Below are 115,343 nucleotides of genomic sequence, written 5' to 3' on the forward strand. Positions count from 1 at the left end.
TATCAGTAGGAAAGTACAAATTAGTAGAGACGAAAAGTTTACCTGGCTACAAAAAGCTAACAGAACCAGTATCATTCGAAATTACAAAAGGTATGACAACAGTCCTATCATTGAAAGTAGAAAATGAACAGTTAGATAAAGGTTCAGTAGAAATTACAAAAGTAGATAAAGACAACAAAAAAGCATTAAAAGGCGTAGTCTTTGAAGTGCAAGATGAAGCTGGAACAGTAGTAAAGGAAGTAAAAACAGATAAAGATGGTAAAGCAAAAATCTCAGATCTATCAGTAGGAAAGTACAAATTAGTAGAGAAAGAAAGTTTACCAGGCTATAAGAAACTAACAGATCCAGTATTATTTGAAATCAAAAAAGGCATGACTGAAGTTCTATCATTAAAAATAGAAAATGAAATGGTAGATACGGGAAATGTAGAGATAACAAAGATAGATAAAGATAATAAAGCACCGTTAGCGGGAGTAACATTCATCGTCCAAGATGAAAAGGGTAATGAAGTTACAAAAGTAACGACAGATAAAGATGGAAAAGCAAATGTTTCAGATTTACCTGTAGGAAAGTATGAATTAGTAGAGGTAGAAAGTTTACCTGGTTATAAAAAGTTAGAAAAACCAGTATCATTTGAAATCAAAAAAGGCATGACCGAGGTTCTATCATTAAAAGTAGAAAATGAAATGGTGGATACAGGGAATGTAGAGATAACAAAAATAGATAAAGATAGTAAAGCTCCATTAGAAAATGTTGTATTTGAAGTACGTGATTTAAAAGGAAAAGTAGTTGCAAAAGTAACGACGGATAAAGAAGGAAAAGCAAACGTTTCAGATTTATCTATCGGGAAGTATGAGTTGGTGGAAGTAGAAACACCGGCAGGATACAAACCACTAGAAAAGCCAATTTCATTCGAAATTGAAAAGGGTAGAGTAACAGCGCTAAAGCTAACAGTAGAAAATGAATTAGTGGATACAGGAAATGTAGAAATTACAAAAGTAGATAAAGAAAATAAAGATGCTTTAGCTGATGCAGTCTTTGAAATTCAAGATGAAGCAGGACAAGTAGTCGCTAAAATAACGACAGATAAAAAAGGACAAGCACAAGTTACTAATTTATCAGTCGGCACATACAAGTTAGTAGAAGTAAAAGCACCAAAAGGATATAAACAATTAGTAGATCCGATTACTTTCCAAGTTGAAAAAGGCATGACAAAATCTCTTGCTTTAACAGTAGAAAACGAAATGTTAGACAAGGGAAATGTAGAAATCACAAAAGTAGATAAAGATAATCAAAAAGCATTAGCAGGTGTAGTCTTCGCAGTACAAGACGAACAAGGAAAAGTAGTAACGGAAGTAAAAACAGATAAAAATGGTAAAGCAAAAATCTCAGACTTATCTGTAGGAAAGTACAAATTAGTAGAGAAAGAAAGCTTACCAGGCTACAAACAATTAACAGAACCAGTATCGTTTGAAATCAAAAAGGGTATGACAAAAGTTTTATCATTGAAAGTAGAGAACGAATTGTTAGATAAAGGTTCAGTAGAGATTACAAAAGTAGACAAAGAAAGTGGCGCAGTATTAGCGGGCGTAACATTCGAAGTGCAAGATGAAAAAGATAAAGTAGTAACAAAAGTAACGACAGATAAAGAAGGAAAAGCAAAGATTGCTGATTTATCAGTAGGAAAATATAAGCTAGTAGAAGTAGAGAGCTTACCGGGATATAAAAAACTAGCGAAACCAGTATCATTTGAAATCAAAAAAGGTATGACAGAAGTCTTATCACTAAAAGTAGAGAATGAACTAGTAGATAAAGGTTCAGTAGAAATTACAAAAGTAGATAAAGATAGTCAAAAAGTATTAGAAGACGTAGTCTTCGAAGTGCAAGACGAACAAGGAAAAGTAGTAACGGAAGTAAAAACAGATAAAAATGGTAAAGCAAAAATCTCAGACTTATCTGTAGGAAAGTACAAATTAGTAGAGAAAGAAAGCTTACCAGGCTACAAAAAACTAACAGAGCCAGTATCATTCGAAATTAAAAAGGGTATGACAGAAGTCTTATCATTAAAAGTAGAGAATGAACAGTTAGACAAAGGTTCAGTAGAAATCACAAAAGTAGATAAAGATAGTCAAAAAGTATTAGAAGACGTAGTCTTCGCAGTACAAGACGAACAAGGAAAAGTAGTAACGGAAGTAAAAACAGATAAAAATGGTAAAGCAAAAATCTCAGACTTATCTGTAGGAAAGTACAAATTAGTAGAGAAAGAAAGCTTACCAGGCTACAAAAAACTAACAGAGCCAGTATCATTCGAAATTAAAAAGGGTATGACAGAAATTCTATCATTAAACATAGAAAATGAAATGGTAGATACGGGAAATGTAGAAATTACAAAAATAGATAAAGATAATAAGGCACCGTTAGCAGGTGTAGTCTTTGAAGTTCAAGACGACAAAGGCAAGGTAGTAACGAAAGTAACGACAGATAAAGCTGGAAAAGCAACAGTTTCAGATTTATCAGTAGGAAAGTACAAGTTAGTAGAAGTAGAGAGTTTACCAGGCTACAAAAAATTAGAAAAGCCTGTACCATTTGAAATTAAAAAAGGTATGACAAAATCTTTAACGTTCACTGTAGAAAATGAAATGGTAGATACGGGGAATGTAGAAATCACAAAAATAGATAAAGACAGTAAAGCACCATTAGAAAATGTTGTATTTGAAGTACGTGACTCAAAAGGAAAAGTAGTTGCAAAAGTAACAACGGATAAAGAAGGAAAAGCAAACGTTTCAGATTTATCTATTGGAAAGTATGAGTTAGTAGAAGTAGAAACACCAGCAGGCTACAAACCACTAGAAAAGCCAGTTTCATTCGAAATTACAAAAGGTATGACGAAAGTCTTATCATTGCAAGTAGAGAATGAACAGTTAGACAAAGGTTCAGTGGAGATTACAAAAATGGCTGCTGAAAGCAAGGAAGTCTTATCAGGAGCTGTGTTTGAAGTTCATGATGAAAAGGGAAAAATAGTAGTGAAAGTAACAACAGATAAAGATGGAAAGGCAAAAATCACAGATCTATCTGTAGGTAACTACACACTAGTAGAAGTAGAAGCACCAAAAGGATATGAAAAATTAACTAATCCAATTCCATTTGAAATTACAAATGGAATGATAAATGCAGTTCAATTAGAAGTATTAAACAAATTGAATCATTTAGCGCCACCAGGCCCAGAAACACCAGATCCAGAAAAGCCTGGAACACCAGATCCAGAAAAACCTGGAACACCAGATCCAGAAAAACCTGGAACACCGAATCCGGAGAAACCTGGAACACCGAATCCGGAGAAACCTGGAACACCGAATCCAGAAAAGCCTGGAACACCGAATCCGGAGAAACCTGGAACACCGAATCCAGAAAAGCCTGGAACACCAAATCCAGAAAAGCCTGGAACACCGAATCCAGAAAAGCCTGGGACACCGAATCCAGAGAAACTTGAAAAAGAATTACCGAAGACAGGGCAGAAAATGCCTGTGGAACCATATATGGGAGCACTTCTTGTAATGATGAGTTTTGGATTACTCATATTAGGTAGAAAACAGCAGAGATAATAAAGGTGAAAAGGTATCCTCAAAGTATTTGAGGATACCTTTTTTAGCATAAAAAAAAGCATCTAGCAAAAGTACTAGATGCAAATAAAAACACAAGGGAAGACAAAGTTCTTCCCTTTTCCCGTATGTAATTATATCAAAAAATTTATAAAAAACTAGCTATATTTAAAATATAATTTTTAAAAAAGTTATATACATAAATAATTGCAATACGCGCAGTTTTATCTTTCTGAAAAATCTATTTCTTTATTTTTGAATATTAAGACTAATGTTGATAAATCTTCAGATAATTAGAAAAAATACCCGAAAGGATATATAATATTGCTTAATAAATAATTTTAATGAGTTGCGTATATTTCATTTGATGTATTAATTGAATATCATAATTTAAAATTTTATTAAGCAAGAATCTCGGTTACGTATTGCATTTCTAACATAGGGTGAGAAAGAAAAATACAATAGTGTGGAGGTTTTTATAATGACGTTTGTTCTTAGTAAAATGAGTGGCTTTAGCATAGAAGAAAAGGTACATGAATTTGAATCTAAAGGATTCCTTGAAATCTCAAATGAAATCTTTTTACAAGAGGAAGAGAATCATAGTTTATTAACACAAGCACAGTTAGATTATTATAATTTGGCAGATGATGCGTACGGTGAATGTCGTGCTAGATCTTATTCAAGGTATATAAAGTATGTTGATTCACCAGATTATATTTTAGATAATAGTAATGATTACTTCCAATCTAAAGAATATAACTATGATGATGGCGGGAAAGTTAGACAGTTCAATAGCATAAATGATAGCTTTTTATATAATCCTTTAATTCAAAATATCGTGCGTTTCGATACTGAATTTGCATTTAAAACAAATATAATAGATACAAGTAAAGATTTAATTATAGGGTTACATCAAGTAAGGTATAAAGCTACTAAAGAAAGACCATCTTTTAGTTCGCCTATTTGGTTACATAAAGATGATGAACCAGTAGTGTTTTTACACCTTATGAATTTAAGTAATACAGCTATTGGCGGAGATAATTTAATAGCTAATTCTCCACGGGAAATTAATCAGTTTATAAGTTTGAAGGAGCCTTTAGAAACTTTAGTATTTGGACAAAAGGTCTTCCATGCCGTAACGCCACTTGGAACAGAATGTAGTACTGAAGCTTTTCGTGATATTTTATTAGTAACATTTTCTTATAAGGAGACAAAATGAGAGAGAATAAAATAATTATGATTTCTGGAGCCAATAGCGGTATAGGTCATGCTTGTATAAAATACTTTTTAGAAAAATCATTTCATGTAATAGCGCTTGATATTAATAATAATAACTTAATAGATTATATGAAAACAGATATGCCTTTGAAAGTAGTGCAAATTGATTTAAGTAATAGCGAAGCGATTCATAATCTTTTTACTCAATTAGATTTAGAAAAGCTTTCTCCTGATATATTAATAAATGCAGCTGGTATTCGAGAGATAACACCTGTTTTACATTTATCCGATGATATGTTTAAAAAAGTAATTGATGTAAATTTAGTAGCCCCATTTATCCTTTCTAGGGAAGTAGCTAAGCGATGGTGTGAATCGAAAATAAAAGGTTGTATTGTGAATATAGCATCGGTTTCTGGATTAATGGCTGAACCAGAGCGAGCTGCTTATGTTGCATCAAAGCATGCTTTAATCGGATTGACTAAACAGATGGCTATGGAATTTGGGAAGCAAAATATAAGGGTGAATAGCATTTCTCCCGGTGTTATTAGAACTGAACTTACAGAAGAATACTTTAGTAATACAGCCTTGATGTCTATGATAAAAAGTAATCAATCTTTAGATACTTGGGGGTTGCCGCAGGATATTGTTTCATGTATTGAGTACTTGATTTCTGATCAGGCCCGCTTTATTACTGGTTCTAATTTTGTAATTGATGGTGGTTGGACTGCTGGGAAAAATTTATAATTGAGTGTTTTTGAGGAAAAGCACCTGTCCTTTTTTAGGCTGGTGTTTTTCTCACTATAAACCGAGTTTTTATTGGAGGGGGATTAATTTGCTTCAAAAAAGTTTTAAGCAAGAGAAAACGGTACCGGCTTTAAAGATGATAGCATCAATGGTTATCTTTGGATCAGTTGGATTTTTTTCAGTTCAAACAAACTTACCTTCGTTTGAATTAGTGTTTGTAAGGTGTATTTTTGCGACAATATTTTTAAGTGTATGCTGGTTGCTTACAGGGCAATATAAACAAGATAAATGGGAACGAAAAGAAGTTATTCAAGTTTTAATATGTGGCTTTTTCTTAGTATTTAATTGGGTTTTCTTATTTAAAGCCTTTGAAAATATGTCAGTTACAATTGCTATCTCGGTTTATCATCTTGCACCAGTAATTGTACTGTTAATTGGAAGTATCGTCTTTAAAGAAAAATTAACATTAATATCTATCATTTCAATAATTGTGTGTTTTGCAGGAGCTTTATTAATTGCTGGTATCGATGGAAGTTTCTCTGTCGGTTCATTAATGTCTTCAGGTATGATATGGGGATTTCTTGCAGCTCTCTTTTATGCATTTACAACTTTATTTGGTAAAGGGATTAACAAAATGAGTGCGTATGCAATGACATTTTTACAAACATTCTTGGGGATATTTCTTTTAATACCATTTATAGATTTAGATGCTTTTAGTGGCCTCACTCAAAGTAATTGGACATATATTATAGCTACTGGTTTTATTCACACAGGGATAGTATATTATCTGTTTTTTGATAGTTTACGCTATTTATCTACAAAAACAATCTCAATATTAGTTTTTTTGGATCCGGCAGTGGCAATATTATTAGATACTGTACTTACTGGATTCCGTCCAACTTTAATGCAAATAACAGGAATTCTTTTTATTTTTATTGGTATGACTTTAACATTAAAAAAATCTAAAGATAAAAAACTGAGCCAAAAAGAAAAGCGAATTGAAAGCGATGCTAGTATATCTCAACAATAATGAAATATATTGTGTATAAAACGATAAACCTTACATGAATCATGTAAGGTTTATTTTAGTTCAATATAATTCATATTTATAATATATAATTTTCAAAACTGAGGTATGTTTTTCTTTAATATGCTTTTGATTCAAATGTTATTATTTGACTATAAATTTACAAAAATGTATATAAAATCTTATTTTTGATAATATATAAGTAATAAATTCATAGAATTGGAGTGATGAGATGCAGCCGTTAGAAAGAGAGATTCATTTTAATATGCTGAAAGTGTGGCGAATTCACGCTTTAATTGGGGCGGCAGTTATACTAACAGTCGTAATTGCGTATTTCTTTTTTATGATTAACTTTAACTGGTGGGGCTGGTTGTTTGGACTATTAGTAACAGGAGCTATTACATTTATTCCACTTGATTATTTTGTGTTTCCAAATTTGCGTCAGCGCTATTATAGTTACAGATTAAATGAAGAAGAGATTGAGATTCAAAAGGGAATGTTCGTTGTAAAACGCGTACTTATTCCGATGATCCGTGTGCAGCACGTAACGATTGAGCAAGGGCCGATCATGAGAAAGTATAATTTAGCAGAATTACACATTTCAACAGCCGCAACTTCTCATAGTATTCCAGGTTTAACGAAAGAAGAAGCAGAACAGCTAAAAAGACAAATTGGAGAACTTGCGAAAGTGAGTGATAAGGATGTATAAGAGGCAACATCCGATTACGATATTGTTAGGTATTAGAGTTGCGAGTTTGTTGCCACTTATTATTCTTGTGTTATTTAAACCTGATGAACAAGTGGAACCTTGGTATTTATTTTATCTTTTCCTTCTGGTTGTTTTATTCATCATGGCTATTTTTTCAGCAATTAAATGGTATTTTAAAGTGTACTGGATTGAGAATAATATTTTACATATAAAGCACGGTGTTTTTGTAAAGAAGGAAAGTTATTTAAATAAAGAACGTGTGCAAAATGTTAGTACGTCTTCTAATGTCATTTATCAGATGCTTGGGCTTATGAAGTTAAATATAGAAGTAGCGGGTGGTGGTAGTGAACCAGAAGTGATGTTGGCTGGTATTAAAGAAGACGAGGCAAAACATTTAATCTCTTTATTACATAAGAAAGAAACTACTGTAAAAGAAGAAATAGAAGAGGAAGAAAGCAAGACGGTTTATCAGTTAACAGCGAAAGAGGTTTTAGCAGCAGCGATTACATCTGGTCGGTTCGGACTAGTGTTTTCTGGACTGGTACTTCTTTACACAAAGTTTGATTTTGTTCTTCCTGAAGGATTCACAAGTAAAGTAGAAGCGTATGTGATGGGAAACGGTGTTTATAAACTAATTGTAATAGCATTAATTTTAATGGCAATTTCATGGATTATTTCCACGGCTGGATATGTGTTGAAATATGCAAACTTTAAAATTGAGCGAAAAGGGGAAGAAATTCGTATCGTTCAAGGGTTATTTGAAAAGAAAGAGTTTGTCTTAAAATTGCACCGAATTCAAGCGATTACTGTAAAAGAATGTATGCTTCGCCAGCCATTTGGTTATTGCGCTGTTGAAGTGGAAGCAATTCACAGTATTGGAGCAGCAAGTAATGAAGTGATGCTGCATCCTTTTATGAAGAAAAAAGATGTACAGCACCTGCTCACATATTTAGAGTTACCTTATGAAATTGAAGCGGAGATCGCTCACTTACCAAAAACAGCGTTGCGTCGTTATTTCATTATGGGCTGGTTAATAAGTATCATACTCACAGTTCTAATTGCTAGCGTGAGTATATATTTAAAACAATATATTGCGTTATTTTTTATTTTACCGTTATTTATCGTGTTTTCGTTACTTGCGTATGCTAGATATAAAAGTGGCGGTTATGAATTAAGAGAAAATCAACTAACGGTTGTATATCGTAATTTTTCGAAATATACAGGAATAATGCGAAGAAGACATGTTCAAGCAGTAGGTTATAATCAATCGTATTTTCAAAGAAAGGATGAATTATGTACAACTCTTGTAGCGGTAGCGGGGCGGGGTTATGAAGTAAAGCATATGAGAAAAAAAGATTCACTTCGTATATATAATTGGTACAAAGAAAAAGGAAACACCGGTGTGTAATGGTGTTTCCTTTTTGTGTCATGATTTGTCGATAAGTCGATATATTCGAAGAATCGCTGATATAATTCGAGTTGCGCTGATATATTCAGAAAAACGCTGATATAATTCGAGTTGCGCTGATATATTCGAAAAATCGCCGATATAATTTCGCATACCGCGGTTTCCGAACTCCAAACTCAAAAAAATTAAACTAATACATCAAAAGTAGTCACAAAAGAAGGGCGAGAGAAAATACTTTTCTGATGTTCCGCATGTGGATGCGCCTGAGCCTGAGCTTGTCCTTCTGCTTGTGCAGGGCGTTTTTTATGAGCGTTTTCGAATGAACGTGATTCTGTCCAATCTTTAAAGTTTTGCTCTGTTTCCCACATCGTTAAGATGACATATGTATCGTTACTTAATGGGCGTAGAACACGGATCGCTTGGAATCCTGGTTCGTTTTCAATAAGGCCTGCGCGGTTTTTAAAGCGGTTTTCAAATACAGGGCGACCTTCGTCTGTTACAGAAATATTGTTACAAACGATATAGCCAGGTTGTCCTTTAAATTCACCGACAGCATCTAGTACGTCATACTGAAGTGAGCCTTCTACAGATTCTTCTGTATTTTCTTTATAAAACATATTTTTCTCATCATTTTTTGCAGTGAAATGTGCTTGTTCTAGAGGTGTTTCGTATGAAATAATAGCCTTCATTTTAATGCCCCCTTACTAGTTTGTTTCTATTATATCAACTCTCTTAAAAAACTTCGAAGATTATATACATAAAGATACTTCTTTTTCAAATAATAAATGTACCATCATTTGGAAAGAAGGACGATGTATGAAGAAAGTAAAGTGGACTTTATTAGGCGGCGTCGCAACGTTCGTAGTAGCGATTGTACTCTATAAACTTATCGTGTTAGCTGGTGGCTATATGATGGATGAAAAGCAGCTCGTTTTCCACTCTTCATCACGTATCGTTGACCAGAAAGGGAAAGAAATTACGAAATTATACGTAGAAAATAGAGACCTCGTACCGATCGAGCAAATTCCGAAGTATGTGCAGCAGGCGTTTGTTGCGGTGGAAGATTCTCGTTTTTATGAGCATCAAGGGATTGATTATCCCTCTATATTCCGTGCTCTTTATAAAGATACGTTAGCTAGAGAGAAGGTAGAGGGCGGTAGTACCATTACGCAGCAACTCGCTAAAAACGTCTTTTTAACTCGTGAAAAAACATTTACGCGCAAATTGAAGGAAGTCGCAATTTCTCTTCAATTAGAGCAAAAATATACGAAGCAACAAATTCTTGAAATGTATATGAATCATATTTATTTTGGTCATGGGGCTTACGGTATTCAAGCGGCAGCAAAGTTGTATTTTAATAAAAATGTTGAGGATTTAACAGTAGAGGAAGGGGCAATGCTTGCAGGCCTTCCGAAGTCACCAAACGGATATTCACCGTACTATTCTGCAGAGAAGAGTAAGGAACGCCGCGATCTAGTATTGTCACTTATGCATAAACAAGGCTATTTGACTGCCGAAGATAGCGTTCGTTATCAAGGAAAGACGATTGCTTTATATAAAAACTTAGACGAAAATGAGCTTGCATATATGCCGTATATTGATATGGTCATAGATGAAGCCGCTCGTTTATACGGGTTGTCTCATCAAGAAGTACTTCGCGGAGGATATACGTTTGTCGTACCTATGGATGAAAAGATTCAAAAGGTAGCATATAACCAGTTTCAAGATGCAAGGAATTTTCCTGGGAAAGAAGAAGGGGCGCAAGGTGCATTTTTATTAATGGATAATCGTACGGGCGGAATTAAAGCGGCGATTGGCGGAAGAAAGTACGTCCCGAGAGGTTTTAATCGTATTTTCGCAAAAAGACAGCCAGGTTCTGTGCTTAAACCACTTATTGTCTATGCACCAGCACTAGAAACGAAAAAGTATAATCCGTATTCTTTATTAACAAATGAAAGAAATTCTTTTGAAGGGTATGAACCTCGAAATTATAATCATGAGTATTCAAAAGAAATGACGATGTATGATGCGATTTTAGAGTCGGCAAACGTACCGGCAGTTTCTTTATTAAATGAGTTAGGGGTAGAAGAAGGAAAGCAATATTTAGAAAAAGGAAATGTCCATATTGCAGATGCTGGTTTAAGTACAGCGCTTGGGGGACTAAAAAATGGCGTTTCAACATTTGATCTTGTAAAAATGTATCGTTCATTTTTAGCAAATGGAAATATTATTGAGCCGCACGTTATTGATAAAGTATTAAACAGACACGGTGCAGTCATTGGGGAATCTCCAAAAGTAGAGACGAAAATCTTCTCGAAGCAGACAGCATGGTATATGACGAAAATGTTAGAAGGAGTTGTGAAGGAAGGAACAGCGAGAGTTGGTGTATATAACGGTGCGTTAGCTGGAAAAACGGGTACAACTTCATTGCCAAATGACGATAAGGGAGCAAGAGATATGTGGTTCGTCGGCTATACACCTAACTTAGTAGGCGCTGTTTGGATTGGTTATGATCGCACGGATAAGGAGCATCAGTTGCAAGGAGAAAGTGCATCTGCGACAAAATTGTTTAAGAAAATTTTAACGAAGGCTAATGTAGAACATAAAGAGAAGTTTATGAAGCCTGAAGGTGTGGAAACAATCGGCGCTCCGATTCGGCTGCGCAAAATTGAAGATGTAAAAATGAAACTAGCATTTAGCCCTTTCGGTTTATTTAAAGCAAAATTAAGTTGGACGCCACTTCCAGATAACAGAATTATGTACCGAATCTATAGAGTGGAGAACGGAATTCATACACATGTTAGCACTGTAAATGGTGCTGGGGAATATGAGGAAAAGTTCGTTAACATATTTTCAAAACCGAGCTTTTACGTTGTACCATATAATACACAAACGAATCGTGAAGGAGAAAAGTCAAAAGTAGCTAAACCATAGTTTTTCTCTGTGTTATAATAAGAATGTTGTGAAAATAGTAAGCGTTTTTAAGAATGTTTGTGTCAATTTAATGAACAACGTACATAATATTATGCATTTTGTTTTTACAAGCTGTATAGTAAAAAAAGATAAATATCGAACGTATTCGAAGCATTGGTAAGGAAGGGAGCAAGGGTCTTGGTAAGAACTATAAATGAGACATTTTTAAAAGCATGTAGGGGGGAACGTACCGATTATGTACCAGCATGGTATATGCGTCAAGCAGGTCGTTCACAGCCGGAATATAGAAAGATTAAAGAAAAGTATTCTTTATTTGAAATTACACATAATCCAGAGTTATGTGCTTACGTTACAAAATTGCCGGTTGATCAGTATAACGTAGACGCAGCAATTCTTTATAAAGATATTATGTCACCACTACCTGCAATTGGTGTGGATGTAGAAATTAAATCAGGTATTGGCCCAGTTATTGATAATCCAATCCGTTCTTTACAAGACGTAGAAAAACTAGGGGAAATCAATCCAGAAGATGACGTACCGTACATACTAGATACAATTCGTTTATTAACGACAGAAATGTTAGACGTACCGTTAATCGGTTTTTCAGGAGCTCCATTTACATTAGCGAGCTATATGATTGAAGGCGGTCCATCTCGTAACTACCATAATACGAAAGCGTTCATGTATGCAGAGCCAAAAGCTTGGTTCGCTTTAATGGATAAACTAGCAGATATGGTTATTACATATTTAAAAGCGCAAATAAACGCAGGAGCAAAAGCAGTTCAAATTTTCGATTCTTGGGTTGGAACAGTAAATGTAGCAGATTATCGCGTATTCATTAAACCAGCAATGGAGCGTATTTTTGCAGAAGTTCGTAAGATGGGTGTACCGATGATTATGCACGGCGTAGGAGCTGCACACTTAGTGAATGAGTGGCACGACTTACCGCTTGATGTAGTCGGCTTAGACTGGCGCTTACCGATTGAAGAAGCACGTGCACGTGGCGTTCATAAGGCGGTACAAGGTAATATGGACCCTTCATTCTTACTTGCGCCATGGTCTGTTATTGAAGAACATGTAAAAGGTATTTTAGATCAAGGGATGAAACAGCCGGGTTATATCTTTAACTTAGGTCACGGTGTATTCCCAGAAGTAAATCCGGATACATTAAAACGTTTAACTACATTTATTCATGAATACTCTAAAGGGCAGTTAGCGAAGTAAAGGAGAATTGCTGTATGAAAAAGAAAATTGGTTTGCTTGTAATGGCATACGGAACGCCATATAAAGAAGAAGATATTGAACGTTACTATACACATATTCGCAGAGGAAGAAAGCCAAGTCCTGAAATGCTAGAAGATTTAACAGAGCGTTACCGTGCAATTGGTGGTATTTCTCCTTTAGCTACTATTACATTAGAGCAAGCTAAGAAGTTAGAGAAGCGTTTAAATGAAGTACAAGATGAAGTAGAGTACCATATGTATCTTGGCTTAAAACATATTGAACCGTTTATTGAAGATGCGGTCAAAGATATGCATAACGACGGAATACAAGATGCAATCGCACTTGTTCTTGCACCTCACTATTCTACGTTTAGCGTGAAATCATACGTTGGACGAGCACAAGAAGAAGCTGAGAAACTTGGAAACTTAACAATTCACGGCATTGATAGCTGGTATAAAGAGCCGAAATTCATCCAGTACTGGGTTGATGCAGTGAAAGGTATATATAACGGTATGTCAGATGCAGAGCGTGAAAAAGCAGTATTAATCGTATCTGCACATAGTTTACCAGAGAAAATTATTGCAATGGGCGATCCATATCCAGATCAATTAAATGAAACAGCGGATTATATCGCGCGCGGAGCGGAAGTAGCAAACTATGCAGTAGGCTGGCAAAGTGCAGGGAACACACCAGATCCTTGGATTGGTCCAGATGTACAAGATTTAACGAGAGAACTAAATGAAAAGCACGGTTATACTTCATTCATATATGCACCAGTTGGATTTGTTGCGGAACATTTAGAAGTTTTATATGATAACGACTTTGAGTGTAAAGTTGTAACGGATGAAATTGGTGCGAAATATTATCGTCCAGAAATGCCAAATGCATCGGACGCATTTATTGATTGTTTAACAGATGTTGTATTAAAGAAAAAAGAATCTGTACTGTAAGAAGAAAGGGGGAGCCTGCTTGAGGAAAAAAGTTGTGATCGTCGGCGGAGGCATCACTGGATTAACAGCAATGTATAATTTACAAAAAAATATTCATGAAAAAAACTTGCCGATTGATACATTACTTATAGAAGCATCGGGTAAACTTGGCGGAAAAATTCAAACCGTTCGAAAAGATGGTTTTACAATTGAGCGCGGACCGGATTCTTTCTTAGCAAGAAAAGAAAGTGCAGCTAGATTAGCGAGAGAATTAGGTCTTGGCGATGAAATTGTAGAAAATACGACTGGTCAATCATTTATCCTCGTAAAAAATCGGTTACATAAAATGCCGAGCGGATCAATGATGGGAATTCCAACGCAAATTACTCCGTTTCTATTTTCCGGGTTATTCTCCCCAATTGGTAAATTAAGAGCTGGTTTTGATCTATTAATGCCGAGATCAAAGCCAGTATCTGACCAATCACTCGGACAATTTTTCAGACATCGTCTTGGAAACGAAGTGGTTGAAAACTTAATAGAACCGTTACTATCGGGTATTTATGCAGGGGATATTGATGAAATGAGCTTAATGTCAACATTCCCGCAAATGTATCAGATTGAGCAGAAACATCGTAGTATTTCGCTCGGTATGCGTACGCTCGCTCCGAAAAAAGAGAAAGCTGAACCGAAAAAGGGAATGTTCCAAACAGTGAAAACAGGTTTAGAATCTATCGTAGAATCTCTCGAAGTAAAGATGCATGAAGGTACGATAATAAAGGGAACTCGCATTGAAAAAGTTGCAAAACAGGGTGATGGTTATACGATTACTCTTAGTAACGGAAAAGAAATAGAAGCGGACGCCATCGTAGTGGCAACTTCGCATAAAGTATTGCCGTCCATGTTTGCTCAGTACAAGCAGTTTCGTTTCTTCCGTAATATTCCATCCACATCCGTTGCCAATGTCGCACTTGCTTTCCAAAAATCCGCAATCCAGCGTGATATTAATGGTACAGGATTTGTCGTATCACGAAATAGCGATTACACGATTACAGCATGTACGTGGACGCATAAAAAATGGCCGCATACAACGCCAGAAGGAAAAACACTCCTTCGCTGTTACGTTGGGCGTGCTGGTGATGAAGCGGTTGTAGAACAAACTGAAGAAGAACTCGTTCAGCTCGTACTAGAAGATTTACGAAAGACGATGGACATTACAGAGGATCCAGAGTTTACAATCGTAAGTCGCTGGAAAGAAGCGATGCCTCAATATACAGTAGGCCATAACGAGCGAATGAAACAGCTCACAACATTTATGGAGAAAGAGTTGCCAGGTATATACTTGGCAGGTAGCTCCTATGCTGGCGCTGGACTTCCAGACTGTATTAATCAAGGTGAGGAAGCTGCAAAGCGTGTATTATCTCATTTGGAGAAAGTAATAGATGCTGAATTAATCGCACAGTAAATTATAAGAAACGCCTTCAATCATATTGAAGGCGTTTCGTTTATTATATAAAATACTTATTCGCCAATAAACATATATAAGTTATTTGGCTTTATAACAGCATCTCCTGCATAAATAACCCACTCTGTTAAGTTATCAAAATCTAAATGATAACTATTTCCTTCACTCATATCTTCTATGAAATATGGTTCATTAATGAGTATTCCTTGAATGAAATCTTCCGTAATGTTTTGCATTTCAAACCACATATGTTCACTTTTTCCTTCTTCGTAGGAGACACCAAACTTAGCAAGGAAACGAAAATCTTCATTTGATTGTTCAATGTGAAAAATGTTGCTGAAATACCCAAAAGTATTTTTCGCATTGTAAGCCATACGATCGGTTTCACTATTTGTTTTATAGAACATGAGCCCTGTAGCTTCCTCGTGTTCTTGGAAAAAGCTTTCAATATATTCTTCTGAAGTATTAAATTTGAATAAGAGAACGGATGGAGATTGATGGTATTCATCTCGGGCATCCATACCGCCTAAGAATGTATTTTGTGCATCTATTGGTTGTAGTTTCACTTCTTCATCCTCGAGTGAAGATAATTGGTCCATACTCGTTTTATGCCCTATATAAGATAATCCTTTTTCCCACGGAACAGCGACTGTATGTATAGAACCTTGCTGACTATGTGCGATAACGATAGGCTCATTTATAGGGACTTGTCCATTCTCAACGGCATTATTAGCAAATGTTTGAAAGAGATCGCTAATGCCATAGTAGGAAGAAATGCGATTTGGAATAATTAACTCTATTTCAGTTACGCCTGCTCTTAAAAGACCATGTGTATGAAACCAATATTGCGTAGGCTCACCGTCTTTATCGTCTTCATAAACGGAATGAATAACGTATAAGTCAGGAATGTCAGGTAATAATTCATTTTCAACGTGATATTCAATATAGCTTCTAGATATCACTTTCATTGCTGCACTTGAATCGATTACAAATAACAAATCTGGGGCGAGATTCCATAAGAACTGTAACTGCTGGAAAAAGCAGTCCAGTACATCGCCTACAAATAGCGTACGAGTGAAAATTTCAGTGCCGAAAGCTGCATCTTCAAAATTACGATCTACGATTGTAGAATCTTGTCTATTGTACATTTTATATCCTTCTGGATCGTTCGGTTCATCAATATGCAGTTCATACGGTATGACTGTTTCACCCATATGTAATTCAACAATAAGGCTTGTCTCATCACTATAAACAATTTTTAAATCATCAACTTTAGTAGCGATCGTTTCTAGTCGCTGTTTTAACTGCTCAATTGTAATTCTAGTTGGTATAACGGCAATCATATCTGAAAAATGACGTTCTAATGTTCCATTCATAGCTGCGCGGTATGTTTCTGTTTGCACTTCCATCCAATCACTCCTATTCAAATGAATCCATTTTACATGCCAATCAAATGTCGATATTTTCTGTTTTCTCTCTCTAACATTATAGAGTGTATTTGTAGAAAGTGTAAAATTATTATTTTGTATTGTAGTTTGAAAGCTTGTAAATTAAATAAATTTTTTGTAAAACTTGTCGAAATATCATTCTATATAACGAATCATTTGTTATGATAGAAATGCTGAGAAAATATGAAATAGAGAGAGGAAAATGGCTGTGAAGAAATTGTTAAGTGTCTTTTTATCATTCTTGCTATTGCTTTCATTTACTGGAACTTTAGCGCAAGCAGAAGAAACTGCTTCTATGTCAGTAGAAAAAGCAATTCAAGTATTTAAGCAGCAAGGGAAAACGAAGGGGATAGTAGAAGGATATATTGTTGGATATACGCAAAGTTCTTCTAAATATACGAAGGATCCAGCTAAGTTTGATGATACAAACGTAGCAATTGCAGATTCGCCAAACGAAACGAATCCAGACAAAATCATGCCCGTTCAGTTACCGAAAGGTGATGTGAGAACGGCAGTGAATGTAAAAGATCACCCTGAAAATATCGGGAAGAAAGTTAGTTTGACTGGGACCCTTGAATTATATTTTAGTAACCCAGGTCTAAAATCAGTAACAGCTTATAAGTTTCAAGGTGAAGGACAAAACCGTGTTAGCGATGTAGTAGCTTCACCGAACGGTGGAGAAGTTGCTAAAGGAACAGCGGTAACATTAACGACGAATACAGAAGGCGCAACAATCTACTATACGTTAGATGGCTCTAATCCTACTAATAAAAGCGTTCGTTATAATGGACAAATTATAGTGAATGAAAATAGTGTAGTGAAAGCAATCGCAGAAAAAGAAGGACTTACTCCTTCAGCAATTTCGACATTTTCATTTATTATCGTAAATAATGAACAGGTTCGTATTCATGACATTCAAGGGAAATCACATATGTCTCCTTACAACGGGAAGAAAGTAAACAATGTGGAAGGCGTTGTCACAGCGCTTGATAAAAACGGCTTTTATATAGAAGATAATCAGCCAGATAATGATCCAGCTACTTCAGAAGGTATGTACGTATATAAAAAAGATGCGAATGTAGCAGTAGGAGATCTTATTCAAGTTGATGGAGTAGTAGAAGAATATGTTGGACCAGGATATGCAGAACGATTTGAAACAGACTTAACGACGACTGAAATTAAAGCGAGCCGCGTTGCTGTAATCGCAAAAGATCAATCTTTGCCAGCACCGATTGTACTTGGGGAAAACGGTGTGAAAATCCCGGACCAGATTATTGATAATGATGCATTTGGTTTATTTGATCCAAATGAAGATGCAATCGACTTCTATGAAAGTATAGAAGGTATGCGTGTTACGATGCCAACACCAAAAATTATTACACCTCAGAAAAACGGAAATTTATATGTAACAGTAAAAAATGGTGGAGATAAAATAGTAACACAATATGGCACACCTCTATTAGATGAAAATCAATTAAACCCAGAGCGCCTTTCTGTAAAAGTACCTCGCGATTATGTAGCAAAAGTAGGAGATACTTTTACTGGAGATATAACAGGGGTGGTAGGATATGATTACGGTTCTTTCCGTATTTCGCCAATAACAGAACTGCCAGCTGTAGTGGATGGTGGATTTAAGCAAGTAGGGGCAAATATTCAGCCACGTCTTGATAAGTTAACGGTTGCTACATATAACATTGAAAACTTCTCGGCGAATAAAAAAGAAACAACAGATGAAAAAGTAAAAGCGTTAGCGTATTCTATTAAATACAATTTAAAAATGCCAGATATTATCGGTGTAGAGGAAATGCAAGATAATAACGGATCAATTAATGACGGTACAACAGATGCGTCATTAAGCGCAAAACGTATCATTGATGCAGTTCTAGAAATTCGTGGACCGAAGTATGAGTATGTAGAAATCGCTCCAAACAATAATCAAGATGGAGGAGCACCAGGAGCGAATATTCGCGTCGGCTTCTTCTATAATCCATCACGCGTGAAATTAGCGACGGTACCGAAGTTACTTGATAAGAATGTTGTTCGTATTGGAGACGAAAATCCATTGTTTGAAAGTACACGTAAACCGCTAGCGGCAGAATTTACGTTCCAAGGACAAAACATTGTTGTCGTTGCAAATCACTTAAACTCAAAACTAGGAGATGCAACGCCATTTGGAAAAGTGCAGCCGCTCGTATTAAAGAGTGAAGACAAACGAATTCAGTTAGCACAAGAAGTAAATTATTTCGTGCAAGGAATTCAGAAAAAGAATACAAATGCACCAGTTGTTGTGTTAGGTGATATGAACGATTTCGAATTCTCTAAACCACTAAAAACACTAGAGGGAACAATCTTAAAAGATATGTTAAACACAGTGCCGAAAGAGAATCGTTACACGTACATTCACGAAGGAAATGCACAAGTGTTAGATCATATTTTAGTAACAAACAATATCGCACCACACACAATTGTAGACCCAGTACACTTAAACTCAAACATTATGAAAGAACACGGACGTGTAAGTGACCACGACCCAGTACTTGCTCAAATTGATTTGAAGAAGGCTTCTTAAAGTGGGGAACGCTTAGGTGACTAAGCGTTCTTTTTTTGCATCGTTATAGAATAGTATAAAGAGATGATTCCTTTTTTTGTAATCTAATGATAAAATTGATTGAATATTTAGTTTTTAATAAGGGGGACAACAATGCAGTTACAAATAAATGGAAAGGTAATGAATCAGTTTGCAATTTTTTTTAGTACGATCATCATGCTTCAGTTTGTAGCTGATATAACAGGACTTACAAGCAATCTAGATATTACGTATAACTTAATACATACAGCAGCTTCTTATATAACATTTAGTTTGGCGGTTATTTTCACTTTAATAGGTGCAAGAAGAGAATTAAGTAAATATGCAATTGTTTCATTATGTTTAGTTGTAGGTATTAAAGCGATTTATTTTGTAGCGGTCGTTATTTTATGGGGGTTGGCAGGTACGCCATAAGTGAATAGTAAATAAACCCTAATTTCCAATATAGTAAGGAAATTAGGGTTTTATTATACTTGAAAAGCTTTTCTACACCGCTCTCTTTTTTGCAGTCTTCTTTTATATTTTTTTCTATCCCGCTTTACTCCTTGTATATACATAAGTAAGCTAACGAAAAGAAAGAAAGCACATTGCGTCATTAAAATATATGGTGACATGCCTTGCAATGGTTGTTTCGGATCATATAAATGAAAAGGTGCTCCGCCTATTGAAGGAAGTATTGTATTTAGCAGGACGTAAGGAATGGAGGCGGCTGCAAATGGAAAGAGAATTGCCATATAGTCTTTTTGTGACCATACAGATGCAGCAAGTCCTAAAAGGGCCATTAAACCTGCAAATAAAAAATTAATTCCGATATATACAGCGATGTAAGTGAGAGGCGCATCAAAATATAGGTTTGCGAACATTCCATCAGCATTTATGATGCCTGAACCAACCGTAGGTGTTCCGTCTGGAATGGTTAATTTGCAAAATAATAACGATAAGATGAATGGAAGTGTATAAAGAAATCCTCCGCAAAAAAAAGTAACGATATATTTCGCTACTGAATAAGGAAATATAGAAATCCCCTTACTCACAAACGGTTTAAAACCATCGGACTTATCCGAATTGTAACTTGTACTAAAGGGGAAACTCGCAATAACTGGCATTAATAATAAATAAACATCCATTTCATTGTCGCGAAATCCAATCCATTTTAAATCTGTTGATATAGGACCATTTGCTGCGTTTCCTAAATAACGAATTACATAATAATAGTGATAAATGCAAATAAGAACGAATCCACTAAGCATCATAATTAAAGAAATACGACTACAAAAAGCTTGCTTTATATTTAAACGAAGTGCACGCATCATGACTGAAAAAGCCTCCACTGTTTTGATAAACTTGTCTATTTTCTATATTACTATTAATTGTAAAGATTTTCTTGTTTTTTTATTTGATTATTTGAAAAAGAGGAATTTTGTTGTTGTGAAGTAAGGTTTAGCTGTATATCTCTAGAACATCTTTTCCTTTTCTCTTTTCTTCTGATAAACTATGGAAAGTATGATATACACTGACTGAAATTTTTTTATACTGGAAATAATAAAAAGAGAACTTGTATAGAATGTAAGCGTGTGGTAATATCAAAGATGTACTGATTGACTATATTATCCAATTGGTCATTTTTGGAGGTGATGATGTGGCAATAGATCGAAAACGTTCTATTATTGAGGCTGCAACAAAGTCTTTTTCAGCGTTCGGTTATAAAGCAACAACGATGGATCAAGTAGCGAAGTTAGCGAATGTAGGGAAAGGAACGATTTATACTTTTTTCAAAAATAAAGAAGAGTTATTTGGTGAAATTATTTCTAATTTAATTACAGAAATGAAGCAAGTTGCAGAAAGTGCAATTCGTTCAGATGTTTCATTTTTTGAAAATGTACATAGAGCATTATATAGCATCTTGGAATTTAGAAAAGAACATCAGCTCATGATTAAATTAATTCAAGAAGAGCGCGATATGGGAACGAAAGAAGTACAAGAAGTGATGCAACAAGTTGATGTGGAAATCGTTTCTGTTATTCAATCGTATTTAAAAATTGCGATTGAAAAAGGTGAAATTAGCAAATGTGATCCAGAAATTACAGCATTTATTATGCTTCGTCTATATGTATCGCTTATTTTTGATTGGGAAAAAAATCACGAACCGCTAGAAAAAGAAAAAATTGCAGAGTTATTTGAACTTTATTTACTAAAAGGATTGTCAAACTAAGATAATCCTTTTAATTTTATAAAAAATGACCAAATGAACAATACGGTCATATATTTAAGTTAAGGGGGGATATAGAAAAATTATAATCATAATAAGAAAAAGTTGCATAGTAATAAATTCAGGGATAAGGCATATGTATGAACAAGTATAGCCTTTTTGTTTGGGTAAAAATGACTATATGAACATTTTGGTCATTTTATAAAAGGGGGAGAAATTATGAAAGGGAATCAGTTACTTCGGAAAGAGTTCACGGAAATTATAAAAAGTAAAAAAATATTAATTCCAATTATTGCGGTCTTATTCGTACCAATTTTATATGCAGGGATGTTTTTGTGGGCTTTTTGGGATCCGTATAAACAGTTAGATGACTTACCAGTTGCAGTAGTCAATTTAGATAAAGGCGCAGTATTTGATGGGAAACCAATTGAGGTCGGAAAAGGGCTCGTTGATAATTTAAAAGATAATAAAAGTTTTAAATGGGAGTTCGTAAGTGAAAAAGAAGCGAAGAAAGGAATGGAAGGTAGAAAGTATTACATGTTAGTGCGCATTCCAGATGACTTCTCAAGTAACGCTACAACGTTACTAAAAGACGATCCGAAGCCATTAAACTTAGAATATATTCCAAACGAAAGTTTGAACTTCTTATCTTCACAAATTGGCGGAACAGCCATTGAAAAAATTAAAGGTGAAGTAGCAAGCACGTTAACGAAAACATATGCAGAGAAAATGTTTGATTCCATTCAAGACGTCTCAAAAGGATTAGCAGATGGGGCGGAAGGAGCAAATAAACTACACGACGGATCAAGTGAGCTGCATGATGGTTCAAGTAAAGTGACGGATGGCCTTCATACACTGCAAGGGAAATCTGGGGAGATGAAGGATGGAGTTCAGAAATTAGCAGATGGATCTAATAAATTAGTAGATGGATCAGGCAAAGTAACAAACGGTTTAAATGTGCTAAATAGTAAAACAGGTGAAATGCAGGTAGGTATCGGAAAATTAGTAGATGGGTCAGGCAAAGTAACAAATGGTTTAAATACGCTAAATAGCAAAACAGGTGAAATGCAGATAGGTATAGGGAAATTAGTAGATGGGTCAGGCAAAGTAACAAATGGTTTAAATACACTAAATAGCAAAACAGGTGAAATGCAGATAGGTATAGGGAAATTAGTAGATGGGTCAGGCAAAGTAACAGATGGTTTACACGTATTAAATAGCAATGCAGGTATCGGAAAATTAGTAGATGGATCAGGCAAAGTAACAGATGGTTTACATGCATTAAATAGCAATGCAGGTATTGGGAAACTAGTAGATGGATCAGGCAAAGTAACAGATGGTTTACATGCATTAAATAGCAATGCAGGTATTGGGAAGTTAGTAGACGGATCGGGCAAAGTAACAGACGGTTTAAATACGTTAAATAGTAAAACGGGTGAGTTGCGTGATGGATCTGAGAAAGTGACCGGTGGCTTGAACAAATTAGTAAGTAAATCCGGTGAATTAAAAACAAGAACAACGGATCTATCAAATGGTATGGGAAAACTTGTTGAAGGGCAAAGCCAATTAGAGGAAGGTTCTCAAGCGATCCAAAAGGGATTGCAAGAGTTAAATAGTAACGTACAAAAGTCTGCTGCAGGCTTAGAGGAAATGCAGTCGAAAGTTCCTTCTATATTGAATACAGTAAATGAAAAAATAGATGGAGCTGGGGCGAATGTAAATCAGTTAAATGAACTTACACAATCAACAGCAGGAGATGCAAAAAATGCAGCACAAGAGGTAGCGAATTTACAAAAGCAAATTGAAAGTTTACCAAAAGAATATCAAGAGCAGTTACAGCCATTCGTAACAAGTGCTGTAAAAAGTACAGCGACAGTTCAGCAAAAAGCTGCCGGAGTAGCAGGTGGAACAAATAAATTAAATGAAGAAGTGAAACAATTAAAAGGTGAAATACATCAAACAACAAATGGGTTGCAAAAAAACTTACCAAATCCAGCAGGGATAAAAACTCTAGCAGGTGCTATTGAGAAACTAACGAGCGCACAAAATGAATTTGTTAGTAAGTTTCATGGATTTGGTGAGGGATTAGATAATGCAAAAATAGGTGCCGATAAATTAAAAGATGGATCAGTTCAATTAATTGATGGAGTAACGCAATTGCAAAGTGGCTCTGGAAAAGTGACAGCAGGATTAGGTCAATTATCTGCAGGAGTAAATCAATTAGCAGATGGGTCTGGTCAAGTAACAGGCGGTTTAGGAACATTATCTGTAGGAGTATCCAAATTAGCAGATGGGTCTGGTCAAGTAACAGGCGGTTTAGGGACATTATCTGTAGGTGTAACGAAATTAGCAGATGGCTCAAGCCAAGTAACAGGTGGTTTAGGAACATTATCTGCAGGAGTAAATCAATTAGCAGATGGCTCGGGTAAAGTAACAGGCGGTTTAGGTGCATTATCTGCAGGAGCAAATCAAATGGCAGGTGGTGTACATCAATTAGCAGATGGCTCAAGTCAAGTAACAGGCGGCCTAGGTCAATTATCTGCAGGAGCAAACCAAATGGCAGGTGGAGTAAATCAATTAGCAGATGGCTCGAGTAAAGTAACAGGCGGTTTAGGTACATTATCTGTAGGAGCAAACCAAATGGCAGGTGGCGTAAATCAATTAGCAGATGGATCTGGTCAAGTAACAACGGGCTTAGGTACTCTAAATGGTGGCCTAAATCAAATGTCAAATGGCTCAATCCAGCTAATCGACGGCGTAAATAAACTAGCAGATGGCTCAGGAAAAGTAACAGATGGTCTCGTAAAAGTAAACGACGGTTCAGGTGAACTTGCAGAGAAACTTGGCGAAGGGGCAGAGAAAACTGGGGAAGTAAAAGGAACGGATAAAACGTATGATATGTTTGCAAGTCCTGTAAAAGTGAAGACAGAGAAAATGGCGGAAGTTCCTAACTACGGAACTGGATTTACGCCGTATTTCTTATCACTCGGTTTATTTGTTGGGGCATTATTATTATCTATCGTATACCCATTACGTGATACAGTAGGCGTTCCAAAATCAGGATTTAGTTGGTTTATTAGTAAGTTCGGTGTTTTACTATCAGTTGGTATTATTCAAGCGATAGTAGCAGATGTTATATTACTGTTCGGATTAGGTGTAGAAGTACAAAGCATTCCATACTTCATACTCTTTAGCATCATTACAAGTTTAGCCTTTATCGCATTAATTCAATGTTTAGTAACAGCATTTGGTGATGCAGGCCGTTTTATCGCCATCATCACATTAATTATGCAGCTTACAACAAGTGCCGGAACATTCCCACTAGAATTGATTCCGAAGTTTTTACAACCATTCAATGCTTGGTTACCGATGACATACTCTGTATCAGGATTGAAAGCAGTCGTATCGAGTGGAGACTTTGACTTCATGTGGCAAAACATAGGAATGCTCATGATCTTTATCGTTGTATTATCACTTGGAACAATCGCTTCCTTAACTTTGATGCACAAACGAAAATTTAAAAATGTGGTTGGAAATCAATCGGTTGAAGCGTAGATAAAAGCACCTTTTTGGTGCTTTTTTATTTTAATAGAGGGCATCTTTTCCTTAGTTCATCTATAAGTCTTTCTAAAAGCTATAGAAACGAAAGAAAAGGAATTACAACAATTTACAGAGAAACATAGGGTAGAGGAGTTGATATGATGAAAGGCAATCTTACTTATTATTTTATCGTAAATCCGCTAATAATCTTTCTTGTTTATGCCCTTTCACCTATATTGTTTGATAAAGAAGTATATACAAGTATGAAAGATGCATTTGGAATACTTACGTTCTATTATGTGTTAATGGGTGGATATTACTTTATTGATATTTTAAGTGAAAAGATAAAGAAAAAAAGTGATGGAGGATAAAAAATGACTGAAAGTGAAATGAAATTCCGTGATACGACCATTCATAACTTTTTCGATAAAGAGGATCGTTTAAAATCGATTCCAGGTCAAAAGAAGAAGAAACTAGTATTGTTAGAGCATTTAATTAGCAAGTTAGATGCTGGAAATCAATATACAGAAAAAGAAATTAATACATTTATAAAACAATATCATGATGATTTTTGTACAATTAGACGTGAATTTATTGTACATAGGTTTATGGATAGAGAGGATAATATGTACCGTATAAACGGGAGAGAAGTTTGGACGAAGTGGGAGGAGTTAAAATAATGAATCAGCGAGGAGATCCCCGCTGATTATAAGCCTGTGCTAGTCTTGCTGTTTCTTTGTAGTAAGTCTATGAACGCTTCAACATTCGAACTTGTAATGTATCCAAGCGTTATATATTCATCTTCATAGTAAAATATTATTTTTTTGTCAAAGATTCTTCTCTTCGTTTCTATGGATAGAATTTTTTCATAATCAAATTCGGCAATGAATGTGTTTTTATATTGGCTAAAAAAGAGAAGTCTTTGATTAGTAGCAAGTAACATGCCAGGATACGGGACTTTATGCGTAATCATATAGCCAGTAAGTGAACATTTTAAAGTAGATAAAATCTTTTCTTCTTTATGTAATAGTTGTTTTGCAGCTGTTAAGATTGGATTCATTGCATACATTCCTTTTATTTTGATGTATGAATATTGTATCAAGAGTAAAAATATTCTCAATATGCAATATTGCATATTGGACGTTTTATAGTTTTAATATTATTTTTTAAAAGAAAAAGTACGAGGTGATTCAATGATACGATTAGCAAAAGAGGCTGATGCAGAAGCAATAATGAACATTAGAAAAGAAATTATATTATCGGAAAATACTACAAAGTTTTTCATAGTATCTCCAAAGAAATTACCGAATGATATTGATGCAGAAAGAGAAAAGATACGGAAAAGTAATGAGAAAGGTAATCTTTATATTGTGTATGAAGTAGATTATAAGGTGGTAGGCTTTTTACTTTTCAACCGATATGAACTAGAACGGTTACAACACGCAGGCACAATGGGAATGGGGATTAAAGAGGCGTATTGTAATCAAGGCATCGGTACGAAATTAATTGAATTTCTTATTAGTTGGGCGAAAGGGCAGAAAGGTTTAGAGAAAATTTGCTTAGGTGTAGTTTCTGTTAATGATCGGGCAATTAAAGTGTACAAACGTATGGGTTTTGTAGAAGAAGGAAGACAACGAAAGCAAATAAAGTATGAAGATGGATCATATGGAGATGACGTATTGATGGGGTTTTATATTGAATAAAGGATATATGGTATTAAGAAAAGGAATGTACATAACGTAAATTTCTAAAAGCAGTATATTGCCCATGCATTAACAGACTTTTACCTATGTATAATATTAATATAGTAAAATCATAACAACCGATATTGCAGTTTCCAATAATATACTATATAATCAATTTAAGAAAACGTTTTCATGCAAAGGGGGAGAATTTCGTGTCGACTATAGAGGACGTGGCGAAATTAGCAGGGTTATCAAGGACAACGGTTTCTAGGGTGATTAATAATCATCCATATGTTTCAGATGAGAAGAAAAAAAGGGTTCAATTAGCAATGAAGCATTTAGGCTTCGTTCCTAATTCTGCGGCGAGAAGGCTTCGTAAACAAAAAACGGAAACAATTGCGGTGCTAGTTCCAAGGATTACAAATCCTTTCTTCAGTAGATTTATTGAAGCAATCGAGATTGCTGCTTCTGAACATAAATATAAACTGATTATTTGTCAAACAAGATATTTACCGGAAAAAGAGATGGAGTATTTACAATTATTATCTACGAAACAAGTAGATGGGATTATTCTATGTTCACTAGAAAATCCGTGGGAAGATGTAGAGCCATATTTACAGCACGGTCCAATCGTGTTGTGTAATGAATATATTGAGGAAGCAAATATTCCAACAGTGAAGTTTGATCATGCGCAAGGAGCATACATAGCTGCGAAGCATGTGTTAGATCAAGGATATCGTAATCTTATTTTTTGCCGTGGTAACGAAACCAAAGTCGTTAGCCAGCAGCGAAAAATGGGCTTTTTACGTGCAATAACTGAGAAGAGCCGCCAAGTAGAAGCGATTGACTTTCTTGAAAACGCTTTCTCTTGGGAAGATGGAAAACGAATATTCCATGAAGTATTAAAGGACAAAAAAAATCCTACCGCGATTTTGGCAGGAGGCGATGAGGTAGCAGCTGGAATTATCTCAGAGGCGAAACGCCATAACTGGAGCATTCCAGATGATCTTGCTGTTATCGGTTTTGATAATCAAATATTATCGCAGATTACAGAACCAGGTATTACGACAATTGAACAGCCAATTGATGAAATGGCCCGAAAAGTTGTCGACCTAATGATGGATAAAATCCATACGAAAAATTATCGAAAAAAAGAATTGTATGAGTTTGAACTGGAGCTCTTGGTGAAAGGTTCAACGATGAAGGATAAGATGTTATTAGCCTAGTAGACTATGTCTGCTAGGTTTTTTTATGTTCAAAAACTACTATTCTTCGTGAACGCAATCATCACATTTGTTATGGTATGCTTCGTGTTGCTCATCAATTTCTTTCCCGCAGTGCGCACAAGTTTTCGTCGGTAAATTTCTGAAAAACTCCATTGGTTGATCGATCATGTCAATCCCTCCATTTCCATTTCTTACTATCATTGTATTAGTACAAAAAATAAAAGTCAACAACTGTTTTATAACAAAATTGAAAATTAATGAAAAAGTTTAGGAAATGGATTATAGTTAACAATGTAGGATGTAAGTAAAAAACTTTCTCAAGTACGGAGAAAAACTGCATTCCTACTCGGTTTTAGAAAGGATGGATACATATGAAAATGACTGTTGTCGGCTTTTGGGGCGGCTTTCCAGAAGCGGGAGAAGCAACGTCGGGGTATTTGTTTGAACACGATGGTTTTCGTTTACTTGTAGACTGTGGTAGTGGTGTACTAGCACAGCTTCAAAAATATATAACACCATCTCATATAGATGCAGTTGTACTGTCACACTATCATCACGATCATGTTGCGGACATTGGGGTATTGCAATATGCGAGATTAATTACGAGTGCGACAACAAGGCAACTACCGGAATTACCAATATACGGTCATACGTTTGACGAGAATGGATTCCATTCTTTAACACATGAACCACATACGAAAGGAATCGCGTACAATCCAGAAGAAACACTTCAAGTTGGACCGTTCTCGATTTCGTTCTTAAAAACTGTTCATCCTGTTACATGCTTTGCGATGCGTATTACAGCTGGAGATGATGCTGTAGTATACAGCGCTGATTCAAGTTATATTCCTGAATTCATTCCATTCACGAAAGATGCTGATCTTTTCATTTGTGAGTGTAATATGTATGCACATCAAGAGGCTGCAAAAGCAGGGCATATGAATAGTACAGAAGTAGCAAGTATTGCAAAAGATGCAAATGTAAAAGAACTTTTATTAACGCACTTACCGCATACAGGCAACCCATCTGATTTAGTAACAGAAGCAAAACAAATTTTCAGTGGCCACATTACGCTAGCGCATAGTGGCTACGTATGGAACTCATGAGGTGATACGATGTTATTTATTGATAATAAAGGAATTACAGATCCTAGAATAAACTTAGCGATTGAAGAATATTGTGTGAAAAATTTAGATATTAACGAAACATATTTACTGTTCTACATTAACGAACCTTCGATTATCATTGGTAAAAACCAAAACACAGTAGAAGAAATTAATGCAGATTACGTAAAAGAAAAAGGTATTCATGTTGTTCGTCGTCTATCAGGCGGAGGCGCAGTATATCATGATTTAGGAAACTTAAACTTCAGTTTTATTACGAAAGATGATGGAGACAGTTTCAGCAACTTCAAAAAATTTACAGAACCTGTAACGAAAGCGCTTAGTAAATTAGGCGTAAATGCAGAACTAAGTGGTCGTAACGACATTTTAGCTGAAGGTAGAAAAATTTCAGGTAACGCACAGTTCGCAACGAAAGGTCGTATGTTCAGCCACGGTACGTTACTATTTGACTCTGAAATCGATCACGTCGTATCAGCGTTAAAAGTAAAAATGGATAAGATTCAATCAAAAGGAATTAAGTCAATCCGTAGCCGCGTTGCGAACATTACAGAGTTCCTAAACGAAGAAATGACGACAGAAGAGTTTAGACAACTTCTTCTAGAAACAATTTTCGAAGGAGAAACAGAAATCCCAACGTATGAATTAACAGAAGAGGATTGGAAAGCAATCCATAAACTTTCTGAAGAACGTTACCAAAATTGGGATTGGAACTACGGAAAATCACCGAAGTTCAACTTACAACATTCACACCGCTTCCCAGTTGGACAAGTTGACGTTCGTCTTGAAGTGAAAAAAGGAACAGTAACAGAATGTAAAATTTACGGCGACTTCTTCGGTTCACTAGATGTTCATGATATCGAAGAGCGTCTAACAGGCGTTCAGTTCGATAAAGATGCATTCACTGCAGCTTTAGAAGGCGTAGATATCGCACGCTACTTCGGTAACATTACAACAGAAGATTTCTTACATTTATTCTTCTAAAAATGAGGGAGGCTTCCATAACGGGCAGCCTCTTTCTTTTTTGCGTAGATTGTCAGGTTTTGTCGGTAAGTCGATATAACTGAAAAATCGCTGATATAAATTGAGTTGCGCTGATATATTTGGAAAATCGCCGATATAAACCGAGTTGCGCTGATATATTTGGAAAATCGCCGATATAAATCGAGCTGCGCTGATATAACTGAAAAATCGCTCATATAATTTCATTTACCACAAAACATAAAATCACAGGACATTTGCCCCTCGTAAAGGAATATATATATTCAAAAGGAGGCGGATCGAAATGAAAAGGGTAATGTACGTTGTATTATTACTCAGCTTAGTTATCGGAATGACAGCGTGTAGCAGTGGATCGCCCTCAAGTCGTACAATTTTGTCTATCGGAAAACCAGCGGAGGATAATGTCATATATTTTACGCATACAGATAACAAACGAAAGATACATGATATACAAGACATGTTTCAAAATAAGAAGTGGAAAAGAAATGAAACATTCAGCACTGTTAATAAAACACCAGATGTCGTCTTATCAATAGATGAAGACAATATAGGGTTACCGGCATTATATGTTACAGTTTATTTTCATGAAGATGGAGCGGATGCTCTTAACTTGCACGGAGAGCATACGACGTTAAATAAAGAGGAACTTAATAAACTTAGAGAAAAGATGAATGCATATTATCCTAAAATGATTTCTGGTCTAGTTTCATAAATTACTTGCGAACAAAATTCCCTTATCTTTCCAAAGTAAACTAAGAGAAGGTGATCTGTCTATATGCAGTTAATAGAATATCACTTGCTACTTTAATTTTCTTTTAATATAATTAATTTAGAATTTTTAAATATTCTAAATTTTATAAAGGTGGGGTTTTTGTGAATCTCGTTCAATCTTTGGCTGAAACGGCAAAAAAGAAGGGGGAAAAACCGGCTTATATATTTATGGATCAGTCGGTCTCATATGACCAATTAAACAAAATGGTCACAAGGTTTTCTAGCAATTTAGCAGAAATGGGCATTGGAAAAGGGGACAATGTCGCATTAGTTGTTGGGAACTCACCACATTTTTTGGTCGGTTTATACGGAACAATGAAAGCCGGAGCAACTGTTATTCCAGTTAATCCAATTTATACAGCAGACGAAATGCATTATATTTTACAAAATGGAGATGTAAAAACAATCATCGTACTCGACGTCCTTCTACCTGTTATACAATCTCTTACAACAAGACTTCCTTCATTAGAAAACATCATCATATGCGAAACCTCATCAGATTTTAACCATACAGAAACCGAAAAAATGAAAACGTTTACTAGTTTTGTGGGGACTGGAGATACAACTTACGAAGGTCCTGAACTAGATGAAGAAGATGTAGCGGTTATTCTATACACATCGGGCACAACTGGAAAACCGAAAGGCGCTATGTTAACACATAAAAATTTATATAGTAATGCGAACGATGTGGCGTCGTATTTACAATATACGGCTGATGACCGCGTTGTTGCGGCACTGCCTATGTTCCATGTATTCTGTTTAACAGTTGCGGTAAATGCACCGATTGTGAACGGGGCAACGATTTTAATGTTACCGAAATTTAGTCCGAAAGAAGTATTCCGTATTTGTCGCACGTACGAACCAACGATCTTTGCTGGCGTACCGACGATGTACAATTATTTATATTTATTTGAAGAAGCAAGCGCAGAAGATGTGAAGACGCTTCGCCTTTGTATTTCCGGTGGTGCATCGATGCCTGTTGCTCTTCTGCAAAACTTTGAAAAACGTTTTAACGTTATTGTTTCAGAAGGATACGGTTTATCAGAAGCATCACCAGTTACTTGTTTCAATCCGCTAGATCGTCCTCGGAAACCAGGATCAATTGGCACAAATATTTGGCATGTAGAAAATAAAATTGTAAATGAACTTGGGGAAGAAGTACCTGTCGGCGCAGTCGGTGAATTAATTGTTCGCGGACCTAACGTTATGAAAGGATACTATAATGCACCAGAAGATACAGCTGCGACATTGAAAGACGGCTGGCTATATACAGGTGACTTGGCGAAAATGGATGAAGAAGGTTACTTCTATATCGTGGATCGTAAAAAAGATATCGTCTTAGTTGGCGGTTATAACGTATACCCTCGTGAAGTAGAAGAAGTATTATATACGCACGAATCAGTAGCGGAAGTTGTCGTAATCGGTGTTCCTGATGAAAACTTAGGAGAAGCTGTGCGAGCGTACGTCGTTTTGAAGCAAGCAAACGTAACAGAAGAAGAACTAATGCATTACTGTACGTTACATTTAGCGAAATATAAAGTGCCGAAAAGCATTGAGTTTTTAATAGAATTACCGAAGAATACGACTGGTAAGTTGTTAAGAAGAGCATTGAGAGAGAAAGCGATGCAAGTGTAATGAAGAAAAGGTCTCCTAAAAGATATTTTAGGAGACCTTTTCTTTGTTTATCGTAATAACTTTTTCTCATATGAAATGTAGTCGGAAGTTTGTATATATAATAGCGGAGCGTGTTCAACTATTTGATACGAGTAGTAATGAAGATATTTCTCTTACTTTCTTAAACGCAGTTATTACAATCAGAAGGCCCATATTTACGCTATTCTAATGAGGCTCAATGTATTAGCTTCATTAGAATACTAGAACAAAAGTGAATGTAAAAGTTTAGTTGGATCATGTTTATATTCTGTCGGTAGTAAATAATAATAGATGTAATTATTGTAATCTTAAATTATATAACAGAAATAATTATCTGTAATGATGTTTTAAAAATTGTTATTAAATTGTCGTATTTTGTGCACAAATTCTTCAAAACTTTAAAACTGTATTTACTTTACTCTTTAGTTTATATAAATTGTGATATGTAACATTATATATGTTAAAAATATTTCAGTGAGGTGAGTTTATGGAAGGTAAGAAACAAAGGAAGTGGTATCAGTATTTAATACAACTTATCGTAGTTGCATTAATTGTTACTTCTATACCACTGAATGGGTTGGCAGAAACGGCACCACCGTTTACACCATCTCCAAATTCAGAACAAAGTCCAGAAGTGGAAAAGAAAGAGGAGCAGGAATTACCAGCTCCACATCCAGATCAATTAAAGAAGGATAAGGCTAAAGCACAGGCGAGTCCGACTGAGATTGTAGAAGAAAGAACGGAAACCGAAAAGGTTTTTGATAACAATGATGGTACTTTTACAAAGAGGGTATATACGGAACCGATTCATGCAGAGAAAGATAGAAAGCTAGAAGAGGTTTCACCAAAATTAGTAGAAGCACCAAATGAAAAAATTGTAACGGAAAATACAACATTAGAACCAGAGTTCGAGAAAGCGACACAAGATGGAAAGTACGTTCAATTTAAAGTAAAAGATCATACTATTCAGTATAAACTAATAAGTGCAAATGGTGAAAAAGGTGAAATGAAGCCATCACCAGTCACTGCAACACATGAAAATAATACAGTATGGTATAAAGGGGTCTTCCCAAATATTGATTTAAAGAGTACGACATTCAATGAAAATGTAAAAGAAGATTTTGTATTACGTGAGTATACAGGACACCACATTTTTACATTTGCATTAGAAACAGATTTAACACCTAGCTTACAGGAAGATGGTTCAATCGACTTCCAAGATGAGAAAAAAGAAAAAGTATTCACATTGCCGAAACCATATATGAATGATTCCAATGTGGACCAGCAATCAGGCGAGGCTGTAACGTCAGATGCAGTTCGCTACAATATTGAGAAGAAAGATGAAAAAACATATACATTAACTGTTACTGCAGATCCACAGTGGTTACAAGCACCAGAGCGAAAATATCCGGTATATGTAGACCCTTCGGTTCAGTTGAAGGATTTTGATAATGCATATGCTTCAAGTGCATATCCAACTGTCAATTATTCAGGAGGAAAGCTTTGGGATGCTGGTCAAAATGCTTATACGTTAAAAGTAGGATATTATGATGGGTCATCTGGGACAAACTTTGCATTTATTAGACCAGACGTTTCGAGTTTTAAAGGTGCAAATATTGAAAGTGCAACATTCAATGTACATACCATTTGGCATTATTATGCGAATCAACCAAATGGTGTTTGGTTAGATGAAGTAACGAGTGCCTGGAATGAAGGTAGTTTAAATTGGAATAATAAACCTGGTTCAAATAATATTGCACATGCTGATGTAACAAGAGGACAATTGGCGAAGTTTAATGTAACTAACACAGTAAAAGCATGGGTAGAAGGCGCGAGACAAAACAATGGCTTTAAGCTACATGCAAATGGTAATGGTCAAAACCATTGGAAGAAATTCATTGCAGCTGAAAATGGAACGAATGCACCATTCTTGGAAGTGAAATATTCCTACTCAAAACCGAATAAGCCAAGAGTACAAGCTTACTCAAATGGGAGTGGGAGTGGTTCAGGTCACTTCAATGTACAATGGGACGCAGTTCCAGGAGCAACAGGTTATAAAGTTGCCATTTTTAATGGATATGATTATGAATATATTCCTGTTGGGAATGTGACAAGCTGGACGACGAAAGATAAAAAAATATTTCCGACGCCAGAAGAAATTGCACAAGGGCGTTACTGGATACATGATGACGGAAAAGGTGCAGAAGCGCCTACTAACCCAGGACAAATATATAAAAATGCTTACGAGTCAGGAGGTCCGTACGGGGATTATAGCGGAAGAAGTAGCTACTGGATTCGTATTGTAGCAGAGTATCCGTTTGGGGATAGTCCACTTTCAGATGAAATAGTTCCATTTATTCCATTAGAACAAGTGAAAAAGCCAGATGGATCGGCCTACATTAATGCGACAGATAAAGAAACAGGATATGTCACATTAAAGTGGGATGCAGTTCCAGCGGCTGCAGGCTATAAAGTTTGGATTTATAACGGAAAAGATTACGAAGCGTTCGATGTAGGAAATAAAACAAATTGGACAACGCAAAATGAGAAAATTTGGCCAACGAAAGATGAAATTGCAAAAGGCCAATATTTACTTCATCATGATAAAAAAGGTGCAGAATTAGCAGTTGATCCATCACCTGTGTATAAAAATTCTGGCGGAATTTATGCTGGCTTTAAAAATTATTGGTTCCGTGTAACAGCGTATAGTAAAGCCGGACATGCTGAAAGTGAAATTTCGCATGAGTTTGTACCTAAATTTGCTCAAGACTTTGGGTTTATAGGGATGTTTGATTACTGGGCATCAGTTCCGGTACTAAATGGCACAGTGAATGCTACAAATGGTAACTTTATCATGAGTGAAAAAGATATTACGTTATCAGGGCGCGGACCGGATGTATCAGTAGAAAGAACGTATAATAGTCAAAGTAAAAAAGTAGGTTTATTTGGTACAGGGTGGTCTAGTGGATTAGAAGAAAGAATTTTGGCTGAAGGAAATGGAAACCTACTATTAATTTCTGCCGATGGCGCAAATATTACTTTTACTAGAACGGGAGATAATACGTATCAAGCTCCTACAGGTATATATTTAGAAATTAAACAAGTATCAGGCGGATATGAAATAAAAGATAAAGACCAAACGGTTACTTTCTATAAATCTGGAGATGCACAAGGGCGTATCGAGTATACAAAAGATAAATATGGAAATACGACGACATATGAGTATGATGGGGAATCACGTTTATCAAAAGTAAAGAATGCTTCTGGTAAAGAGTTAGTCGTACAATATGATGGAAATAATAAAAAAGCAGCAAGAGTAATCGGCCCAGATAGCAAAACGATTACATTTAAATATGATGGAGATTTACTCGTTTCTTCTACAACACCAGAAGGAAAAGTATATAAATACGGATATGATAATGGATTACTAACATCTATTTATGATCCGCAACATACAGATGCAAAACCATATAAAACATCGTATGCATACGAGAATAATAGATTAGTAAAAGTAACGGACCCATTAGGGAAAGCTACGACATTAGCATATAATACAGATGCGAAAGAAGTTACGTTAACGAATCCTAAAGGGCGTAAAACTGTTTATACGTATAACGATGCTGGAAACCCAGTCAAAACAGTTGAAGATTCTGGACGTCTAAATTTAACAACAACGTATGAATATAATGCAAATAACCTAGTAAAAACAACAACTCCTAAAAATCAAACAGAAACAGCGACCTATGATGGTAATGGGAATGTAACTTCTGTTACTGATGAAATGGGAACAGAAAAGTTTGAGTACAATAAAGACAACGGGCTTATAAAAGCGACAGATAATGAAAATCGTGAAACAACAGTTGCTTATAAAGCAGCAAATACAGAAGTATCTGAAACAGACCAAGCAGCAAATACATCATCTTTCATGCAGTATGATCAGTTTGGAAATCCAATTGCAACAACTAGAGAGCTGGGAACAGGAGAAAACCTGATTCAAAATCCAAGCTTTGAAATGAATAACACTGAGAGATGGAATGAAGAGAAGACTAATAGTCATGGATCATTGAAAAAAGATGCAACATTCGCGCCGGGTGGATTGGGTGGATCTTCATCTTTACAAATGATAGTAAAGGCGCAAAACGCTGGTTGGGGATACCATAGTGCAATTCAAGATGTGGTAGTAGAACCAAATACAACATACACATTAAGTGGGATGATGAAAACATCATTAACTCACGCCGGTGCATTTTTTAATGTTCAGTTATTAAAAGAAGATGGAACCCCTCTTGGAAGTGGGAATAACTGGTTTGATACACGTCATAATAGGATAGAGGGCGAGAAAGATTGGACGAATCGCCAAGTAACCTTTAAGACAACAGATCAAACAAAAAAAGTTAGAATATATCTACAAGTTGATTATAATCGAGCAGATTCAAGTGGTTCCGCATGGTTTGATAAGATTCAACTAGAAAAAGGTGAAGTTTCTTCTAGCTTTAACCCAATTGAAAATAGTAGTTTAGAAAATATGGCGGGAAATGGCTGTATGCCAGGTTGGATTAGAGGAGATGGAACAAGCTGTGATCCGAAAGATGTTTCTCAGCAAGAGAGCTTTACGGGACATTCATCTATTGTATTAGAGCGTAGCCAATATGGTGGTTCAGATGTAGGGTATGGCAAGCATATCACTATAAATCAGAAAAAAGCAGAACCAATTACGCTAACAGGAATGTCTAAATCAGTAAATGTAGAAAATACTGCACCAGATAAACTCTCTCGAGATTACTCTATTTGGGCAGATGTACATTATCAAGATGGTAGTGGGGAAAATTTCCAAGCGAAATTCCCAAGTGGGACAAATGATTGGAATCGTAGTGCGGTTGTAATCCCTGCCACTAAACCAATTAAACGTATGGAAGTTTATATGCTCTTTAGAAGAGAGAATAAAGGGAAAGTTTGGTTTGATGATATACGTCTATTAGAAGGAAACGCTCTTATTAAAAATGAGTACGACAACGATGGAAATGTTGTTGCCACGTATGATGAAGAAGGACAGAAAAACACCTTCACATATGATGCGTCAGGAAATAAAAAGAGCGAAACAGATGAAAAAGGAAATACAAAAATATATGATTACAATAAAGATAATCTATTAACGAAGGTTACTTTAAAAAATGGTACTTCTGTAAATTATCGTTATGATCATAATGGAAACACAACAGAGAAATCTGTCATGTTTGGTGGGAAAACACAAACACACAAATATGAATATGATGTAGATAATAAAAATACAGTGTATATCGATGCGTTAAACCGTCGTATTGAATATACGTACGATGAAAATGCAAACAAGATTAAAACAAAAATGCCAAATGGATCCATTTTAGAATCTGTTTATGATACAGCAGACCGTGTCATTGGTGAAAAGCGCAACGGAAAAGATTCATTTACATTTGAACGTGATCAAAATGGACAAGTTACGAAAGTGAAAGATCTTGTCAACGGCGTAGAACGCACGAAAACATACGATAAGGCTGACCGCGTCACAAGCGCAACAGATAGCCGAGGCGGAAAAATTGATTGGGCATACCACGATAAAGCAAACAGTAAGACAGAAAAACTAAAAGAACAAACAATTACGCAAGGTGGATACACAAATAAAGTATCGTATGACTACAACACGTTAGATCAAAACATTCGTGTGACAGACGGTTCTCAAACGTATCGATTTGACTATGATGATCAAGGAAATGTTCGTACGTATACAGCCGGAAATGGTTCAGGTTCTACCTTTAACTATGACCATGCGAACAAAATTAAAGATTTAGTAGTAGGTACATCAAACAGTATTCTTCTTTCTGAACGATATGAATATGACCAAGCGGGTAACCGTACGAAGATTAAGCATGAAGGTGCAGGCGGAAAAGTAACAGAAACAAACTTTGTATACGACCCGATTAACCAACTATTAAATGAAGCATTACCAAACGGAACAAGTAAATCATACACATATGACGGATTTGGAAACCGTACAAGTGTGAAAGTTGTAGAGAATGGAAAAGAAACAAAGTCTATAGCGGCAACATTCAATGAAGGAAATCAGCTTGTAAAATTCGGAAACGAATCGTTAACGTATGATGCGAATGGAAATCGTACATCGGATGGGAAGTATAAGTATACATGGAATGAAGACGATCAACTTGTATCGATTACAAAACAAGGGGCAACTACTCCATTCGCGACCTATAAGTATGATGAGGATAATCGTCGTATTGAAAAGAATGTAGAAGGAAAAGTGACACGTTATTTCTATGATGGAGATAGTATCAATCCATTATATGAGACAGACGGAAGTGGAAAAGTCCTTCGTCAATATGTATATTCAGTAGATGGTGTACGTTTGGCTATGAAATTGAATGGTCAAACGGTATACTATCATTACAACCCTCGTGGTGACGTAGTTGCGATGACGGACCAAAATAGAGAAGTTGTAGCCACGTATGAATACGATGCATGGGGGAATGTATTAAAGAGTGATACCAAAGGTATCGCGACTGACAATCCATTTGGATATGCGGGATATATGTATGATAAAGAGATTGGTATGTATTACTTGATCGCCCGTTACTATAATCCAGACCACGGTGCGTTCTTATCGGTAGACCCTGATCCAGGTGATGCAGATGATCCTGTGACACAGAATGGATATACGTATGTGAATAATAATCCAATGATGTTGATAGATCCAGAGGGAAATCGAGGGGTTAAGGCTCTTTTACAATTAATAAAGCAAGAACAAGAGCGTAGAAAAAAAGCAAAAGCAAAACCAAAACCAAAACCACAGTCAAAAGGCGGAGTCCATAAAAATTCGCATGCTACAAAAGCGCCTGCGGTAGGATATTCTTTAAGGGATAAAAAAACTCAGGCAGTATTAAAATATGGCGAGACAACACAAGGAACTAAAAGGTATACGCAAAAATTTTATAAGCAGCATAATGCTTATATGAAAATCGAAGCCAAGGGGACAAAAAAACAAATGCATCAATGGCAACATCAAAAGATTTTAGCGTATAAAAAGAAAAATAATGGGAAACGTCCCCCGCTAAATAAAAGCGATTATTGAAAAGGATGAGTGATTATGAGATTTTTTTTAAGTGGTGAATTAGAAGGAGACATTGCTGAGGAATTTATAAATATAATTTCAGAAATCAGTAGTGACCTTGAAAAATTAAATAGTAATAATTATGGTAGCGAAGTAGAAGAAATAGCTATAATCCCTATAGTAGTTAACATAACTCCGGAATATGAAGATGCGGGTTTCTTTAAAGAAAGAAAGCTTTTTAAAAAGAAGAGTAAAGTAGCAGACTTTCGATTAAGGATTGACTATGAAACATTTTCAACGGCAAATTATTCCGCGAGGAAAATATTGATACTAAAAAACATTATTCAATCTATTAGAATACTAGGGGAAAAGGCGAAGTCTGATTTTAATGCACTAAAGTTAGAAGAGGATATTTTACAAGTTTTTGATATCAAAGAAAGTTTTCTCGAATTATCAGAAGGATGACATTCATTAAAAGTAATTTTGACTTCCTTTTTAAAATGGATGTTTTTGTCTACTCCTCTGAGAAATCAAGTTTAAAATAAGTCGTGAATAGAAAAAATAAGGCTCTTACTTTGTGGATTTATGGACAAAGTAAGAGCCTTATTTCATTTAGATTTATCCACATAGTTCTCGTTATAACTGGTGGGAAAAAACTAGTAGTTGGAGTAAGAATGGCTGCCCCTCATATAGCTCGTTATGCAGCTAAAAAATTGGGTGAAAAAGGCGGACACTATGTATATAGGTAAAAGCTTTGAAAAGAAAGTATTAAAAGAACTTGGATTACAGAAAAATACTAAAAAGGTAAATAGCCGTATTCCTGATAGTTTGTCTAAAGGTAGAATTATCGAAATTAAAGATGTCCGAAGAATATTGAAGACTCAGCAGTTTAAAGACTATGCGAAGGCAGGAAAGCGTATTAATTTAATAATTTCTAAACACTCTAAAGTATCCAAACCATAAAAAAATTAATGGGAAATTCTAAGGGAACACTAAAAGTTAAACATGGGAAAAATAAGTATTATACGTACAATAAATAATAAATATACAAAAGAGGGTTATTATGGTAGAAATGAATATTTATACAACTGAAAATATTAGTTCAGAAATATATGCAAAGATATTTTTTCAGCTGATTCAAGAGATTGGGATAGAGTTTCAAAAGATTGCGCTATATGAACCAATTAATAAAGAATTCTCTATGGAGAAAGCCGTTGAAATGTGGACACATGCTGAACCAGGGTGCTATGATTTTGATTTAGATGAGATGATAGGTACTGCAGGTGGAATGCTGGGAAAAGGAAAAGGTATTTCCCTGATGGTAAATTGGTGGGAGAGTCCTAAAGAAAAACCCGTCAACTATTTAGTAATTGGTTTTTCAAACAAGGTCTTTTTGAAATATAAGGATAAAATTGTAGCGGTATTTAAAAAGTTGGTATCAGAATTTAAGGCTATATACGGATATATTAGTGATGAGGGAAGCATATATAGACAACATATAACAGGCTCAATAGAAAATAGAATACCTGGAATCTTTGAATATAATTATTTCGGGAAATTATTTGTTGATTTTATAGAGGAAGATAAGCTTCAATCCCTTTCGTGGTCTAATTCTTTTCTGCTAAAAAAGGGACTATTAATAGTTTTAGATAATAAGAAGGAAGAAGAGTTTTTATTATTAGAAAAACAAATGAAAGAGCAAATCGGATTGAACTTCTTTAATGGTAAATCAAGTGATTATCCAGATGTGCTGAAGGGATAGAAAAAGATTTAGAAAGAAGGGCTTATATAAGTTCTTCTTTCTTTGTATATATTAAGATATCTTAGTGATAGAAACGTATATGATATGTGGGCGGGGGCTACTGGTAAAAGCCCAATTGGTAAGGGCTAATTAAAGTTTCACTTTATATAGGTTTTGAGAGAGTAAGATATATTGTTTGTAGCGGAGATCTTGAAGGAAGGGAGCGTGTGATAATTGGCAATGACGGATGAACAATTCGAAAATTATCTTGTTATGTGTTATGACAAATTAGAAAGTAAACAGCAAAAATTCATTTCAGATTATAATATCTATAACTTTGATGAGTATTGGTATGATCAAGATCAATGTATATTACAGTTTTAAAAAAATGGTCAAGTATTACTTGAATTTAGTGTTGTTTTTATAGGTTCTTGGTCTGAAAAGAGTAACAGTTGGATGTGGTCTTGGGCTAATGAGAATGTGGCTGATTATGCAAGAAGTAAGTCTAACTGTTTGAAAGATTTACAAAAGATTACAGGAAGTGAGGTTTTTATAAATCCACTTTTTGAATGCGATCAAGAAATGGCGTATGAGCTAGCAGCCTTTTCCATTGAATATTTAGATGCAGAAGGAGTGTATATAGCACCAGGTGAGAGAAGTGATGTATTTATGGCTGTTATGTCACCGTGTGCGTTGTGAGTAGAGCATATTAAAAATATAGATAAGGTAGAATGAAAAAGGAGTACAGTTTAATAAATTAATAAAAGGTATCATAGGTCCTCGATGCATGGTGATAAATTTAAAGGAGTGAATTATATTGCTTGAAGTAAAGTTTTACGATTGGAAAAAAACGTCCTAAAAAACATTATTTGCTTGTACATGAAATTAGAATTTTTGAGCTAATTTTCTCAAAGAAAGTTAGCGAGTTTGAGATGGGATTAAGAGAGATTGAAAAAGTAACTGTCTTTTGTTTAGCTAACGAAAACACTGATATTTCATATGAAGTGAATAGAGCTTTGGGTGAAATTCGTATATATGTTCCATATGATTTTATGGACTTTTTAGCATTAAATTCAGTTGAAGAGAAATACAAAGAGTTTTGCAAATTAGTACGCCAATATGTTGTCCCTGGACTTGAAGAAAACTCTACTCTTTCATCATCTGTTGTGAAAGGGTATATAGAGGAATCTTTAGATGAAATTGTGAAGCAAAACTATGAAGGAATATTTTTAGTTGGGAAGACACCTAAGAAAAGCCCAAGCCGTAAGAGGATAGCGATATTAAAAGGAATTCATCGTGTTAAAGGTTTCCAACTACGATGTGAAGTGTATGATGAAAAGGGATTAAAGATTCGAGATCAACTATTGGTGGAAGAGGTAGGGAATGAAATGGTATATTCTAGATTCTTAGGGACATTAAAATGGGAAAGTGAAAATCTAATAGTAGTTCAATCTAAATCCAGTAGTTGGAAAGAAGAAATCTATCTTTAATAACAAGGTTGTATAGTAGAAAGAGGGTTGTAGAGCATAAATGAATTTTTTTCGAAAAAATAAATTAAGTGACATTCAGAAAAAGTACTATGAACATTTTGGAGAGCCTAGTCAGATTCTTGAATATACCTGGGGTGAAAGAGGAGCTAAAAGAGTAGCTAAAAGAGTAGAATTAGATAATACCGCTCTAAAAAAAGGAATGCTATACGTTTTAGAATTCCCGAAAAATGAAGATAGGCCAGTATGGACATATGTGACATTAGGGATGTCAGCTGAATATATGATCAATGGTGCTAAAGGAGAATTAATTTGGTTAAATGCAAATTAAAATGATGAAATAATTGATTTGCTTGCTGGATTAGCACATTATCCATTTATAGATGAAACCTCATTTGATTACGGGGATACAATTTCTAATGCGGATGCTGAATCTGATTTTTCAATGAATGTGCTTTTAGTAAGCCCGGCAGTTATTGAGGCAGGAGAGTCTCCAGAGCTAATGGAGTTTTTTGAAGAAAAGGAGCTTGATTTATTTTGGTTATTACCTATTCATCAAGCAGAAAAAGAGTATATGATGGAACAAGGAGATGGAGATATTAGTGCGCTCTTTGACCTTTGGCTGGAAAAAGAGATTGATACAGAAACTTTCTGTGATCCACATCGTTTATCTACGGTTTGATAAAAATGTTTTAAATAATAATTGTGAGTAAGCATCAAACTTATTAATATTAAGGAAGTTTGATGCTTATTTTTTATGTTTAGAATAAACGAGAGGTTTTTGATGTATATGAAAGATATTGTATGTAAAGAATTAATAAGTTTTAAGTCTATTGTTGAAGCCTATCAATTTAAAAAAATGAGTATAATGTTGAAATAGTACTATGGAAAGAAGGCTGAATGTATTAGAGTGTTTTGAAACAAATTGGATGAGTGGTTGGGTTTATTATTAGAAGAAGTGGTACGTGTTTTAGTGTGATAGAAAGAAAAAGAGAGTCTTCAAGGGATATGTATAAGAGAGTAAAGGAGAGGAAATATGTCTTTTTATAAAAAGGAAATAAAAGGGGATAAATTGATTATAAGTGACGAAAGCATTGATATTTTAATGGATGCTTTTCAAAATAAAGGTGAAGAGATGCCTAAAAATATATCATGGAATTTCATAGCGACGGTATTACTCGCGGGATCTTATTATGAATAAGTAAAAAAACGAAGAGTCTAAATAGTCCCTTCGTTTTTTTACTTATTTTTTCTCTACTAACTTTTTATTCTTCCAATCTAGTGTAAATGATTTATTAAATGTTTTTTGATCAACGTCTTTTACGTTGTTTCCAACCCAGTTTGCAGTTCCGAATGTGAAGCCTGGACGAAGTTGGTAGTCATCGGCGTGTTTTGTATAAGCGACTTGTAAGTTAGATTGATCTGTATTTTTTTCAGAGATAACAACAGCAATCATACCAGGAGAGAAACCGCTATTTGTTAATGCTGGAAGTTGATCCATCGGTATTAAATTACCTTTTGCATCAGATTCATATAGGTATGTGCGAGAGTACATGAACAGTTGGTTTCCATATAAAGAATGATAGGAGTCACGTGTGTAAATACCCCAGTTTTGATTGTTATATCCGTTAAAGAATACGTTCCACTTTACGTTTTTGTTCGTTTGGTCAATTAAATTTGTTTTATAACTAGTTTGTTTATAGCTTACAGAGTCAGACCAAGTGACTTGACCAGTTGCACCAGCTTCACCGCTAGGGCCATTAGGCGTTACAGAAGCTTTAACAGAGCCACCAAGTTGATAAGATACGCTAGATGTTACAGTCGTTTCTTCTACAGCATTTGTAGGTGCTACGTTAAAGAAACGAGCGCTGTTATCTTGAAGGTTAAATGCAACATCATATTGTGAAGGATAACGTAATGTTGCACTAGCGCCAGGGATTGGGTAGTTATCAATAGGTGCATCACTTATAGTAGGATTTGCTTTTAGAAAACTACCAGTTGTATTAATAACGGCAATCTGTTTATCAGCGCTTGGGTCATCGATAAAAGTTACCTTTAAAGACATTGTCATATTATCAGCTTGATCATTATTAAATGTATTATAGCTCGTATGTGTTTTTGCGTTTTGTCCGATATCTGTTACAACTTGCGATGTTGTTTGAGCATAAGCAGCAGGTGTTGAAAGAGTTACAGCGCTACTAGCAAAAACAGCGGATAATGCTAAACATTTTAAGTATGTTTTAGAACGTTTCATACAATCACTTCCTTTTATCTTTGTCGATATATGTCGTATTACATTTATATCGTAACATGAAAATAAAACGGAATGGATGGTTATGCATAATTGCATAGATGAGTTTTGAAGGATAAAGATAATAGAATTTCATCCAACACTTAAGACTCAAAAATGTCCATTACAGCCGTTCTTAAAAATTTTAAGACAATATGTTTATCAATGTTCTTATTCTGAAGATTGAAGCGCTTAATATTTACGTTATAAGTGCATAACAAGTTATAATAGAAGAAATCAATAAGGAGGCTGGCTGTGAAGAATCTTCGTTATCTCAATATATTTACCATATTAATTATATACACACTACTTATGTTTTACATCGGCTGGAACGGATGGGTTTGGCTTCATGCGGTATTTGGCTGGGAATCTTGGGGATATTATGCTTTTATAGTTGCATTTATTTCATATGCGTACATTCTCGTGCAAGTGTTTAAGTTTTTGCCATTTCTGCGAACGATAGGTTCGATTTGGTTTGCGGTTATACAATATGCGCTTATGCTGTTGCCATTAGCTAATATTATGGTCTTTCTTTTACAGTTTTCAGTAGAGAAAGAAGCGGCAATTATTTGGACAGGGGCGGCTGTGATAGCTGCATTTATCTTTATCTTTGCGTATGGAGTATTTAATGCGTATAGCCCGGTAGTAAGAAAGTACGAGGTGCACATACCGAAAAAGGTAGAGGGGCGTAAAAGTTTACGCATTGCGATGGCTTCTGATATGCATTTCGGTAAACTGTCTGGCGTTTCGCATTTAAAAAGACTTGTTCGTCATGTAAATGAGATGGAGCCCGATATTATTTTGCTACCAGGTGATATTATCGATGATCATCCAGGTGTGTTCATTCAAAAGAATATGGGACCAATCATGAAACAAATGAAAGCACCATTAGGCGTATATGGTGTTTTAGGGAACCATGAATACTACGGTAGAGCGGTTCCAGAGTTTTTACAAGAGATGGATAAGATTGATATTCGTATTCTTTTAGATGAAGTAATTACAATTGAAGATGACTTTTATCTCGTTGGAAGAAGAGATAAAACAGAGCGAGATCGTCAAAGCTTTGAACAATTAATGAGTACGGTAGATAAATCGATGCCTGTTATCGCAATGGATCACCAGCCATTTGAGTTGAAACAAGCAGCAGCGGCAGGTGTAGATTTATTATTATCCGGTCATACACACCGCGGACAAATGGCGCCCAATCATATTGTAACGAGAAGAATGTACGAGCTAGACTGGGGATACGCACAAAAAGGCGCGTTCCACGCAATTGTTTCTTCTGGATTTGGATTTTGGGGACCACCGCTTAGACTTGGAAGTAGGTCGGAGATTGTGCAGGTAGAAGTTACATTTGAATAGGGGTTATGAAATAGAGAGCTGATGGCTCTCTATTTTTTTAAATAAAAACAAATAACAATAAATATTTATGTTGGTGCTAATTTCATAAAAGAGATAAGATTATAAGACTCGATTAAAATAAAGGGGGATTTTAAGTGATCATATCAGATGTACTATACGGAGAATTTGAAGTGGATCAAGTAGTAGAAGAATTAATTTCAAGTAAGTCTATGCAAAGACTAAAGGGAATTCATCAAGCAGGCGCAAGTTACTTAATGAACGAGAAATGGAATGTAACGCGCTTTGATCATTCAGTTGGTGTTATGTTATTAGTGAAAAAACTAGGTGGTTCAGTAGAAGAACAGATTGCTGGTTTACTACATGACGTATCACATACTGCTTTTTCCCATGTGATTGATTACGTTTTTGATAATGAAGATGAAAGTTATCATGAAGAGATATTTAGTTCTGTTGTGAAAAACTCAGAAATTCCAGCGATCCTTGCGAAGTATGGTTATAACTATGAAGATATTTTATTAGATGATTCGAAGTGGACGTTACTGGAAAGGTCAGCGCCCGAATTATGTGCAGATCGAGTGGATTATACGTTACGAGATATGTATACATATGGGTATGTTTCTTTAGAAGAAGTTCACAGTTTTTTAGAGGATGTCATCGAAGTAAAGGGGGAAATGGTTCTGCAAAATATCGAAATAGCGGAATGGTTTACAGAAACGTATTACAAGGAAGTAATCGATTTCTTTATGGAACCAATGAATATTTACGGAAATGATATGTTAGCGAAAACGTTAAAGGTAGCTCTTCATAAAAGGATTATTCATGCAGATGATTTTCTTCTTGAAGATGAGGAGCTTATTTCGAAATTGCAGCAATGTACTGATTCAGAAGTACATGCTTTATTAAGAAAAGTTCATCCGAATGTAAAAGTAAAAGAAGATAGAAACGATTATGATTTGTATCAGAAAAATAAAGTCCGTCTCATTGATTCTCCATTATTTCGTGAAGGTGAAGTTGTTCCATCGTCTGTTGTGTCGGAAAAAATAAGACAGATGAGCGAGGTCGCTTATGAAAAAGCGGTGAGAGGGATGTATGTGAAAGTGATTTCGGATTAAAAAGGAGAGCATATCTTTGCTCTCCTTTTCCTCATCACTGATCAAACCAATTCCAAACCTCAATATCCCCAAGAGTCGCATAACGCACATTCGGTGAGTTTTGTAATTTCAATAATTCTTTCGACGGGCCAGTAATGACCATGCCGTATACTTTAACGCCGTTATCTTTTATATACTGATAGCGCTTATCTAAGTTCAGATCCTTTTCACGAGTCCAAGTCGTTTTACTTACAGTTTCTTTATTTATAGAAAGAATGCGCATCATTTCGATTACTTCATCTTCTTTTGTGTGTAGTTTTTTTGTTTCATTTTCAGGAAGATTTATATGTTCTCGAAATCCGATAACTTCTCCGCTATGCAAGAGAAAATCGTCTTCATTTATTCTTTCTTGTCCTGTGTCTAAGGCGTACCATAAAGGAGTTGGTGGCATTTCTTGTGCTTCAAATGCGCTATATAGAATGGATTCGACTTCTTGTAAAGTGTAAACTTTATCGAAAGATATCGCTAATTCTGCAACGGTACCCTCATGTATCTTTCCAAGTGTATCCCAAACTTTTTTAGATGATTCTTTCAAAGAAGCTTCTTCCTTAATTTTTGGATGAACAAAGGAAAGTTTTTTTGAATAGGCTCTGTTTTCCCAAGATTGATTTGTGACAGTTACAGATGATAAGAAACTACGCATTGTTACTGTACCAATTGGAAATTCTTTTTTACCGATCGTTTTATATAAATCCATTTCAGTTTCTGTACGAAAGAAAGGTTTAACCTTCGTATTTCCTCCAGCGGAACGACTATTTGGCATTGTTGCTTCTATTGCGAGTGCTGGTATATCATCCACTTTCCGGAAGTTTTTCATTTCGTTCGAATAGAAGTAAAAGGAAGATGCAAAATGACCAACAAAATAGATTGCTATACAAACAGCAAGGACAAAACTAACGGTTTGCCAACGCTGTTTCCATTTTATTTTCCAAAACGGGACTTTTAGATTTTGTGGTGGTAGTCTTTTCTTTATCGGTTCACTTTTTGAAAGCAAATCATCTAAGTAATCGTCACACTCTTCACATGTTTCAATATGACTTTCTAACCGCTCTTGTTCATCCTGCGTGAGCGTTCCGTTTTCGTATTTCTCCCATAGTTTTTTAAACTTTGTACAACCCATCCTAATCACTCCTTTATGCCTTGTGTTTCTTTTCGTCCCCTGTGTAATTCAATTTTCACTTTCGCTAGTGAGAGACCAGTCATCTCTGCTATTTCCTTATACGAGAATCCGTAGTAATCTCGTAATAGTAGAACATTTCGTCTTTCAAGGGGAAGCGAAGATAAACTGTCTAACCAACTAGCAATCTCATGTTTTACAAAATAAGAGTGTTCTGTACTTGGTACGTTTGGTAAATGGAATTCTTCCACTGTCGTTGTTTTATATCTTTTTTCTTTTCGATACCAATCGATAAAGGCGTTGTAGGCAATTGTAAATAACCACGGCCTAATTTCTTCTCCTTTATAATAGTCAATATGGATGAGCATGCGGTAAAACGTTTCTTGCATGAGATCTTCCGCGTAGTGAGAATCTCCGGTTAGGGAGAGAAGATAGCGAAATAAATCTTGCATGTGCTTGGAGTAAATGTCTTCTAATGATTGTTTGCGTTTCACTACATTTCCCTCCCTTCATACATAACAACGAAATACATATCAAAAAGTTACATTTGTTTTTAAAAATATAGTAAAAAACGTCAAGAATTGGATAGGATTCTCTTTTATCATAATACATATAAGGCGGGTGAACAGAGATGGAAAGCTATGAAACACAAATTCAAAGGTCAATTGATTATATTGAGGAAGATGTCATGGAAAAACAGACGCTGCGTAATTTAGCACGTATTGCAGGTTTTTCTGAGTCGCATTTTCATCGTGTATTTCAGGCGTTAGTAGGTGATACAGTAATGGAGTATGTTCGAAAGAGGAGGTTAGCCCGGGCAGCTTATCAACTTTCTCATACGGATGAAAAAGTTATTGATATCGCATTTGAGCATGGCTTTCAATCTCACGAAACGTTCACGAGAGCCTTTAAGAAATTATTTCAAATGACACCGAGTGAATATCGAAAACAAGAAATTGAAACACCGATGTATTACAGCGTGAATGTAAAGCAAAGAAAATTAAATCCGTATTTAGGAGGCATACAAATGGAATATCGTATTGTAAATAAACCAGAATTTTTAATGGTAGGTTATGAACTGAAGACGACAAGTAAAGAAGGGAAAAACCATCAAGACATCCCAGCATTTTGGCAAGAATATTTACAAAAAGATCTTGGAACAACGATTCCGAATCGTAAAGATACGAGCCAATGGGTAGAGCTTGGATTATGTACTGATTTTAATTTAGAAACAGGGGACTTCACTTATATTATCGGAATGGAAGTTACAGACTTTGAAAATGTACCAAATGAAATTGCAAAGCGTACTTTCCCTGCAGCAACATATGCAGTATTTACAACGCCGAAAGTTCCTCATAAAGAAATGGTATCGTCTATTCACCAAACTTGGAATGCAGTATTCTCAGAATGGTTCCCACATTCAGGGTATGAACATTGCGGAGTTACAGAGTTTGAACTGTACGATGAGCGTTGCCACGAAGATAAAAGTGAGTTCGCTCAAGTAGAACTTTGGATACCGGTGAAGAAAAAATAATAGGGTAAGAGCGAATCATTGGGAGATGGTTCGCTTTTTTTATAAGTGGATTGTTAAATTTGTATTGTTTTATCTGTAATACATATGAAAATGGTAAAATAAAATAGCAATTAAATATTGCGGGTGGAAGGTTATGCCCTTTCTTCATTTGGTGAAGAAAGGAGGTGTAATCGTATGGAATTTTTTTTGCAAATTTTGTTGGAAATCACAAAAACTATAGCTAGAGAAGGTATAGTTTTGGGATTTAAGAAATTAACGGCAAAAAAGCGCAAAAAGAAGACCACCCGTCTGCCTGCGAAGCGTGGGAAGTCTTCTAAGCTCAAATAAGCTTTAGTTGCAACCTTCCACATTACGGTAATTGGTTGCAGTGACGGGGTGTTGGAAGCACCTCGTCTACTTCATTTTATGCAAAACTTAGTTAGTTTATACTTCTATTTATAGTATAACAGTTTAGAAATGTATTTGTTAATAGTTTTATTTTTACTTTGTATAGTAGAGAGGTAGGTTAGTATTGTCGGTTTTTGTCGGTAAGTCGATATATCTAGAAAATCGCTGATATATTTTGAATTGCGCCGATATAATTCGAGTTGCGCTGATATATTCAAAAAATCGCTGATATAATTTCATATACCGCTAAAACACCTCAAAAAAAAACGATCTGCATAATTTCAATTACCGAAAAACTCTCCCAGAAAAGAAAAAAAGACGCCACATAGCGTCTTTCTTACGAACGAAACGGAAATACAAGAATAATCGTCGTTCCTTTTCCGAGTGCACTATCAACGGAAATTGTTCCGTTATGAGCATGAACGAGCTGTTTTGTAATGGCTAGGCCAAGTCCAGTTCCAATGTTGCTTTCTTCTGTGTTTGTTCCGCGGTAATATCGTTCAAATAGAAGTTCTTTCGTTTTTTCATCCATTCCTTTTCCATCATCTGAAATGGAGAGTGTAAAGGAATTAGCGTTTTGTGATAGTTTTACGATGACAGTAGTTGTTTCGTTATTATGTTTTACCGCGTTTACGAGTAAGTTTTCGATAATACGCTGAAACCATTTTTCTTCAATGAAATATTGAATTTTATTTGAGCTCGGTACGAATTCAATATTTTGATTTTGAAGTGTTGGATTATTAATAAATTGCAATAATACTTTTTGGACGAACTGATTGATTTCAACGTTTACGTGTTGGGCAGGAAGGCTGTTATTTTTTAATTGATACGTTAAGCTTAAATCATCAATTAATGTCGTCATATATTGAGATTTCTCTTTCATAACACTACCAAATTGCTGAATATCACGATCAGTCCAGTTATATTGATTCGATTCGAGTAATAATGCGTAGCCATATATAGAGCTAAGTGGTGTTTTTAAGTCGTGTGTTAGACCGGTAATCCATTCTTCTCGTGTTTGCTGGAGGACTTGCCTCATCGCATCATTTTTTTTGAGTGTAATAGAAAGGTGTTCTAGTGAACTTGTTACATCTCTAAACAAACGGAATGACCATTTTTCTTTACCAGATCGCCGGAACCTGACGGGTTTTCCTTTTTTACTAATAGGTTCTTCATACTTTCCACCAGCGATATTTTTAAGCCAGCGCATCGCATGTAATAACGGTTTCCCGAATTTATTACCGTACCAAATAGAAAGAATGACTAAATAAACAAATACGATAAGAAGGATTAATCCGCATCCGATGAGAAACTTCTTAGTAAATACATCTTCAATTTCGTCATCTGGATAGTAGTGCTCATTTTTTGCAGTTACAACGAGAAGGTTGCCACTATTTGCATCGTAAAAGCTAGACGTGTTTTCTTTATGATTCCATGGTTCTTTTGCGTTAAGAGCAGCTTGTATGGCAGAAAACGTTTTTTTCTTTCCATTTGGATAGGAGAATACTTCTTCGCCGCCACTATTAAAGATTTGAAGAGTAGCCTTTTCTTTAGAAAGTAACTGTTTTTCTTCTTCTGTTAATGTGAACGTATCTGTAGATACAGAAGGGTGCTCTTTCTGGATCGTTTTCAGTAATACATTGCTTTTTAACATACCGCCATAAATAACAAGTACGTTCTTTTCTTCTAATTCTATTTCCCAATATTTAAATGTATAAGGGCTTTCTATATGATTCTGTATATACGAGAATAATGATGCTTTCGTATAAGATGTTGGCACGTCACTAGGCGTATTAAAGTGATAGAGAACTTTTCCGTTTTCCTCCACAACTTGAATCCAATCATTTTTCTCTTTAATTAAGTCTTTTACTTCAGCTTTTAACGAAATATCACCATCTTCTGAAGAGATATATCTTGCAATCATAAAATTATCAGAATCTGGAATGTTCGGTTCGTATGAAGTACTCGTAACAAGAAAAATTAAATAAGTAAAAGCAGCAACTACAGCGATAAGTAATGTAACTAAAACAAAAACGTGTTGCATGATAAATTGAATAATAAGTCGTTTATTAAAATTCATATCGTCACCCTACTTTGTAACGAACTTATAACCAAGCCCGCGAACGGTTTTTATATATTCTGGTTTACTTGGATCGTGTTCAATTTTTTCACGTAGTTTTCGAATGTGGACCATAACAGTGTTGTCATCGCCATTATAGGCAGGTGCTCCCCAAACTTTTTCATATATTTCCTCTTTCGAAAATACGTAGTTCGGATTCTCGCAAAAGAAGAGTAGTAGTTGAAAGAGTTGAGCAGAACATTCGACAATGTGCCCATCTACTGTTAGTTCTGCAGAGTGCTGATCAATTTCAAATCTTCCAAATGAAATTGAGTGTGATTTTTGTTCGTGGGGTACGGTTTGTTTCATATGTCTCCGAAGCTGTGCTTTCATACGTGCTACTACTTCTAATGGATTAAATGGTTTCGTAATATAATCATCTGCACCGTATGAAAATCCGGATATTTTATCTAAATCAGATGCTTTTGCTGATAGGAAGAAAATTGGACAATCTGTTTGTTGGCGAATGATTGGACAAATATCAAAACCAGATTGTCCAGGAAGCATTACATCTAAAATAATTAAATCGTAATTGTTTTGCTTAGTTAGAGATAAAGCTATTTCAGCTGATGTTGCAGTTGTAATATGAGAAAAGCCTTCTTTTTCAAGAATGGTAGTTAGTAATTGTAAAATTGCTGTTTCATCATCAACGAGTAAAATATTTGCTTGGTACATAAATATCCCTCCTAATTTTCTCGAATATCATATCATCATTTTGTAACTTATGGAATTTTTAAGGAAATTTTAAGGTTTTCTTTCGCAAAAAATTAAGAATCAAATGATATGATAAAAGTAACATAGGGGAGGAGATGAGTGTGAACCCGTTTCAAGTGATGCGAGCTAGATATTTTTTAATTGTATTTGCACTATTAATTTTAATAGCGAGAAGTAGTGGCGATTTGCTAACAAGTATATTTCATATACAAAATTCTTCTTTTATAAATATCCTTATATTCTATATCCTTCCGATGGTATGGATTTCTTATGAGTATAGAAAGCACCACATTTCATTTTCATTATTTGTTAATAAAAATGAAACATTTAACTTGGTACAAGTTTTATACATTACGGTTATGTTATGCATGTTTAGTTACGGGTATCTTATTTTGTATATGTATAGTTTTGCATGGATTACACCGGACTTTATTATGAACGCCCTGCATGAACCAATTGTAGATAGTACTGGGGGATATGTATCTCAAGTCATTAGGGTCGTATTCATCGCACCAATTATCGGGGAGTTTGTTTTTCGCGGATTTTTACTTCAACGTTTTGCAACAAAATGGGGAACGAGCATAGCGACCATCGTTGTAGCAATATTGTTTGCGTTGTTACATGTTGATTTCCTCGGTGCAGCCATATTCAGCATCGTATTGTCAATCGTATATATTCGTACGAAAAGTTTACTCATGCCAATTGCAATACATATGTTAAACAATGCATTTGTAATAGGTGCGTCTTTTCTAATAAGTAGAGAAAAAATTATGAGTTTTGCCGATTTCTCAAATTATACGACATTCTTTCCTGGACTTATTATTTTTATAACAGGATTAAACTTAGTACTTATCTTTTTATTTGTTAATCGCAAATATTGGAGTAAAGAAGTGCCAGTTATATATGCAGAGCAGAAAAAGAGCTTTTCAGATGTAGTCGGGAGTAAATAAGATGAAGAAGACGGTTGAAAAAATATTAAAAGACATTATAGATTCTACGTCTATTACAGATATGTGTGATAGAAGTGTTTGTCATTGGCTTCAACCTGTAGTAGATACGATTGTGTTTCCAGAGTATTACGTATTTTCTAGTACTCATTTAAAAGAAAATATTATTTCTCTTCTTATTGTGTTCGGGGTTTTACTAATATTTGGTCTAATTGTAGAAGAAATGATGAAGCGCATCTTCAAAAAGAATGAAGAGAAGTATATGTGGATTCATAAAGTATTCGAGAAAGTAATGGTGGCTTTCCTTTTGTTTTATGGTATAAAAACAATCATTTACTTTATAGCTTTGAAACATCATTAATTCGAAATTTGAAAGGGATGTATAAAATTATATGAATGAAACGATATCATCAAATAAGTTTTTTTATTTGATTTTACTTAGTCTAGTGTTAATAACGACAGTGAATGTTATTTTGCGCTGGGAGGAAGCTTATTTTTTCATGTATTTAGCGCTCCATTTGCTAGGGATTTTATGTATAAGTGGTGGAGTCGTTACTGAAAAAAAGAATGAAGAAAGCGTTAACTATATGTGTGTGATCGGTCTTGTTTTACTTTTAGCCGTACAGGGTATTATGAAATATAGTTCTTTCTCTTTACAAGATTTTAGTTTATTAATAGATGTACTTCCTTAAAGAGGCTTTTTATTTTATCTAAAAAGGAAGTAGGGTACGTGTTGGTTTGTAAGTGTACGGATTGTGAACCGAAGAAAGTGTTTAAAGATAGGTAAAACTCTTCTTATGTAGAAGAGTTTTTTTATGTAAATAAAAAGATCCAAAGCAATTCACATAATAAGCTTGTTCTAATTTAGCGTGTACGAACTTACAATAATAATAGACAGGCAGCATAGAGGAGGGAATAGCGTGAGGAAGGTTATCGGTTGGTCGCTTTTTTTGTACGTTGGATTTGCGTTACTTATATATTGGTATTTATTTGGATGGAATCATGAACTTATTCCGGACATGTATAAGGGAACGAGTGCAGATCCAGAAACGTTTATGAGTGCTAGAGAGCTTACGCTAAGCCAAGATTATTCGCGCGTGAAAAATTTACTATACTTTTTAGCGACGCCTCTTGAATGGATTATTTTATTATTTGTACTTGTGCTAGGTATTTCAAGAAAGTTTGAGAAATGGTCGAAGGAAACGACTAAAATAAGTGTTTTGCAAGTTGCGATTTATTTCTTTTATTTATCATTATTGACAACAGTGCTTGCCTTACCGATGCAATGGATTGGCCGGAAAGTGTCCGTTGATTACGGCATTTCAACACAAAGTACACAAAGCTGGATAAAAGATCATGTTATCGGTTTTTGGGAAAGTTATGCGACTATGTTAATCGTAGTTACCGTTCTATTATGGCTTATCCGTAAATTTCCGAAGAGATGGTGGCTCGCAGGATGGGCGCTCTCTGTTCCATTTACAATCTTTTTAACATTCATACAGCCTGTCGTTATTGATCCGCTTTATAACGACTTCTCGACGCTGAAAAATAAAGAATTAGAAACGAAAATTTTAGCGATAGCAGACAAAGCGGACATTCCTGCTAAACACGTATATGAAGTAAACATGTCAGAAAAAACGAATGCATTAAATGCTTACGTAACAGGAATTGGTCCTAACGCCCGTATTGTAATGTGGGATACAACGCTTAAGCAGTTAAAAGATAAAGAGATTTTATTTATAATGGCTCATGAAATGGGGCATTATGTTATGAAACATATATATTTTGGCGTTGCAAGTTATGTATTGCTATCGTTTATAGGTATGTTTTTAATTAGTCGTATTATAAATATGTGTATTCGCAAATGGGGAGATACATTGCAAATTTCAAAAGTAGCATGTTTCTCCATTTTACCTTTATTTTTCTTAATTTCTTCTGTACTCTCTTTTGCAGCACAACCAGCAACAAACTACGTTTCACGTATAGAAGAAAGAGCCGCAGATCAATATGCTTTAAATATGACGAAGGACGGGAAATCTGGTGTGAAAACTTTTCAATATTTATCAAAAACAAGTTTAAGCCAAGTAAATCCGCCTGCGTTAGTAAAATTTTTCTTATACACGCACCCACCAATTTTTGAAAGAATTCATACGTTTGAACAATATGAGAAACAAAGCAAAAAGGAGTAGCATGATAGCTACTTCTTTTTTTATAGGGATATAAGTTTGATATTGGGAATATTTATCATTGCTTTTTATTGCGATTTTGTAAATAATAAGCTATAAAATTCTAAAAATCTATATATAAAGGAATAAAGGTGGAAAAATGTATTTTTTACAAAATTTAAAAGTGAAATATAAATTATTGTCGCTTATTTCATTAGCAGTTTTAGGTATGGTAATTATGAGCAGTGTAGCAATTAGTTCTATTAATAAGATTAAGCATGATACAGAGGTTGTAGTAGATGATTATCAATATTCTGCAATTTTATTAGAAGGAATGCTTCGCACACAAAATTCACTAGAATATAATTTATTAGAATTAATTACGGTATCACAAAATGAAGTGGCAAATAAAGAGGGAATAATTGATAATATTGAAAAGGATCTTAAAAAATATGATTCTTTATTAAAAGAATATGATGATGGTTTTAATTTAAGTAAGCAAGAGGATGAACTGTTTCAGAAGATGAAGAAATCTTTGCCAAGTTATAAAGATACATATAAAAAATTATTTGAAAAGGCGAAGGCAACAAACGAGCCACAAATGGTAAATGAATTTGAGAAGGAATTAAAACCGAAGGGAATAGAGTTAGCTGGTTATGCAGTGGATCTAGAATCGTATGTTTCAAATTTAGCTGACCAAGTATTTAAAGATTCTCAAAAAATGATTGATCGTTCCGTTATTACCTTTATCATTCTTGTAGTAGTTACTACAATCGTTATATGTATAGTAAGTTATATTATTAGCAAGCTTATAGTTGCTCCTTTACAAACGGTTAGTCGTATGATGGAAAGAGCGAAAGAAGGAGATTTAACCGTACATGGTGATTATACTGCTAAGGATGAATTAGGTATATTAGTAAGTAATTTTAACGAGATGATTGCAGGGCTAAGAACAAATATGCAAGAAGTAGAGAATAATATTCAGCTTTTATTCCAACATGCAGACGGAGTAGTATCTGCATCAGAAGTATCTAGTAGTGCAGCGAAGAAAATCACTATGGATATTGAAGAAGTTGCAAATGGTGCAGAGAGTCAAATGCAAGCAATGGAACAAACTGCGGGTGCGATGGAAGAGTTGACGCAAGGAATGCAGAGTATAGTCAATACATCATCCTCTGTAAATGAATTATCTGCTCAATCAGCATTAGATGCAGAGAATGGTAACAAATTAATGAAACAAATGATTCAACAGATGGATACAATCCAAAATTCGGTACATAGCGGTGTGAAACAAGTAGAGACTATGAAAGAACAATCAGAAGAAATTGTTAAAATCATTGATGTTATGCAAGGTATTACCTCCCAGATTAACTTATTAGCATTAAACGCCGCAATAGAGGCTGCACGTGCTGGTGAAAGTGGTAGAGGATTTGCAATTGTGGCAGATGAAGTGCGGAAATTAGCAGAACAATCTAGTGATTCTGCAAAACAAATTGAGAATCTTATTACTCAAGTTATGGGAACAACGAACCATACGGTACATATGATGGGGAAAGTAGATAATGAGGTACAGGCAGGTACACAAGTAGTAATGCATACAGAAAAAGTATTTGGAACAATTACAGAAAAAGTACAGCAAGTATCTGAGCAAATTCAAACGGTATCTATGTCTACAGATGAAATTGCAGCGAGTAGTGAGGAAATCTCGGCTTCTGCAGAAGACATGGCTCAAATTTCCCAAAGATCATCTGACCGAACTGATAGGGTAAAAGAGTCTATTCAACAGCAAGAAAAATCTGTTCAAGAGATTTCGGTTTCAATTGAACATATGCATAACGCAGCAGGAAAATTAAAACAAATAGTTGCCCAATTTACTCTTCAAAAGTAGTAGCATATTTGAGTGTTAATAAATATAAAAAAATCATCCTCTTTTAAGAAAAAAGGATGATTTTTTTATCCCGTTATTTGCTGGGCAGTAAGACCCCCACCTCAAAATTCAGCGGAAAATGCTACCTCTGAAATATAAACCATGAATATAGTAATCTCCATTAGGCATCTCCTTTAGGTGCCAATAAAGGGAAGTTATAAAGTGAAAAGGAGTTTATAAAGAGATTGTAGAATGTTTTAGTATATAACACCTTAGATGTGACAACTTCCTTTTTGAAAAAGAAAGAAGGGGGTATAAAGCAGAAAGGTAGTGGAAATATTTCTTCTAGAAGATTTGCATTTTATCTTACATTCACAAAAAAATAGTACTCCTGAAACAATGAAGTTCATTTTATTTGAATGAAATAGGGAGAGAGGATAATGAAGAAAAAAATATTGGGTGTAATGATGATTGCGACAATGGCAGGAGGTATATTTGCAGGGGCGAATGTGACACCTGTAAAAGCGGAAGAGTATCCAAAAATGATTGTGTTTGAAGATGTTCCATACGGATTTTGGGCATATGATGCTATTATGGATTTAGCGTATCATAAAATTATATTAGGGTATGGAAACGGGAAGTATGGTGTTGGCGATCTTATAACACGTGAACAAGTAGCTGGGAGTATTTACAGAACACTTGAGATAAAAGAAGAAGGGCCAGTAGCGAATCCATATAAAGATGTTTCTGATAGTACAACCACTTTTAAAAAGGAAATTTTAGCGTTAACAAAACGTGGTGTTTTTACAGGGAATGGCCAAGGGGATTTTAGGCCGAAAGCACCAATCTCTAGAGCGGAAATGGCTGTCATTTTAAAACGAGCATTTAATTTTGAAACGAAACAAAAACATACATTTAAAGATATTCCAAAAGGTCACTGGGCAGAAGATGCAATTAGTGCGTTACAATCTAATAATGTTGTGAGAGGAACTGGGAATGGCATGTATGAATTAAATCGCCCTGTACCTAGAGAGCAATATGCTCAGTTTATTAATAATGCGATTATTAATTATCATTTGAAAGAGGATTGGAAGTAGAGTGAAATATGAAAGCACAAATAGAAAAATTTGTGCTTTTTTGTTTGTTTAAAAAAGAATTATTATTCGTATTTATGTATTTTTATGGTTATAAACAAGCTTTATAATCAACCCGATGAAAAAGACATGATGTGTAATATGATTCACAAAACCGTCACGAAATGTGTCGGAAAATATATTGTCACTATACCATTTATTCTGTATATTTTTAAAAAAACATATACATATTGGGGAGATAATTTGATGAGCAAAAAATTATTAAAAACAGCTACAGCATTAACAATTATGGGTGGGGTGTTATTCTCAGCAGAGAGTAATAGTGTAAAAGCGGAAAGTGCACCGTTGCAAAAAGCAAATACAATTGTATTTAAAGATGTACCAAAAGGACATTGGGCATATGAGGCAATTCATGAATTAGCGGAACAAGAAATAATTTTGGGATATGGCGATGGAATATTCGGTTTTGGGGATAATGTAACACGTGAGCAAGTTGCAGCTTTAATTTACCGTGTGTTTGATATGGAAGAACAAGATGAATATGAAAACCCATATGGAGATATCGATGAAAATTCAACAAGCTTTATCGAGGAGATATTGGCTCTAACGGAAATCGGAATTTTCCAGGGAGACGAGAATGGAAACTTTAGACCGAAGGCGACGTTAACGCGTGCGGAAATGGCACAAGTTCTTACGAATGCTTTTGACCTACAGGCAAAGGGATCTCATAACTTTAATGATGTTTCAGCAAATTCATGGGCAACGAATGCAATTAGTGCAGTACAAACAAATGGTATTACAATGGGAATCGGAGAAGGTAAATTCGGTCCGTCTATGAAGGTAACGAGAGAACAATACGCATAGTTTTTACATAGAGCAATATTGCATGATATGGAACAAGGGCAGTAATAAAGTTTAACTAGTCAAAGTGAAATTCAAAAATAATACAAAAAGGTCGTTGTTGTATAACAGCGGCCTTTTTTGTATGAAATAAAGCGCGAAAGAATGGCGTTTTGAAAAAAAACGAAATGAATTTTCAAAAAAAACTTCCTTTTCTGAAGATTTGTTATATAATATAAAACATGAAATCAAATCTGTTATAAAACAGTTTAAGAAGGGGATGCTAATATGTCGACGCAAACTTCACGGGTTACACTCGTTGGAGAAATGTTACCAGCGTACAGCGAAATATTGACACCTGAGGTGCTTAGTTTTTTGAAGGAACTACATGAGAATTTTAATGAGCGCCGCATAGAACTTTTACAAAAACGTGTAGAAAAACAAAAGAGAATTGATGCAGGGGAGTTTCCGAAGTTTCTAGAAGAAACAAAACACATACGTGAAGCGGATTGGACAATTGCCAAGCTGCCAAAAGACTTAGAGGATCGCCGTGTAGAGATTACTGGACCGGTAGATAGAAAGATGGTCATTAACGCTTTAAATTCAGGAGCGCATCTTTTTATGGCGGATTTTGAAGATTCGAATTCACCAACTTGGGAAAATGCAGTGGAAGGCCAAATCAATTTACGAGATGCAGTAAAGGGAACGATTTCACATGAAAATGATAAAGGGAAAGAATATAGATTAAATGAGAAAACAGCTGTACTCATTGTACGTCCAAGAGGATGGCATTTAGAGGAAAAGCATATGCAAGTTGATGGGAAAAATATGTCGGGTAGCTTAGTAGACTTCGGCTTGTACTTTTTCCATAATGCGAAAGCTCTTTTAGCAAAAGGGAGCGGCCCATACTTTTACTTACCGAAAATGGAAAGTTATTTAGAAGCGAGATTATGGAATGATGTATTCGTATTTGCTCAAAAATATATCGGCATTCCAAATGGAACGATTAAAGCAACTGTGTTACTGGAAACGATTCACGCTTCGTTTGAAATGGATGAAATTTTGTATGAGCTAAAAGATCATTCTGCTGGCTTAAACTGCGGAAGATGGGATTATATTTTTAGCTTTTTAAAGAGTTTCCGTAATCATAATAAATTCTTACTACCAGATAGAGCACAAGTCACGATGACGGCGCCATTTATGCGTTCGTATTCTTTGAAAGTAATTCAAACATGTCACCGCCGTAATGCACCAGCAATTGGAGGAATGGCGGCACAAATTCCGATTAAAAATAATCCAGAAGCAAATGAAGCAGCTTTTGAAAAAGTGCGTGCTGATAAGGAACGCGAAGCTTTAGACGGTCATGACGGGACTTGGGTTGCCCACCCTGGACTTGTACCGGTTGCAATGGAAGTGTTTAATCACATTATGAAAACACCAAATCAAATTTTTAGAAAACGTGAAGAAATATGTGTAACAGAAAACGATTTACTAGAGGTACCGGTGGGAACGATTACAGAAGAGGGCCTTCGCATGAATATTAGCGTAGGTATTCAATATATTGCATCTTGGTTAAGCGGACGGGGAGCAGCACCCATTTATAACTTAATGGAAGATGCGGCAACAGCTGAAATTTCAAGAGCACAAGTATGGCAATGGATTCGTCATGAAGGTGGAAAACTAAATGATGGTCGTAATATTACGCTTGAATTAATGGAAGAATTAAAAGAAGAAGAATTAGCAAAAATAGAAAGAGAGATTGGTAAGGAAGCCTTTAAGAAAGGGAGATTCCAAGAGGCGACAACGTTGTTTACAAATCTCGTTCGAAATGATGAATTCGTACCATTTTTAACATTACCGGGTTATGAAATTTTATAAAAAATGAAAAGGGGATGGAACAAATGAAAAACGAAAGAATCGAGAAGTTACAAGAAAGCTGGGAATTAGATGAGCGTTGGAAAGGGATCACACGTCCATATTCGGCAGAAGATGTAATTCGCCTGCGCGGGTCAATTGATATTGAACATACGTTAGCGCGTCGTGGTGCTGAGAAGCTTTGGACATCGCTTCATACAGAAGACTATATTAACGCACTTGGCGCATTAACAGGAAACCAAGCGATGCAACAAGTAAAAGCTGGGTTAAAAGCGATTTACTTAAGTGGTTGGCAAGTAGCAGCTGATGCAAACCTTTCTGGGCATATGTATCCAGACCAAAGTTTATATCCAGCGAACAGCGTACCTGCTGTAGTAAAACGAATTAATCAAACGCTTCAACGTGCGGATCAAATTCAGCATATGGAAGGAAGCGATGATACAGACTATTTCGTACCGATTGTAGCAGATGCAGAAGCTGGATTTGGTGGGCAATTAAATGTATTCGAACTGATGAAAGGTATGATTGAAGCAGGTGCATCAGGTGTGCATTTTGAAGATCAATTATCTTCAGAGAAAAAATGTGGCCATTTAGGCGGAAAAGTACTACTACCAACGCAAACAGCAGTACGCAATTTAATTTCTGCACGCCTTGCAGCAGATGTAATGGGAGTGCCGACAATTATCGTTGCAAGAACAGATGCGGATGCAGCTGATTTAATTACGAGCGATATTGATCCTGTTGATAAAGCATTTATTACAGGAGAAAGAACACCAGAAGGGTTTTACCGTACGAATGCAGGTCTTGATCAAGCAATTGCGCGCGGTTTAGCGTATGCACCGTACGCAGACCTCGTTTGGTGTGAAACGTCAGAACCAAATTTAGAAGATGCAAAACGATTTGCGGACGCAATTCATAAGGAGCATCCAGGGAAGCTACTTGCATATAACTGCTCACCTTCATTCAACTGGAAACAAAAACTAGATGAAAAAACAATTGCAAGCTTCCAAAAGGAAATCGCATCTTACGGTTACAAGTTCCAATTCGTAACACTTGCTGGATTCCATTCATTAAATTACGGTATGTTTGAACTAGCACGTGGCTATAAAGAGCGCGGCATGGCAGCATACTCTGAACTACAACAAGCAGAATTCGCAGCTGAAAAACATGGCTACTCTGCAACACGTCATCAACGCGAAGTAGGAACAGGTTACTTTGATGAAGTGGCACAAGTGATTACAGGCGGAACTTCATCAACGACAGCGTTAAAAGGATCTACGGAAGAAGCACAGTTTACGAAATAAAAGGAAGGGGCACCTTTTTGAAAGGTGCCCCTTGTTATTTTCTAAACGATTCGAAAAGAGAGATTGAGTTGTCGGCAAAAAACGATACTAACTTTTCTTTATTACTAAATCAACTCCACTCAGCCCTATGATCACGAATAAACTTCATATCTTTCTCATAATGCTCTAGATGTCCTTCATCGATCATTCTTTGGAAATTCAAGTCGCCTTCTTGAGCTTTTCGTTTCATATATGTACATAACCCTTCTAATCGAAGCAACACCATTCCTAAGTAATCTTCATCCATATTTTTATCATAGGACTGAACGAACAAATTCACTCTCTCTTTAATACGATCTGCATGTTGCGATGAGTCATAATGAACGGCTTCACCGGATTCAGTATAATACACTCTACTTAAAGGCACACAAGTATAGAGTGTATAATCGATATCCCATAGTCTTGGACCAGGAGCAGCAACATCGAAATCAATAATCCCTACTGGCTTCTCATTATTAAAAATAATGTTATATATGGCAAAATCATTGTGACATAAAACCTCAATGTTATTTGGAGTATGATCCATCGGTTTCCAATCAGCTAATAACGGAAAATCACTTACAGCATCATGGTAAAGGCGGAGCATCTTTGCTATTTTTTTTAATACATCATTAGATCGCATATATTCTTTTAAAGGATAATTGCCTGCTTCTCCTTCAATAAAGGATAAAATCTCTCTATCCTTTTCATCTACACCTAAAAACTTTGGAGCATAATGAAATCCTTTGTTTTCTAAATGTTGCAATAGCTTATGAATCTTTTCACTGCCTGGCTTTAACTCTCGCCGAACAGTATTTTCAGAACGATATACGCTTGAGACGTTTCCCCCTGTTAGCCTTTCTTCTTTAGCGTAGTTTGACATGTGAAAATTCCCCCTGTGATTAAAAAATCCAATTCCAAATAGTGAATAGACCAACAACGGCAGAAAAGAGAAGGGAAGCAAGCAATGCTAGACAGCCAAAAGGAACTAGCTTATCTTTCCATGTTTCTTTATACTCATAAATTAACTCCTCTGCTACTTTCTTCTGCACTGAAGATAAAGGTTGATCTTTATACAAACCTTTTATATGGTTAGAATCACCTTTAAACTTTAAAGCACGTGCAATATGATGAGGACTATTTCCCATTGATTTTTCAAATAATAAACATGATTCATGCATAATATCTGTTTTATGCTCTTCTAGATACCAGTAACGTCCAGCCATTTCTGGATATTGTAATTTATAATAAATATCTCCGAGTTGTTTTCGAAGATGTAATTCATTTGGGTATGTAAAGATGAGGCCATGCAACCTATCTCTTGCTTTTCCAAGATTATTATTTTCAATATCCTCTTCAATTCTTTTTAATGTTTTTTTAGGAATTTTATTGGTCATAAACTCCTCCTTATTTAGAATAGAGATAATTATATTTTATAAGAAATACTAAAAATTAGAAATTCTATTTTCGAAAAAGATTGTACATTTTATTTTAATGTGCTATGATGATGTCAGTTGAATAGTTAAATTAAGCAATCCATATGTTATCAAGTGCTGAAAACGAACGAGAAAAAGTATGTGAGAACTAGTTTATGTTTCGTATTTGATAATGTGTGGATTCTTTTTTTAGACAGGAAGACTAAAAAATTTAAAATTTGTATTTTCTTAGGAGGAAATAATTATGGCAGTAACAGGACAAGTAAAATGGTTTAACAACGAAAAAGGTTTCGGTTTCATCGAAGTTCCAGGCGAAAACGACGTATTCGTACACTTCTCAGCAATCGAAACTGACGGTTTCAAATCTTTAGAAGAAGGTCAAAAAGTTAGCTTCGAAATCGAAGATGGTAACCGTGGACCTCAAGCTAAAAACGTAATCAAACTATAATTTTATAGTTGATGATGGAAAAAAGGATGGCTAATGCCATCCTTTTTTTGTTGTGGAGAAAGTTTTTTTAGAGCCTGTTTTTATATCTAAATCTCTTTTTCGATGTTACAACTGGTAAAAAATTATCTGGAATGCGTATTAGTTTCTGTAGAAGAATTAGTTCAGCAAGAGCATTTGCTGCGTATGATAGTAAATAACTATAAATTTGTATTCTCTGTTGAAATAGGGAAATCTTTTCCAGATAGACCTTGAGTAACATCTTTTTTGTTAGCGTTGTTGTTGGAATTTTGTACGTTTTGAGATGATGTTTCTAACAGTTGTTCTTGTTCCTTACTAGGGGTATTCAGAGCATCTGAGGGAATGCTATTAACCTGCTGATTTAATGGATTTTCTTTATCCATAGTATACAACTCCTTTGTAGAATTCGATAAAAAGCAATGTAATTATAAATAGCTACTTATATATATTGTGTTTTTGAATGACATTATATACAAAACTTATATTGCAAAGTTAACTAATTAACGAATTGTTAGTGATGGATAAAGATGTACAAATTTTAATTTTTTAATAAAAATTAAAAGCGGGTAACAAGTACAAATACTCTTTCTCATGTTTTATATAAGGATCATATTACAAATCAAAAAAGATGTAGAGAACCTTGGAAGAAAATATAGTCGTTTTTTAGGGGGAAGAAGAATAAATAAAATGATACTACAAATGTAAAAAGGCATTCCATAAAGGAAGGCCTTTTATTGTTCTTGCCCTGATTTTTTCTTCTCACGTTTTTTACATTCTGGACATTTTGATTTACGAAACGGTTTGGCAAAGAATAGCAGAATTAAAAATAAACCGAATATAATACTAGCTGAGTTTTTCACGATAATGACGCTACTATTTTTCATTTGAATCGATGGTTGGATCTCTTTTTCTGCCATAGTGGCCCTCCATATATTGGATTTACATTTTAATTATAGCAAAGTTAGTTGTTGTAATGATGTGAAATGAGGAATGGATAATAAATATTTATAGGTAGTATAAATGCTGTTTTTATAACTTTAAAATTAATTAATTTCTATATTGTGATTTTATTGTTTAACAAATGTTTGATAAATGATAAAAAATTGTAAAAAAGCGAAACTTGTAAGCTATTTCCTTTTCATAGATGCTAAAATTATATATGCAGCTGCTAATATAAATGGAAAAAAGGAGATAATGGAGTATGGAAAGTAAAGTGGAACGCTATGTCGAAAATTATGTTGTAACGAAAAATACGATGGCCTTACTTCCTGTTATTCTAAGTGAAAAGAAAATTGTTACGCGAGTCGTTGAAATGAATGATTCTTTTTTCGTATTTCAAAAACCTCTAGATATTATAGAAAGAAGTTGCCGCAAGCATGGCTCTAGTTTCTTAGGCAGAAAAGAAGGAACGAAAGAGTTAACTCATATTACACATAAAGCACCGATTGCGATTAGTCCAGCAGATCAACTTTATTTTTTCCCTACCTATTCTTACTCTAGAAAAGAGTGCGCTTGGTTGTCTCATTTTTATATTGAAAGTAATAAAGAATTAGAAGATGGAAATCTTATTATTAGATTTATAAATGGCTTTGCTGTGAAATTAGAAATATCAAAAACTAGTTTTGAAAATCAACAAAATCGTACAGCGAAATTACGTACTGAATATGAAGATCGTAGGAAAAAACAAGGGAATCCTTGTTTTAAAGAGGTCGATAAAAAAGAGGAATCAACATTAAGACCCGCTTATGAGAAGGTGTATTTTGTGAAGGAAGGCGAAGTGTGAAAGGATGGGGGAATCCCCATTCTTTTTTTGTTTGTCAGTCAGTCTTTGTAGATAAGGCGATATATTAGAAAAAACGAGTTGTAATTGATATATTTAGAAAATCACCAGTATAATTTCATTTACCCATAAAAACCGAAAAACAATCTAAATAACAAAATGAACGACACGTCCTGTCGAATATTGATAGATTATCATAGCTAAATAATGAAGGAATTCTTATGAAAGATATGGAAACTTTAATAAATACATCTCCGTATGTCGTATCTACCATTTCCTCTTTCATATAAGCAATGATACAGTAGGGATAGTATTTAGAGTAAAGGGGTAAAGTGTAGAATGGATTTTCAGACAATCAAAGAGTATTTTTCACCAGAAAATATGGATCATATTGTTGAGAGTTATAAAGCGTTCGGACCACTTCTTGGTATTGGTTTACCGATGATAGAGGCGTTGATTCCAGCATTACCGCTTATTGTATTTGTACTGGCGAATGCTGTTGCATTTGGCTTTTGGCTCGGTTTTCTTTATTCATGGCTTGGATCAGTAATGGGTGCATTACTTGTCTTTTTCATCATCCGCCATTTTGGTCGCAGTCGTTTCTTTTCGTTTGTAAATAAGCATGAGAGAGTACGAAAAGCAATGGGGTGGGTTGAAAGGAAAGGATTCGCACCGATTTTTGTTATATTTTGTTTTCCGTTTACACCGTCAGCGCTAATAAATGTTGTCGCTGGTTTATCCCGAATTAGTGTAAAACAGTTTGGTCTAGCGTTAGCATTCGGAAAACTTGTGATGATTTTTATTTTAACGTATATCGGTCATGATTTAATGTCATTTATTCATAATCCAGTGAAATCAGTTATTGTAGCGATTGGTATTTTTATTTTATGGTATGTCGGTAAGAAAATCGAAGTAAAGTTAGAACTACATTAAGAATAGTCTTCTTTGTAAAGGAAAGCTTCAGTATTAAAGGATAAGGGGAGAAGCAGATGAAGAAAACTTTGAAAAAAGAAGGCATAGAGTGGATACGAACAATTTTAATTGGTGTATTATTAGCTGTATTTTTTCGAACGTTTTTCTTTTCAACGTATGTTGTAGAGGGGAAGTCAATGATGCCGACATTGCAAGATGGCAATATGCTAGTTGTAAATAAGGTGAGTTATCAAGTTGGGGACTTGAACAGATTTGACGTTGTGGTATTTCATGCGAATAAAAAAGAGGACTATGTAAAGCGGGTTATCGGTTTACCTGGAGATCATATTGAATATAAGCAGGATAAGTTATATATAAACGGTCAATTTATTGATGAGCCGTATTTAGAGAAGTATAAGAAAGAGATAAATGGAAGGCAACTAACAGGCGACTTTACATTAGAAGAGTTAACGAAAGAAAAGCTGGTGCCACCCGGGTTTATTTTTGTAGTAGGTGATAACCGGCTCGGGAGCTGGGATAGTAGACACTTTGGCTTTGTAAAAGCTGATACAGTTGTCGGTAAAGTTGATTTGCGATATTGGCCAATTCAAGAGGTGCAAACGAATTTTTCAAAAGGTTGATATAATGAAGTAGAAGTATAGAAAAGACAAACAACTCAGTTTGTCTTTTTTCGTGTACTATAATACAATTATAGTAGCAAACTAACGTTCGTTATGTAAGTGAAAGGTGGGGTTACATGTCACTTCGATTTGTGATTGGTAGAGCGGGAAGTGGAAAAAGTACACTTTGTTTACGCGAAGTGCAAGAAGAGTTAAAACAACGCCCGAGAGGGAAAACAATATTATATCTTGTGCCAGAACAGATGACATTCCAGACGCAGCAGGCGTTAATTGGAAGTGAGGATGTAAGAGGTTCTATTCGGGCACAAGTTTTTAGTTTTTCACGATTAGCGTGGAAGGTACTACAAGAAGTTGGCGGAGCGAGTCGTCTTCATATTGATGAAGCGGGTGTACATATGTTACTCCGTAAAATTGTAGAGTCTCGTAAAGATGGATTATCGGTGTTCCAAAAAGCAGCGGAGCAAAACGGTTTCTTTGAACATCTTGGCAGTATGATTGCAGAGTTTAAACGTTACAATGTAACGCCATCTAACGTATATGAAATGTGGCAACAATTGGATGCGCATAGTAGCAGTGCCGAACAAAAGTTACTAGCGAATAAAGTGTATGATTTACAGTTACTATACGATGATTTTGAACGTGCTTTAATTGGAAAATATTTAGATTCAGAAGACTACCTACAATTGCTAGTGGAAAAGCTTCCGCAGTCTGAATATGTAAATGGTGCGGAAATTTATATAGATGGATTTCATTCACTCTCCCCGCAAGAGTTAGAGATTGTAAGACAGCTTATGATTTGCGGAGCGAGAGTTACGATCACGTTAACGATAGATGAAAAAACGTTAGCACAGCCAGTAAATGAACTCGATTTATTTTATGAAACGACGTTAACGTATGAAAAAATCAAACAAGTAGCGCGTGAAGAGAAAATAGAAATTGAAAAAACAATTCCACTTATGGAACAGCCGCGTTTTCATTCTCCCGCATTAGCGCATTTAGAAGCTCATTATGAAGCGCGTCCGAATGAAAAATTTAACGGTGAAGCGAGTGTAACGATTAGCACAGCTGCGAATTTACGAGCGGAGGTAGAAGGTGTTGCTCGTGAAATTCGTAAACTTGTGGCGGAGGAAAAATATCGTTACCGAGATATTGCAGTGCTTCTTCGTAATGGGGAAAGTTATTACGATGTGATGCGCACGTTATTTACAGATTACAATATCCCGCACTTCATCGATGAAAAGCGCCCGATGTCACACCATCCATTAGTAGAATGTATTCGTTCTGCACTCGAGATTATTAGTGGGAATTGGCGTTATGATGCGGTGTTCCGCTGCGTGAAAACAGAGCTTTTATATCCATTAGACGTAAGAAAAGAAACGATGCGTGAAGAAATGGATGAATTTGAAAATTACTGTTTAGCGTACGGTGTACAAGGAAAGAGGTGGACTTCAGAGGATCCATGGATGTATCGCCGTTATCGTTCTCTTGATGATACGAACGGGATGATTACAGACAGTGAACGTGAAATGGAAGAGAAAATAAATAGGTTACGTGACGTTGTAAGAACACCTGTTATTCGCATGCAAAAAAGGTTAAAGCGTGCAGGAACAGTTATGCAAATGTGTGAAGCAGTTTACTTATTTCTAGAAGAGCTGGATGTTCCGAAAAAACTAGAAGAATTACGTATACGTGCAGAAGAAAGTGGAGATTTCTTATTTGCGACAGATCATGAACAAGTATGGGAAGAAGTAATGAGCCTTCTTGATACGTTTGTAGAGATGCTTGGTGAAGAGAAAATGTCTCTTTCTATGTTTACGGACGTTATGTCGACAGGTCTTGAGGCACTTCAATTTGCTAACATTCCGCCGTCATTAGACCAAGTGTTAATTGCTAATATTGATCACTCCAGGTTATCTGACGTGAAAGCAACGTTTATTATAGGTGTAAATGAGGGTGTTATTCCAGCAGCACCTATGGACGAAGGTATGCTTTCTGATGAAGAAAGAGAAGTTCTTGGTGCAGCAGGGATTGAATTAGCGCCAACGACGAGACAAACTTTGTTAGAAGAACAGTTCGTTATGTATCAAATGGTAACGAGAGCATCTGAGAAGTTATATATTTCATGCCCGCTTGCAGATGAAGAAGGAAAGACGTTACTTGCGTCTAGCTTTATTAAGAAAATAAAAAGAATGTTCCCTAATGTGAAAGATTCATTTATTACCAATGACGTAAACGATTTATCACGTTCAGAACAAATTTCATACGTAGCAACGCCAGAAGTAACGTTATCTTACGTTATGCAGCAACTACAAACGTGGAAGCGATACGGATTTGAAGGGAATTTAGACTTTTGGTGGGACGTATATAATTTCTACGTAACTTCAGATGAATGGAAACAAAAAAGTAGCCGCGTCTTATCAAGTTTATTCTATCGAAATCGTGCGAAGAAACTAAGTACAGCAGTAAGTAGAGATTTATACGGAGATATAATTAAAGGAAGCGTCTCTCGTATGGAACTATTTAACCGTTGTGCATACGCTCATTTTGCGCAGCACGGTTTATCGCTTAGAGAGCGTGATATTTTCAAGCTTGATGCGCCGGACATCGGCGAATTATTCCATGCGGCATTAAAGAAAATTGCGGACAAGTTATTGCGTGAAAACCGTACTTGGGCGGATTTATCCATAAAAGAGTGTGAGCATCTTTCTGTTTTAGTAATAGAAGAAATCGCACCGTTATTACAACGACAAATTTTATTAAGTTCAAACCGTCATTTCTATTTAAAACAAAAACTACAACAAATCATTTTCCGTACGTCAATCATTCTTCGTGAACATGCGAAGTCAAGCGGATTCGTACCAGTTGATTTAGAAGTGCCGTTCGGTATGGGTGGTACAGGCTCACTTCCGCCGATGGAATTCTCATTACCAAATGGTGTGAAGATGGAAGTTGTCGGCCGTATTGACCGTGTTGATAAGGCAGAAGATGAAAACGGGACGTTCCTACGTATTATTGATTATAAATCAAGTTCAAAAGCGTTAGATTTAACGGAAGTGTATTACGGATTAGCACTTCAAATGTTAACGTATTTAGATGTTGTTACTTCGAATGCGCAGACGTGGATGAAAAAAGGTCACGCAGCATCACCAGCTGGTGTATTGTATTTCCATATTCATAACCCAATCGTTGAGATGAAAGGTGACGCATCTGAAGCTGAAATTGAAAAAGAAATTTTAAAGAAATTTAAAATGAAAGGACTCGTATTAGGAGATGCTGACGTTGTTCGTTTAATGGATAACAAACTTTCAACAGGAAGTTCAGATATTATTTCTGCTGGCCTGAAAAAAGACGGTAGCTTTAGTGCGCGTTCAAGTATTGCAAGTGAGCAAGAGTTTAACGTACTGCAAAAATATGTACACCATACGTTTGAAAATATCGGAAAAGATATTACAGAAGGTGTTATCGATATTGCTCCTTATAAAATGGGAAATAAAGCAGCATGTACGTTCTGTAACTTCAAATCTGTTTGTCAATTTGATGAGTCACTTGAAGATAATCAGTTCCGATCGTTAAAAGATATGAAAGATAGCGAAGCGATGGAGAAAATAAGAGAGGAGGTTGGCGGAGAATGATAGAAAATTGGCCTAAAAAACCAGAAGATAGTCAATGGACAGATGACCAGTGGAAAGCTGTTGTAGCGAACGGGCGTGATATTTTAGTTGCGGCTGCAGCTGGATCAGGTAAAACAGCAGTATTAGTTGAACGTATTATTAAAAAGATTATTAATGAAGAGAATCCAGTCGATGTCGACCGCCTGCTCGTTGTAACATTTACGAATGCAGCGGCGCAAGAGATGAAAAACCGAATCGGGGAAGCGTTAGAAAAGGTATTAATTGATGAACCAGGCTCTCAACACGTAAGAAAGCAGCTGAGCCTATTAAATAAAGCTTCCATTTCAACAATTCACTCATTCTGTTTACAAGTAATTAGAGGATATTACTACATGCTTGATGTTGATCCTCGTTTCCGTATTGCGAATCAAACAGAAAATGAATTGTTAAAAGAAGAAGTGCTAGATGACATATTAGAAGAAGAGTACGGAATCGAAGATAATACAATCTTCTTTGAACTTGTTGATCGTTATACGAGTGACCGTAGTGATGATGACTTACAACGTATGATTTTAGCGCTTCATACAGAGTCAAGAGCGCATCCAAATCCGGAAAAATGGCTTGATAAATTAGTAGAAGCATATGACGTAGAAGGAAAGACAATTGAAGATTTAGTATATGCTTCTTATTTATTAGAAGATGTGAAATTCCAGCTTGAAACAGCGGAACAGCATATTCGTAAGGCAACTGAACTCGCAATGCTTCCTGACGGTCCAGCGCCTCGCATTGAAACCCTGCAAGCAGATCTAGCTTTACTTGGAACGCTATCATCAGCTGCTCATGAGTCGTGGACAAGTTTGTATGAAGCGATGCAAAACGTATCGTGGCAAACGTTAAAGCGTATTAAGAAAAGTGATTACAATGAAGATGTTGTAAAACAAGTAGACTCTCTTCGTAATAAAGCGAAAGATGAAGTGAAGAAATTACAAGAAGAGTTATTTAGCCGAAAACCTGAAAGTTTCTTACGAGATTTTCAAGATATGCACCCAGTATTAGAAAAGCTTGTTCAACTTGTAAAAGTATTTACAGAGCGTTTCCAAGCGATGAAGCGAGATAAAGGAATGGTCGATTTCACAGATTTAGAGCATTTCTGTTTACAAATTTTAAGTGAACAAAGTGAAAATGGTGAAATGAAGCCATCTGCAGTAGCGCTTCAATATCGTAATAAATTTGCTGAAGTATTAGTCGATGAATATCAAGATACGAATTTCGTACAAGAATCGATTATTAAATTCGTAACGAAAGATTCTGAGAGTGAAGGAAACTTGTTCATGGTTGGTGACGTAAAGCAGTCGATTTATCGTTTCCGACTAGCCGAACCAGGACTATTCCTAGGAAAATATAAACGCTTCACACAAGAAGGATTGGGCGGTGGAATGAAGATCGACTTAGCGAAAAACTTCCGTAGTCGTCATGAAGTACTAGCAGGTACGAACTTTATCTTCAAACAAATTATGGGTGAAGAAGTCGGAGAAATCGACTACGATGCAGACGCTGAATTAAAGTTAGGTGCTACCTATCCAGAAGGTGAAGATGTAGCGGCAGAACTACTGTGCATTCAGCAAACGGAAGAAGAAGTAATAGACGGAGAAGAAGGTGCAGAAGTCGAAAAAGCACAGCTTGAAGCTCGTCTTATGGCGCAGCGCATTAAAGCGATGGTTGATTCAGGTTATGAAGTGTATGACCGTAAAAATGATAGTATGCGCCCAGTACAATACCGCGACTTCGTTATTTTACTTCGCTCCATGCCGTGGGCACCGCAAATTATGGAAGAGTTAAAACTACAAGGAATTCCAGTATATGCAGACCTTGCGACTGGTTACTTTGAAGCGACAGAAGTAAATATTATGATGAACGTATTCCGCGTTATTGATAATCCGATGCAAGATATCCCGCTTGCAGCAGTACTTCGTTCACCGATCGTTGGATTAAATGACGAAGAACTTGCGACGCTTCGTGCTCACGGAAAGAAAGGGTCATTTTATGAAGTAATGAGCTCATTCTTAAAAGGGGCACCACTTGAAGAGGAGCAAGAACTTCATGATAAATTAGAGTGGTTTTATAACTTACTGCAAGGATGGCGTGAATTCGCGCGCCAACAATCACTTTCTGATTTAATTTGGAAAGTGTACGGTGAGACAGGTTATTACGACTTTGTTGGCGGTTTACCAGCTGGAAAGCAAAGACAGGCAAACTTACGCGTACTATATGACCGTGCAAGACAATATGAGGCAACATCATTTAGAGGATTATTCCGCTTCTTACGTTTTATTGAACGTATTTTAGAACGCGGTGATGATATGGGTACGGCGAGGGCCCTCGGTGAACAAGAAGACGTTGTTCGCATTATGACGATTCATAAAAGTAAAGGGCTAGAGTTCCCAGTTGTATTTGTAGCTGGACTCGGTCGTCGTTTTAATACACAAGACTTAATGAAACGTTTCTTATTGCATAAAGATTTCGGTTTCGGTTCGCAATTTATCGATCCGCGTAAACGAATTAAATATACAACATTATCACAGCTTGCGATTAAGCGTAAAATGAAAATGGAATTAATTGCGGAAGAAATGCGCGTACTATACGTAGCATTGACGCGTGCGAAAGAGAAGTTAATTTTAATTGGAACAGTTAAGGATGCAAATAAGGAAATGGAAAAATGGCTCGATGCGAGGGAACATAGTGAATGGTTATTACCAGATCATATACGTGCCGGGGCGTCTTGTTATTTAGACTGGATTGCACCTTCATTATATAGACACCGTGATAGTGAAATGCTTCTTGAATTAGGACAAGGAAGCATTCCGGATGAAATTTACGGGTATGACACGAGCTGGAAAGTAGAAGTTGTGGATGGTAATACGCTACTTGCACCAGAGCCAGTTCAAGAAGAGAAACAAGAATTATTAGAAGCGCTTCGTGAGAAAAAGGCTGTGCCATTACAAAGTGAACGGAAAGAAGAAGTGTACGACAGATTAATGTGGAAGTACGGATATGAGGATGCGACATCTCATCGTGCGAAGCAATCTGTTACAGAAATAAAGAGAAATTATCAATCTGAAGAAGGTAGCGATAACGCCTTTATTAAAAAACTACGTGCACCAATTAAAACACGTCCGCGCTTTATGGAGAAAAAAGGGTTAACGTACGCAGAGCGCGGAACAGCAGTCCATGCCGTTATGCAGCATGTTGATTTGAAGAAGCCGATTACGGTTGAAGTTCTTCAAGAGCAAATTGCTGGAATGGTAAATAAGGAATTATTAACATTCGAGCAGGCGGAAGAAATAGCGATTGAAAAAGTAATTTCATTCTTTGACAGTGACTTAGGTAAAAGGGTATTAGCGGCGAAAAGTGTTGAGCGTGAAGTACCATTTACGATGATGCTTGCAGCAGAAGAAGCATATCAAGATTGGAAAGGGAATAGCGGGGAATCGATCCTTGTCCAAGGGGTTATCGACTGCATGATTGAAGAGGAAGATGGCATTACGTTAATCGACTTCAAAACAGATACGATTGAAGGGAAATTCCCAGGCGGATTCGAACAAGCGAAACCAATTTTAGAAGATCGATATAAAGTGCAGCTTTCGTTATATGCAAAAGCACTGGAGAAAAGCTTACAACATCCTGTGAAAGAGAAATGTTTATATTTCTTTGATGGGAATCACGTTGTAAATATTGAAGAATAGAGGGGCTTGAAAATGGTAACGGAAAAAACGTTAAGAACTTGTGAACAGGGACACGAGTACTATAAAAGTAGCGATTGTCCAACTTGCCCAACCTGTGAGAAAGAGAGAAAACCAAAAGAAGGTTTTCTCTCTCTTCTTTCAGCGCCAGCAAGAAGGGCATTAGAACACCATGGAATTCAAACTGTAGAAGAACTCTCAAAATATAGTGAAAAAGAAATTTCAAAACTGCATGGTATGGGGCCTGCGTCTTTGCCGAAGCTTAGGAAGGCTTTGGAGGAGAGCGGGTTATCATTTAAATAAAATGAAATAGTGCCTCTTCACTACTTACTTGTTTATACCACTATTTGTGGACAGTAAAGCTCTTGCTTATTAAAATTTTATTTTAATAATTTTGAATTAGATAAAAGAAAAAAGTAGGAGATATTCTCCTACTTTTTTTACGCTGTTCCAATCTGATCTTGATCTGCCACATCAGAATCAAATGTATTCGTTGCACTAACACCGTTAAACGTATTCACGACAAACCCAACATTGGAAGCTCCAGATCCGTTATAGGCTTTCGTGTTTTCTTTCGGAGATACGTTATAAAAATCTCCTAAGTTGAAAGAGCCGTTACTGTTTTGCACGACGAGATTTCCTACAACCGAAGGCATACCATCCACCTACTTTACTAAGCTTTTTAATTACTATATGAATTATTGTGCGGAAGGTTCATCCGTAATATATTGGCGGATTTGTATAATACGAGAGTTATTAAAACCATAATCAACATTTCCAATTTGAAAGCAACCAGAATTTAAAAGTGTGCGTAATTCAACGTTATTAACTTCAATAAAAGGGCATTCATTTACAATGTTTAATTTTACATCTGTCGTTCGTTTTGGAATTGTAATGTGTTCATCTGTAAAGATTTCAAAAGCATCAAAGCGACCTTCTCCCCGTATATAAAAAGGAATTTCACGGTGGACGGCAATAGCTCTACTTTTTAATTCCATTTGGTTTGCATCTCCAACTTGAAATACAGCAGCAATCCCTAAAGAAATAATAGAAACATTTTGGACAATAGACACATGATGCAACATAATTTCTCAGTCTCCTTAACCTGGAGTAGGAGGGACATCTGTTACTAATGGTACAAATGGACCCTCTGTAACTGTTTCAAATGGTGTATCGAGAATAGAAGATAGAATGAGGAGATTTGCATCTCCAATTAAAAAGAGTGCGGACGACGATACACCGTTCATTTTAATCTGTCCGACTTTTAACTCACGGTTTACAACGTTAAGGTTCATACATACTTACTCCTTTCGGAAATTTCCCGGTATGTGCTGAATAAAGGAGAGAAAGGCTTTGTCAATATCTTGTTTCATTGCCTGAATAATGATATCTCGTAAATAATCTGGATCTGTTGAAATACCTTCATATGATTGCGCTTGTGATAAATAATAAGGGAGTCGATGCTCCATCTGTTTTTTTATGTCATCCACCATCATTTGTCGATACATTTCATCAAGCGGTGTTCGCTCTTCTTGTTCAAAATGGAGAATACGATTATATGCTTCTTCATCTAAGTATCGATGCATTTCTTGGAGGATACCTTGATAAAAGTCTGGGTTTGTTTCGGTTTCAGGGTTTACCTTCAATGTTTCTGTATCCACTTGAAGGTCTTCAATTTGTTGTCCTTTTGCTGAAAATGGGTTTAAACCAATATTTAAAGTACCATTTAAATTTTCGACTTTTAATTGATCGAATTTGTATTCCACTTTTCCTACAGAAGAGGAGGGGCGATTTTTTAATTCGTTAAGCTCTTCTTGGAGTTGGCGCACTTGATCTTCTAAATTCAGGATGGCTGCTTGTTGTGTTTGAAGAGCTTGTTGAAGTTGGTGTAAGTAAGTATATATATCTTGATTCATTTGTGAAACCTCCTTTTCAATAGGGAGGGTAAAAATATTCCTGCTATATATTTATGACAAGGATGTCTTAAGAAGAACTAGTTGATGGTTTGATAGAAATAATTTGTCCTTTCGCTTGTAATGGGCGAAGCGGCTCCGTAAATCCGCCCGTATTTGAAAATTTAGATAGGGCTTTAATACTTCCGGCAGTACCAATTTGGAACACAGAAGAGGTTGTAATGCTATCAATTTTAATGCTGTTAATGATGATGCTTTGGTTTACGTAAAAATTCAATACAATCGCCCCCTTTAAGTTGAACCAATTATCGCTTGATCGACGACATCTGAATCGTTGACAGTCGTTGCACTTTGATAATTGTAGACAGAAACGTTATCTCCAACATTAAAAGAGCCGGCCCCGGCGAAAGCACGTGAGTAACTAATAGGCCTAATCGCAAATACATCTCCAATATGAAAAATACCACTTGATCCAATATTGACGATACGAATATGTCCGACCATAGCTGGCATACAAAACACCCTTCGTTTTTAAAATTTTCTTTTCTACTATTGTATGGGCGTTTCCAATAAAATGTGTATTTTTTTGAAATAAAAGAAACACACGCATTATTGCGTGTGTGTTTTGAATGTTTGATTAGGGTGTAAATCCGTATGTACATGACAAATTACATTTAAGAGCCTGTCCAGTTCTTGGCTACAATCCACTGTTTTTTGAGAAGTCATTCCATAGCGTTCAGCAAAATAAATCATTTTTTCACGTTTTTTTTCAATCGCTTGCTCAAACATTGAAATCGGCTCCATCTCTAAATGAAATTTTTAGTATATATGTAGTACATATTATACAAAAACTTCATAAAAAAGAAATGCATTCGCTAAAAAAAGTAAAATTTCTACATTTTATGCCAAATGATAAAGGGTAACGAATAGGGTATGAGAAGAATATTGTAAAAATTAGCGTGCATGAGAAGGTTTTTTTCTTAAGGATGCGAATACAATTAAAGGGCATGAGTTTTAGGATGGAGAGTGGAAATATTGCGTTTTGTAACGGCGAAGAAAGAAGAAAAGGTATTTGTAGGTATTGTGGATGAAGAAGAAGAAAAGGTATTACACTTAAGAGAAGCGCAAAGACAAAAAGGGGAAAAGGTTACAATCCCTATTACAATGTTAGAGTGTATTGAAAGAGGGACTGAATGCTTTGAGAAAGTATGTGAAATTGTAAATTGGGCAAAAGAAAACGGGGAAGCGGCGTATTATCCGTTAACAGAGGTGAAAATATTAGCACCGATTCCAAGGCCAAGAAAGAATATTTTGTGCGTTGGAAAAAACTATCGTGAGCATGCGGTAGAAATGGGTGGAGTAGAGTCTATTCCAGAAAATATAATGATCTTTACGAAAGCACCAACAACAGTTATTGGCATAAATGAGCAAATTAATGGTCACCCTCATGCAACGGACGAACTAGATTACGAAGGAGAATTAGCTATCGTTATTGGTAAGCGAGGGAAACAAATTAAAAAAGAAAAAGCGCTTGAGCATGTTTTTGGTTATACGATTATCAATGATGTAACAGCTCGAGACATTCAAAGAAAACATAAACAGTTTTTCCTTGGGAAAAGCTTCGATACATTTTGTCCGATGGGACCGTATTTAATTCATAAATCGGTGGTTAATGCGCCGAATGCATTACACATTGAAACGGTAGTAAATGGAGAAGTAAGGCAAACTTCCAACACAAATAAAATGATTTTTTCAATAGAAGAAATTATTTCAACGATAAGTAAAGGAATGACTTTAGAACCAGGCGATATTATCGCAACAGGAACCCCGGCTGGTGTCGGAAAAGGTTTCACACCACCGAAGTTTTTACATGCTGGTGATGAAGTGGTTATTACAGTAGAAGGAATTGGTACTTTGCGAAATGTAGTGAAGTGAAGAAAAGAGCTATCTTGTTAAAAGATAGCTCTTTTTTATGGCCTTGGGTTATAGAGGTAATCAATAACGGAAAAAGTGTAAAGACCAATGAATGCAAGTGTGCAAATGCCAAATAGTATAACCGTAAGTGCGCTTTTTTCTCGTCCAAAACCAATGATAGTAAGAATAACAGCAGTCCAAAATGATGCTTTCAGTAGTGTGAATGTAGTAGGAGTTGAGTAGTGAGTAAGCCATGTTGTGGAAAGTAGGAAGCCAAAGAATGTAACTAAAATAAAAGATGTAGCTAAATAGTTAATATGTTTACCATATCTTAATAGCATATCGCACCTCCTTTACGATTTTAAAATACAGAAAATTAAAATTTCATCTTAATATAAATGAATATAAAAAGAAAGAGGTTGTCCCAACATGTCGGACAACCTCTCTATCATTACGATAATACAGCTTTAATTTTTTGGAATGCCCACTCTAAATCTTCTTCAGAGATTACTAGAGGTGGTGCGATACGAATTACGTTTTCATGTGTTTCTTTACATAGTAGACCAGCTGCTTTTAGTTGTTCACAGTAAGGACGAGCTGGCTCGTTTAATTCGATACCGATGAATAAACCTTTACCGCGAACTTCAGTGATCATTGGGTTGTCAATCTCTTTTAATTGCCCAACTAATTTTTCTCCTAATTGAAGAGAACGCTCTGTTAATTTTTCTTCTTCTAACACTTCAAGAGCTGCGATAGAAACAGCACATGCAAGTGGGTTACCACCGAATGTAGAACCGTGAGAACCTGGCTCAAATACACCTAAAATATCGCGGTTTGCTGCAACACAAGAGATCGGGAACACGCCGCCACCAAGTGCTTTACCAAGTATGTACATGTCAGGAGTTACATCGTCCCAGTCACAAGCAAATACTTTACCAGTACGGCCTAAGCCTGTTTGGATTTCATCTGCTACGAATAAAACGTTTTCTTTTTTACATACTTCAAAAGCTTCTTTTAAGTAACCAGCTGGCGGGATGTTAATTCCTGCTTCACCTTGAATTGGCTCTAAAATGAATGCTGCTGTGTTTGGTGTAATTGCGGCTTTTAATGCTTCTAAATCACCGTAAGGAATTACAACGATGCCAGGAAGCATTGGACCGAATCCACGCTTGTACTCTTCGTTTGAAGACATAGAAACAGAACCCATTGTACGTCCGTGGAAGTTATCTTCACAAACGATGATTTCAGCGCGGTTTGCTTCTACTTTCTTCACATCATAAGCCCAGCGACGAACTGTTTTAATTGCAGTTTCAACAGCTTCAGCACCTGTATTCATTGGAAGTACCATTTCTTTATTAGTTAGTTTCGCAACTTTTTCGTACCAAGGACCTAATTGATCGCTATGGAAAGCACGAGAAGTTAACGTAACACGATTTGCTTGGTCAATTAAAGCGTTAATAATTTTCGGGTGACGATGACCTTGGTTTACTGCAGAATATGCACTTAATAAGTCCATATAGCGGTTTCCTTCAGGATCTTCTACCCAAACACCTTCTGCTTTAGAAATAACGATTGGAAGTGGGTGATAGTTATTTGCTCCATATGTGTCTGTAAGTTCGATAATATCCTTAGTTTGAATCATGATTGTTCCCCCTTTTGTTATTACAAGAAGTTTGTAAATACTCTAAATATTATATCATTTAAATGTAAAAAAGCGAAACATTTCCTGAAAATAAATGAACATGTTATCATATAGAGTGAAAAAGTGTGAAAAGAGGAGGTAAGGGATACGATGGTACATATGCATATTACAGCATGGGCGTTAGGTTTAATTTTATTCTTCGTTGCGTATTCACTTTATTCAGCAGGAAGAAAAGGTAAAGGTGTACATATGGGGCTTCGCCTAATGTATATCATCATTATTGTGACAGGCTTCATGTTGTACATGAGTATTGTGAAGACAGCAACAGGTAGCATGCACATGTGGTACGGCCTGAAAATGTTAGCTGGTATTTTAGTTATCGGCGGAATGGAAATGGTTCTTGTAAAAATGAGCAAAAACAAACCAACAGGGGCGGTTTGGGGCTTATTTATTGTTGCGCTAGTAGCAGTATTATACTTAGGACTGAAATTGCCACTTGGCTGGTACGTATTCAAATAAAAATAAAACCACCTTATAATCTCAAAGACTTGGGAGATAAGGTGGTTTTTATTTTTTATGTCGCATCGATATGCAACTCTTCTCCATTTACTTTCGTAAAACGGAACATATTTTTATTTGACGTAGTGTGACGGACGAAATGGTGTTGCAGTGTACAGATCATTTCTTCGTTATCAAACAAAAGAATATTTACTCCTTCGCGTGACTCCTCTTTCGGTAAGAAAGATAAAAAATTATGACAATACATGCAATCATATAAAGAGTAGTGAAGTGATTGCAATGATTCAGTTAATAATGTGAAGACAGAGTCAGGTAATTCCTCGAGCCATTCATTATAGCTAAGAAGTAACTTTTTTCGAATACGTACCATTTCACCATTTTGCAAATGGTGTTGCTCGTTGGCGATTTGTAATACATCTTGTTCATAGAAACGGGCTGGTAACCAATTGTTATTATACAAAATTTCAAACCCATCTTCGGCAATATCTTCTAATAGAAACGCTTCATCATTTTCATCATCAAAGAATACCCATTCATTGTTTATATATTCTACATTACCGACTGTATGAGCACGGGGCTGGTTATATAAAATATGTTTACGTTGTATCATATACGATTTCTCCTTTATGAAAAGTAGTTATTCCTGTTATAGACAGTTCGTGCGTTCTTTATAACTAGACACATCTAGACATAGGTGGGCATACAATAAAACACGTTTTACTGAGTGAGAATGCTATTCCATATGTGGATAGTAGGTTATCGTCAAGTTTTTCATTTTTTGATCCGCACTCTTAGGGTGGGGATTACTGCACGTTCAAGAAAAGAAATAAGATGGAAGGATGATTTATATGTGCGGGATTACAGGATGGGTGGATTATAAACGCTCATTAGAAGGAGAAAGAGATGTTGTTACGAAGATGGCTGAGACGTTAGCGAAGCGGGGGCCGGATGATAATAAAGTTTGGATTAAAGGAAATGTCGCATTTGGGCATAAACGGTTAATCGTTGTAGACCCTGAGGGCGGTAAACAGCCGATGACTTGTTTAAAAGATGAAACGAATTACGCCATTTGCTATAACGGTGAACTTTATAACACAGAAGACATTCGAAAGGAATTATTAAGAAGAGGGTATACGTTCAAAGGTCATTCTGATACAGAAGTATTATTAGCTTCTTATATTGAATGGAAAGAAGAATGTGTCGATCATTTAAACGGTATATATGCGTTTGCAGTATGGGACGAACAGAAAGAACAAGTATTTATTGCGAGAGATCGATTAGGTGTAAAGCCACTTTTTTATAAATATGATAGCGGACGCTTACTATTTGGTTCGGAGTTAAAAGCGATATTGTCGCATCCAGATGTGAAGGCGGAAGTAACATTAGAAGGGTTATCAGAAATATTCGGACTCGGACCGTCAAGAACGCCTGGCCACGGTATTTATGCTGGTATAAAAGAATTACGTCCAGGTCATGCGATGACATTTTCAAAGAACGGTTTGTGTATATGGAGATATTGGAATGTAGAAAGTAAAAAACATGAAGACTCTTTTGAAGAAACAGTAGAGAAAACGCGCTTTTTACTACAAGATGCCATTACAAGACAGCTTGTTTCTGATGTACCACTATGTACCTTTTTATCAGGTGGTGTAGATTCGAGCGCTATTACAGCTATTGCGGCGAAAGAATACGAGAGATCAGGAAAAGGACAATTACACACGTATTCAATTGATTACGAAGATAATGACAAATACTTTAAAGCGAATGCGTTTCAGCCAAATTCAGATGCTCCGTTTATTAATTTGATGACAGAGACGTTTCAAACAACCCATCATCGTTGCGTCATTTCGAATGAAAAACTAGCAGAGTATTTAACGGAGGCGGTACTCGTTCGTGATTTGCCTGGTATGGCAGATATCGATTCGTCATTATTATGGTTTTGCCGCGAAATTAAACAAGATTTTGTCGTCGGCTTATCTGGAGAATGTGCAGATGAAATATTTGGTGGATATCCGTGGTTTTATAGAGAAGATGATCTACAATCGAGTGCATTTCCGTGGATGCGCTCTACAGAAGCGCGTGAACAACTTCTAAAAAAAGAATGGAGAAATAAATTAAATTTACAACAATATGTACAAAGGCGCTATGAAGAGTCGATTCAAGAAGTTCCTATTTTAGAGGGAGAAAGTCCGCTAGAAGCAAAAAGACGCCAATTATTTTATTTAAATATGGTATGGTTTATGACAACATTATTAGACAGAAAAGACCGCATGAGTATGGGGGCAAGCTTAGAAGTACGTGTTCCATTTGCGGATCATCGTCTTGTCGAATATGCGTGGAATATTCCTTGGGAAATGAAAATGTATAAAAACCGCGAAAAAGGTCTATTACGTAAAGCGTTAGAAGATGTGCTTCCACATGACATCTTATATAGAAAGAAGAGTCCTTATCCGAAAACGCATAATCCGCACTATACGAAAGCAGTCACAGTATGGCTACAAGATTTATTAACAGATAAAGGTTCAATTTTACACGAACTATTTGATAAAGAGCAGTTGAGCGGATTGATTCAGTCTGGCGGCAGTGCATTTCAATCACCTTGGTTCGGGCAATTAATGACAGGTCCTCAACTTTTAGCTCATTTAGCACAAATTCACGTTTGGTTTAAAGAGTATGGGGTAAATATTAGGGAATAAGGGAAAAGCGACTTACTTTTATGTAAGTCGCTTTTTATTAAAGAAATTGTCAAATGAAATTTAAAATCATATTAGAAAAAATACTTATTTAGAATAATTATCTTTACGTACTTATTATTGTTTGTTATAATTGGAAACAAACGTTCTTGAAAAAGATTCTCATTTATAAAATTGAGGTGTTATATAGATGACAAAGAAAAAAATAGGTTTACTCGTAATGGCGTATGGAACGCCAGAATCATTAGATGATGTAGAAGCGTACTACACACATATTCGCCACGGTCGTAAACCTTCCAAAGAGGCACTCCAAGATTTAATCGAGCGCTATAAAGCGATTGGTGGAATTTCGCCGCTTGCAAAAATTACGAAAGAACAGGCGCATAAATTAACAGATTCAATGAATAACATATTTACAGAGTATGAATTTACTTGTTACTTAGGTTTAAAACATATTGCACCATTTATAGAAGATGCGGTAGAAGAAATGAAGCGTGATGGGATTGAGCAAGCGATTAGTATCGTATTAGCGCCACATTACTCTACATTTAGCATTAAAGCGTATAATGACCGTGCTATTCGTCTTTCGCAAGAAATTGGTGGTCCTGTTATTGAACCAATTGAACAATGGTATGATGAACCGAAATTTATTTCGTATTGGGCAGACCAAATAAAAGAGACGTTTACAGAAATTGATAATAAAGAGAAAGCAGTCGTGATTTTTTCAGCGCATAGTTTGCCAGAAAAAATTATTGCAACAGGAGACCCATATGTAGAACAACTAAAGCATACGGCAGATTTAATTGCAGAAGCTGCAAATATTCAAAACTATACAATCGGTTGGCAAAGTGCTGGGAATACTCCAGATCCGTGGATTGGTCCAGATGTGCAAGATTTAACGAAAGATTTATATGAAGAGCATGGGTACGAATCTTTCGTATATTGCCCAGTTGGTTTTGTAGCGGAGCATTTAGAAGTTTTATATGACAACGATTATGAATGTAAAGTTGTAACGGATGAATTAAATGCCAAATATTTCAGACCAAATATGCCGAATGCACAATCTGCATTTATCGACTGTTTGGCTGAAATTGTTTCCAAAAAAGTGAAGGAAATAGTTGACAAAGATTTAGTTTTGAATAATAATTAATTTATAATAATTTTAAATAAATAATGATTACTACGAAAGAAAGAGGAGGATCCCCCTAGATGAATCCAAATAATCGCTTAACAACAAACCAAGGTGCTCCAGTTGGAGACAACCAAAATTCTCGTACAGCTGGTCGTCGTGGACCAGTATTATTAGAAGACTATCATTTAGTAGAAAAACTTGCGCACTTTGATCGTGAACGTATTCCGGAGCGTGTTGTGCATGCACGTGGTGCAGGTGCTCACGGTGTATTCGTAACGAAAAATAGTATGAAGCAATATACGAAAGCAGCATTTTTACAAAATGAAGGAACTGAAACGCCTGTATTTGTTCGTTTTTCAACGGTTATTCATGGTCAAGGTTCTCCTGAAACAGCACGTGACCCACGTGGGTTTGCTGTTAAATTTTATACAGAAGAAGGAAACTACGATATCGTAGGTAATCATTTACCAGTTTTCTTCATTCGTGATGCAATTAAATTCCCTGATATGGTACATTCCTTAAAACCAGCACCTGATACGAATATTCAAACGCCAGATCGTTATTGGGATTTCATGACGTTAAGTCCAGAATCTACACATATGATGACATGGGTATTTTCTGATTACGGTACACCAGCAAGCTATCGTGAAATGGAAGGTTTCGGCGTCCATTCATTTAAATGGATTAATGAAGAAGGTAAAATTGTTTATATTAAATACCACTGGAAACCACAGCAAGGTGTACGTAACTTAAATGCGAAAGAAGTGCAAGAAGTACAAGGGAAAGACTTCAATCATGCAACTCGTGACTTGTTCGATGCAATCGAGAAAGGAAATTACCCAAAATGGGATTTACACGTACAAGTTATGCAATTAGATGAAATGGACTCTTTAGACTTTGATCCACTAGATCCAACGAAAGTATGGCCAGAAGATCGCTTCCCATTAATGGAAGTAGGGACAATGACGTTAAATCGTAATCCGAAAAACTTCTTTGCAGAAGTAGAGCAAGTAGCGTTCTCTCCAAGTGCAACTGTAAATGGTATTGAGCCATCGGAAGATAAATTATTACAAGGTCGTTTATTCTCTTACCCAGATACACAGCGTTATCGTCTTGGTGCAAATTACTTACAAATTCCTGTAAACTGCCCATACGCAGCTGTTCAGAATCAACAACGTGATGGTGCGATGCAAGTGAATCAAAACCCATCTACAATCAACTACGAACCGAGTCGTCATGCAGAGAATCCAGTTGAAGACAAAGCTTACCGCGATTCAACTATGAAAGTAGAAGGCTATGTATCTCGTGAAAAAATTGAGAAACCAAATGACTTCAAACAAGCAGGTGAGCGTTACCGTTCATTCTCTAAAGAAGAGCAAGATAACTTAATTGCAAACTTAACAAATGATCTAAAAGACGTAAATGAACGCACAAAATTATTAGCTGTTTGTAACTTCTTCCGTGCAGATCAAGAATACGGTATGCGTTTAGCGCAGGCATTAAATGTTGATATTACGCAATATGTAGGAAATGCTCCGAAATAAATAGGAAAAGACGACCGGGCTTCGGTCGTCTTTTTTGTGTGTAAATTTATGCCGGGGTATTTTTCTTCTTCTTCATGTTGGAATTTGTTGGTAAATAGGTATCCTGTGTCGGAACGTCGATATATTCCTGACAGTATATTAAAAAGAGATGCAATCTACTATCGATAGATTGCATCTCTTTTTTTGTTTGCTCGCTCTGCATGTTCATAAGCCTTCTCACCATGCATTGAAATATCAAGACCCATGTGTTCTTCATGTTCATCTACTCGAACAGGGAGGAAGAAGTTGATCGCTTTAATAATGGCATACGTCATGATGATTGTGAATGCATATGTTGCGCCAATCGCTATAAGTTGTTTAAACAGTAACGCGGCGTTTCCGTAAAACAATCCGTTCGCACCATCCCCGTTTACGGTAGTAGTTGCAAATAGTCCTGTTGCAATACCGCCCCAAGTTCCTCCGATGCCGTGGCATCCAAAGGCATCAAGTGTATCGTCATACCCAAATTTTGTTTTTAAGAAGAAAACGGCGCCAAAGCATAATATGCCACCAATTGCTCCGATAAGAAGGGCGGAGAAAGGTGTAACGAACCCGCAAGCTGGTGTAATAGCGACTAGACCAGAAACAACTCCGCAAGCAGCTCCCATTGCGGTTGGTTTTGATTGGAAGAACCATTCAGAAAGCATCCAAGTTAGAGCGGCGGCAGCGGCGGCTATATTTGTATTAATAAATGCAGTTAACGCTACGTCGTTTAAGGATAATGCGCTGCCGACGTTAAAACCGAACCAGCCAAACCATAATAAACCTGCTCCTAACATTGTAAATGGCAAATGGTGAGGAGAAGAACCATTTATGTTTTTTCGTTTTCCAAGGAAAATAGCTAATACAAGACCGGCAACTCCAGAAGTGATGTGAACGACGTTTCCGCCAGCGAAGTCTAGTGCACCAAGTTCCCTTAGCCACCCGCCGACGCCCCATACCCAATGAGCGACAGGATTGTAAACGATCGTTGTCCATAGAAGGATAAAAATAAGAAAGGCAGAAAATCGCATTCTTTCAGCAAATGCACCTGAAATTAAAGCTGGAGTTAAAATGGCGAACATGAGTTGAAACATCATGAATAAATTGTGAGGAATAGTAGAGGAGTAGTCTGGATTTGGTGCGTAGGTAACTCCGTTTAGACCGAACCAATCAAGTGTACCGATAAGCCCGTGCCAATCTGGTCCGAATGATAAAGAATAGCCGATAACAATCCATTGAATCGAAACGATAGCCATTGCGCTATAACTATGCATCGTTGTGCTGAGTACATTTTTGCTGCGAACCATACCTCCATAAAAAAGTGCCAATCCTGGTGTCATCAACATGACCATTACTGTCGTTACAAACATAAAAACTGTATCTCCCATATCCATGATCTCTCCTCCTGTAATGTTAGAAAAAATAACATCTATTTGTTATGTTTCATATCATATTCGAAATTAAACTAAAAATCAACTAAAAAATCAGAAAATTATATGAATGATGTCATGAAACCTAACATGAATTATTTTGTGAGGATTAAAATCGACATATGCGTTTCATTCGGATAATTGGTATAATATTCTTACAATTAAAAAACTTGGGGGATGCGTGTGGGAAAAATACGGACTAGGAAACTATTCATTTGTTTTTGCTTAGCTATTGTTTTGTTTGTACCAATACATACTTTTGCAGACGAAAAAAGAGAGTGGCGAGATGAAGTTATATACTCCATTATGATTGATCGCTTCAATAATGGAGAACCGAAAAATGACAAACAGTTAGAAGTTGGTAATTTAGAAGGGTATCAAGGAGGGGATATAAGAGGAATTATAAAAAGGTTGGATTACATAAAAGAAATGGGTTTTACTACCGTTATGCTTTCACCACTTTTTGAAAGTGGAAAGTACGATGGATTAGACGTGCGAAATTTTAAAAAGGTAAATGAACATTTCGGGACAGACAATGATGTGAAAGAACTTGTAAAAGAAGTTCATGCAAAAGGGATGAAAGTTGTATTTCAATTTCCGCTTGGAGAAAACGAACAACAGGTAATTAACGCAATGAAATGGTGGATAAAAGAAGTTGATTTAGACGGAAGTTATGTTATACATAGTGAAAAAAAGCCGCGTTCCTTTTGGGATAACGCGCAAAAAGATATGCAAGTGATAAAGAAAGATTTTCGTATTATGACAAAGGAGGATAGCGAATACAACGAAAAAATAGTAGAGTCGTTTTCTAAAGCAGATGTATCGGTGAAATCGTTATACGATGTGAGTAAAAAAGAAGGAGAATTTGTTACGTTCTTAGATAATCAAGAAACAAAAAGATATGCGCGTATTGCAAAAGAACATATGTATTATCCGCCATCACGTTTAAAACTGGCGCTTACTTATTTGTTAACATCACCTGGAATTCCGAATTTTTATTACGGAACTGAAATTGCATTAGATGGAGGAAGTGTACCCGATAATAGACGATTAATGGATTTTAAGTCAGACGAAAAGTTTATGCAACACATAGCAAAACTAGGTGAACTTAGGCAGGCGAGACCGTCTTTACGACGCGGTACGTTTGAGCTTCTGTATGATAAGAGCGGGATGAGCATACTAAAACGAAAATATAAAGATGAAGTAACTTTAGTAGCAATTAATAATACGAAAGAAACACAAAAAGTCTCCTTACCTGCAAGTGCAATTGGTGAAAAACAAGAGTTAAGAGGATTGTTGCAGGATGAAATTATAAGAGAGGAAAACGGAAAATTTTATCTCGTTTTAAAGCGTGAAGAATCAAACGTGTATAAAGTTAAAGGAGAAACAGGTGTGAATTGGTTATTTATCTCCTTAATCGTTGGGGTGAATGTATTATTTATTGCGTTTTTAATTGCAGTTAAAAGGAAGCGTAGATGAGAAGTTGCTTTCTCTATGTTCATGTCTTCTTATTGTATTTGTAAGTTTGTTCGGCGGGGCAATAGTGTTTATTCTGTTGATATGAAATTTCTTAAGAGAAACGATGTGAGAATGAAAACGTCCCTAGTGAGAGGAGGGCCAGGTTAGGAAGGGGATTTTCTTCCTAACCTGTTTTTTGTGTTAGCACCGATGGGGAAGAATCTTTGAAACAATCAATAATTGCAACTATATTAATTTTACATTACATTAAAAGTTAGAGAATACTCTTATACTAATATAGTGCTAAATAGTAGGTGGAAAAATGGAGTTTTACGATTTGGGTATTACCATTAAAGAGCTTAGAATTAAAAAAAATATATCACAATCCGAATTATGTCATGGAATATGTTCGCAAAGTCAAATTAGCAAAATAGAAAAAGGTGTGATTTATCCATCTAGTATATTGTTATATCAATTATCAGAAAGACTTGGTATTGACCCAAATAATATATTTGCATTAACTCAAAACAAAAAACTAAAATATGTAGAAAATGTAAAATGCGTAATAAAAGATTGCTTAAAGCAAAAACAATATAATGAACTTTATGAAATCGTGAAAAAAGAGAAAGATGAAAAGAATTTCCAGGCAAAAGAAGATAAACAATTTCTCCTATGGCATGAAGCAATTGCTATATTTGAGGCGAACAGATCCATAAAAACTGCTTTAAAGCTTTTAAATAATGCATTAAAACTAACTTTAACCAATGTTGATTTTTTATCAGAAAGAGAAATAGATATTATGCAGACAATGTCTATATTTTATGCGGAAAATAAAGAATATGATAAAAGTATTACTATATTAAGAAGGTGTTTAACTAATTTTAATAAGTTAGATTTTCCGAGAGATAAAGCGATTAAATTAAAAATCATTTTTAATTTAGCGAAATGTTTAGGTATGACCTATCAATATGAAGAGGCGGTAAAATACATTGATAAAGGAATCAAATTAGCTATTAATCTAAATACTTTATACTTATTAGGTGAACTTTACTATTTAAAGGGATGGAATTTATTAAGATTTAAACAACAGAATGAAGAAGATATTGCAAATAACATGAAAAAAGCATTATTTATATTTGAACTAACAGAAAAAGAAAATCTGATAAAAATGGTTAAAGAAAAATATTTTGAAAACCAAAATGAAAAAAGCCACTCATAATTCATTTGGGGATTACTTGAAATATAATAGAACCTACAGGGAAAATCCCTGTAGGTTCTAAACTTATAAACTTTCTTCTAAAATATTAGTGTTTAATATAAATTTTTGAATAAGAGTTTACTTAGTGTACTTTTTATTTTGAAGTCTGCATCTTTATTAACGATGTATGCTTCTTTTTAAATCCATCCGAATATTATTGGTTCAAGTCGGAGGAAGGCACTTTGGGGTGTCTTTTCTTTAGACCTTTATCATTAACTATTTAATGTTTTTTTAAATGATTACATGACATAGTTTTTTTGTACCAAGCTTTGTTGATACAGTTAGACTTATCCGTTAGTGAATTCGCATTATTAGAACATCCTACAGTATTTAGGGAGAATGTGGCCAATAAAAACCAGAGTATTAATTTCTTCATATAACCACTTCTAACTCTTTTTTAATTAACATTTTTTAAGTTCCTTATTAATTTTACATTACATTAAAGGTTGGGAAATATTCTTATACTCATAAATTGTTACGTTTTGGCGGGGGAGGAATTATGAGTTACAGCGATTTTTAAGATGACTTTGGTCTAGGGTGTAGTTACTAAGAAAAGTAATTCAAATCGAAGGGGGAAACGTCTTGAGGTGTCTTTTTCTTATTTTCAATAAGGTCTGCTAAATACATGTATAAAACAAATTCTACAATAAGGCCTAGTTTAATCATACGGCCACTTGTAAAGTATGCGTATGGTTAGACCCTGTTCACTTAGCAATTTTCACCGCATATACCTTTTTCTATAGTTTGTTCTCGTAATATTGTCTCTACAAGACAAAAAAGAAAACTCCTCTAATTAAGAGGAGTTTTCTTTTTAGCGGTAGTTAATGAACTGTACGTCGATTGGTAAATCAGCACTACGAACAGCTGCGATTACTGCTTGTAAGTCATCACGGCTTTTTGCTGTAACACGTACTTGATCATCTTGTACTTGTGTTTTTACTTTTAATTTCATTTCTTTAATGATGTTGTTAATTTTTTTCGCGTTATCTTTATCGATACCTTGTTGAAGTGTTGCGCGTTGGCGAACAGTGTTGCCAGTTGCAGCTTCAACTTTTCCGTAATCTAAGTTCTTAATTGGAACGTTACGTTTTACAAGTTTAGAGATAAGAACGTCTTTTACTTGCTCTAATTTAAACTCGTCATCAGAAGTTAAAACAAGTACTTCTTTTTCTAATTTAATATCACTTTTACTTCCTTTAAAGTCATATCGGTTTTGGATTTCTTTTAATGCGATATTAATTGCGTTTGTTACTTCAGGTAATTCTACTTTCGAAACGATGTCAAAAGAACTATCTTTTGCCATAGTTAGCACCTCCAAATAAATTTTTAATCTTTTTATGTACTGTACATACTAAAGTATAGCTGAAAACGAGCTTAGACTTAAGTGTTTTCATACTTATAATCATGTAACCTCATTTTATTATAGTGAATTTTGGGCAGTTGGACAAATAAAGGAAAAATCGTGTTATAATTAACTTTTGTTTGGAATGATAAAAAGATAAAAAAGTTAATTTTATATATATAGAAGGGAATTAAAAAATATGTATTTACAAATAGGATCGATTGAACAGGTAACTGTTTTACGCGAAACGGAAATCGGATATATGGTTGGAAATGAAGAAGAAGAAATTTTTCTACATAAAAATGAAGTAGCTGGAGAAATTGAAGAAGGCGATACGATTGATGTATTCTTATACCTTGATCACCAAAATCGTATTTCGGCAACAATGAAGGAGCCAATTATTACAACATATGATTGGAACTGGGTAAAGGTTGTAGAAGTTATTCCTAGTTTAGGTGTGTTTGTTGATATTGGTGTATCAAAAGATATACTAATTCCGGCTGATGAATTCCCAATTTATATGCCAGTATGGCCAGAAGTTGGAGACGAATTATATTGTACGTTAAAATTAACGAATCGTGATCGTTTAATTGCTCTTCCGGCAAGAGACAGTGATATGCAAGAAATTATCGTAGATGCAACGCCATCTATGCGTAATAAAAACGTAAACGGACGTGTATATCGTTCACTTCAAGTTGGTTCATTCATACTAACGGATGAGCATTTCCGTGCTTTCCTACACCATACAGAAAGAAAAGAACAAGTCCGCATCGGTCAGCGTGTAACGGGCCGTATTATTGACGTAAAAGATGACGGTACAATTAACATTTCACTTCTTCCTCGTAAAGAAGAAGGAATGGAAGATGATGCTGCAGTAATTTATGCATATATGGAAGAACGAGGCGGAGCAATGCCGTTTTGGGATAAGAGCCATCCAGAAGATATTAAAGAACGCTTTAACATGAGTAAAGCTGCATTTAAGCGCGCACTTGGTAAGTTGATGAAAGAAGAAAAGGTTTACCAAGAAGAAGGTTGGACTTACTTTAAGAAATAAGATAAAAGATTAAAAAGCACAACCTTATCTAAAAAAATAAGGTTGTGCTTTTTTAATTTCCTTGCGGAGAAACAAGAGTAAATGTATCTTTCAAGTCACTATCATTTATTTTAATATTTGCCTTTTTTAATTCCTCTTGTAACAATTTTTTGCTGAATACAGGATCAGCAGTACGTTCTTCCTCTAAGTTTTTGCGAATAGAGTTTTTTACTTCATCGTAAGGTTTTAAATCTTTTTTATCAGTTAATTTAATAACGTGATAACCGTTTGATGATTTTACGGGGTTGCTAATTTGTCCAACATTTAGTTTGTAGGCAGCCGTTTCGAATTCAGGAGCCATTGTACCTGAATTGAAGTATCCAAGGTCTCCGCCTTTATCTTTTGATAGTAGATCTTGTGATTCTTGTTTTGCTAATTCTTCAAATGAAGCACCAGCATCTAGTTTACTCTTTATTTCTTTCGCTTCATTTTCGTCACTTACTAAAATGTGACTCGCTTTAATTTCTGGCTTATAGTGGTCTTTTACGTCTTTCTCTGTAATGCTTTTCTTAATCGCTTCATTCATAGCAAGTTTGAACTTAATTTGATTTTTAAAATCCTCTTCATCTTTTAAACCATTATTTTCTAATACTTTTTTGAATTGATCTCCATATTGTTTTTTTACTTTTTCTACTTCTTTATTTACCTCTTCATCAGGTACTTTATATTTTTTTGTGATGACGTCTTGTGCCATCATTTCGTATAGCATGTCTTTTCCGTAACGATCTTTCAATTGTTTTTCGAAGTTATCCTTTGTAATGGTCGAGTCTGTTGCTGTAGCGACTGTAGCTGAGCCATTTTTTTGTTCGCAAGCAGATAGCATCAATATACTTATTAGTGCAGTAATAATGAAAATATGTTTCCCTCTCATGCCAACACCTCATCCGAATATGTTATCGCTATTGTAGAATATAGAAGTGAACATGAAGTGAATTTTTAATGTTTTTTTCCTTTAAAATGTAAAAAAGTACATCAACATAATTGTTGATGTACGATGGAATCAAAGGTGATCGGTCTTTTTAGAGTATGCACGTTTACCTTGCTGAATATTTTTTTGCTCTTGCTCATTTTTTTGTGTGCGTTTTGCGTTATTATCGCGTGCTTTTTTGTCGTTATCACTCGTATGTGGCATATGTATCAACTCCATTTCTAAACGTTGTACGTTTATCATTTCCTTTTTCGTAAAGACTATGTATAGCGGTGCATTTATGAAGGGTAAAGGTGGATTCCAAATGGATTTGAAGTTGAATTATACTGAACTTATAAAGAAGTTGATCGTTGTAATCATCGCAGGTTTATTAAACGCGATTGGGATGAATTTATTTTTAACGCCAGCAAAAGTGTATGCGAGCGGCTTTGCTGGATTGTCTCAATTATTATCGCAAATATTAGGTGATTTTTTATCGATTCACATATCTACGGGAGTATTGTTTAGCTTATTTAATATTCCTGTCGTTATTTTAGCGTGGAAAAAGGTTGGAAAGGCCTTCACCTTTTTTAGTTTTCTTTGTGTTATATTTATGACTCTGTTTCTAGAAATCATCCCTGTTAGAGCGGTTTCGAATGATATCATATTAAATGCGATTTTTGGCGGGATTATTTCGGCAATTGGAGTAGGGATTGCTTTAAAGTGGGGTGCTTCTACAGGTGGATTAGATATTATCGCCATGATTTTATCAAAAATAAAAGATAAGCCTGTCGGTACATACTTTTTCTTTTTTAATGCAATTATCATTATCGCTGCTGGCTATGTATATGGATGGGAAAAAGCGTTGTATACGCTAGTGACTTTATATGTATCAACGAGAATTATTGATGCAATTCATACTCGTCATGTAAAGATTACAGCATTAATTGTTACGAAGAATGGGACAGACGTAAGAAAGGCGATTCACTCGCGATTAGTAAGAGGGATTACAACGATACCAGCAACAGGTGCTTATACGAATGAAAATAAAGAAATGTTAATGATGGTTATTACCCGTTACGAGTTATACGAATTAGAGAGGATTATTAAACAAGTGGACCCAGGTGCATTTACAAATATACTGCAAACAGTTGGGGTGTTCGGATTGTTTCGGAAAGATTAAAGAGGACCAAAGTTGGTCCTCTTTTTTAATGTAAATTCGTGATGTTTTGCAATTGCTCTTGCATTTCACGGAGCTGAACTTTTTCAGCAGTTGAAGAGTTTGCGTAAGCGGATTGCAAAGCATTTTTTGCTCTATACACGAGATCTTGTTGCTCAGTACCGCTTGAACAAGATACGGCATTTTCAACAGCATCTCTAGCTTGTTGGAATAGTAAGTTCCCCATTTAAACCCCTCCAAAAGAAGAGTTACTTCTTGCTTTTTCTGCCTCAGCTAATGTACCTCTGTACGGGAATCTTGCATCATGCTTCATAACAGCATCGGCTCCTTGTTGGATAAAACGTTTTGATTTGTTCTTTTTACCCATTCGAAAAACCCCCTTTATTTAGCTGAAAACAATCGACGCAATGTCTCATGCGTCTACTTATAGTATGGACATTTGGCAGGAAACTATAAGTAGGGAATTTTTAGATTACAACCCAAGAATCTCTTCTAAATATAAAGCAATACCATCTTCTTCGTTCGTTAACGTCGTATGGTTTGCGAGTGATTTTAATTCAGGGATGGCATTTCCCATTGCGATGCCGTGACCAGCAAATTCAATCATTTCAAAATCATTATCTTCATCACCGAAAGCGATAATTCGCTCTTGTGGAATGTTGTAATGACTAGAAATTTTTTGTAATCCAACTGCTTTATTTAATCCGCTTTTCACAATTTCAATAATCGGCCAAGGCGCGCCCCATTTTCTATGGTCGATTACTTCCGCGTGCATATCGGTTAAATGTTGACGAATTGCAGTAGAATGCTCGTCATGTGCGTCAATTAATAAGCAAGTTGGATGATCGTTTAAAATATTTAATAAGTCTCCCGTAAAAATCTTAGGAGAGCCGAATTCGAAAATATGTTTTTTATCTTCATCAATTTCACGAACATACACATCGTCCATTACTTCCGCGTATATATTTTTTACGCCGAAATCAAAGCAAGCTCGGACAATTTCTTGCGCTGTTGCTAGCTCAAGAGGAGAGTGATGTGTTCCCCAGTTTGAATCAAGAGGATGATGTACGTAAGCGCCGTTAAAGTTTACAATAGGTGTGTTAAGATCAAGTTCTTTATAGTAATCATAACTAGCACGGAATGGACGTCCTGTTGAAATAACAACAATATGTCCCTGTTCCTTTGCTTTTGCAATTGTATGTTTCGTTCGAGTGGAAATTATTTTGTTGTCTGTTAATAAAGTGCCGTCTAAGTCTAATGCGATTAAATGTTGTTTGTTCATAATTTCACCTCTTATAATAATTTTTTTGTATCTATCTGTATTTCCGTTTTTAATATGCAGAAATAAGAGGTTAGACTCGGTGAAATCACCATAGATGGAAATTTCACTATATATCCATCTTACGTCTCAAAGTGCTGCGGTGTCTACTATTTATCGTTGGAAATTAAGAAAAGTCAACATCTTTTTAGAAAGTTCAAACAATGTTTCTTTCATTATGTACAAATTGTGAAAAGGGTTACATTGCTCGTGTGATGAGGCATATAATGAACATGTAATCTTCTCGTATATGTTTGACTCTCCTTTGAAACTAGCCTAGAGTAGGTTGGTTTCTTTTTTTTTCTACAAGTAAGAAAGAAATCCCTGCTTACGCTTGTGTCATTCATATATATGTACAAGAATGAGATGTAGTACTGTTTCCTAAACATGACAGAAAAGCTTTCTTTTAAAATGGATATACTAATGAGGCAAGACGTCATGGAAGGAGAATGAAGATGGGACAAAATCGCAGGTTTCGTTCTGGACAAAAAGCGCCGAATGATGGCATTTACGTAGAAATTGGTGAAACGGGAAGTATGGTGAAAGATCCGCAAATGGTGAAATTAACTGCCGGTGAAAAGTTTCCGGATAACACGAATCATAACCGCCAGTGGACATATAAAAGAAAACCGTAACAGAAGCCGCAATCGTTATTGCGGCTTTTTGTCGTTACACATTGTAATTTCATTTACCGTATTTTTTAGCAGTATAATGAATGCTCTCTTTTTCTTTTTCCAATAATAAGTTTGAAAATACATAGGCAAAATTATTGTATAAAAAAGTCAATTGGCGTATAATCAAATCAAAGGTCAAAGAAAGTCAAACTTTTGGAGGGCTGTAAAGATGGACTTAAATCAAATGACAACAAAAACACAAGAGGCGATTATGAGTGCCCAATCTTTAGCGGTATCTCACCATCACCAAGAGGTGGATACTGTTCATCTATTACTTGCATTATTAGAAGAGCAAGATGGATTAGCAGTACGTATATTTCAAAAAATGAATGTTGATATAGAAGCATTAAAGCAAGGTGCTGAAAGTTTAATTAAAAAGAAACCTTCTGTAACGGGGAGCGGTGCAGAAGTTGGAAAATTGTATGTAACGAGCGCTCTGCAACAACTGCTTGTAAGAGCAGGGAAAGAAGCAGAAAAACTGCAGGATGATTACATTTCAGTAGAACATGTATTGCTTGCTTTTTCTGAAGAAAAAGGCGATATAAATCAATTATTTACAAGATTGCATATTACGAAAGATAACTTATTACAGTCTTTAATGACAGTTCGGGGGAATCAAAGAGTGACGAGTCAAAATCCAGAAGCAACTTATGAAGCGTTAGAAAAATATGGCCGTGATTTAGTAGCGGAAGTGAGAGCAGGGAAAATCGATCCTGTAATCGGCCGTGATAGTGAAATACGACGTGTAATTCGTATTCTTTCACGTAAAACGAAAAACAATCCTGTTTTAATTGGGGAGCCAGGTGTTGGTAAAACAGCAATCGTTGAAGGGCTAGCACAGCGTATCGTGAAAAAGGATGTACCTGAAGGATTGAAAGATAGAACGATTTTTGCGTTAGATATGAGTGCGCTCGTAGCTGGTGCGAAATTCCGTGGTGAGTTCGAAGAGCGTTTGCAAGCTGTATTAAATGAAATTAAAAAGAGTGAAGGCCGCATTTTATTATTCATTGATGAACTTCATACAATTGTTGGAGCTGGTAAAACTGAAGGTGCGATGGATGCAGGAAATATGTTAAAACCGATGCTTGCACGTGGTGAACTGCATTGTATCGGGGCGACGACACTCGATGAATATCGTAAATATATTGAGAAAGATCCAGCTCTAGAAAGACGTTTCCAACAAGTATTAGCAGAAGAACCAACTGTTGAAGATACAATTTCAATTTTACGTGGATTAAAAGAACGCTTTGAAATTTATCACGGTGTAAATATTCATGACCGTGCGATTGTAGCAGCGTCAGTTTTATCAGATCGATATATTTCAGATCGCTTCTTACCAGATAAAGCAATTGACCTTGTTGACGAAGCATGCGCAACAATTCGTACAGAAATTGATTCTATGCCGACAGAATTAGATGAAGTAACGCGCCGCATTATGCAGCTGGAAATTGAAGAAGCGGCTCTTGGAAAAGAAACGGATCGTGGTAGCCAAGAGCGTCTAAAAACATTGCAACGTGAATTATCGGATTTAAAAGAAGTTGCAAGTGGTATGAGAGCGAAATGGGAGAAAGAAAAAGAAGACATTCACAAAGTTCGTGACTTACGTGAACATTTAGAACGTCTGCGTCGTGAATTAGAAGAAGCAGAAGGTAATTACGATTTAAATAAAGCAGCCGAACTTCGTCACGGGAAAATTCCAGCAATTGAAAAAGAGTTAAAAGAAGCGGAAGAAATGGGCGGGCATAATAAACAAGAAAATCGTTTATTACGTGAGGAAGTAAGTGAAGAAGAAATTGCAGATATTGTTTCACGCTGGACTGGTATTCCTGTTGCGAAACTCGTGGAAGGTGAACGCGAGAAATTATTACGCTTAGAGCAAATCTTATCAGAGCGTGTTATCGGACAAGAGGAAGCAGTAAGCCTAGTGTCAGACGCAGTTCTTCGTGCTCGCGCTGGTATTAAAGATCCGAACCGCCCGATTGGTTCTTTCATCTTCTTAGGACCAACAGGTGTTGGTAAAACAGAACTTGCAAAAACGTTAGCCCAGTCTTTATTTGATAGTGAAGAGCAAATGATTCGCATTGACATGTCTGAGTATATGGAGAAACACGCAGTGTCACGCTTAATTGGTGCACCTCCTGGATATGTAGGATATGAGGAAGGCGGTCAATTAACAGAAGCGGTAAGACGTAAACCATATTCCGTTGTTTTATTAGATGAAATTGAAAAAGCACATCCAGAAGTATTCAACATTTTATTACAAATGTTAGATGATGGACGCATTACAGATTCGCAAGGTCGTACAGTGGATTTTAAAAATACAGTTATTATTATGACTTCAAATATCGGATCTGCTCATTTACTAGATGGATTAGAAGAAGATGGTTCGATTAAAGAGGAATCAAGAGACCTTGTAATGGGGCAATTAAGAGGACATTTCCGCCCTGAATTTTTAAACCGTGTTGATGAAATTATTTTATTCAAACCTCTTACAACGAATGAAATTAAAGGCATTGTTGATAAAATTGTAAAAGAACTACAAGGTCGTCTAGCTGACCGTCACATTACAGTAGAATTATCAGATGCAGCAAAAGAATTTGTTGTAGAAGCTGGTTTCGACCCAATGTACGGAGCTCGTCCATTAAAACGATACGTACAGCGTCAAGTGGAAACGAAATTAGCACGAGAATTAATTGCAGGAACAATTACTGATAATAGTCACGTAGTTGTTGATGTAGAAAATAACGAATTAGTCGTTCATGTGAAATAAAAATAAAAAAGAGTTCGGATAAAATCCGGACTCTTTTTTTAGTGTTGTTCTACTGGCTCGTTTGGAATTGCAGCTGAAATTGCTAGTACTAACACAGCAAGAACAACTGAGAAAATAGACGCTTGGTTAAAGTCGTATGTACCGCCAGTCATAGAGCCGATTACATAGCTCATCATGTGTACAAGTAAGAACGACCAAATTAATGCCCAAATGAAACGCATATTTTACACCTCTATTCGTTCAATCTGTCCTTATTGTAACACAATTGAAAAAAGAATATAGAAAAATATTTGTAGATTTTTCAACGCAAATTTGCATTCCGTTCATACATTATAAAAGAGTACTTTTATATGTTTAGAAAATAAGGCGGGGGAAAAATGAGTATTACGGAACGTTTTTTTTACTTAGAAAAAGAACCATGTGTCATTTATTTACCGGAGAAGCCAAATGGATTTTCTGTTATGCTCCTCGGTGATTATAACTACTTTATTGAGAATGGTACAAGTTTATGGACACAACATGCGGGTAAATCTTATTTTTTACATGGTCTTATTGAACAAGGCTACACGGTCTTTTCCTCTAATTTATACGGAAGACATTGGGGAAACGATCAATCTGTTCGTCTGGCAAAACGTTTATATGATGTTGTTTTGAGAAAAGAGACGTTAAATGCGAAAATGCACATTATGGCAGATGGTATGGGAGCGCTTGTAGCACTTGAAATGATGAACAAATATCCTGAATGTATTCGTTCTGTTGTTATGCTAAATCCGTGTTTAGATTTACCGGAATATGTAAGTTTTGAGAAAGAGCATAAATTTTTTTACAAGAGACTCGTGAAGGAATTAAGTTTGGCGTATGATGCCAAAGAAGAAGAAGTAGAATCAAAAATAAATAAGAAATCATTTACGCTTCTTCCATCTTGTGTACCTGTTAAAATTTTCGTATCAACACAAGAAAAAAGAGGAAGAAAACAGCAGTTGCGTAGATATGAGAAAATGAGGCAACTAAATCAATGTGATACTTCTGTCTTGTTCCATCTGCAAGATGTGAAATATAAAATGGTTAGGCAAACGACTGATTTCTTTAAAAAATATGAAGAAGAATTATGAAGCTCCCATATACATAAATGAGGAGCTATTTGTTTCAGAGGGAAAGGGTTGGTGGTATGGAACGCGTGCTGATAATAGGTGCACTTACGTTTGTAGGTTATCACCTTGTAAATAAAATGATTGCAGAAGAAGTGGAAGTCTATGGTCTTGATTTTGATGAATTCGATAGTATGACCAAAATTAATGAAGAGAAGTTATTATTAATTGGGCGAAATGCGTTATTTACGTATTATTCGATAAGAGATGAAGATGGATGGAGATCGGTTGAGGAAGAGAGATTCGATACTGTTTATTTTTGCTTATATGAGCCAAATCAGCAAAGTGGATTTCGGAATGAAAGAGTCATATTACAATATTTAAAGCGAATTATAAGAATGTGTGAAGAACAAAAAGTGAAGTTAAATTTAATTTCTTCTATTGAAGTAGGCAGTACAGATGAATCCGAAAATAAGCGCCTATTTTTGAAAGTAGAAGAAGGATTGAAAAAAGGGAATTTACAATATAGTGTATTTCGAGTTCCAACATTATATGGACCGTGGCAACCGTCCTTTATGATGTTTCATCAGCTTATTTTATCAGAATTAGTTGAAAAAGAGTGGCGTTGTACGATTGAGGAAAAGGGGAATGATTTACTTTACGTTGAAGATGTATGTGAATACTTATGGGAACATGGAACGAACGGGGCGCATCTTGGTATATACAATTTACTTAGTGGTAAACAGTCATTATGGGAAAAAGGTATGAATCTTTTACGCGCGGATGATAAAGTAAATAAAAATAATAACGAAGTAAGAGATGAGGCTATCGAAGTAATTTCAATAAAAAGAAATACTCCGTTAGAATACGGTTTAAATAAGCAACTGGCACACATGAAAAAATATAAAGAGTTATACGAAGGGTAGTACGCGTGTTACACTATTGTATGTGAAAGTTTTAATGGAGAGGAAGAGCATAATATGAACGAAAAAAGCATGCAGTTTTTACAAATCGCAATGAAGCATTTACCGGAAGCAAAGGCAATTTTAGATGATAATGGAATTGCACTTGATATGGAGAAGGCACAGCCGGTGTTAGAGTTGTTAATGAAAGTTATGAACGAAGCTTATGAGCTTGGGAAAGCAGATAAAGAATAAAAAGCATCTTTTTAAGATGGAAGAGAGGCCCGAACCGTGGATAGAAGCGGTCAGGGCCTTTTTTATTCTCGCCTGGGGGAAAACCAGAGATATGAAGAGGATAAAGGAAAAGTAGTGAGGAGAACTCTCTAGTTTAGAAGGAAAGCAGATAAAGAATAAAAAGCATCTTTTTAAGGTGGAAGAGAGGCTCGAACCGTGGATAGAAGCGGTCAGGGCCTTTTTTATTCTCGCCTGGGGGAAAACCAGAGATATGAAGAGGATAAAGGAAAGGTAGTGAGGAGAACTCTCTAGTTTAGAAGAAAAGCAGATAAAGAATAAAAAGCATCTTTTTAAGGTGGAAGAGAGGCTCGAACCGTGGATAGAAGCGGTCAGGGCCTTTTTTATTCTCGCCTGGGGGAAAACCAGAGATATGAAGAGGATAAAGGAAAGGTAGTGAGGAGAACTCTCTAGTTTAGAAGAAAAGCAGATAAAGAATAAAAAGCATCTTTTTAAGGTGGAAGAGAGGCTCGAACCGTGAACAGAAGGGTTTGAGTCTTTTTATATTTGAGAGGTATGTTTCTGTTTCTTTTAATGAAAAATAACGTGAATAATGCGTTAGCTTTCTGTTTTATGCGAAATATATTCTAGACAAAAATACATTTATGTTTTAAAATTAGTACCAAGTCATAATAATTGATATAAAACGGAGGGCTGCGATGTGAACGTGGGCATTTTAGGGATCGGAAGATATGTGCCGGAAAAAGTAGTCACAAATCACGATTTAGAAAAAATAATGGATACATCCGATGAATGGATTCGTACGAGAACGGGAATTGCAGAAAGACGCATTGCCGATGATACAATAGATACTTCATATATGGCCGTAGAGGCTGCAAAAAAAGCACTTGAAGATGCAGGGGTTAGCGGAGAAGATATCGATCTTATTTTAGTGGCGACAGTAACACCAGATCGTGCGTTTCCAGCAGTAGCTTGTGTCATTCAAGAAGCGATTGGAGCGAAACATGCAGCTGCAATGGATGTAGGTGCAGCATGCGCTGGTTTTATGTACGGAATGATTACAGCGCAGCAATTTATTCAAACGGGGACTTATAAAAACGTATTAGTAGTTGGTAGTGATAAGCTATCTAAAATTGTAGACTGGAATGATCGAAATACAGCGGTATTATTTGGAGACGGAGCCGGTGCTATCGTAATGGGAGCAGTTTCAGAAGGAAGAGGCGTTCTATCTTTCGAATTAGGAGCAGACGGAAGCGGCGGTAAGCATCTATATCAAGACGAGTATGTTATGATGAATGGCAGAGAAGTCTTTAAATTTGCCGTTCGTCAACTTGGTGAATCTTGTCTTCGCGTGCTGGATAAGGCTGGTCTTACAAAAGAGGATGTGGATTTCTTAGTACCGCATCAAGCGAATATTCGTATTATGGAATCTGCAAGAGAGAGATTAAATTTACCACAAGAAAAAATGAGTATGACAATTGAAAAGTTTGGTAATACATCGGCTTCTTCAATTCCAATTGCAATGGTAGAGGAATTGCAAAATGGACGTATTCAAGATGGTGATTTAATTATACTTGTTGGTTTTGGTGGCGGATTAACATGGGGAGCAGTCGCTCTTCGTTGGGGTAAATAAGGACTGAGAGAAAAAAAGGAGTGTATTTTGTATGGAAAAAAAGAGGGTCGTAATTACAGGACTAGGAGCTGTTACACCGGTCGGAACAGATGTTGAAACAGCATGGGAAAACATTAAAAAGGGTGTATCTGGAATCGGACGACTTACAAGAATTGATCCGGAACTATTTCCAGCAAAAGTAGCAGCAGAAATTAACGACTTTGAAGTCGAGAAATATATTGATAAAAAAGAAGCGCGCCGTATGGACCGCTTTACACAATATGCAGTAGCAGCAGCGAAAATGGCAGTTGCAGATGCAAAGCTTGAAATTACAGAAGAAAACGGACCTCGAATTGGTGTATGGATTGGATCAGGTATTGGCGGTATGGAAACATACGAAGAACAATTTAAGATTTTTACTGAGAAAGGCCCACGCCGCGTGAGCCCATTCTTCGTACCGATGATGATTCCGGATATGGCAGCAGGTCAAGTATCAATCGCAACAGGAGCAAAAGGAATTAACACTTGTTCTGTAACGGCTTGTGCATCTGGTGCAAACTCAATTGGTGATGCATTTAAAGCAATTCAGCGTGGTGATGCTGATGCAATGATTACAGGCGGAGCAGAAGCACCGCTAACAAGTATGGCATTCGCAGGATTTAGCTCAGCGAAAGCATTAACATTTAATGAAGACCCAGCAACGGCTTGCCGTCCATTTGATAAAAACCGTAGCGGTTTTGTAATGGGTGAAGGCTCAGGTATTCTAATTCTTGAAGAATTAGAGCACGCATTAGCGCGTGGTGCTCACATTTACGCGGAAATTGCTGGTTATGGTGCAACTGGAGATGCGTTCCATATTACAATGCCTGCTCCTGGTGGTGAAGGCGGAGTGCGTGCAATGCGTCAAGCTTTAGCTGATGCAGGCCTACAGCCAGAAGATATTGATTACATTAATGCGCATGGTACAAGTACGGATGCGAATGAAAAATATGAAACGATGGCAATTAAAGAAACTTTCGGTGAGCACGCGTATAAAGTAGCGATTAGCTCAACGAAATCAATGACAGGTCACTTATTAGGAGCAGCTGGTGCTGTTGAAGCGATTTTCTCTATTAAATCAATTACAGACGGAGTAATTCCGCCAACAATTAACTATGAGACACCAGATCCAGAATGTGACTTAGATTACGTACCGAATCAAGCGAGACACCAAGAAGTAAATGCAGTATTAAGTAACTCATTAGGATTTGGTGGTCATAACGCAGTGTTAGTATTTAAATCGTATAAATAATAGATAAAATAAGGAGTTTTTTCGCAATATATTGCGAAAAAACTCCTTATTTATTTTTACGCCTTTTTCTCCTGTAGCATATACATAAGAAAAAGGAGGGATAAAGATGGGGATTGTTGAAACAGCTGAATGGCTACATTTATATTATGGGCGGCCAGAAAAACTTTGTGAGAAATTTACGAAGTATATTCCGTTGCCAAAAGAAAGGTTGTATCGCTTTTTAATTTCAAAAGGGATGTATCGCCCGATCATGCGCGGAGAAAAGGAAATTAAAGAATTAGAGGAAAAGGAAATTTGGAAAGAATTGAGCCTGGAGTATGATAAACTGAAAAACTGGTTAAAAGGTCCAGATGTCCCTGTCTTTATTTTATTATCAGATTCCTATAATCGAACTGTACAAGAAGAGTATAACGGTAGGGCTGGATTATCTATGCGTCATGTTATTTTCTTATTCGTATGTGGACGGAATTCGGTAGAAGAATTAAAAGTGTTATTAGCGCATGAATATCATCACATATGCAGGTTACATCAAATTGAGACGAAAGAAACAGAATATACATTACTTGATACGATGATTATGGAAGGGCTAGCTGAACAAGCAGTAACAGAAAGGTATACAGAAAAAAACAATGCACCGTGGACGGCGTATCTTTCAAAGGAAGAGGCTATTTATTATTGGAAAAATATTGTACATGAAAGAATAAGTATAAAACGAGGAACAAGGGAACATGACATCTTATTAAATGGCTTTCACTCTTATCCGAAGATGCTTGGCTATGCGCTTGGATTTCATATTGTCAAAGATTGTGTAACTTTGGAAGGAGAAGATACACTTTCTTTATTATCTATAGATGCAAAAGAAATATTGAATAAAGCAAGTACATTTCATATATAAAAAAACAGGATTTCTATTTCCTGTTTTTTTAGTATTAATAGAAGAAAAAATAATAATTAGAATATATTTCCTCAAGTGGAATAAAGTTAAGCAAAAATGAACATAATGATTGGTACAAACAGTAGTGAAGTGAGGGGTAGTGAATGTTATATCTACATGATGTATGGGTAAATTGGTTTGAAGGTGAAGAAAATGGGTATAACGTTTGTCATTTTTACGAATGGCGGAAAGATGATACGATTGAGCTATTAGATCAAGTGCCATTATTAAAAGTAGATGCCACATTATATCATTACATCGAGAACGAATTGTTAGAGCTTCCGCAAAAAATGCTGGAAGACGTACATCATAAGGCTTATATTCGTAAAAATCATGAACGTTTGCAGCAAGAGTATTGCTTTGTTGTTACAGATGGAAAAGGAATTATTGCGATTGACACAATTGGTTACAATGTACCAATTCGCAAAAGCAGACTTATACCACGCCAAGAGCAGATGGTATATGAGATGGTAGAAAACGTACAAGCAGAAAAGTATGAGTTCCAAGTAGAAGAAACAGAAAAAGAACATCACATTTTATCACCATCACCTTTCATTATGAATGGCTTGACTCGTAAAGAAAGACAGCTAAAACAATTATTATTTATGGCGTTAGATCAATTACATACAACGAAAAATACAGCAGAAATTCGCTATTGGTTCACAGAGTGGGATCCATCAGCATATGGAATGGTTCAACATATGGAATTTGAAGATATTTGGGTTAAGCTGTATGATGAAGCGAAAACAGGCTGGTCTGATAAGCATGAACAATTATGCGAGCGTCTCGTAAAAGGACAGCCATTTTTTGAAAAGTTATGGGAAATGGAAAATGAGCAAAAGGTAAATTAAAAAACCGCCAATTGGCGGTTTTTTAATTTTGTAGTAATCCAGCTCCAGCGGCAAGAATGTTCGGTGGCTTCGCGCCTTCCTGCGAGGCAAAAAGCGCCTCTACGTCAGGAGCTCCATCCCCCTCACATTCTGAACGAGCCGCTTCCGCTTTATATGTTACCTACGTTTTCTGCTTAGTCCCATTGCGTTTTCTACTTTGCGTAGTTGTTTGAATGCAACGCGGTTTGCTTTTTCTGCACCTTTGTCTAGAATTTCGTCTAGTTCTGGTGAGTTGATTAGTTCGTTATATTTGTCTTGGATTGGACGAATTGCTTCTACGACTACTTGCGCTAGGTCGCCTTTGAAGTCGCCGTATCCTTTTCCTTCGTACATTGCTTCAATTTCTTCAACTGTTTTTCCAGAGAATGAAGAGTAGATTGTTAATAAGTTAGAGATACCAGGTTTGTTTTCTTTATCAAATTTCACAATACCTTCAGAGTCAGTAACAGCACTCTTAATTTTCTTTTCAATTGTTTTTGGTTCATCAAGCATACTGATCATTGATTTTGGATTCGGATCAGATTTACTCATTTTCTTCGTAGGTTCTGTTAATGACATAACGCGAGCGCCTACTTTTGGAATACGAATTTCAGGAATTGTGAACACTTCACGGAAGCGTTTGTTGAAACGCTCTGCTAGGTCGCGTGTTAATTCCATATGTTGCTTTTGATCATCACCAACTGGTACGATTTCAGTGTTGTAAAGTAAAATATCAGCAGCCATTAATGGTGGATACGTAAGTAATCCAGCTGGAACTGAATCTCTACCCGAAGCTTTATCTTTATATTGCGTCATACGTTCTAATTCTCCAACGTAAGCAACAGATTGCATGATCCATCCTAATTGAGCGTGTGCTGGTACTTCTGATTGTACAAATAAAGTAGCTTTTTCAGGATCGATGCCGCATGCTACATAAAGTGCAGCAAGACTGCGGATGTTTTTACGAAGTTCAACGGGATCTTGAGGTACTGTAATCGCATGTTGGTTTACAATACAGAAATAACAGTCGTGTTCATTTTGAAGCTCTGTAAACTGCTTCATTGCGCCTAAATAGTTTCCAAGTGTAATCGTTCCACTTGGCTGAATACCAGAAAAGATAACTGACATAAGTAATTCCTCCTAAAATTGAATGCGTGATGGGGGGAAGAGAAGGCAAACAAAAAAGCCCATTCATCCCAAAAACTATAGGGACGAATGGACCGCGGTACCACCCTAATTATTTCACTACTGTGAAATCTCTCTAATCCATAATAACGTTAGGATATAACGCCAAAGCCTACTACTTTCGGTTCGGTTTGGTGCTCAAAAGCCCATTCCATACTGTACAATTACTTGTTCACACCAACCACAAGCTCTCTGAAATTGCCTCAATATGTACTCTTCTTTATCATCGCATACATATAAATTTATTTATTGTTACTTGAGCTCTTTTAATATGAAAGAACTAAAGTTTTATAACAAAATGTTTTGCTGATTATTATATCATATGGGATAGTGTTTGCAAACTACATCAAAATAGTAAAGCTAATGAGGGTCGAGAACAACCCAAGGAAGATACCTGTAATACAAATTGGATATGTCCATTTGAATGAATATGTTTTATAAATACGTTCTTTCTTATCTGTAGGTTCCTCGACTTCTTCAATTAAAGAGTCAATCTTTTTGTTCGTACCAAATACTCTTTGGAATGCGTAAATGGTTACATTGAAAAAACCATTTTGAAATATGTATAAAAAACCGCCGATAAGAATAAAAAACAGTGCAATATAAAACAAAATGTTGACAAAGTTCAACAAAAATTGAGATGAAATGAGGAATGCACCAATACTAGAAGCAATCATCGCTATAAAAATTAGTATACAAGTATGAAAAAAAACTTTATTCAAAATATTCCCCTCCGTCAAAATATTACTAGAATTATTATACTATAAAAGCTATAATAAGTACTAGGATTAATTTTTTGAAAATTATACGCAATTAAAGGTCTGATTTTAAGATGATGGTAGCAATGTTAATGTATCCCTTTACGAAAAATTAAAAATATAAATATTTTATTAAAAATTTTAACAAAAAAACAAAAAACTATATTCACAATTGTTATATTATATGTATAATGAAAATTGTAGAAACTTGGAGATTATTCTTTCAATTCTACTTTTTAACAAGTGAGGGTACAGGAAGTGCAATTAGGGGAGGCAACACAACATGAAGAAAAAGATACCGTTATTACTTGCATCAACTTTAACTGCAAGTATGTTGCTTAGCGCGTGTAGCTACCAAAAAGATGACGCAAAAGCAAAAGGGAAAGAGAACGCTACGAGTAGTAGTAACGGAAAACAGATTCTTAATTTAACAGAGTTATCTGAAATTCCGTCAATGGATGCATCATTAGCATCTGATTCTTCATCTTCTACAGCATTAAATAATACGATGGAAGGTTTATATCGTATTGGCAAAGATCAAAAGAGAATGCCTGGAGTTGCAGAAGATGTCGAAAAGCTAGATGATGGGAAGAAATACATATTTAAATTAAGAAGAGATGCGAAATGGTCGAATGGGGAACCTGTAACAGCTAAAGACTTTGTGTATTCATGGAAAAGAGCAGTAAATCCAGATACAAAAGCAACGTATTCATACATTATGTTCGATATTAAAAATGCAGAGAAAATTCATAAAAAAGAATTACCTGCTGACCAATTAGGTGTAAAAGCGATTGATGATTATACACTAGAAGTAGAATTAGACAATCCCGTTCCTTACTTTATCGATTTAACAGTTTATCCAGTATTTTACCCACTAAATGAAAACTTTGTAAAAGCACAAGGTGACAAATTTGGTTTAGAGGCAAATACAACATTATATAACGGTCCATTCGTTATGAGTGATTGGAAACATGAACAAAGTTTCCAATTCAAGAAGAATCCTTCATATTGGGATAATAAAACGGTTAAAATCGAAGAAATCAACTTTAATATTGTAAAAAATACAGCAACTGATGTAAATTTATATGAGACAAACGCGATTGATCGAGCGGCTTTAACGTCTGAATTTGTTGATAAGTTTAGAAAAAGCCCAGAGTTCCAAACAAGAAAAGAGGCAGGGGTTGCTTACTTAAGATTTAATCAAAGTAATCAGTACTTAAGTAATAAAAACTTAAGAAAAGCAATTTCAATGTCCTTTGACCGTGATAACATTGCAAAAGTTATTTTAAATAACGGCGCAATTGGAGCTTACGGATTTGTTGGAAAAGATTTCGCTGAAGGTCCAAATAAAAAAGATTTCCGAGCTGAAAATGGAAAGCTAGTTGAAACAAATCCAAAAGAAGCAAAAAAGCTTTGGGAAACAGCGAAGAAAGAGCTTGGAACTGATAAAATCGAACTAGAATTCTTAAACTTTGATAATGAAGATGCTAAAAAAGTTGGGGAATTCTTAAAAGGTGAGATGGAAAAGAACTTACCAGGTTTATCAATTAAAATTAAACAGCAACCATTCGCACAAAAAAATAAATTAGAAGATTCTCAGCAATATGATATTGCGTTTGGTATTTGGGGACCAGATTTCCCAGATCCAATCTCATATTTAGATATGTTTGTTACGAATGGTTCTCAAAATAAAACAGGGTATTCTAATCAGAAATATGATGAGTTAATCCTAAAAGCTAAAACAGATACAAAAGATTTACAAGCTCGCTGGGACAACCTTCTAGAAGTAGAGAAGATGTTAATTAAAGAGGATGCAGTTATCACTCCAATCTTCCAAAAAGGTTCAGCGTATGTAGTAAAAGGTGCCGTAAAAGATATTATCCCAATTAACTATGGTGGTAAATTAACTTACAAATGGGCATCTGTTGAACAAAAATAATCTTTTTTTTCCATCGTTTACAAGGGTATATGCCTATGATGGGCATATGCTCTTATTTTAAAAAAATAAAAGTAAGAATATTTTAAACTATCTTATTGCTTTTGAGAAAAACGGGGAGGTGCTTGACTATGGGACGTTATGTATTAAAACGTTTCGTGTACATGGCTTTGACATTATTTTTAATTACTACAATGACTTTCTTTTTGATGAAATTACTTCCGGGTTCTCCGCTTAAAAACCAGGAGAAGCTATCACCGGCACAAAAAGAAATCATTCTTGAAAAATACGGATTGAATGATCCGGTACCAGTTCAATATGCACGTTACTTAGGTAACTTAGCAAAAGGTGATTTAGGGGTATCATTCCAATATGATAACCGCCCAGTAACAGACATGATTGTGGATCGTATTGGACCATCAGCCCAATTAGGTTTACAAGCGATTATATTAGGAACATTTATCGGTTTAATTTTAGGTATTGTTGCCGCACTTCGTAATAATACGTGGGTAGATTATAGTGCAACAGTTATTTCGGTACTCGGAATGTCGGTACCATCATTCGTATTCGCCGCATTACTGCAATATTTCGTAGGGGTAAAACTAGGCTGGTTCCCAGTAGCATTCTGGAAAGGACCAGAGTTTACTGTAATGCCTACAATTGCATTATCGATGGGAGTTATCGCGACAATCGCACGTTTCTCTCGTGCAGAATTAATTGAAGTTATGCAAGCCGATTACATTTTAACAGCGAAAGCGAAAGGAATTAGCCAAGGCGTTATCATTGTCAAACATGCACTTCGTAACGCGTTAATTCCAGTTGTAACAATTTTAGGACCAATGGTTGCGGCATTAATTACAGGAACACTTGTTATCGAGCAAATTTATGCTGTACCAGGACTTGGGGAACAATTCGTTAAATCGATTACTTTAAATGACTATACAGTTATTATGGGAACTACGATTTTCTATAGTGCGATCTTCATTTTAGTTATTTTCATTGTCGATATTTTATACGGAATTATTGATCCTCGTATTCGTTTAGCGGGAGGGAAAAAATGATGAAAGATGTACAAAAATTATCTCCAGATTTATTTCAACAAGCCAATCAAAATAATGTTGATAATGAAGTCATTGCCCGTCCAAGCTTAACGTTTTGGCAAGATGTAAGAAGACGTTTATTCCAACATAAAGGTGCGATGCTTGGCCTTGTATTGTTAGTTATCATTGCGCTATTAGCGATTTTTGGACCGATGGTAAGTAAACACTCGTATAAAGAGCAAGATTTAGGTCGTGCGAAATTACCACCAAAAATTCCAGTTATTGAAAATGTTCATTGGTTACCATTTGACGGTACAGATCAATATGGTGTTGACCAATATGAAAAACGTGATATTAAAGAGTACTTCTGGTTTGGTACAGATGACCTTGGCCGTGACTTATGGACAAGAACATGGGAAGGTACACGCGTATCATTATATATCGCTCTTTTAGCGGCAGCAATTGACTTAGTAATTGGGGTTGCATACGGAGGTATTTCAGCATTCTACGGCGGTAGAGTAGATAACATTATGCAACGTATTATGGAGATTATTAACGGTATTCCATACTTAATCATCGTTATTTTAATGGTAATCATTATGGGATCTGGTATTTGGTCAATTACACTTGCGATGGCGATTACAGGTTGGATAGGGATGTCGCGTATTGTTCGTGGACAAATCTTAAAGTTAAAAAACCAAGAATATGTATTAGCATCTCGTACATTAGGTGCAACAAATACACAATTAATTGTGAAACATTTAATTCCAAACGTAATGGGACCTATTATCGTAATGACGATGTTTACAATTCCATCAGCGGTGTTTGGTGAAGCGTTCTTAAGTTTCATCGGTTTAGGAATTCAGCCACCATTTGCGTCACTAGGTTCTCTTGTAAATGATGGTTATAAATCTATTCAAACGTATCCGCATATGATGTTCATCCCTGCGGTTGTCATCAGTATATTAATTTTAGCGTTTAACTTAATGGCAGACGGATTACGCGACGCGTTAGATCCAAAAATGCGTAAGTAAAAGAGGGGAGAGGCAAAGATGAAAACATTGTTAGAGGTAAAAGATTTACAAGTCTCCTTTGATACACATGCAGGTGAAGTACAAGCTGTACGCGGCGTTACTTTTGATTTGAAAAAAGGAGAAACATTGGCGATTGTAGGAGAATCTGGTTCAGGGAAATCAGTTACTTCTAAAGCGTTAATGGGATTAATTCCGAATCCTCCTGGACGCATTAAAAATGGTGAAATCGTATTTGAAGGTCGTGACTTAACAAAATTAACAGAAAAAGAAATGCAGCAAGTACGCGGTAAAGATATTGCGATGATTTTCCAAGATCCAATGACATCATTAAACCCAACGATGACAATTGGAAATCAAATTATGGAAGGTCTAATTAAACACCAAGGGATGAGTAAAGCAGATGCACGTAAAGTTGCTTTAGAGTTAATTGACCTTGTAGGTATTCCAAATCCAGAAGCTCGTTTAAAACAATATCCTCACCAATTCTCAGGTGGTATGAGACAGCGTGTAGTTATTGCGATGGCGTTAGCTTGTAACCCGAAATTATTAATTGCCGATGAGCCGACAACAGCGCTAGACGTTACGATTCAGGCGCAAATTTTAGAACTTATGAAAGACATTCAGCAAAAAACAGAAGCAGCAATCATTTTCATTACGCATGACTTAGGTGTAGTAGCAAACGTTGCGGACCGAGTGGCAGTTATGTACGCTGGTAAAGTTGTTGAAATTGGAACTGTAGATGAAATTTTCTACAATCCGAAACATCCATATACTTGGGGTTTAATCGCATCTATGCCAAGTTTAGATGGTTCAGAAGAAGAGTTATATGCAATCCCTGGAACACCTCCAGATTTATTGAAGCCGCCAAAGGGAGATGCTTTTGCACCACGTAACCCACAGGCACTGAAAATTGATTTTGAAATGGACCCACCTTTATTTAAAGTAAGTGATACGCACTATGCGGCAACTTGGTTACTTCACGAGCAAGCTCCAGAAGTAAAACCGCCGGCAGTCGTTGAAAAACGCATTCTTCAAATGAAAGCAGGTGAACAACATGACTAAACAACGTGAGAAATTAATTGAAGTAAAAAATGTAAAGCAGCACTTCGACGTGAGTGGTGGTGTTGTCAAAGCGGTTAATGATATTTCATTTGATATTTACCGCGGAGAAACATTTGGTCTTGTAGGAGAATCAGGTTGTGGTAAATCGACAACTGGAAGAACGATTATTCGTTTATATGATGCAACTGCTGGTGAAGTGTTATTCGATGGTGAAAATGTACATGGTAAAAAATCACGCGCAGAGCTGAAGAAATTCAACCGTAAAATGCAAATGATTTTCCAAGATCCATATGCATCATTAAACCCTCGTATGACAGTAGGGGATATTATTGCAGAAGGTATCGATATTCACGGACTAGCGAAAAGTAAAAAAGAGCGC

At 35.8% G+C, this 115,343-nt stretch carries 107 protein-coding genes, 3 pseudogenes and 1 other annotated feature (2 of these 111 only partly in view); of the genes and pseudogenes, 75 read left to right on the top strand and 35 right to left on the bottom strand.

The window, feature by feature from the left end:
* From MKY21_RS05570 to MKY21_RS05595, 6 genes are all read left to right on the top strand, one after another.
* Positions 1–3,602, top strand: partial view of a SpaA isopeptide-forming pilin-related protein gene (locus MKY21_RS05570; RefSeq protein WP_341075690.1) — the 3' portion only. The gene continues 2,404 nt to the left of window position 1, outside the view; the window shows 3,602 of its 6,006 coding nt (coding positions 2,405–6,006); its start codon lies off the left edge, out of view; the stop codon is at positions 3,600–3,602.
* Between the two features lie 478 nt (positions 3,603–4,080).
* The gene (locus MKY21_RS05575) at positions 4,081–4,818 is read left to right on the top strand and encodes a 2OG-Fe dioxygenase family protein (protein ID WP_000144823.1); all 738 of its coding nucleotides are present in this window, start codon (positions 4,081–4,083) and stop codon (positions 4,816–4,818) included.
* Entirely contained in the window at positions 4,815–5,561 is a 747-nt protein-coding gene (locus tag MKY21_RS05580; RefSeq protein ID WP_001208941.1) for an SDR family NAD(P)-dependent oxidoreductase, read from the top strand. Before MKY21_RS05575 ends, MKY21_RS05580 begins: the two co-directional genes overlap by 4 nt.
* An 88-nt stretch (positions 5,562–5,649) precedes the next feature.
* Positions 5,650–6,591, top strand: a complete 942-nt coding sequence (locus MKY21_RS05585; protein WP_088349102.1) for a DMT family transporter — start codon at positions 5,650–5,652, stop codon at positions 6,589–6,591.
* A 229-nt stretch (positions 6,592–6,820) separates the two neighbouring features.
* Positions 6,821–7,297 (top strand): PH domain-containing protein, encoded by a 477-nt coding sequence (locus MKY21_RS05590; RefSeq protein ID WP_001182698.1) that lies wholly within the window; start codon positions 6,821–6,823, stop codon positions 7,295–7,297.
* Positions 7,290–8,705 (top strand): PH domain-containing protein, encoded by a 1,416-nt coding sequence (locus tag MKY21_RS05595; protein WP_000278148.1) that lies wholly within the window; start codon positions 7,290–7,292, stop codon positions 8,703–8,705. The genes MKY21_RS05590 and MKY21_RS05595 overlap by 8 nt, the downstream gene beginning before the upstream one ends.
* 185 nt (positions 8,706–8,890) lie before the next feature.
* On the opposite strand, the gene hmoB is transcribed toward MKY21_RS05595, so the two are convergent.
* Positions 8,891–9,394, bottom strand: a complete 504-nt coding sequence (gene hmoB, locus MKY21_RS05600; protein WP_016117384.1) for a heme-degrading monooxygenase HmoB — start codon at positions 9,392–9,394, stop codon at positions 8,891–8,893.
* A 127-nt stretch (positions 9,395–9,521) separates the two neighbouring features.
* Here hmoB and MKY21_RS05605 point away from each other — a divergent pair, with 127 nt between their 5' ends.
* The 4 genes from MKY21_RS05605 (at position 9,522) to hemY (ending at position 15,254) form a co-directional block, all read left to right on the top strand.
* Positions 9,522–11,639, top strand: coding sequence for a transglycosylase domain-containing protein (locus MKY21_RS05605; RefSeq protein WP_016117385.1), 2,118 nt, complete (start codon positions 9,522–9,524; stop codon positions 11,637–11,639).
* A 177-nt stretch (positions 11,640–11,816) separates the two neighbouring features.
* Positions 11,817–12,863, top strand: coding sequence for a uroporphyrinogen decarboxylase (gene hemE / locus MKY21_RS05610; RefSeq protein ID WP_000252605.1), 1,047 nt, complete (start codon positions 11,817–11,819; stop codon positions 12,861–12,863).
* Between the two features lie 14 nt (positions 12,864–12,877).
* The gene (gene hemH, locus MKY21_RS05615) at positions 12,878–13,813 is read left to right on the top strand and encodes a ferrochelatase (protein ID WP_000726774.1); all 936 of its coding nucleotides are present in this window, start codon (positions 12,878–12,880) and stop codon (positions 13,811–13,813) included.
* Positions 13,814–13,832: 19 nt separating this feature from the next.
* Positions 13,833–15,254 carry a protoporphyrinogen oxidase gene (hemY, locus tag MKY21_RS05620; RefSeq protein ID WP_137074872.1) on the top strand — a complete coding sequence of 474 codons (1,422 nt, stop codon included), beginning with the start codon at positions 13,833–13,835 and terminating at the stop codon, positions 15,252–15,254.
* A 56-nt stretch (positions 15,255–15,310) separates the two neighbouring features.
* Here the strand turns inward: hemY and MKY21_RS05625 are convergent, their stop codons facing one another.
* On the bottom strand, positions 15,311–16,663 hold the full coding sequence (locus MKY21_RS05625; protein ID WP_137074873.1) for a DUF4026 domain-containing protein: 1,353 nt from the start codon (positions 16,661–16,663) through the stop codon (positions 15,311–15,313).
* A 241-nt stretch (positions 16,664–16,904) separates the two neighbouring features.
* Here MKY21_RS05625 and MKY21_RS05630 point away from each other — a divergent pair, with 241 nt between their 5' ends.
* Positions 16,905–19,271: a DUF6359 domain-containing protein gene (locus MKY21_RS05630; protein WP_087875041.1), complete on the top strand. Its 2,367-nt coding sequence runs from the start codon at positions 16,905–16,907 to the stop codon at positions 19,269–19,271.
* A gap of 132 nt (positions 19,272–19,403) precedes the next feature.
* Positions 19,404–19,703 carry a hypothetical protein gene (locus MKY21_RS05635; RefSeq protein ID WP_001176844.1) on the top strand — a complete coding sequence of 100 codons (300 nt, stop codon included), beginning with the start codon at positions 19,404–19,406 and terminating at the stop codon, positions 19,701–19,703.
* A gap of 53 nt (positions 19,704–19,756) precedes the next feature.
* Here the strand turns inward: MKY21_RS05635 and MKY21_RS05640 are convergent, their stop codons facing one another.
* A complete protein-coding gene (locus MKY21_RS05640; RefSeq protein ID WP_000984174.1) occupies positions 19,757–20,602 on the bottom strand; it encodes a hypothetical protein in 846 nt (281 codons plus the stop codon).
* Between the two features lie 326 nt (positions 20,603–20,928).
* Between MKY21_RS05640 and MKY21_RS05645 the strand changes: the two genes are divergently transcribed.
* The 4 genes from MKY21_RS05645 to MKY21_RS05660 all read left to right on the top strand — a co-directional run bounded on the left by MKY21_RS05645 (position 20,929) and on the right by MKY21_RS05660 (position 25,718).
* A complete protein-coding gene (locus MKY21_RS05645) occupies positions 20,929–21,501 on the top strand; it encodes a TetR/AcrR family transcriptional regulator (protein ID WP_000963381.1) in 573 nt (190 codons plus the stop codon).
* 216 nt (positions 21,502–21,717) lie between these two features.
* A complete protein-coding gene (locus tag MKY21_RS05650) occupies positions 21,718–25,053 on the top strand; it encodes a YhgE/Pip domain-containing protein (protein ID WP_341075696.1) in 3,336 nt (1,111 codons plus the stop codon).
* Between the two features lie 143 nt (positions 25,054–25,196).
* Positions 25,197–25,409 carry a hypothetical protein gene (locus MKY21_RS05655; protein WP_001986098.1) on the top strand — a complete coding sequence of 71 codons (213 nt, stop codon included), beginning with the start codon at positions 25,197–25,199 and terminating at the stop codon, positions 25,407–25,409.
* A gap of 3 nt (positions 25,410–25,412) precedes the next feature.
* The gene (locus MKY21_RS05660; RefSeq protein WP_000140283.1) at positions 25,413–25,718 is read left to right on the top strand and encodes a DUF2087 domain-containing protein; all 306 of its coding nucleotides are present in this window, start codon (positions 25,413–25,415) and stop codon (positions 25,716–25,718) included.
* Positions 25,719–25,744: 26 nt separating this feature from the next.
* Here the strand turns inward: MKY21_RS05660 and MKY21_RS05665 are convergent, their stop codons facing one another.
* The gene (locus MKY21_RS05665) at positions 25,745–26,098 is read right to left on the bottom strand and encodes a PH domain-containing protein (RefSeq protein ID WP_001068220.1); all 354 of its coding nucleotides are present in this window, start codon (positions 26,096–26,098) and stop codon (positions 25,745–25,747) included.
* Between the two features lie 133 nt (positions 26,099–26,231).
* On the opposite strand from MKY21_RS05665, the gene MKY21_RS05670 reads away from it, so the two are divergent.
* On the top strand, positions 26,232–26,741 hold the full coding sequence (locus MKY21_RS05670; protein WP_000620017.1) for a GNAT family N-acetyltransferase: 510 nt from the start codon (positions 26,232–26,234) through the stop codon (positions 26,739–26,741).
* Positions 26,742–26,935: 194 nt separating this feature from the next.
* Complete coding sequence (locus MKY21_RS05675; protein ID WP_000103715.1) at positions 26,936–27,949, top strand: LacI family DNA-binding transcriptional regulator; 1,014 nt, start codon at positions 26,936–26,938, stop codon at positions 27,947–27,949.
* A 39-nt stretch (positions 27,950–27,988) separates the two neighbouring features.
* On the opposite strand, the gene yhfH is transcribed toward MKY21_RS05675, so the two are convergent.
* The gene (gene yhfH / locus MKY21_RS05680; protein WP_000567010.1) at positions 27,989–28,117 is read right to left on the bottom strand and encodes a protein YhfH; all 129 of its coding nucleotides are present in this window, start codon (positions 28,115–28,117) and stop codon (positions 27,989–27,991) included.
* A gap of 203 nt (positions 28,118–28,320) precedes the next feature.
* On the opposite strand from yhfH, the gene MKY21_RS05685 reads away from it, so the two are divergent.
* The 13 genes and pseudogenes from MKY21_RS05685 to MKY21_RS05745 all read left to right on the top strand — a co-directional run bounded on the left by MKY21_RS05685 (position 28,321) and on the right by MKY21_RS05745 (position 44,024).
* The gene (locus MKY21_RS05685) at positions 28,321–29,055 is read left to right on the top strand and encodes an MBL fold metallo-hydrolase (RefSeq protein ID WP_000784690.1); all 735 of its coding nucleotides are present in this window, start codon (positions 28,321–28,323) and stop codon (positions 29,053–29,055) included.
* A gap of 9 nt (positions 29,056–29,064) precedes the next feature.
* Positions 29,065–30,054, top strand: a complete 990-nt coding sequence (locus MKY21_RS05690) for a lipoate--protein ligase (protein WP_000897275.1) — start codon at positions 29,065–29,067, stop codon at positions 30,052–30,054.
* Between the two features lie 301 nt (positions 30,055–30,355).
* Positions 30,356–30,784, top strand: coding sequence for a hypothetical protein (locus MKY21_RS05695; RefSeq protein ID WP_025966989.1), 429 nt, complete (start codon positions 30,356–30,358; stop codon positions 30,782–30,784).
* Between the two features lie 161 nt (positions 30,785–30,945).
* Entirely contained in the window at positions 30,946–32,478 is a 1,533-nt protein-coding gene (locus tag MKY21_RS05700; RefSeq protein ID WP_001055200.1) for a fatty acid--CoA ligase family protein, read from the top strand.
* Between the two features lie 505 nt (positions 32,479–32,983).
* Entirely contained in the window at positions 32,984–39,616 is a 6,633-nt protein-coding gene (locus tag MKY21_RS05705) for a DNRLRE domain-containing protein (RefSeq protein WP_341075700.1), read from the top strand.
* Between the two features lie 15 nt (positions 39,617–39,631).
* On the top strand, positions 39,632–40,060 hold the full coding sequence (locus MKY21_RS05710) for an Imm44 family immunity protein (protein ID WP_001210419.1): 429 nt from the start codon (positions 39,632–39,634) through the stop codon (positions 40,058–40,060).
* Between the two features lie 270 nt (positions 40,061–40,330).
* A complete protein-coding gene (locus MKY21_RS05715) occupies positions 40,331–40,558 on the top strand; it encodes a putative toxin (RefSeq protein ID WP_000275415.1) in 228 nt (75 codons plus the stop codon).
* Positions 40,559–40,667: 109 nt separating this feature from the next.
* Positions 40,668–41,357 carry a hypothetical protein gene (locus MKY21_RS05720; protein ID WP_241675118.1) on the top strand — a complete coding sequence of 230 codons (690 nt, stop codon included), beginning with the start codon at positions 40,668–40,670 and terminating at the stop codon, positions 41,355–41,357.
* 213 nt (positions 41,358–41,570) lie between these two features.
* A pseudogene (locus MKY21_RS05725) lies at positions 41,571–42,035 on the top strand (DUF6882 domain-containing protein).
* Positions 42,036–42,268: 233 nt separating this feature from the next.
* Positions 42,269–42,826: a hypothetical protein gene (locus tag MKY21_RS05730; RefSeq protein ID WP_009327234.1), complete on the top strand. Its 558-nt coding sequence runs from the start codon at positions 42,269–42,271 to the stop codon at positions 42,824–42,826.
* 40 nt (positions 42,827–42,866) lie between these two features.
* A complete protein-coding gene (locus MKY21_RS05735) occupies positions 42,867–43,154 on the top strand; it encodes a suppressor of fused domain protein (protein ID WP_001008991.1) in 288 nt (95 codons plus the stop codon).
* A gap of 18 nt (positions 43,155–43,172) precedes the next feature.
* Entirely contained in the window at positions 43,173–43,505 is a 333-nt protein-coding gene (locus MKY21_RS05740; protein ID WP_000879446.1) for a suppressor of fused domain protein, read from the top strand.
* 354 nt (positions 43,506–43,859) lie between these two features.
* Positions 43,860–44,024, top strand: coding sequence for a hypothetical protein (locus MKY21_RS05745; protein ID WP_000011711.1), 165 nt, complete (start codon positions 43,860–43,862; stop codon positions 44,022–44,024).
* A 42-nt stretch (positions 44,025–44,066) separates the two neighbouring features.
* On the opposite strand, the gene cytK2 is transcribed toward MKY21_RS05745, so the two are convergent.
* Positions 44,067–45,077, bottom strand: a complete 1,011-nt coding sequence (cytK2, locus tag MKY21_RS05750; RefSeq protein ID WP_000830628.1) for a beta-channel forming cytolysin CytK2 — start codon at positions 45,075–45,077, stop codon at positions 44,067–44,069.
* Positions 45,078–45,220: 143 nt separating this feature from the next.
* A pseudogene (locus MKY21_RS05755) lies at positions 45,221–45,334 on the bottom strand (TetR family transcriptional regulator); the annotation flags it as partial.
* A 34-nt stretch (positions 45,335–45,368) separates the two neighbouring features.
* On the opposite strand from MKY21_RS05755, the gene MKY21_RS05760 reads away from it, so the two are divergent.
* Positions 45,369–46,475, top strand: a complete 1,107-nt coding sequence (locus MKY21_RS05760) for a metallophosphoesterase (RefSeq protein ID WP_000793735.1) — start codon at positions 45,369–45,371, stop codon at positions 46,473–46,475.
* A gap of 134 nt (positions 46,476–46,609) precedes the next feature.
* Positions 46,610–47,587, top strand: a complete 978-nt coding sequence (locus MKY21_RS05765) for an HD domain-containing protein (RefSeq protein WP_044796107.1) — start codon at positions 46,610–46,612, stop codon at positions 47,585–47,587.
* A gap of 34 nt (positions 47,588–47,621) precedes the next feature.
* On the opposite strand, the gene MKY21_RS05770 is transcribed toward MKY21_RS05765, so the two are convergent.
* Positions 47,622–48,746, bottom strand: coding sequence for an anti-sigma factor (locus MKY21_RS05770; protein ID WP_000501953.1), 1,125 nt, complete (start codon positions 48,744–48,746; stop codon positions 47,622–47,624).
* 5 nt (positions 48,747–48,751) lie between these two features.
* A complete protein-coding gene (locus MKY21_RS05775; protein ID WP_000823986.1) occupies positions 48,752–49,237 on the bottom strand; it encodes an RNA polymerase sigma factor in 486 nt (161 codons plus the stop codon).
* A 137-nt stretch (positions 49,238–49,374) separates the two neighbouring features.
* On the opposite strand from MKY21_RS05775, the gene MKY21_RS05780 reads away from it, so the two are divergent.
* Both MKY21_RS05780 and MKY21_RS05785 read left to right on the top strand, forming a co-directional pair.
* Positions 49,375–50,277, top strand: coding sequence for an AraC family transcriptional regulator (locus tag MKY21_RS05780; RefSeq protein ID WP_000446847.1), 903 nt, complete (start codon positions 49,375–49,377; stop codon positions 50,275–50,277).
* Positions 50,278–50,451: 174 nt separating this feature from the next.
* Entirely contained in the window at positions 50,452–50,604 is a 153-nt protein-coding gene (locus MKY21_RS05785; RefSeq protein ID WP_033693817.1) for a hypothetical protein, read from the top strand.
* Positions 50,605–51,001: 397 nt separating this feature from the next.
* On the opposite strand, the gene MKY21_RS05790 is transcribed toward MKY21_RS05785, so the two are convergent.
* Together MKY21_RS05790 and MKY21_RS05795 are read right to left on the bottom strand one after the other, a co-directional pair.
* Entirely contained in the window at positions 51,002–52,744 is a 1,743-nt protein-coding gene (locus MKY21_RS05790; RefSeq protein ID WP_061113668.1) for a sensor histidine kinase, read from the bottom strand.
* 9 nt (positions 52,745–52,753) lie between these two features.
* Positions 52,754–53,458: a response regulator transcription factor gene (locus tag MKY21_RS05795; RefSeq protein ID WP_029442109.1), complete on the bottom strand. Its 705-nt coding sequence runs from the start codon at positions 53,456–53,458 to the stop codon at positions 52,754–52,756.
* Between the two features lie 140 nt (positions 53,459–53,598).
* On the opposite strand from MKY21_RS05795, the gene MKY21_RS05800 reads away from it, so the two are divergent.
* The 10 genes and pseudogenes from MKY21_RS05800 to aceA all read left to right on the top strand — a co-directional run bounded on the left by MKY21_RS05800 (position 53,599) and on the right by aceA (position 63,589).
* Positions 53,599–54,447, top strand: coding sequence for a CPBP family intramembrane glutamic endopeptidase (locus tag MKY21_RS05800; protein ID WP_001067986.1), 849 nt, complete (start codon positions 53,599–53,601; stop codon positions 54,445–54,447).
* Between the two features lies 1 nt (position 54,448).
* Positions 54,449–54,805 carry a hypothetical protein gene (locus tag MKY21_RS05805; RefSeq protein ID WP_016117406.1) on the top strand — a complete coding sequence of 119 codons (357 nt, stop codon included), beginning with the start codon at positions 54,449–54,451 and terminating at the stop codon, positions 54,803–54,805.
* A gap of 31 nt (positions 54,806–54,836) precedes the next feature.
* Positions 54,837–55,136 (top strand): DUF2101 family protein, encoded by a 300-nt coding sequence (locus MKY21_RS05810; protein ID WP_001006050.1) that lies wholly within the window; start codon positions 54,837–54,839, stop codon positions 55,134–55,136.
* A 228-nt stretch (positions 55,137–55,364) separates the two neighbouring features.
* Positions 55,365–56,633: a M48 family metallopeptidase gene (locus tag MKY21_RS05815; RefSeq protein ID WP_001233318.1), complete on the top strand. Its 1,269-nt coding sequence runs from the start codon at positions 55,365–55,367 to the stop codon at positions 56,631–56,633.
* Between the two features lie 136 nt (positions 56,634–56,769).
* Positions 56,770–57,549 (top strand): annotated as a pseudogene (locus tag MKY21_RS31145) (MCP four helix bundle domain-containing protein); the annotation flags it as partial.
* Positions 57,550–57,705: 156 nt separating this feature from the next.
* Positions 57,706–58,497 carry a methyl-accepting chemotaxis protein gene (locus MKY21_RS31150; protein WP_406940645.1) on the top strand — a complete coding sequence of 264 codons (792 nt, stop codon included), beginning with the start codon at positions 57,706–57,708 and terminating at the stop codon, positions 58,495–58,497.
* A 419-nt stretch (positions 58,498–58,916) separates the two neighbouring features.
* On the top strand, positions 58,917–59,573 hold the full coding sequence (locus MKY21_RS05825) for an S-layer homology domain-containing protein (protein ID WP_341075712.1): 657 nt from the start codon (positions 58,917–58,919) through the stop codon (positions 59,571–59,573).
* Between the two features lie 138 nt (positions 59,574–59,711).
* The gene (locus MKY21_RS05830) at positions 59,712–60,434 is read left to right on the top strand and encodes an S-layer homology domain-containing protein (RefSeq protein ID WP_341075713.1); all 723 of its coding nucleotides are present in this window, start codon (positions 59,712–59,714) and stop codon (positions 60,432–60,434) included.
* A gap of 264 nt (positions 60,435–60,698) precedes the next feature.
* A complete protein-coding gene (gene aceB, locus MKY21_RS05835) occupies positions 60,699–62,288 on the top strand; it encodes a malate synthase A (RefSeq protein WP_000107347.1) in 1,590 nt (529 codons plus the stop codon).
* Positions 62,289–62,311: 23 nt separating this feature from the next.
* Positions 62,312–63,589 (top strand): isocitrate lyase, encoded by a 1,278-nt coding sequence (aceA, locus tag MKY21_RS05840; protein ID WP_000787346.1) that lies wholly within the window; start codon positions 62,312–62,314, stop codon positions 63,587–63,589.
* 109 nt (positions 63,590–63,698) lie between these two features.
* Here the strand turns inward: aceA and MKY21_RS05845 are convergent, their stop codons facing one another.
* A complete protein-coding gene (locus MKY21_RS05845) occupies positions 63,699–64,490 on the bottom strand; it encodes a phosphotransferase (RefSeq protein WP_341075717.1) in 792 nt (263 codons plus the stop codon).
* Positions 64,491–64,509: 19 nt separating this feature from the next.
* Positions 64,510–65,004, bottom strand: a complete 495-nt coding sequence (locus tag MKY21_RS05850) for a DUF6584 family protein (protein WP_087966126.1) — start codon at positions 65,002–65,004, stop codon at positions 64,510–64,512.
* A 283-nt stretch (positions 65,005–65,287) separates the two neighbouring features.
* Here MKY21_RS05850 and cspA point away from each other — a divergent pair, with 283 nt between their 5' ends.
* The gene (gene cspA, locus MKY21_RS05855; RefSeq protein ID WP_000301518.1) at positions 65,288–65,491 is read left to right on the top strand and encodes an RNA chaperone/antiterminator CspA; all 204 of its coding nucleotides are present in this window, start codon (positions 65,288–65,290) and stop codon (positions 65,489–65,491) included.
* A gap of 197 nt (positions 65,492–65,688) precedes the next feature.
* On the opposite strand, the gene MKY21_RS05860 is transcribed toward cspA, so the two are convergent.
* Both MKY21_RS05860 and MKY21_RS05865 read right to left on the bottom strand, forming a co-directional pair.
* Positions 65,689–65,892, bottom strand: coding sequence for a hypothetical protein (locus MKY21_RS05860; protein ID WP_000356922.1), 204 nt, complete (start codon positions 65,890–65,892; stop codon positions 65,689–65,691).
* 348 nt (positions 65,893–66,240) lie between these two features.
* Positions 66,241–66,426 carry a hypothetical protein gene (locus MKY21_RS05865; protein WP_137074726.1) on the bottom strand — a complete coding sequence of 62 codons (186 nt, stop codon included), beginning with the start codon at positions 66,424–66,426 and terminating at the stop codon, positions 66,241–66,243.
* A gap of 284 nt (positions 66,427–66,710) precedes the next feature.
* On the opposite strand from MKY21_RS05865, the gene MKY21_RS05870 reads away from it, so the two are divergent.
* The 6 genes from MKY21_RS05870 (at position 66,711) to MKY21_RS05895 (ending at position 76,496) form a co-directional block, all read left to right on the top strand.
* The gene (locus MKY21_RS05870) at positions 66,711–67,292 is read left to right on the top strand and encodes a competence protein ComK (RefSeq protein WP_000444439.1); all 582 of its coding nucleotides are present in this window, start codon (positions 66,711–66,713) and stop codon (positions 67,290–67,292) included.
* Between the two features lie 336 nt (positions 67,293–67,628).
* Positions 67,629–68,222 carry a TVP38/TMEM64 family protein gene (locus MKY21_RS05875; protein ID WP_000347518.1) on the top strand — a complete coding sequence of 198 codons (594 nt, stop codon included), beginning with the start codon at positions 67,629–67,631 and terminating at the stop codon, positions 68,220–68,222.
* A 56-nt stretch (positions 68,223–68,278) separates the two neighbouring features.
* Positions 68,279–68,842 carry a signal peptidase I gene (gene lepB / locus MKY21_RS05880; RefSeq protein ID WP_000751910.1) on the top strand — a complete coding sequence of 188 codons (564 nt, stop codon included), beginning with the start codon at positions 68,279–68,281 and terminating at the stop codon, positions 68,840–68,842.
* 116 nt (positions 68,843–68,958) lie between these two features.
* Complete coding sequence (addB, locus tag MKY21_RS05885) at positions 68,959–72,474, top strand: helicase-exonuclease AddAB subunit AddB (protein ID WP_341075723.1); 3,516 nt, start codon at positions 68,959–68,961, stop codon at positions 72,472–72,474.
* Positions 72,471–76,196 carry a helicase-exonuclease AddAB subunit AddA gene (addA, locus tag MKY21_RS05890; protein WP_137074724.1) on the top strand — a complete coding sequence of 1,242 codons (3,726 nt, stop codon included), beginning with the start codon at positions 72,471–72,473 and terminating at the stop codon, positions 76,194–76,196. The genes addB and addA overlap by 4 nt, the downstream gene beginning before the upstream one ends.
* A 12-nt stretch (positions 76,197–76,208) precedes the next feature.
* Positions 76,209–76,496: an RNA polymerase alpha subunit C-terminal domain-containing protein gene (locus MKY21_RS05895; RefSeq protein ID WP_000255724.1), complete on the top strand. Its 288-nt coding sequence runs from the start codon at positions 76,209–76,211 to the stop codon at positions 76,494–76,496.
* A gap of 137 nt (positions 76,497–76,633) precedes the next feature.
* Here the strand turns inward: MKY21_RS05895 and gerPF are convergent, their stop codons facing one another.
* The 7 genes from gerPF to MKY21_RS05930 form a co-directional block, all read right to left on the bottom strand.
* Positions 76,634–76,849, bottom strand: coding sequence for a spore germination protein GerPF (gene gerPF / locus MKY21_RS05900; RefSeq protein ID WP_001141566.1), 216 nt, complete (start codon positions 76,847–76,849; stop codon positions 76,634–76,636).
* 42 nt (positions 76,850–76,891) lie between these two features.
* Positions 76,892–77,278, bottom strand: coding sequence for a spore germination protein GerPE (locus tag MKY21_RS05905; protein ID WP_000902319.1), 387 nt, complete (start codon positions 77,276–77,278; stop codon positions 76,892–76,894).
* Between the two features lie 15 nt (positions 77,279–77,293).
* Positions 77,294–77,488 (bottom strand): spore germination protein GerPD, encoded by a 195-nt coding sequence (gene gerPD, locus MKY21_RS05910; protein WP_001052807.1) that lies wholly within the window; start codon positions 77,486–77,488, stop codon positions 77,294–77,296.
* A gap of 6 nt (positions 77,489–77,494) precedes the next feature.
* Positions 77,495–78,109, bottom strand: a complete 615-nt coding sequence (gerPC, locus tag MKY21_RS05915; RefSeq protein ID WP_001070762.1) for a spore germination protein GerPC — start codon at positions 78,107–78,109, stop codon at positions 77,495–77,497.
* A gap of 67 nt (positions 78,110–78,176) precedes the next feature.
* Complete coding sequence (gene gerPB / locus MKY21_RS05920) at positions 78,177–78,383, bottom strand: spore germination protein GerPB (RefSeq protein ID WP_001012508.1); 207 nt, start codon at positions 78,381–78,383, stop codon at positions 78,177–78,179.
* A 14-nt stretch (positions 78,384–78,397) separates the two neighbouring features.
* Complete coding sequence (gerPA, locus tag MKY21_RS05925; protein WP_001111188.1) at positions 78,398–78,619, bottom strand: spore germination protein GerPA; 222 nt, start codon at positions 78,617–78,619, stop codon at positions 78,398–78,400.
* Between the two features lie 96 nt (positions 78,620–78,715).
* The gene (locus MKY21_RS05930) at positions 78,716–78,895 is read right to left on the bottom strand and encodes an aspartyl-phosphate phosphatase Spo0E family protein (RefSeq protein WP_000462841.1); all 180 of its coding nucleotides are present in this window, start codon (positions 78,893–78,895) and stop codon (positions 78,716–78,718) included.
* Positions 78,896–79,141: 246 nt separating this feature from the next.
* On the opposite strand from MKY21_RS05930, the gene MKY21_RS05935 reads away from it, so the two are divergent.
* Positions 79,142–80,041, top strand: coding sequence for a fumarylacetoacetate hydrolase family protein (locus MKY21_RS05935; RefSeq protein WP_001213075.1), 900 nt, complete (start codon positions 79,142–79,144; stop codon positions 80,039–80,041).
* Positions 80,042–80,076: 35 nt separating this feature from the next.
* Here the strand turns inward: MKY21_RS05935 and MKY21_RS05940 are convergent, their stop codons facing one another.
* Both MKY21_RS05940 and rocD read right to left on the bottom strand, forming a co-directional pair.
* Entirely contained in the window at positions 80,077–80,361 is a 285-nt protein-coding gene (locus tag MKY21_RS05940; protein WP_000926864.1) for a hypothetical protein, read from the bottom strand.
* Between the two features lie 110 nt (positions 80,362–80,471).
* Entirely contained in the window at positions 80,472–81,662 is a 1,191-nt protein-coding gene (rocD, locus tag MKY21_RS05945; protein ID WP_000616657.1) for an ornithine aminotransferase, read from the bottom strand.
* 150 nt (positions 81,663–81,812) lie between these two features.
* Here rocD and MKY21_RS05950 point away from each other — a divergent pair, with 150 nt between their 5' ends.
* Positions 81,813–82,181 (top strand): YisL family protein, encoded by a 369-nt coding sequence (locus tag MKY21_RS05950; RefSeq protein ID WP_000233495.1) that lies wholly within the window; start codon positions 81,813–81,815, stop codon positions 82,179–82,181.
* Between the two features lie 55 nt (positions 82,182–82,236).
* On the opposite strand, the gene MKY21_RS05955 is transcribed toward MKY21_RS05950, so the two are convergent.
* Entirely contained in the window at positions 82,237–82,791 is a 555-nt protein-coding gene (locus tag MKY21_RS05955) for a DUF2777 domain-containing protein (RefSeq protein ID WP_341075726.1), read from the bottom strand.
* 238 nt (positions 82,792–83,029) lie between these two features.
* On the opposite strand from MKY21_RS05955, the gene asnB reads away from it, so the two are divergent.
* The 3 genes from asnB (at position 83,030) to katB (ending at position 87,550) form a co-directional block, all read left to right on the top strand.
* Complete coding sequence (asnB, locus tag MKY21_RS05960) at positions 83,030–84,877, top strand: asparagine synthase (glutamine-hydrolyzing) (RefSeq protein ID WP_000334002.1); 1,848 nt, start codon at positions 83,030–83,032, stop codon at positions 84,875–84,877.
* Between the two features lie 187 nt (positions 84,878–85,064).
* On the top strand, positions 85,065–86,024 hold the full coding sequence (gene hemH / locus MKY21_RS05965; protein ID WP_016117412.1) for a ferrochelatase: 960 nt from the start codon (positions 85,065–85,067) through the stop codon (positions 86,022–86,024).
* 59 nt (positions 86,025–86,083) lie between these two features.
* On the top strand, positions 86,084–87,550 hold the full coding sequence (katB, locus tag MKY21_RS05970) for a catalase KatB (protein ID WP_001069181.1): 1,467 nt from the start codon (positions 86,084–86,086) through the stop codon (positions 87,548–87,550).
* Positions 87,551–87,708: 158 nt separating this feature from the next.
* Here katB and MKY21_RS05975 read toward each other — a convergent pair whose 3' ends face one another.
* The gene (locus tag MKY21_RS05975; protein ID WP_341075729.1) at positions 87,709–88,965 is read right to left on the bottom strand and encodes an ammonium transporter; all 1,257 of its coding nucleotides are present in this window, start codon (positions 88,963–88,965) and stop codon (positions 87,709–87,711) included.
* A gap of 213 nt (positions 88,966–89,178) precedes the next feature.
* Here MKY21_RS05975 and MKY21_RS05980 point away from each other — a divergent pair, with 213 nt between their 5' ends.
* Both MKY21_RS05980 and MKY21_RS05985 read left to right on the top strand, forming a co-directional pair.
* Positions 89,179–90,480, top strand: coding sequence for an alpha-amylase family glycosyl hydrolase (locus MKY21_RS05980; RefSeq protein ID WP_227593269.1), 1,302 nt, complete (start codon positions 89,179–89,181; stop codon positions 90,478–90,480).
* Positions 90,481–90,781: 301 nt separating this feature from the next.
* Positions 90,782–91,678 (top strand): helix-turn-helix domain-containing protein, encoded by an 897-nt coding sequence (locus MKY21_RS05985; RefSeq protein WP_000397894.1) that lies wholly within the window; start codon positions 90,782–90,784, stop codon positions 91,676–91,678.
* A gap of 850 nt (positions 91,679–92,528) precedes the next feature.
* Here the strand turns inward: MKY21_RS05985 and MKY21_RS05990 are convergent.
* Entirely contained in the window at positions 92,529–93,020 is a 492-nt protein-coding gene (locus MKY21_RS05990; RefSeq protein WP_001040149.1) for a YajQ family cyclic di-GMP-binding protein, read from the bottom strand.
* A 238-nt stretch (positions 93,021–93,258) separates the two neighbouring features.
* Here MKY21_RS05990 and MKY21_RS05995 point away from each other — a divergent pair, with 238 nt between their 5' ends.
* Positions 93,259–94,113 carry a CvfB family protein gene (locus MKY21_RS05995; protein WP_000281260.1) on the top strand — a complete coding sequence of 285 codons (855 nt, stop codon included), beginning with the start codon at positions 93,259–93,261 and terminating at the stop codon, positions 94,111–94,113.
* Positions 94,114–94,165: 52 nt separating this feature from the next.
* Here the strand turns inward: MKY21_RS05995 and prsA are convergent, their stop codons facing one another.
* Together prsA and MKY21_RS06005 are read right to left on the bottom strand one after the other, a co-directional pair.
* On the bottom strand, positions 94,166–95,023 hold the full coding sequence (prsA, locus tag MKY21_RS06000; protein ID WP_001214202.1) for a peptidylprolyl isomerase PrsA: 858 nt from the start codon (positions 95,021–95,023) through the stop codon (positions 94,166–94,168).
* Positions 95,024–95,152: 129 nt separating this feature from the next.
* On the bottom strand, positions 95,153–95,284 hold the full coding sequence (locus MKY21_RS06005; RefSeq protein ID WP_001120851.1) for a DUF3941 domain-containing protein: 132 nt from the start codon (positions 95,282–95,284) through the stop codon (positions 95,153–95,155).
* Positions 95,285–95,384: 100 nt separating this feature from the next.
* Between MKY21_RS06005 and MKY21_RS06010 the strand changes: the two genes are divergently transcribed.
* Entirely contained in the window at positions 95,385–96,242 is an 858-nt protein-coding gene (locus MKY21_RS06010; protein ID WP_000364437.1) for a YitT family protein, read from the top strand.
* 25 nt (positions 96,243–96,267) lie between these two features.
* Here the strand turns inward: MKY21_RS06010 and MKY21_RS06015 are convergent, their stop codons facing one another.
* The 3 genes from MKY21_RS06015 to MKY21_RS06025 form a co-directional block, all read right to left on the bottom strand.
* The gene (locus tag MKY21_RS06015; RefSeq protein WP_000527407.1) at positions 96,268–96,465 is read right to left on the bottom strand and encodes a DUF3813 domain-containing protein; all 198 of its coding nucleotides are present in this window, start codon (positions 96,463–96,465) and stop codon (positions 96,268–96,270) included.
* On the bottom strand, positions 96,466–96,606 hold the full coding sequence (locus MKY21_RS06020; protein WP_000516816.1) for a hypothetical protein: 141 nt from the start codon (positions 96,604–96,606) through the stop codon (positions 96,466–96,468).
* Positions 96,607–96,711: 105 nt separating this feature from the next.
* Positions 96,712–97,521: a Cof-type HAD-IIB family hydrolase gene (locus tag MKY21_RS06025; protein WP_086392105.1), complete on the bottom strand. Its 810-nt coding sequence runs from the start codon at positions 97,519–97,521 to the stop codon at positions 96,712–96,714.
* A gap of 491 nt (positions 97,522–98,012) precedes the next feature.
* Between MKY21_RS06025 and MKY21_RS06030 the strand changes: the two genes are divergently transcribed.
* The gene (locus MKY21_RS06030) at positions 98,013–98,192 is read left to right on the top strand and encodes a YjzC family protein (RefSeq protein ID WP_000531421.1); all 180 of its coding nucleotides are present in this window, start codon (positions 98,013–98,015) and stop codon (positions 98,190–98,192) included.
* Between the two features lie 208 nt (positions 98,193–98,400).
* On the top strand, positions 98,401–101,001 hold the full coding sequence (clpB, locus tag MKY21_RS06035; RefSeq protein WP_137074769.1) for an ATP-dependent chaperone ClpB: 2,601 nt from the start codon (positions 98,401–98,403) through the stop codon (positions 100,999–101,001).
* Positions 101,002–101,039: 38 nt separating this feature from the next.
* Here the strand turns inward: clpB and MKY21_RS06040 are convergent, their stop codons facing one another.
* Positions 101,040–101,222 (bottom strand): YjzD family protein, encoded by a 183-nt coding sequence (locus MKY21_RS06040; protein ID WP_001211116.1) that lies wholly within the window; start codon positions 101,220–101,222, stop codon positions 101,040–101,042.
* 156 nt (positions 101,223–101,378) lie between these two features.
* On the opposite strand from MKY21_RS06040, the gene MKY21_RS06045 reads away from it, so the two are divergent.
* The 7 genes from MKY21_RS06045 to MKY21_RS06075 all read left to right on the top strand — a co-directional run bounded on the left by MKY21_RS06045 (position 101,379) and on the right by MKY21_RS06075 (position 107,931).
* Positions 101,379–102,113 carry a hydrolase gene (locus tag MKY21_RS06045; RefSeq protein ID WP_000028692.1) on the top strand — a complete coding sequence of 245 codons (735 nt, stop codon included), beginning with the start codon at positions 101,379–101,381 and terminating at the stop codon, positions 102,111–102,113.
* Positions 102,114–102,142: 29 nt separating this feature from the next.
* Entirely contained in the window at positions 102,143–103,015 is an 873-nt protein-coding gene (locus MKY21_RS06050; protein WP_002102826.1) for an NAD-dependent epimerase/dehydratase family protein, read from the top strand.
* Positions 103,016–103,069: 54 nt separating this feature from the next.
* On the top strand, positions 103,070–103,246 hold the full coding sequence (locus MKY21_RS06055; RefSeq protein ID WP_001986215.1) for a ComZ family protein: 177 nt from the start codon (positions 103,070–103,072) through the stop codon (positions 103,244–103,246).
* 697 nt (positions 103,247–103,943) lie between these two features.
* The gene (gene fabH, locus MKY21_RS06060) at positions 103,944–104,876 is read left to right on the top strand and encodes a beta-ketoacyl-ACP synthase III (protein ID WP_001100533.1); all 933 of its coding nucleotides are present in this window, start codon (positions 103,944–103,946) and stop codon (positions 104,874–104,876) included.
* Between the two features lie 31 nt (positions 104,877–104,907).
* Positions 104,908–106,146 carry a beta-ketoacyl-ACP synthase II gene (gene fabF, locus MKY21_RS06065; RefSeq protein ID WP_000412656.1) on the top strand — a complete coding sequence of 413 codons (1,239 nt, stop codon included), beginning with the start codon at positions 104,908–104,910 and terminating at the stop codon, positions 106,144–106,146.
* Between the two features lie 106 nt (positions 106,147–106,252).
* Positions 106,253–107,041 (top strand): DUF2268 domain-containing protein, encoded by a 789-nt coding sequence (locus MKY21_RS06070; protein WP_000513275.1) that lies wholly within the window; start codon positions 106,253–106,255, stop codon positions 107,039–107,041.
* 143 nt (positions 107,042–107,184) lie between these two features.
* Positions 107,185–107,931: a YjbA family protein gene (locus MKY21_RS06075; protein ID WP_000966128.1), complete on the top strand. Its 747-nt coding sequence runs from the start codon at positions 107,185–107,187 to the stop codon at positions 107,929–107,931.
* 156 nt (positions 107,932–108,087) lie between these two features.
* Here MKY21_RS06075 and trpS read toward each other — a convergent pair whose 3' ends face one another.
* Together trpS and MKY21_RS06085 are read right to left on the bottom strand one after the other, a co-directional pair.
* Positions 108,088–109,077: a tryptophan--tRNA ligase gene (gene trpS, locus MKY21_RS06080; protein WP_044795514.1), complete on the bottom strand. Its 990-nt coding sequence runs from the start codon at positions 109,075–109,077 to the stop codon at positions 108,088–108,090.
* Between the two features lie 76 nt (positions 109,078–109,153).
* Positions 109,154–109,370: a binding site (T-box leader), on the bottom strand.
* Positions 109,371–109,475: 105 nt separating this feature from the next.
* Complete coding sequence (locus tag MKY21_RS06085) at positions 109,476–109,856, bottom strand: DUF3899 domain-containing protein (RefSeq protein ID WP_001044997.1); 381 nt, start codon at positions 109,854–109,856, stop codon at positions 109,476–109,478.
* A gap of 319 nt (positions 109,857–110,175) precedes the next feature.
* Here MKY21_RS06085 and MKY21_RS06090 point away from each other — a divergent pair, with 319 nt between their 5' ends.
* From MKY21_RS06090 to MKY21_RS06110, 5 genes are all read left to right on the top strand, one after another.
* Positions 110,176–111,831 (top strand): peptide ABC transporter substrate-binding protein, encoded by a 1,656-nt coding sequence (locus MKY21_RS06090; RefSeq protein ID WP_000727219.1) that lies wholly within the window; start codon positions 110,176–110,178, stop codon positions 111,829–111,831.
* Between the two features lie 128 nt (positions 111,832–111,959).
* On the top strand, positions 111,960–112,889 hold the full coding sequence (gene opp3b, locus MKY21_RS06095) for an oligopeptide ABC transporter permease (RefSeq protein WP_000534172.1): 930 nt from the start codon (positions 111,960–111,962) through the stop codon (positions 112,887–112,889).
* A complete protein-coding gene (opp3C, locus tag MKY21_RS06100) occupies positions 112,886–113,902 on the top strand; it encodes an oligopeptide ABC transporter permease (protein ID WP_000974106.1) in 1,017 nt (338 codons plus the stop codon). The genes opp3b and opp3C overlap by 4 nt, the downstream gene beginning before the upstream one ends.
* Before the next feature lie 18 nt (positions 113,903–113,920).
* Positions 113,921–114,964: an ABC transporter ATP-binding protein gene (locus tag MKY21_RS06105; RefSeq protein WP_000854346.1), complete on the top strand. Its 1,044-nt coding sequence runs from the start codon at positions 113,921–113,923 to the stop codon at positions 114,962–114,964.
* Positions 114,957–115,343, top strand: the start of a protein-coding gene (locus tag MKY21_RS06110; protein WP_000166348.1) for an ABC transporter ATP-binding protein. 549 nt of this gene lie beyond the right edge of the window; the window shows 387 of its 936 coding nt (coding positions 1–387); its start codon is at positions 114,957–114,959; the stop codon falls past the right edge of the window. The genes MKY21_RS06105 and MKY21_RS06110 overlap by 8 nt, the downstream gene beginning before the upstream one ends.

The sequence above is a fragment of the Bacillus sp. FSL R9-9497 genome, assembly GCF_038005805.1.
Lineage (GTDB): Bacteria > Bacillota > Bacilli > Bacillales > Bacillaceae_G > Bacillus_A > Bacillus_A cereus.

Bases quoted from the DNA above. Each gene is read 5' to 3' on its own strand.
- MKY21_RS05575 (WP_000144823.1), top strand. From the start codon at position 4,081: ATGACGTTTGTTCTTAGTAAAATGAGTGGCTTTAGCATAGAAGAAAAG.
- MKY21_RS05580 (WP_001208941.1), top strand. From the start codon at position 4,815: ATGAGAGAGAATAAAATAATTATGATTTCTGGAGCCAATAGCGGTATA.
- MKY21_RS05590 (WP_001182698.1), top strand. From the start codon at position 6,821: ATGCAGCCGTTAGAAAGAGAGATTCATTTTAATATGCTGAAAGTGTGG.
- MKY21_RS05595 (WP_000278148.1), top strand. From the start codon at position 7,290: ATGTATAAGAGGCAACATCCGATTACGATATTGTTAGGTATTAGAGTT.
- hmoB (WP_016117384.1), bottom strand. From the start codon at position 9,394: ATGAAGGCTATTATTTCATACGAAACACCTCTAGAACAAGCACATTTC.
- MKY21_RS05605 (WP_016117385.1), top strand. From the start codon at position 9,522: ATGAAGAAAGTAAAGTGGACTTTATTAGGCGGCGTCGCAACGTTCGTA.
- hemH (WP_000726774.1), top strand. From the start codon at position 12,878: ATGAAAAAGAAAATTGGTTTGCTTGTAATGGCATACGGAACGCCATAT.
- MKY21_RS05625 (WP_137074873.1), bottom strand. From the start codon at position 16,663: ATGGAAGTGCAAACAGAAACATACCGCGCAGCTATGAATGGAACATTA.
- MKY21_RS05630 (WP_087875041.1), top strand. From the start codon at position 16,905: ATGGCTGTGAAGAAATTGTTAAGTGTCTTTTTATCATTCTTGCTATTG.
- MKY21_RS05635 (WP_001176844.1), top strand. From the start codon at position 19,404: ATGCAGTTACAAATAAATGGAAAGGTAATGAATCAGTTTGCAATTTTT.
- MKY21_RS05640 (WP_000984174.1), bottom strand. From the start codon at position 20,602: ATGATGCGTGCACTTCGTTTAAATATAAAGCAAGCTTTTTGTAGTCGT.
- MKY21_RS05650 (WP_341075696.1), top strand. From the start codon at position 21,718: ATGAAAGGGAATCAGTTACTTCGGAAAGAGTTCACGGAAATTATAAAA.
- MKY21_RS05655 (WP_001986098.1), top strand. From the start codon at position 25,197: ATGATGAAAGGCAATCTTACTTATTATTTTATCGTAAATCCGCTAATA.
- MKY21_RS05660 (WP_000140283.1), top strand. From the start codon at position 25,413: ATGACTGAAAGTGAAATGAAATTCCGTGATACGACCATTCATAACTTT.
- MKY21_RS05665 (WP_001068220.1), bottom strand. From the start codon at position 26,098: ATGAATCCAATCTTAACAGCTGCAAAACAACTATTACATAAAGAAGAA.
- MKY21_RS05670 (WP_000620017.1), top strand. From the start codon at position 26,232: ATGATACGATTAGCAAAAGAGGCTGATGCAGAAGCAATAATGAACATT.
- yhfH (WP_000567010.1), bottom strand. From the start codon at position 28,117: ATGATCGATCAACCAATGGAGTTTTTCAGAAATTTACCGACGAAAACT.
- MKY21_RS05685 (WP_000784690.1), top strand. From the start codon at position 28,321: ATGAAAATGACTGTTGTCGGCTTTTGGGGCGGCTTTCCAGAAGCGGGA.
- MKY21_RS05690 (WP_000897275.1), top strand. From the start codon at position 29,065: ATGTTATTTATTGATAATAAAGGAATTACAGATCCTAGAATAAACTTA.
- MKY21_RS05695 (WP_025966989.1), top strand. From the start codon at position 30,356: ATGAAAAGGGTAATGTACGTTGTATTATTACTCAGCTTAGTTATCGGA.
- MKY21_RS05705 (WP_341075700.1), top strand. From the start codon at position 32,984: ATGGAAGGTAAGAAACAAAGGAAGTGGTATCAGTATTTAATACAACTT.
- MKY21_RS05710 (WP_001210419.1), top strand. From the start codon at position 39,632: ATGAGATTTTTTTTAAGTGGTGAATTAGAAGGAGACATTGCTGAGGAA.
- MKY21_RS05715 (WP_000275415.1), top strand. From the start codon at position 40,331: ATGTATATAGGTAAAAGCTTTGAAAAGAAAGTATTAAAAGAACTTGGA.
- MKY21_RS05720 (WP_241675118.1), top strand. From the start codon at position 40,668: ATGAATATTTATACAACTGAAAATATTAGTTCAGAAATATATGCAAAG.
- MKY21_RS05730 (WP_009327234.1), top strand. From the start codon at position 42,269: ATGGGATTAAGAGAGATTGAAAAAGTAACTGTCTTTTGTTTAGCTAAC.
- MKY21_RS05735 (WP_001008991.1), top strand. From the start codon at position 42,867: ATGAATTTTTTTCGAAAAAATAAATTAAGTGACATTCAGAAAAAGTAC.
- MKY21_RS05745 (WP_000011711.1), top strand. From the start codon at position 43,860: ATGTCTTTTTATAAAAAGGAAATAAAAGGGGATAAATTGATTATAAGT.
- cytK2 (WP_000830628.1), bottom strand. From the start codon at position 45,077: ATGAAACGTTCTAAAACATACTTAAAATGTTTAGCATTATCCGCTGTT.
- MKY21_RS05770 (WP_000501953.1), bottom strand. From the start codon at position 48,746: ATGGGTTGTACAAAGTTTAAAAAACTATGGGAGAAATACGAAAACGGA.
- MKY21_RS05780 (WP_000446847.1), top strand. From the start codon at position 49,375: ATGGAAAGCTATGAAACACAAATTCAAAGGTCAATTGATTATATTGAG.
- MKY21_RS05785 (WP_033693817.1), top strand. From the start codon at position 50,452: ATGGAATTTTTTTTGCAAATTTTGTTGGAAATCACAAAAACTATAGCT.
- MKY21_RS05790 (WP_061113668.1), bottom strand. From the start codon at position 52,744: ATGAATTTTAATAAACGACTTATTATTCAATTTATCATGCAACACGTT.
- MKY21_RS05795 (WP_029442109.1), bottom strand. From the start codon at position 53,458: ATGTACCAAGCAAATATTTTACTCGTTGATGATGAAACAGCAATTTTA.
- MKY21_RS05805 (WP_016117406.1), top strand. From the start codon at position 54,449: ATGAAGAAGACGGTTGAAAAAATATTAAAAGACATTATAGATTCTACG.
- MKY21_RS05810 (WP_001006050.1), top strand. From the start codon at position 54,837: ATGAATGAAACGATATCATCAAATAAGTTTTTTTATTTGATTTTACTT.
- MKY21_RS31150 (WP_406940645.1), top strand. From the start codon at position 57,706: ATGCAAGCAATGGAACAAACTGCGGGTGCGATGGAAGAGTTGACGCAA.
- MKY21_RS05825 (WP_341075712.1), top strand. From the start codon at position 58,917: ATGAAGAAAAAAATATTGGGTGTAATGATGATTGCGACAATGGCAGGA.
- MKY21_RS05830 (WP_341075713.1), top strand. From the start codon at position 59,712: ATGATTCACAAAACCGTCACGAAATGTGTCGGAAAATATATTGTCACT.
- aceB (WP_000107347.1), top strand. From the start codon at position 60,699: ATGTCGACGCAAACTTCACGGGTTACACTCGTTGGAGAAATGTTACCA.
- aceA (WP_000787346.1), top strand. From the start codon at position 62,312: ATGAAAAACGAAAGAATCGAGAAGTTACAAGAAAGCTGGGAATTAGAT.
- MKY21_RS05845 (WP_341075717.1), bottom strand. From the start codon at position 64,490: ATGTCAAACTACGCTAAAGAAGAAAGGCTAACAGGGGGAAACGTCTCA.
- MKY21_RS05850 (WP_087966126.1), bottom strand. From the start codon at position 65,004: ATGACCAATAAAATTCCTAAAAAAACATTAAAAAGAATTGAAGAGGAT.
- cspA (WP_000301518.1), top strand. From the start codon at position 65,288: ATGGCAGTAACAGGACAAGTAAAATGGTTTAACAACGAAAAAGGTTTC.
- MKY21_RS05860 (WP_000356922.1), bottom strand. From the start codon at position 65,892: ATGGATAAAGAAAATCCATTAAATCAGCAGGTTAATAGCATTCCCTCA.
- MKY21_RS05865 (WP_137074726.1), bottom strand. From the start codon at position 66,426: ATGGCAGAAAAAGAGATCCAACCATCGATTCAAATGAAAAATAGTAGC.
- MKY21_RS05870 (WP_000444439.1), top strand. From the start codon at position 66,711: ATGGAAAGTAAAGTGGAACGCTATGTCGAAAATTATGTTGTAACGAAA.
- MKY21_RS05875 (WP_000347518.1), top strand. From the start codon at position 67,629: ATGGATTTTCAGACAATCAAAGAGTATTTTTCACCAGAAAATATGGAT.
- lepB (WP_000751910.1), top strand. From the start codon at position 68,279: ATGAAGAAAACTTTGAAAAAAGAAGGCATAGAGTGGATACGAACAATT.
- addB (WP_341075723.1), top strand. From the start codon at position 68,959: ATGTCACTTCGATTTGTGATTGGTAGAGCGGGAAGTGGAAAAAGTACA.
- addA (WP_137074724.1), top strand. From the start codon at position 72,471: ATGATAGAAAATTGGCCTAAAAAACCAGAAGATAGTCAATGGACAGAT.
- MKY21_RS05895 (WP_000255724.1), top strand. From the start codon at position 76,209: ATGGTAACGGAAAAAACGTTAAGAACTTGTGAACAGGGACACGAGTAC.
- gerPF (WP_001141566.1), bottom strand. From the start codon at position 76,849: ATGCCTTCGGTTGTAGGAAATCTCGTCGTGCAAAACAGTAACGGCTCT.
- MKY21_RS05905 (WP_000902319.1), bottom strand. From the start codon at position 77,278: ATGTTGCATCATGTGTCTATTGTCCAAAATGTTTCTATTATTTCTTTA.
- gerPD (WP_001052807.1), bottom strand. From the start codon at position 77,488: ATGAACCTTAACGTTGTAAACCGTGAGTTAAAAGTCGGACAGATTAAA.
- gerPC (WP_001070762.1), bottom strand. From the start codon at position 78,109: ATGAATCAAGATATATATACTTACTTACACCAACTTCAACAAGCTCTT.
- gerPA (WP_001111188.1), bottom strand. From the start codon at position 78,619: ATGCCAGCTATGGTCGGACATATTCGTATCGTCAATATTGGATCAAGT.
- MKY21_RS05930 (WP_000462841.1), bottom strand. From the start codon at position 78,895: ATGTTTGAGCAAGCGATTGAAAAAAAACGTGAAAAAATGATTTATTTT.
- MKY21_RS05940 (WP_000926864.1), bottom strand. From the start codon at position 80,361: ATGCTATTAAGATATGGTAAACATATTAACTATTTAGCTACATCTTTT.
- rocD (WP_000616657.1), bottom strand. From the start codon at position 81,662: ATGATTCAAACTAAGGATATTATCGAACTTACAGACACATATGGAGCA.
- MKY21_RS05950 (WP_000233495.1), top strand. From the start codon at position 81,813: ATGGTACATATGCATATTACAGCATGGGCGTTAGGTTTAATTTTATTC.
- MKY21_RS05955 (WP_341075726.1), bottom strand. From the start codon at position 82,791: ATGATACAACGTAAACATATTTTATATAACCAGCCCCGTGCTCATACA.
- asnB (WP_000334002.1), top strand. From the start codon at position 83,030: ATGTGCGGGATTACAGGATGGGTGGATTATAAACGCTCATTAGAAGGA.
- hemH (WP_016117412.1), top strand. From the start codon at position 85,065: ATGACAAAGAAAAAAATAGGTTTACTCGTAATGGCGTATGGAACGCCA.
- katB (WP_001069181.1), top strand. From the start codon at position 86,084: ATGAATCCAAATAATCGCTTAACAACAAACCAAGGTGCTCCAGTTGGA.
- MKY21_RS05975 (WP_341075729.1), bottom strand. From the start codon at position 88,965: ATGGATATGGGAGATACAGTTTTTATGTTTGTAACGACAGTAATGGTC.
- MKY21_RS05980 (WP_227593269.1), top strand. From the start codon at position 89,179: ATGCGTGTGGGAAAAATACGGACTAGGAAACTATTCATTTGTTTTTGC.
- MKY21_RS05985 (WP_000397894.1), top strand. From the start codon at position 90,782: ATGGAGTTTTACGATTTGGGTATTACCATTAAAGAGCTTAGAATTAAA.
- MKY21_RS05990 (WP_001040149.1), bottom strand. From the start codon at position 93,020: ATGGCAAAAGATAGTTCTTTTGACATCGTTTCGAAAGTAGAATTACCT.
- MKY21_RS05995 (WP_000281260.1), top strand. From the start codon at position 93,259: ATGTATTTACAAATAGGATCGATTGAACAGGTAACTGTTTTACGCGAA.
- prsA (WP_001214202.1), bottom strand. From the start codon at position 95,023: ATGAGAGGGAAACATATTTTCATTATTACTGCACTAATAAGTATATTG.
- MKY21_RS06005 (WP_001120851.1), bottom strand. From the start codon at position 95,284: ATGCCACATACGAGTGATAACGACAAAAAAGCACGCGATAATAACGCA.
- MKY21_RS06010 (WP_000364437.1), top strand. From the start codon at position 95,385: ATGGATTTGAAGTTGAATTATACTGAACTTATAAAGAAGTTGATCGTT.
- MKY21_RS06015 (WP_000527407.1), bottom strand. From the start codon at position 96,465: ATGGGGAACTTACTATTCCAACAAGCTAGAGATGCTGTTGAAAATGCC.
- MKY21_RS06020 (WP_000516816.1), bottom strand. From the start codon at position 96,606: ATGGGTAAAAAGAACAAATCAAAACGTTTTATCCAACAAGGAGCCGAT.
- MKY21_RS06025 (WP_086392105.1), bottom strand. From the start codon at position 97,521: ATGAACAAACAACATTTAATCGCATTAGACTTAGACGGCACTTTATTA.
- MKY21_RS06030 (WP_000531421.1), top strand. From the start codon at position 98,013: ATGGGACAAAATCGCAGGTTTCGTTCTGGACAAAAAGCGCCGAATGAT.
- clpB (WP_137074769.1), top strand. From the start codon at position 98,401: ATGGACTTAAATCAAATGACAACAAAAACACAAGAGGCGATTATGAGT.
- MKY21_RS06040 (WP_001211116.1), bottom strand. From the start codon at position 101,222: ATGCGTTTCATTTGGGCATTAATTTGGTCGTTCTTACTTGTACACATG.
- MKY21_RS06045 (WP_000028692.1), top strand. From the start codon at position 101,379: ATGAGTATTACGGAACGTTTTTTTTACTTAGAAAAAGAACCATGTGTC.
- MKY21_RS06055 (WP_001986215.1), top strand. From the start codon at position 103,070: ATGAACGAAAAAAGCATGCAGTTTTTACAAATCGCAATGAAGCATTTA.
- fabF (WP_000412656.1), top strand. From the start codon at position 104,908: ATGGAAAAAAAGAGGGTCGTAATTACAGGACTAGGAGCTGTTACACCG.
- MKY21_RS06070 (WP_000513275.1), top strand. From the start codon at position 106,253: ATGGGGATTGTTGAAACAGCTGAATGGCTACATTTATATTATGGGCGG.
- MKY21_RS06075 (WP_000966128.1), top strand. From the start codon at position 107,185: ATGTTATATCTACATGATGTATGGGTAAATTGGTTTGAAGGTGAAGAA.
- trpS (WP_044795514.1), bottom strand. From the start codon at position 109,077: ATGTCAGTTATCTTTTCTGGTATTCAGCCAAGTGGAACGATTACACTT.
- MKY21_RS06090 (WP_000727219.1), top strand. From the start codon at position 110,176: ATGAAGAAAAAGATACCGTTATTACTTGCATCAACTTTAACTGCAAGT.
- opp3b (WP_000534172.1), top strand. From the start codon at position 111,960: ATGGGACGTTATGTATTAAAACGTTTCGTGTACATGGCTTTGACATTA.
- opp3C (WP_000974106.1), top strand. From the start codon at position 112,886: ATGATGAAAGATGTACAAAAATTATCTCCAGATTTATTTCAACAAGCC.
- MKY21_RS06105 (WP_000854346.1), top strand. From the start codon at position 113,921: ATGAAAACATTGTTAGAGGTAAAAGATTTACAAGTCTCCTTTGATACA.